The organism is Streptomyces sp. NPDC053513 (assembly GCF_044544765.1).
Taxonomy (GTDB): domain Bacteria; phylum Actinomycetota; class Actinomycetes; order Streptomycetales; family Streptomycetaceae; genus Streptomyces; species Streptomyces litmocidini.
This window is the reverse complement of the sequence record NZ_JBITXP010000003.1, coordinates 1-110,229: the sequence shown is the minus strand read 5'-3', so window position 1 is coordinate 110,229 and position 110,229 is coordinate 1. Positions and strand designations below refer to the sequence as shown.

Below are 110,229 nucleotides of genomic sequence, written 5' to 3'. Positions count from 1 at the left end.
CTGCCGGGCGAGGCGGACGCTCCGCTGCTCGGGGCCGTACCGGAGGGTGCGGGAGCGCTGGACCCGGCGGCGTTCCGGGCGGCGGCGGGCGGCTGGCTGGGTCCTGAGCTCGGCGGCACCTGGGACGCGGAGGCGTTCGCGGAGGAGCAGGCGCCCCCGGCGTTCGCACGCTGACGATCGTGCGGGGGCGCAGGACGGTGCGCGCGGGGGCGCGGGGCGCCCCCGTTTCCGTAGGCTGACCCCATGCGCGCACACGTTCAGGAGATCGTCTTCGACTGCGCCGCCCCGGCGGCGCTCGTCCGCTTCTGGGCCGGGCTCCTCGGCGGCGAGCCCGTCGACCGGAGCGCCGACTGGTCGTACGTGGATCCGCCGGAGTTCGTACGGATCGCCTTCCAGCGGGTGCCGGAGGGCAAGGCCGCGAAGAACCGGGTCCACCTCGACCTGGAGGTGGCCGATCCGGCGCGGGCGGCCGGGGAGGCGGTGCCGCTCGGGGCGGTCGCGGTCGGCGGGCTCGTCACCGACGCGCAGGGTTCCTTCCAGGTCATGCGGGACCCGGAGGGCAACGAGTTCTGCTTCGTGACGGGCTGAGGGCGGCCCCGATGGCCCCGAAGACCCCCGACCGCCGGACGGCCCCCCGGGCCCCTCGCGTCCACCACCCCCTCTTCGCCCGCTTCTACGCCCGGTTCAGCGAGTCGGCCGACACGCGGGGCGGGCTCGGCGCCCTGCGGACGGAGCTGCTCGCCGGGCTGTCCGGCCGGGTCGTCGAGATCGGGGCGGGGAACGGCCTGAACTTCACGCACTACCCGCCCGGGGTCACCGAGGTCGTCGCCGTCGAGCCGGAGCCGCATCTGCGCCGGCTCGCCGGGGAGGCCGCGCTCCGGGCGGCCGTCCCGGTGACGGTGCTGCCGGGCACGGCCGAGGCGCTGCCGGGGCCGGACGGCGCCTTCGACGCGGCGGTGGCCTCCCTGGTGCTGTGCACCGTACGGGACGTGCCGGGGGTCCTCGCCGAGCTGCGGCGGGTCCTGCGTCCCGGCGGCGAGCTGCGGTTCTTCGAGCACGGGGCGGCGGACACGCCGGGGCTGGCGCGGGTGCAGCGGGGCCTCGACCGGACGGTCTGGCCGCTGCTCTTCGGCGGCTGCCACACCTCCCGTGCCCCGCTCGCGGCGATCGAGGCGGCCGGTTTCGACCTCGTCTCGTACCGCTCCTTCGACGTGCCGGAGCAGGGCCCGCGGCTGCCGTCCTCCCCCTGCGTGCTGGGCACGGCCCGACGCTGACGCCGGGGGCGGTGCCGGGCGGTAATGCCTGGCGGCGCCCCCGCCCCGCGTGATGGGATCCGGCCATGATCGATCTGCAGATACGTCCGGCCGCTCCCGACGACGTCGAGGCAGTCCTGGCCTTCTGGAAGGAGTCGGCGGAGGGCACGTCCGTGTCGGACGACGTGGACGGGGTGACCCGGCTGGTGGAGCGCGACCCCGACGCGCTGATCCTCGCCCTCGCCGACGGGGTGGTCGTCGGCTCCGTGATCGCCGGCTGGGACGGCTGGCGGGCCTCCCTCTACCGGCTCGCCGTCCTGCCCCCGTACCGCCGCCGCGGCATCTCCACCGCGCTTCTGCGCGCGGCCGAGGAGAGGTTCCGCGCGCTCGGCGGACGGCGTGCGGACGCCATGGTCCTGGAGGCGAACGAGACGGGCCGGGCGCTGTGGACGGCCGCCGGGTACCACCGCGAGGAGCGCTGGCGTCGCTGGGTGAAGCCGCTCGCGGCCCCGGCCGCGGGTGAGCACCGGGTGATCACCGGGTAGGCGTCGAAGGGGCGCCGGGGCGACCGCCGCCCCGTTTTGCCGATCCTTTACCATGGTGTCCTTCCGACCCGCCGACCGAAAGGTGTGAGCGTCCGCCCATGGGCGAGCCTCCCAGTAGCACTGGTTCCGACCGCCGACATCGAGCGATCCCTCTCCCCCTGACTGATCATGGGACGGAGGTGAACCGATGACCGAAGTGCTCCTGCTCGTGGTGGCGCTCCTGCTCGCGCTCGCGTGCGGGGCGTTCGTCGCGGCCGAGTTCTCGCTGACCACGGTCGAGCGCGGCGAGCTCGAAGCCGCCGTGGAGCGCGGCGAGCGGGGGGCGCTGGGCGCCCTCAAGGCCGTCCGCTCCCTCACCTTCCAGCTCTCCGGCGCGCAGTTGGGCATCACCGTGACCAACCTGGTCGTCGGCATGCTCTCCGAGCCCTCGATCGCCAAACTGATCAGCGGCCCCCTGGAGTCGATCGGACTCTCGTCCGCGACGGCCTCCTCGGTCGCCCTGGTCCTCGGCACCGCCCTGTCGACCGTCGTCCTGATGGTCGTCGGCGAGCTGGTCCCCAAGAACTGGGCGATCTCCTCGCCGCTCGCCGTCGCGAAGGTGGTGGGCACCCCGCAGCGGGTGTTCACGGCCGCCTTCAAGCCGTTCATCAGCCATCTCAACAACACCGCGAACCGGATCCTGCGCCGCCTCGGCCTGGAGCCGACCGAGGAGCTGGCCTCCGCGCGCTCCCCGCAGGAGCTGGTGGCGCTCGCCCGGCACTCCGCGAAGGAGGGCGCCCTGGAGGCGGACACGGCCGAGCTGTTCGTCCGCACCCTCAACCTGGCGGAGCTGACCGCCGAGAACGTGATGACGCCCCGCGTGCAGGTCACCGCCCTGGAGGTGCAGGCCACCGCCGAGGACGTCGCCAACGCGACCCGCGCGACCGGCCTGTCCCGCTTCCCCGTCTACCGGGGCAGCCTCGACGCGGTCGTCGGCATCGCCCACATCAAGGACGTGCTCGCCATACCGGCCGCGGAACGGCCCCGCCGCCGGATCGGCGACATGCTGCGCGAACCGCTGCTCGTCCCCGAGACGCTCACCGTGGACCGGCTCCTCGACCGCCTGTCGGGCCGGCAGACGATGGCCGTCGTCATCGACGAGTACGGCGGCACGGCCGGGGTCGTCACCCTGGAGGACATCGTCGAGGAGGTCGTCGGCGAGGTGCGCGACGAGCACGACCCGCACGAGACGCCGGACCTGGTCCGGGCGGGCGAGGACGCGGACGGACGCGAGCTGTGGTCCGCCGACGGCGCCGCCCGTACGGACCAGCTGGCCGCGATCGGCCTGCGCGTGCCGGACGGCCCGTACGAGACGCTCGCGGGCGTCCTCGCGACGGAGCTGGGCCGCATCCCCGCCTCCGGCGACACCGTGGAGCTGGCCGGCTGGCGCCTCGACGTCGTCGACGCCTCGGGCCGGCGCGCCGCGCGCGTGCTGCTGCACGCCCCCGCGCACGACACCGACGACGAGTCCGGGGAGGCCGGCCGATGATCGCGATCCAGCTGCTGATCGGTCTGCTCACGCTGGTCGTCAACGCCTTCTTCGTCGGCGCCGAGTTCGCCCTGATCTCGGTCCGCCGCAGCCAGATCGAGCCCCTGGCCGACTCCGGGAACCGGCGGGCGCGCAGCGTCATCTGGGGCCTGGAGCACGTCTCCGCGATGCTCGCGGCGGCGCAGCTCGGCATCACCCTGTGCACCCTAGTCCTCGGCATCGTCGCCGAGCCGGCCATCGAGCACCTGCTCGAACCGGCCTTCGACGCGGTCGGCGTGCCGCACGGCGTGGCCGCCACGATCTCGTTCGCGATCGCGCTGGCCCTGGCGACGTACCTGCACATGCTGCTGGGCGAGATGGTGCCGAAGAACATCGCGCTCGCCGAGCCGACGCGCTCGGCGCTGCTCCTCGGGCCGCCCCTGGTGACGCTCGCGCGGGCGCTGCGGCCGGTGATCTTCGCGATCAACGCCTTCGCCAACGCGCTGCTGAAGCTGCTGCGGGTGGATGCCAAGGACGAGGTCTCCGCGACCTTCTCGGACGACGAGCTGGCCCGGATGGTCACCGACGCGGGCGACGCGGGCCTCCTGGACGACCGGGCCGCGGAGCGGCTGCACGACGCCCTGGAGCTGGGCCGGCGCCCCGTGCGGGACGTCGTCATGCCGGTGGAGAAGGTGGTGTACGCGCAGGTCGGCACCACTCCGGAGGAGCTGGAGGCGCTGGCGGCGCGGACCGGGTACTCCCGCTTCCCTGTCGTCGACTCCGAGCGCCGCATCCTGGGCTATCTGCACGTCAAGGACGCCCTGGACGTCACCCCGCGCGACCTTCCGTTCCCGGTGACGGCGCTGCGGCCGATCGCCCGCGTCCGGGCGGAGACGCCGCTGGACGACGTCCTCACCGCGATGCGCCGCAGCCGGACGCACCTGGCGGCCGTGCTCGACGAGGACGGCAAGCCGGCCGGTCTGGTGACGATGGAGGACGTGCTGCGCGAGCTGGTGGGACGCCCGGCGGCGCCGTGACGTCCTGAAGCGGAGGGCCCCGGGAGCGATCCCGGGGCCCTTCGGCGTGTCAGAGCGCGGTGGCGGCGAGCCAGTCGTCGAGCAGCTCCCGGTCGCCGGTGTGCGTGAAGCGCGGGTCGTCGGCGGCGTACCGGCGGTGCAGCAGGAGCAGCAGCTCCCCGGTGTCCGCCTCGACGGAGGCGGTCGGCCCCACGGCCCCGCTCCCCCGGCCCTCCCGGGTCCAGGTGAAGCCGCCCCCGCCGAGGACGAGGGTCCGGACGGTGCCGGTGTCGCGGGCGGCGAGGCGGAGGACGGCACCGTCGCGGCCGAGGTGGGCGAGGGGTTCGGCGATCCAGGGGATGTACGGCGCGTCCGTGAGGAAGTGGTCGATCGCGTCGGCGGCCGTGCGGGGGTCGATCGCCCCGGCGGCGCCGCCGAGGGCGAGCTCGGCGTCGGCGAGGTGGACGACCGCCTCGGAGAGCAGCCGGCGCGGGTAGTACCGGGCGTGCGGGTCCGCCCCCGGCGACCAGACCGGGAGGTCCGGGGCGGTGGCGCGGAGGGTCGTGAGCACGGTGGCGGCGCCCTCGGTCAGCCAGTCGGCGTACGCGGCAGGGTGCGACGGCGGGTCGAGCGGGAGGTCCTTCAGGTGGACGCGGACGGTGGCCCGGGTGCGCACCAGGTGATCGGCCCAGCGGTGGACCGCGCCGAGGTGCCGGGTCAGGTCCGCGAGGGTCCAGCCGGGGCACGTGGGCACCGGGGTGGCGGGGTCGGCCTCCCGCACGAGGGCGGCGAAGCGCAGCACGCGTTCGGCGACGGCGTCGCAGACGTCTGCCGGGTCGTCGGCCGGCGAGGCGGCGGCCGGGGTCGCGGGCGAGGGCGACGAGGAAATGCCGACGGCCGCGTGCGGGGCCCGCGGGACGGTCGGGGACGGCGAGACGGTCGGGGACGGGACACGCCGGGCGACCAGGGGCGGCGCGGTCGTCACGGTCGCGGTCGACGCGGCCCCCGTCGGCACGGCTCCCGTCGGCACGGTCGCGGCCGGTGGGGCCTGGCGGAGGCCCTCGGCGAGGCCGAGCCGCTCCGGAAGACGGAGCAGCGCCTCGCGGCGCGGCCCTGCCGGGCGCCGCAGCGCGGTCGCGCGGAACAGCCCGTCGAGGGCGCGGCGGTCGGCGGGGCCGAGGCCGTCCAGGGCGGCCGCGGTGCCCTCCAGCCACCGCACGGCCGTGCCGGGATCGAGGACCTCGTCGTCGGAGGTCCCGACCGCCGTCACCAGCTCGGCCAGGGACTCGGCCAGGGCGCTCAGCAGCGCGTCGCTCATCGGATTTCCCTCCCGGGTTCTCCACGGCACCCCGCGCATACCGCACGGTATGATCGCTCCGCCATGGAGATCAATGCCACGTACAACAGTCTCGTCGCCGTCGGGGACAGCTTCACCGAGGGTATGTCGGACCTGAACCCCGACGGCTCCTACCGGGGCTGGGCGGACGTCCTCGCGGGCCGTCTCGCCGGCCGCTCCCCCGGCTTCCGCTACGCGAACCTCGCCGTGCGCGGCAAGCTCATCGGCCAGATCGTCGACGAGCAAGTCGGCCTGGCCGCAAGCATGAAGGCCGATGTGGTGACCCTGGTCGGCGGGCTCAACGACACCCTGCGCCCCAAGGTCGACATGGTGCGGGTGCGGGACCTGCTCACCGAGGCAGTGGAACGCCTCACACCCTCCTGCGGGCAGCTGGTCCTCATGCGCAGCCCCGGCCGCAACGGCCCGGTCATGGAGCGCTTCCGCCCCCGGATGGAGGAGCTGTTCACCCACATCGACGCGCTCGCCGCGAAGCACGGCGCCCTGGTCGTCGACCTGTACGGGGCCGCTGCGCTCGGCGACCCCCGGCTGTGGGACGTGGACCGGCTGCACCTGACGGCCGACGGGCACCGGCGGGTGGCCGAGGCCGTGTGGCAGACGCTCGGCCTGGCGCCCGAGGAGGACTGGCGGACGCCGCTGCCCCCGGCCGTGCGGCCCGGCTGGGCGAGCCGCCGGATCGCCGACGCCCGCTTCGCCAGGGAGCACCTCGGCCCCTGGATCGGACGGCGCCTGACCGGCCGCTCCTCGGGGGACGGCCGTCCGCCCAAGCGCCCCGAGCTGCTGCCGTACGACCCCCCGGCCGGCGCGTAGCGGGGACGCCCACGCGGGCGCGTGACCTGGGTCTCGTAGCAAGCTCCACACCGGACCGTGGCGCTGGCCTGCAGAAACCACCAGTAAACTCTGTCCACGTGACTGCTGTGACTGCGAAGCCCCGCATCCCCAACGTTCTGGCCGGCCGCTACGCCTCCGCGGAGCTCGCCGTCCTCTGGTCCCCCGAGCAGAAGGTGAAGCTGGAGCGTCAGCTGTGGCTCGCCGTGCTGCGTGCGCAGAAGGACCTCGGGATCGAGGTTCCGGACGCCGCCCTCGCCGACTACGAGCGCGTCCTCGACCAGGTCGACCTCGGCTCCATCGCCGAGCGCGAGAAGGTCACCCGGCACGACGTGAAGGCCCGGATCGAGGAGTTCAACGCCCTCGCCGGCCACGAGCACGTCCACAAGGGCATGACCTCGCGCGACCTCACCGAGAACGTCGAGCAGCTGCAGATCCGGCTCTCCCTGGAGCTGATGCGGGACCGCACGGTCGCCGTCCTCGCCCGGCTCGGCAAGCTCTCCGCCGAGTACGCGGAGCTGGTCATGGCCGGTCGCTCGCACAACGTCGCCGCCCAGGCGACCACCCTCGGCAAGCGTTTCGCGACGGCGGCGGACGAGCTGCTCGTGGCGTACTCCCGCCTGGAGGAGCTGCTCGGCCGCTACCCGCTGCGCGGCATCAAGGGCCCGGTCGGCACCGCGCAGGACATGCTGGACCTGCTCGGCGGCGACGCCGGCAAGCTGGCGGAGCTGGAGCAGCGGATCGCCGGTCACCTCGGCTTCGCGCACGCCTTCACCTCGGTCGGCCAGGTCTACCCGCGCTCGCTCGACTACGACGTGGTCACCTCGCTGGTGCAGCTGGCCGCCGCCCCGTCCTCGATCGCCAAGACGATCCGTCTGATGGCGGGCCACGAGCTGGTCACCGAGGGCTTCAAGCCCGGCCAGGTCGGCTCCTCGGCGATGCCGCACAAGATGAACACCCGCTCCTGCGAGCGCGTCAACGGCCTCATGGTCATCCTGCGCGGCTACGCCTCGATGACCGGTGAGCTGGCGGGCGACCAGTGGAACGAGGGCGACGTGTCCTGCTCCGTGGTCCGCCGCGTCGCCCTGCCGGACGCCTTCTTCGCGCTCGACGGCCTGCTGGAGACCTTCCTCACCGTGCTCGACGAGTTCGGCGCCTTCCCGGCCGTCGTCGCCCGCGAGCTCGACCGCTACCTGCCCTTCCTGGCGACCACCAAGGTCCTCATGGGCGCCGTCCGCGCCGGTGTCGGCCGCGAGGTCGCCCACGAGGCCATCAAGGAGAACGCCGTCGCCTCCGCCCTCGCCATGCGCGAGCAGGGCGCCGAGCGCAACGAGCTCCTCGACAAGCTGGCCGCCGACGAGCGGATCCCGCTGGACCGGGCGCAGCTCGACGAGCTGATGGCGGACAAGCTGTCCTTCACGGGCGCCGCCGCCGACCAGGTCGCCTCCGTGGTCTCCCGCATCGAGGAGATCCTGAAGCAGCACCCGGAGGCCGCCGCCTACACCCCCGGGGCGATCCTCTGACCCGGGCCCCCCGGTTCACCCAGCAGGAGCTGGAGGCCGCTCGCGACCGCGTCGTTCCCGACGTGGTCGCGAGCGGCCTTTCCGTGCTCTTCTGCGGGATCAATCCGGGGCTGATGACGGCGGCGACGGGCCATCACTTCGCCCGCCCGGGCAACCGGTTCTGGCCGGTGCTGCACCTGTCCGGGTTCACGCCGAGGCGGCTGCGGCCGGACGAGCAGGAGGAACTCCTGACGTACGGGCTCGGCATCACGAACGTGGTGGCGCGGCCGACCGCGCGGGCCGACGAGCTGAGCCCCGAGGAGTACCGCGAGGGCGGACGGCTGCTCGTGGAGAAGGTGGAGCGGCTCGCACCGCGCTGGCTCGCGGTCGTCGGCGTCACCGCGTACCGCACGGCCTTCGGCGAGCCGAAGGCCGTGATCGGGCCGCAGGACCGCACGATCGGCTCCACCCGGATCTGGGCCCTGCCCAACCCGAGCGGCCTCAACGCCCACTGGACGACGGCGACGATGGCCGAGGAGTTCGCCCGGCTGCGGAAGGCGGCGGAGGCCTCCTGACGGGGGGTCCTCAGCCGCCGGGGGCGGCACTCGCCGGGCTCGGGCGCATTGAGTACCATCCGCCGGAGAGGCGCACGAGCTGGGAGGACACACTGTGGGGCGGCTGACCGGCGGGGATCCGTCTCTGCTGCGGCGGATCAACTCCGCGGTGGTACTCCATGCGCTGCGCGGCGCCGACGCGCCCACGCTCACCGATCTGACCCGCATCACGGGCCTGTCGCGGCCCACGGTCGAGGGGGTCGTCGAGGGCCTCATGGAGGGCGGTCTCGTCGTCGAGTCGGCGCCCGAGGAGGGCGAGGCCCGGCGACAGGGACGCCCGGCGCGGAGGTTCCGCTTCCGCGCGGAGGCCGGTCATCTGCTCGGCATCGAGATCGGCCCGCACCGCGTGGCCGCCCTGCTCTCCGGTCTGGACGGGCGCATCATCGGCGCAGGGTCCCGCGAGGTGTCGGAGACGGCGTCCGCGGACGAGCGCCTGGACCGGGTGCGTACGGTCGTGGCCGATGTGCTGCGCAGGGCCGGGGTCGCCCGGTCCAACCTGCGGGCCGTCGGCGTCGGCACGCCCGGCATCGTGGAGGCCGACGGCACCGTGCGCCTCGGCACGGCGCTGCCCGGCTGGACGGGGCTCGCGCTCGGCGAGCGGCTGCGGCGTTCCTTCCGCTGCCCGGTGATCGTGGAGAACGACGCCAACGCGGCGGCCGTCGCCGAGCACTGGAAGGGCGCCGCGACCGACTCCGACGACATCGTCTTCGTCCTCGCCGGCCTCAGCCCCGGCGCCGGCTCGCTGATCGGCGGCCGGCTGCACCGGGGCTTCGGCGGGGCGGCCGGGGAGATCGGCGCCCTGCACCTGCTCGGCCGGGACGTGACCCCGGAGCACCTCCTGTCGACCACGGACGAGCCGCTGCACCCGCTGGACGAGCAGGCGGTCGCCGAGGTCTTCGCGCTGGCCCGCCGGGGCGACGCGCGCGCGGAGGCGGCGGTGGACCGCTTCATCCAGCGGCTCGTGCACGACGTGGCGGCCCTGGTCCTCGCCATCGATCCCGAGCTGGTGGTCGTCGGCGGCTGGGCGGCCGGTCTCGACGGGGTGCTCCAGCCGCTCCGCGAGGAGCTGGCGCGGTTCTGCCTGCGGCCGCCCCGGGTGGTGCTGTCCCTGCTCGGCGAGGCCGCCGTGGGCACGGGCGCCCTGCGGCTCGCCCTCGACCGCGTCGAGGAGCAGCTCTTCGCCGTCGAGGGGACGGTGACGGCCCGCCGCTAGGGGTCTCCTGGCGACGGGCCGGTTGTCCGGAGGTGCGGGGGCCTACGAGGCCATGACCAGGTCGGCCGAGTCGCCGAAGGTGAGGCGGCAGGTGTCGGCGCGGTAGGTGGCCACCGAGACGGCGGCCGGACGCCCGGCGGAGAGGTAGCGGGTCGTCACGACGAGGACGGGCGCGCCCGGCAGCCGGTCGAGCTCCTTGGCGTCGTCGGCGCGGGCGGAGCCGAGCTCCACGGCGCGGTCCTGGCCGTCGAGGGCGAGGTGCTGGAGTTCGCGGAGCACGGCGCGGGCGCGGGCGGGGCCCGCGGGCGCGTCGATGGCGCTGAGGCCCGGGACGGAGCCGGCCGGCACGTAGAGCAGCTCGGCCGCGACCGGCTGGCCCTGGCTGATGCGGAGGCGGCGGACGATGTGCACCTGCTCGTCGGCGGCGGTCTCCAGGACGCGCGCGACGGCGGCCGGGGCCACGTCGGTGGCGGAGTCCTGGGGCTGCCAGACGTCGTCGCCGACGCCGGGCCAGGTGTGCTGGGTGGTGGAGACGTCGACGCCGACGCGCGGAGGGGCGACGGTGGTGCCGACGCCGCGGCGGCGCTGCAGGCGGCCTTCCAGCTCCAGCTGCTCCAGGGCCTGGCGGAGCGTGGCGCGGGCGACGCCGAAGCGCGCCGCGAGTTCGCGCTCGTTGGGCAGGATCTCGCCGACGGCGAAGTCCGAGTCGAGCGCTTCGCCGATGACTGTCTTGAGGTGCTGGTACTTCGGCTCCGGTACCGATGTCAGCTGCGTGGTCCCCACCCTGATCCTCCGCAATTCGCCGTGTCCCGCGGCGTTTCCGCGCCCTTGTTTATTAAAGGTTCCTGCACTAACTCTGCGACCATAAGGCGAGCCACCCCCTTGGTCAAGACCAATCCTCTGTCGAACGTCCCTGAATGTGACCCTCTGACCTGGATCGTTCACAGGACGTTCGCGCCCTTGTGAACCCCGCGCAGCAAAAGGCCCCGCCTCCCGGGAGGGGAGGCGGGGCGGTTTCCGGCCGGGCGGCGGGGTCTCCGTCAGGCGTCGGCGAGGCCCCGGAGCTTGTCGGGGTTGCGGATGATGTGGACGCACTGGACCAGCCCGTCGCGCACCTCGATCTGGAAGGCGGTCTCGGGCTTCCCTTCGGCGAGGACGAGCACGGCCGGGGCGCCGTTGAGCTCCAGGAAGCGCACCTCGTACCCCTCCCACGAGTCCCGGGCGACGGCGACGAGGAAGCGGCCGACCTTGTCGGCGGTCTCGATGACCCGCAGCGGCGCCTTGGACTTGCCGCCGCTGTCACCGACGAGCCGGACGTCCGGGGCGAGGAGCGCGAGGAGTTCGCCGAGGTCGCCGCCGGCCGCGGCGGAGAGGAAGCGCTCGGTGAGGTCGCGGCGCTCGGCCGGGTCGACGTCGTAGCGCGGCCTGCCCTCGTCGACGTGGCGCCGGGCGCGCCCGGCGAGCTGGCGCACGGCCGCCTCGGAGCGGTCGAGGGCGGTGGCGATCTCCCCGTACGGGAAGCCGAAGGCCTCGCGGAGCACGAAGACGGCCCGCTCCAGCGGGGAGAGGGATTCGAGGACCACGAGGACCGCGAGCGAGACGGAGTCGGCGAGCAGGGCGCGCTCGGCGGTGTCGGGGGCGGCGGGGCCGAAGTCGGTGACGAGGGGTTCGGGGAGCCAGGGGCCGACGTAGGACTCGCGGCGCGCCTGCGCCTGGCGGAGCCGGTCGATGGCGAGCCGTGTGGTGATCCGTACGAGGAAGGCGCGCGGCTCGCGGACGGCGGCCCGGTCCGCGGCGGTCCAGCGCAGCCAGGCCTCCTGGACGACGTCCTCGGCGTCGGCGGTGCGGCCGAGCATCCGGTAGGCGACGCCGAGGAGCATCGGGCGGTGCTCCTCGAAGAGTTCGGTCAGGGTGTCGGTCGGGATGTCGGTGGGCACCCGCCCATCCCAGCCCACGTCATCGGTCCTGTCCAGTTTCGGGCTCCCGTCTTGAACTCCTGCCTACTGGACGGTAATTCTTGCTGACGGGACGTCTAAAAGGTGGCGTCCACCGGTGTTCACGGGAGAAGTTCCGCGAGGAAGCTTCACGAGGAAGCGAGGGGCCCGCATGCCCGCACGGATCGCGTTCACGATCGAGACCCCGGCGGGTCCCCGCGACCTCTCCCTGGCGTACGAGCGGCGGGGCGCGGGCGAGCCCCTGCTGCTGCTCCACGGCATCGGGCACCACTGGCAGGCCTGGGGGCCCGTCCTCGACGTCCTCGCCGTCGAACGCGAGGTGATCGCCGTCGACCTGCCCGGTTTCGGGGCCTCCGACGGGCTGCCGGAGGGCGTCCCGTACGACCTGTCGACCGTCGTCCCCGTGCTCGGCGCCTTCTGCGGGGCCGTCGGCTTCGAGCGGCCGCACGTGGCGGGGAACTCGCTGGGCGGGCTGCTCGCCCTGGAGCTCGGCCGGGAGAAGCTGGTGCGCTCGGTCACCGCCCTCTCCCCCGCCGGCTTCTGGTCGGAGGCCGAGCGGCGGTACGCCTTCGGGACGCTGCGGGCCATGCGCGGCGCCGCCCTGTCGCTGCCCGTGCCGGTGATCGAGCGCCTCTCGCGCACGGCCGCCGGACGCACCGTGCTCACCAGCACGATCTACGCCCGGCCCGGCCGCCGGTCACCCGAGGCCGTCGTCGCCGAGACGCTCGCGCTGCGGCGGGCCACCGGCTTCCACCAGACGCTGGCGGCGGGCCGGACCGCCCTCTTCCGCGACGACGTCCCGTCGGTCCCCGTCACCGTCGCCTGGGGCGCCCGCGACCGGCTGCTGCTGCGCCGCCAGGGCGTCCGCGCCAAGCAGGCCCTGCCCGCCGCGCGTCTGGTCCGGCTGCCCGGCTGCGGCCACGTGCCGATGAACGACGACCCCGCCCTGGTCGCGCGCGTGATCCTGGACGGCAGCCGCTGAGTCCGGGCGGGACGAGCGGGTGAACAGGCCCGTGCCCAGGGCGGCTCCGGCACCGACGAGGAGGCTGCCGGCCGCCTGGGGGAGGCCGAAGGCGGCGCCTCCGACCAGGGCGGCGCTCAGGGCCGCGGCGATCGGGATGGCCCCGGTGTAGAGAGTGGCCCTCTCCATGCCGACGCGCTGGACGCCCATGTAGAAGAGGACGAACCCGACGACCGTGGCCAGGGCCGCCTGCCAGACCAGGGCCCCCGTCTCCACGGCCGTCGGCACCCGTACGAACCCGGCGCCGTCCACGACCAGGCCGACGAGCGCCGCCTCGGCGGCGCCGATCCCGCACACGGCGGCCGTCAGCAGCTTCGGCCCGAGCACCCGCAGCACCGGGACGGCCAGCACGGTGAAGCCCACCTCGCCCCCGAGCGCCGCCACCGACCAGCCGATCCCGGTCAGGTCCGTCCGGCCCCAGCCCTGCACGGTGAAGGCGCCCGCGGCGACGAGCAGAGCGCCGTACAGCACGGCGGGGGCGGGCCTGCGGCCCTCGGTGAGCGGGACCAGGACGGCGACGACCACCGGGGCGCAGCCGACGAGGACGCCGGGGACGGCGGGTTCCGCGGTCCGTTCGGCGGCCAGGACGGCGAGGTTGAAGCCGACCATGCCGACGGCCGCGAGGACGGCGAGCCGCGCCCAATGACGGGCGGTCAGGAGCCGCAGCGGAGCGAGGCCGCCGCGGCCGAGCAGCGGGAGGAGGAGCAGGCAGGCGGCGCCGTAGCGGAGGGCCTGCCCGCCCGCGTACGGATAGGCGCCGAGCAGACCGTTGGCGGTGAAGGAGGCGCCGACGAGGGCGTAGGCGAGGGTCACCAGGAGGACCCCGCGCAGGGCGTTCGCGTTCATGCCCCCGACGCTAGGGAGCCGCGCGGCCCGGGTTGAGGTCCACTTCCGTCACGTCATCGGGGACCACTTCCGGCGCGCCCGACGTGGCCGGTCCGGGAGCGGAAGGTGCGGCGGTAGGTGTCCGGGGGCACGCCGACGGTGCGGTTGAAGTGGCGGCGGAGCGTGGTGGCGGTGCCCATGCCGGTGGCCTCCGCGATGGCGTCGACGCTGTCGTCGGTGGCTTCGAGGAGCTCCTGGGCGCGGCGGATCCGCTGGGTGAGCAGCCATTGCAGCGGGGTGGTGCCGGTCACGGCCCGGAAGTGGCGGCCCAGGTGGCGCGAGCTCATGCGCGCCCGGCGTGCCAGGTCCTCCACGGTCAGCGGTTCGCCGAGCCGTTCGACCGCCCAGGGCAGCAGCTCGGTGAGCGGGTGGTCCTGTCGGGCGGGCACCGGCGCGGTGACGAACTGGGCCTGTCCGCCGTCCCGGTGCGGGGGCACGACCAGGCGGCGGGCGACCGTGTTGGCGATCGCCGAGCCGTGGTCGAGGCGGACGAGGTGCAGGCAGAGGTCCATCGCGGCGGCCTTGCCCGCGGAGGTGAGCACCGTGCCCTCGTCCACGTAGAGCACGTCCGGATCGACCTCCACGCGCGGGTACCGCCCGGCCAGGGCCCCGGTGTGCGCCCAGTGCGTGGTGGCGCGGCGTCCGTCGAGGAGGCCGGCGGCGGCGAGGACGAAGGCGCCCGTGCACAGGGAGGCCACGCGCGCGCCCGCCTCGTGGGCCGCGCGCACCGCGTCGAGCAGGTCGGCGGGCGGTTCCCGGTCGACGTCGGCCCAGCCGGGGACGATCACCGTGTCCGCGTACGGGAGCCGGTCGAGTCCGGCGTCGGGTTCCAGGCGGAACCGCTCGACGGAGACGGGGCCCGGCCCGCAGACGGTCAGGTCGTACCAGGGGACGGCGACGGCGTCCGGGGCGGAGCCGAACACCTCGTGGGCGAGGGAGAGTTCGAAGTGCAGCATGCCGTCGGTGACGGCGAGCGCGAGCGTACCCATGTCCGTAATTGTACGGGGCATGGCGTTCCAGACACTCGCGGTCGACCGCACCGGCCGCCAGGATGGAGGTAGTTGAACATTCGATAACCGGGAACGGCGGGAGAAGTCATGGAATCGGGTCGGACGGTCGCGGTGTTCGGCGCCTACGGTCACACCGGGCGCTTCGTGGTGGCGGAGCTGCTGGAGCGGGGCTTCGTCCCGGTGCTCTCCGGGCGCGACGCCGACAGGCTGCGGGCGCTCGCCGCGCCCCACGGCGGGCTCGGCGTCCGCCCGGCGTCGGTGGACGACCCGGCCTCGCTCGACCGCGCGCTGGCCGGCGCGGCGGCCGTCGTCAACTGCGCCGGACCGTTCGCCGTGACCGGCGCCCCGGTGGTCGAGGCAGCGCTGCGCGCCGGGATCCCGTACGTGGACGTGGCGGCCGAGATCGAGGCCAACGCCGACACCTTCGCGCGCTTCGCCGACCGGGCCCGCGCCGCGGGAACCGCGATCGTCCCCGCGATGGCCTTCTACGGCGGCCTCGGCGACCTGCTGGCCACCACGGCCATGGGCGACTGGACGGCGGCCGACGAGGTGCACGTCGCGTACGGACTGAGCAGCTGGCACCCCACGGCGGGCACCCTCGCGGCGGGCAGGGTCTCCCGCGAGCGGCGCGGCGGCCGGCACGTCCGCCACACCGGGGGCCGGCTGGAGTACCACGACGAGCCGCTCCCCGTCCTGGAGTGGTCCTTCCCCGCCCCCATGGGCCCCCGGCCCGTCATCGGCGGATTCACCATGGCCGACGTCGTGACCGTCCCCAGCCACCTGGCGGTGCCCGAGGTGCGCACCTACATGGCGGTCGACGCGGCCCGGGACCTGTCGGCGCCGGACGCGTCCGCACCGGCCGCCGTCGACGAGCGCGGCCGGTCCGCGCAGACCTTCCTCGTCGACGTCCTCGTCCGCTCCGGGGGCACGGAGCGCCGGGCCGTCGCCACCGGCCGGGACATCTACGCCGTCAGCGCGCCTCTCGCGGTGGAGGCGGTCCACCGGATCCTCACCGGCCGGACCCGGACGACCGGCGTCGCCTCGGCCGGCGAGATGTTCGACGCGCCCGACTTCCTGCGCGCGCTGTCCGCGCACCTCTCCCTGGACGTGCGCCACTGACTCCCGGCGGTCCCGGCATCATGGGACACGCCCGGGGCGGACCGGTGAACTCCCGGGCGGGGACGGCGAGAAGGGCCACGTGACATGAGAAGCCAGGGGCAGGCCGCCTGGGAGCTGCTTCTGCCGGCCGTCGGCGCTCCGGCGCGACGGCGGGGGCGGGCGCTGCAGGAGGCCTTGCGGGAGGCGGTGCGCTCGGGCCGGCTCACGGCCGGGACGCGGCTGCCGTCGACCCGCGCGCTCGCGGCCGACCTCGGCGTCTCGCGGGGCCTCGTCACCGAGGCGTACGAGCAGCTGACGGCCGAGGGGTACCTGCGGAGCGACCGGGGCGCGGGGACCTGGGTGGGCGGTGCGGCCCGAGCGGCCGTGCCCGGGGCCCGTGACCCGGCCGCCGGGGCGCCCGGGGTCCGGGTGGACTTCCGCCCGGGGACCCCCGACCTGTCGCTGTTCCCCAGGAGCGCGTGGGCGGCGGCGCAGCGGTCCGTGCTCACGCGGCTCCCCCACCCGGCACTCGGCTACCCGGATCCGCGCGGCCTCCCCGAGCTGCGCGAGGCACTCGCCGCGCTGCTGGCGCGCCGACGGGGGGTGGTGGCCGATCCGGAGCGGCTCGTGGTCTGTTCGGGCGTGGCGCAGGCGTCGACCCTGCTCGGTTTCGTCCTGCGCGCGCGTGGGCTGCGCCGGGTCGGGATCGAGGATCCCGGCAGCCCGGAGCACGGGCGCCTGTTCGCCTCGACCGGCCTGGAGACGGTGTGGCTGCCGCTGGACGAGGAGGGGCTGCGCCCCGGACCGCTCGCCGACTCCGGGGTGCGGGCGGTCGTCGTGACGCCCTCGCACCAGTTCCCGTCCGGCATCAGCTGGTCGGCCGAGCGCCGGGCCGCGCTCCTCGACTGGGCGCGCGCCGTGGACGGATACGTCCTGGAGGACGACTACGACGGCGACTTCCGCTACGACCGCGCCCCCGTCGGCGCGCTCCAGGGGCTCGACCCCGAGCGGGTCGCCTACGCGGGCTCGGTCAGCAAGTCGCTGGCCCCGGGGCTGCGGCTCGGCTGGATGCTCGTCCCGGAGGCCCTGCTCGACGAGATCGTCGAACGCAAGCGGACGATGGACCTCGGCAATCCCGTACTCGACCAGGCCGTCCTCGCGGAGTTCGTGCGGCGCGGCGGGTACGACCGTCAGCTGCGCCGCTGCCAACGCGCCTACCGGGAACGGCGCGACGCGCTGCTCGCCGCCCTCGCCCGGCACCTTCCGGGCACCCGGGTGAGCGGCATCGCGGCCGGTCTCCACGTCATCGCGCGCGTACCGGCCCGGTTCGGGCCCCCGGAGCGGTTCCTCGCGCGGGCGGCGGAGGCGGGGGTGGCCCTGCGGACCCTGGAGGAGTACGGCACCGCCCGGCCGGCCGACGGGGACGTACGGCTCGTCATCGGGTACGCGCACCTGGCTCCTTCGGCCATCGACACCGGGATCGGGCTGGTGGCGGAGGGGCGGGGCGGCGGTCGGCTCCGAGCCCCGCAGCCGCCGGGAGGGTGATCTGTTCACGCGGGGTTCGCGTGGCCGCCGCACCCGGCCGTTAGGCATGGGGCGGCGCGCCCGGCGGGTACGGACACGGCGCGCCGTCCGCGACCGGAACGACCGACCCCGGAGGCCCTTTCATGTCCCTTCCCCTGCCCGGCTCTTCCCCCTCCCCCGCCCGGCGCAGTCTCCTGCGCGGCTCGTTGGCCGCATCGGCGGCGCTGACCCTCGGCGGCACCGGGCTCGCCGCCCCCGCGTTCGCGCTCTCGGGCCGGCCCCGGGCCGGGTGGGGTGTGCAGGCGGGTGACGTCACGGCCTCCTCCGGTCTGGTGTGGGTGCGGTCGGACCGGCCGGCGCGGATGCTCGTGGAGACGTCGGCGACCGAGTCCTTCCGGCACGCGCGCCGCCACGTCGGACCGCTGGTCGGCACGGACACGGACTTCACCGGCACGACCGCGCTGCGCGGCCTGCCGGCCGGCGAGCAGATCCACTACCGGGTCACCCTCGTCGACCCGGACGATCCGCGCCGGACGGGCGAGCCGGTCCTCGGCACCTTCCGCACGGCCCCGGACCGGCGCCGGGACGGGGTCCGCTTCCTGTGGTCCGGGGACATCGCGGGGCAGGGCTGGGGCATCAACCCGGACATCGGGGGCTTCCGCGCGTACGAGGAGATGCGCCGGCTCGACCCGGACTTCTTCCTGTGCAGCGGCGACACGATCTACGCCGACGGCGTCATCCAGCCGAGCGTGACCCTGCCGGACGGGCGGATCTGGCGGAACGTCACGACGCCGGAGAAGTCGAAGGTCGCCGAGACCCTCGACGAGTACCGGGGCAACTTCCGCTACAACCTCCTCGACCACAACGTCCGGGCCTTCAACGCGCAGGTGCCGTCGGTGGTGCAGTGGGACGACCACGAGGTGCGGAACAACTGGTACCCGGGACAGATCCTGGACGATCCCCGCTACACGGAGAAGGACGTGGACGTCCTCGCGGCCCGGGCCTCGCGGGCCTTCGGCGAGTACTTCCCGGTCTCCACGCTCCACGCGCGCGGGGAGGGGCGCGAGCGGCGGATGCACCGGGTGGTGCGGTACGGGCCGCTGCTCGACCTGTTCGTGCTCGACATGCGCTCGTACCGGAACGCCAACTCGCCCGGCCGGCAGGCCGACGACACCACCGGCATCCTCGGCGCCGAGCAGCTGGCGTGGCTCAAGCGGGAGCTGGCCGCGTCCCGGGCGGTGTGGAAGGTGCTCGCGGCGGACATGCCGATCGGACTGGTCGTCCCGGACGGCGCGGCGAACTTCGAGGCGGTCGCCCAGGGCGACCCGGGCGCCCCGCTGGGCCGGGAGCTCCAGATCGCGGAGCTGCTGCGGTTCGTGAAGCACCGGCGGATCACCGGCACGGTGTGGCTGACGGCGGACGTCCACCACACCTCGGCGCAGCACTACGCGCCGGAGCGGGCGGCCTTCCAGGACTTCGCCCCCTTCTGGGAGTTCGTGTCCGGGCCGCTGGCGGCGGGCGCGTTCCCGGCGAGCGCCCTGGACGCCACCTTCGGCCCGGAGCGGGTGTTCGTGCGGGCGCCGGAGCGGGGGAACCTGTCGCCGATGGAGAGCCCGCAGTACTTCGGCGAGGTCGACATCGACGGCCACAGCGGGGAGCTGACCGTGCGGCTGCGGGCCGAGGGCGGCACGGTGCTGTTCAGCAAGGTGCTGCAGCCGGGTCAGGTCGGGCAGTAACCGCAGGTCAGGGGCGTGTGGAGGTCCGTCCCGGGTGATTGTCAGTGCGGGGTCCTACCGTCGTATCCATGACGCGATCCGTACAGACGCTCACCCGCCTCCGCCCGTCTGTCCCGGAGCCCGCCGGCCCGGAGCCCACGGGCTCCGGCGGGCTGCGCGGCGGCACCGGCGGCGCGAAGGGCGAGGGCGGTGCCGAGGAGCTGCTCGCCGCCGTGCGCGAGGGGCGGGCCGCCGCGGTGCCGGGGCTCCTGGAGTCGCTGGACGCCTCCGCGCGCAAGGCCGCGCTCACCCGGCTCAGGGCGCTGCGCGCGGAGGTGGGCGCCGGAAAGCGGGCGACGCCCCCGCACCTGCCGGACCGCGTCCGCAGCGCGCTGTACGTGGCGGGCGCCGGCTGCCTCCCGGCGTCCGCGACGACCGCGGTGGCCGCGAGCTGGCTCGGCGCGCGCGACCTGCTGGTCCGGGAGGAGGACGGCGCCCTCGCCCTCGCGGCGCTCGGCGACCGGGCCCCGGAGTGGGCGGCGGACCTGGCGGGGCGTCTGGCCAGGCGCCGGGCGGTGGCGGAGAACAGCTACCCGCTGCTCCACGGGCTCGTGGTCCGCTCCGGGTACACGGTCCCGCCCACCGACGGCTACGTCACCGCCTGGACCCGGCACCTCACCGACGACCGGCTCGTGGAGCGGCTCCGGGAGGATCCGCAGACGCCGGTCCTGGTGGCCCACGCCCTCGCGATGGCCGAGCCCCCCGAGCGGTTGGCCTGCGCCCTCGGCCGTCGGCCGCGGCGGCACTGGCCCACGGCCCTGCGGACGCTCGTCGGGGAAGGGGTCCTGGACCGGGCCCGGGTCCTGGACGTGTGCGTGTCCCGGCTGCTGCACGGCGGCCCCGCCCGTGACCTGCGCCTCCCGCTGGAGATGGTGCGGCTGCTCGCACCGGACGCGCGGGAGCTGCGGGAGCGGATCCCGGACTGGATCGGGATCGCGTCCGACGCGCCCTCGCTCGTCGCCGGGTACGCGCAGGACGTGCTGACGGAGCTCGCCTCGGCGGGGACGCTGCCGGTCGGGGCGCTGGCCGAGATGACGGCCGGGGTCCTCTTCCGCACCGAGAAGAAGCTGGTGCGGGCCCAGTTGGCGTTGGTCGGCAAGGTGCTGGCCGAGGAGTCGGGTGCGGCCGGGGAGCTGCTGCCCGCCGTGACGGAGGCCTTCGGGAGCGAGGACACCGGTGTGCAGGAGCGGGCCCTCAAGCTGGTCGGTCGTCATCTGCCGGCCGTGGACGCCGAGGTGCGGCGCGAGCTCGCGGAGGCCGCCGGGCTGCTGAGCCCGATGCACCGGCAGGCCGCCGGGGAGCTGTTCGGCGCGGACCTGGGGCGGGGGACGGCACTTCCGTACGAGGAGATCCTGCCGCCGGTGCCGGAGGCCCAGCGGCTCGCGCCCCCGGCGACGACGGTCGAGGAGCTGGTGGCCCAGCTGGTGGCGGGGCGGCTCGCGGAGGGGCCCGCGGCGTTCGAGCGGGCGCTCGACGGTCTGGTGCGGCATGCGCACCGGGACCGGGCGGCCGTGGCGGAGGCGGTGCGGGAGGCCTTCCCCCGGCCTCCGTGGGAGCAGGGGGCCCACTGCTTCACGCACGGGACCCAGGGGATCCACGTGGTGCTCGCGGGGGTGCTCGGGCTGCTGGACCCGGCGCTCGTCGCCACCCGCCGGGCCCAGGGCCCCGATCAGGACTCCTGTCTCCACCAAGCCCTGTCGGGGGTCCTCGACGCCCGGCTGTGGGAGGCCGCCGGCCTCGTCGGCACGGACGCGCTGCCGTTCCTCCTCGCCACGCCGACCTGGAGCACGGGGGCGATCGAGCCGCGGGTCCTGGTGGAGCGGCTGCGGGAGTACCGGGACGCCGGGGTCGAGCCCGCTCCCACCGATCTCGCCCAGGCCCTGGTCCGGGTGGCGCGGGCCGATCCGTCGGCCGGGCGGGCGGCCGAGGAGGCGGCGGCGCTCGGCACCCCGGCCGGCCGGCGGCTCGCCGCCCGGCTGCGCGGGGAAGGGATCGTGGGGGCGACCGTGCGGTTCCTCCCCCGGGACGAGGACGGGGCGCCGCAGAGGTGGTGGCCGAGCGACCGGCTCGTGGTCGACCTCGGCGAGCACCCGGCGGTCCGGGCGGAGTTCCCGCCCGCCTTCCAGTGGCTCGGCGGCGCTCCGGAGGCGGCCCCTCGCCGATGTCCGCACCGGGTGGAGGGCCGGGCGGAGTGGGCCACGGTGCTTCCGGCGGACCGTGAGCTGCTCGCGGCCTGTCTCCTGCCGACCCTCGCGCACCGCGTCGAGGGGGACGCGCGCGGCGCGGCCGAACCGCTGACCGCGCTGGTCGAGGCCGACGGGCCGGTCGGCCGTGCGGTGCTGCTGGCCCTGGCGTTCGGGCTCGGCCGTGTGGACGCGGACGACCGGCTGCGCGCGGTGGACGGCGTGCTCGTTCTGGCGGCGCGGGGCGAGCTGAACGCCCGGCGGCTCGGCGCGGAGCTGGCGTGGCTGGTGGCGGAGGGCTCGGTGAAGCCGAACCGGCTCGCGGACGCGGCCCGGACGGCGGCCGCCACGGGTGCGTACCGGACGGTCTGGACGGTGCTGGAGGCGATGCTGCCGGAGGTGCTCGCCCCGGCGCGGCCGGTGCGGGGGTTCGGCGAGGTCCTCGCGGTGGCCGCCGACTGCGTGGAGCGGTGCGGGGCCCGCGGGGAGGTCGCCGGGCTCGACGCGCTCGCCTCGGGGCGGGGTTCCTCGCAGCTGGTGGTGCAGGCCGGGCGGTTGCTGAGCGCACTCCGCCAGGGGGCCGATCAGCCTCCGACAGAAACGGTCTGAATCGACCCTTAAGTCAACAGATCGGCACTTAACCCGTCAGTCACAAAGCGTTCGCGATCACGCAACACCGTTGGGCCACAGTGAGGTCATGACCGATGTGACGTCTTCGAAGAGCGCCCGCCATCCGCACCACTGGCGGCACGACCTGATCGAGCTCGCCGCCCTGTTCACCGCCGTGGTGGTGGCCGACACGATCGCCAAGACCATCGTCAAGGGCCCCGACGGCCCCTACCTCCTGGTCTTCTCCGCGATCACGCTGGTCGCCACCGCCGCGTTCCACACCTGGTGGGCGCGCAGGCGCAGTCATGCCGACCATGCCCCGCCCGCCGGTCACACCGGCGGGCGCCCCACCACGGACGTGCCGGCCCCGAGCGGATCCCCGACCACGAGCGGATTCCCGCCCCCGGACGGATCCCCGGCGAACGAGCGGGAGACGGAGGGGGAGTCCGCGGCACCGGCCGAGACGGCGCTGTGGCGGATGCGGACCACCGTCGCGGACACGCCGGGCAGCCTCGCCGCGCTGTGCACGGTCCTCGCCCGCCTGGGCGTGGACATCCTCACCCTCCAGACCCATCCGCTCGCCGACGGCACGGTCGACGAGTTCCTGCTGCGCGCCCCCGCCGGCCTCTCCGCGCGGACCCTCGCCCGCGAGACGGCGGCGGCCGGCGGCCGCGACACCTGGACCGAGCGGGCCGACGCCCACGACCTGGTGGACACCCCCACCCGGGTCCTGGGCCTGGCCACCCGTACCGCGCTCGACGCGGCCGAACTCCCGCTCGCGCTGCGGCAGCTCCTCGGCCGCTGCACCCTCCACTCCGTGCCGGCGGTCTCGCTGACCGGCCGCCCCACCGGCGAACGGGCCCCGGTCGAGGGCGTCCTGGAGGAGACGGTGATGCGGCTGCGCGACCCGCACGGCGGCACCCTCATCGTCGAGCGACCCCATCTGCCCTTCACCCCGACCGAGTTCGCCCGGGCCCGCGCCCTGGTCGAGCTCGACGCCCGGCTCGGCCCCCGCGTCCCACGCAGCCAGGACGTGCTGACCCTGCCGGAGGGCAACGAGATCACGGTCCGCCGCGCCGACCAGCGCGACCTGCCCGCCGCGCGCGCCATGCACGACCGCTGCTCGGCCCGCACCCTGGGCCTGCGCTACCACGGCCCCGTCGGCGACGCCGACCGCTACCTCGACCACCTGCTCAGCCCCCGCTTCGGCCGCACCCTCGCCGTGCAGACGGCCTCCGGCCGCCTCGTCGCCCTCGGCCACCTGCTGTGGGACGGCGACGAGACGGAGGTCGCCCTCCTCGTCGAGGACGACTGGCAGCGGCGCGGCATCGGCTCCGAGCTCCTCGGCCGGCTGGTGGCGATGGCCGAGGAGACCGGCTGCGGCAGCGTGTACGCCGTGACGCAGTCCTCCAACACGGGGATGGTGGCCGCAATGCGGGCGCTGAACCTCCCCCTCGACTACCAGATCGAGGAGGGCACCCTGGTGATCACCGCCCGGCTGTCCCCGGCGCCGCGACCGACCGCCCTGGCACGGCAGGAGCAGCCGCGCGAGGGGACCCGGTCGGCGGAGCGCTGAGCGCCTGGGTCAGGTCGCGCCACAGGTCCTCGACGTCCTCGAGGCCGACCGACATCCGCAGCAGCCGGTCGCTGACGCCCGCGGAGCGCCGGTCTCCCTCGGCCACGATCCGGTGGCTGATGGAGGCCGGGTGCTGGATGAGGGTGTCGACGCTGCCGAGGCTGACGGCCGGGGTGATGAGCCGTACGCCGGCGATCACGTCGTGCGGCTCCCCGTACACCTCGAAGGCGATCATCGCGCCGCCGATCCGCGGGTAGTGGACGCGGGCGACGCGGGGGTCGACGACGAGCCGCCGGACCAGCTCCGCGGCCGTCGAGGACGCCGCCCTGACCCGTACCGGAAGGGTGGAGAGACCCCTCAGCAGCAGGTATCCGGCGAGGGGATGGAGCACCCCGCCGGTGGCGAACCGGACCTGACGGAGGGTACGGGCGAACTCCTCGTCGCAGGCGACGACTCCGCCCATGACGTCACCGTGGCCGCCCAGGTACTTGGTGGCGCTGTGCAGCACGATGCGCGCGCCCTGCTCGACGGGGCGCTGGAGCACCGGTGTGGCGAAGGTGTTGTCGACGAGCAGCGGGACGGAGCCGCAGGAGTGGGCGATGGCCCGGATGTCGGCCTCGGCGAGCGTCGGGTTGGCGGGCGACTCGACCATGACGAGACCGGTGTCGGGCCGGATCGCGTCGGCGATGCCCGCCGGGTCGGTCCAGGTCACCTCGGTGCCGAGCAGTCCGGCGTCGAGGAGGTGGTCGCTGCAGCCGTACAGCGGGCGGACCGCGACGACGTGCCGCAGCCCCTGGCTCGCCCGGGCGAGGAGGACGGCGGTGACGGCGGCCATGCCGCTGGCGAAGGCGACGGCGGCCTCGGCGCCCTCCAGGCGGGCGAGGGCCTCCTCGAAGCGGGCGACGGTCGGGTTGTCGAGCCGGGCGTAGACGGGCGGGCCGTCGAGCCGGGCGCCGGTCGTGGCGAACTCGTCGATCCGGGCGGCCTCGGCCCGCGCGTCGTACGAGGGGTAGGTGGTGGACAGGTCGATCGGCGGGGCGTGCAGTCCGAGTCCGGCGAGGTCTTCGCGGCCGGCGTGCACGGCTTCGGTGGCAAGGGCCCTCGGGATGGCCGAGAGGCCGTGATCCATGGCGTCCATGGCGGCACTGTGAACGGATACCGGAAAGTAGCGTGACATCACCGTGTTACGTTCGCCAGATGGCCGATTCTGTCGTACTGGACGCGGTCGATCTGCACATTCTTCGCCTCCTGCAGAACGACGCCCGGAGCACCTACCGCGAACTCGCCGCAGAGGTCGGAGTCGCACCCTCCACCTGCCTCGACCGGGTGGCACGGCTGCGTCGCACCGGGGTGATCCTCGGACACCAGCTACGACTGGATCCGGCCAAACTCGGGCGTGGACTCGAAGCGCTGCTTCTCGTCCAGGTCCGCCCCCACCGGCGCGAACTGATCGGTCCGTTCGTCGACCGGATCCGGGCCCTCCCCGAGTCCCGGGCGCTGTTCCACCTCACCGGCCCCGACGACTACCTCGTCCACGTGGCCGTGGCGGACCCCGCCGACCTGCAACGTCTCGTCCTCGACGAGTTCACCTCGCGCCGCGAGGTGGCCCGCGTCGAGACCCGGCTGATCTTCCAGCAGTGGGAGTGCGGCCCTCTGCTGCCGCCCTCCCCCGGCCCTTCCTTGTCAGCCGACTGAGGCCTGACGAGGGTGACGCGGGCCCGCCGGAAGCGTCAGGATGACCCCCATGCCAGACACTTCCAGCAGCGCGCTGCCCCGCCAGGTCGCCGACGCCCACGTCGACGCACTCATCGCCCTCGACCCGATCACCGGTACGTACCTGGGAGTCAAGGAGAGCGCCGGACTGCTGCCGGACTTCTCGCCCGCCGGCCAGCGGGCGGTGGCCGACCTCGCCCGCCGCACGCTCGCCCGGCTCGACGAGGCCGAGCGGGCACCCGGCGCGGACAGCGACGCCGAGCGGCGCTGCGCCCGGCTGCTGCGGGAGCGGCTGACGGCGGAACTGGCCATGCACGAGGCCGAGGAGAACCTCCGGACGGTCAGCAACATGCGCTCGCCCGCGCACAGCGTCCGCATCGTCTTCACCGTCATGCCGACGGAGACCGAGGAGGACTGGGAGGCGGTCGCCGCCCGGCTGCGCGCGGTACCGGCCGCGCTCGACGGCTACCGCGCCTCCCTCGCGCTGGGCCTGGAGCGCAAGCTCTTCGGCGGGCCGCGCCCCACCGCCACGTTCGTCGAGCAGCTCACCGAGTGGGCGGGCGGGGAGAACGGGAGGCCGGGCTGGTTCGAGGAGTTCGCCGCCGCCGGCCCCGACACGCTCCCCGGGGGGCTGAGGGCCGAGCTCGCGACGGCCGCGAAGGGCGCCACCGCCGCCGTCGGGGCGCTGCGGGACTGGATGCGGGACGTGTACGCGCCGGCCGTCGCCGACGCGCCGGACACGGTGGGCCGCGAGCGCTACCAGCGCTGGACCCGTTTCTTCAACGGCACCGACCTGGACCTCGACCAGGCGTACGCGTACGGCTGGAGCGAGTACCACCGGCTCCTCGGCGAGATGCGGACCGAGGCCGAGCGGATCCTGCCGGGCGCGGGCCCCTGGGAGGCGCTCGCCCACCTCGACGAGCACGGCACGCACATCGAGGGCGTGGAGGAGGTCCGGGTCTGGCTCCAGGAGCTGATGGACCAGGCCATCGAGGCGCTCGACGGCCGCCACTTCGAACTCGCCGAGCGGGTGCGGCGGGTGGAGTCCCGGATCGCGCCGCCGGGCGGCGCCGCCGCCCCGTACTACACCGGTCCGTCCGAGGACTTCTCGCGCCCGGGCCGCACCTGGCTGCCCGTGGACGGCACGACCCGCTTCCCGGTCTACGACCTGGTGTCGACCTGGTACCACGAGGGCGTGCCCGGCCACCACCTGCAGATCGCGCAGTGGGCGCACGTCGCCGACCGGCTCTCCCGCTACCAGGCGACCATCGGGAAGGTCAGCGCGAACTCGGAGGGCTGGGCGCTGTACGCCGAGCGCCTGATGGACGAACTGGGCTTCCTGCCCGACGCGGAGCGGCGCCTCGGCTACCTGGACGGTCAGATGATGCGCGCGTGCCGGGTGATCGTGGACATCGGCATGCACCTCGGCCTGGAGATCCCCGCGGAGTCGCCCTTCCACCCGGGCGAGCGGTGGACGCCGGACCTCGCCCAGGAGTTCTTCCAGCTGCACAGCAGCCGCCCGCCGTCGTTCGTGGAGAGCGAGATGACCCGCTACCTGTCGATGCCGGGCCAGGCGATCGGCTACAAGCTGGGCGAACGCGCCTGGCTGCTCGGCCGGGCCAACGCGCGGGCCGCGCACGGCGAGGCGTTCGACGCGAAGGCCTGGCACATGGCGGCGCTCTCGCAGGGCCCCCTCGGCCTGGACGACCTGGTGGACGAGATCTCCCGCCTCTGAGCCTTTCACATCACGGGATCCCCCGGTCGATCGCTTGATCGACCGGGGATTCCCCTGCACGCTCTCCTCCATGAGCACCGCATACACCCCGGACGCCACCGACTGGCGCATCCTCGAAGCGCTCCAGTCCGAGGGCCGCGCCAGCTTCGCCGAACTCGCCCGCGCCGTGTCGATGTCGCCGTCCGCGGTGACCGAACGGGTGCGGCGCCTGGAGGACGCCGGAGTGATCACGGGATACACGGCGATCGTCGACCAGGACCGTCTGGGCCTGCCCATCCTCGCCTTCGTACGGCTGCGCTACCCGCACGGCAACTACAAGCCCTTCCACGACCTGCTCGACACCACGCCCGAGGTCCTGGAGGCCCACCACGTCACCGGCGACGACTGCTTCGTCCTCAAGGTCGCGGCCCGCTCCATGAAGCACCTGGAGGGGATCACCGGGAAGGTCGCCACGCTCGGCGCGGTGACCACCAGCATCGTCTACTCCTCGCCGCTGCCCCGGCGCTCCCTCAGCCGCTGAGCGCGTCCCCTCCGGTGCGCAGCCGCACCGCCGAACCCTGCCGTCCCTTGACGACCTCCAGCTGGGCCGGGATCCGGCGGCGCAGGTCGCCGACGTGGCTGACGATGCCGACGCTGCGGTCCCGCTCGCGCAGCGAGTCGAGGACGTCGAGGACCTCGTCGAGCGTCTGCTCGTCGAGGCTGCCGAAGCCCTCGTCGATGAAGAGGGTGTCGAGCCTGACGCCGCCGGCCTCGTCGGTGACGACGTCGGCGAGGCCGAGGGCGAGCGCGAGCGAGGCGAAGAAGGTCTCGCCGCCGGAGAGGGTGGCCGTGTCGCGTTCGTTGCCGGTCCAGGCGTCGACGACGTGCAGTCCGAGGCCGGACCGCTTGCCGCCGGAGCGCGCGTCGGAGTGGACGAGGGTGTAGCGGCCCGAGGACATGCGCTGGAGGCGGGCGCTCGCGGCGGCGGCGACCTGTTCGAGCCGGGCGGCGAGCACGTACGACTCCAGGCGCATCCGGCGCTCGTTCTCCGCGGAGGTGCCGGCGGTGAGGGCGGCGAGCCGGGCCACCCGGTCGTACTCCTCGCGCAGCGGCCCGAGGCGGCGGACCTCGGTGACGGCCTGCCGGGAGAGCCCGGCGAGTCCGGCGACCCGCTCGCGGGCGGCGGCCAGGGCGGAGTCGGCCTCGCGGAGGGCGCGTTCGGCCGCCGTGTGCGCGGCCGCGGCGGCGGCGGGGTCGGCGGGCGGCCGGGCGGCGGCCTCGGCCGTGCCGGGCTCGGCGAGCCGGTCCGCGACGGCGGCGGCCTCGGCCCGCCAGGCGTCCACGCGGTGCTGGAGGTCGCGGCGCTCGCCCTCGCCGAGGAGGGCGCCGGCGGCCTCGGCCGGGGTGGCGAAGCCCGCCCGGTAGGCGGCGTCGGCGAGCCGGTCGTCGGCCTCCTTGAGGCGCTGGGCGGCGAGTTCGGCGGCGCGTACGGCTCCGGCGGCGTCGACCAGGAGGGCGATCCGCCGCTCCAGGCGGGTGGCGTGTTCGGCCACGCTGGCGAACGCGCCGCGTCCCCGGGCGAGTTCCTCGTCGAGCGCGGCCTGCTCCCGCTCCAGCGCCTCCCGGCGCGAGGTCCGCGCGGCGACCCGCCGCTCGGCCTCGCGCTGCGCGCCCACCCGCTCCTCGTGCTCCCGCTCGGCCCGGTCCAGCGCCTCGCGCGCGCCGTGCGTCTGTCCGGCGAGGGCGTGCGCCTCGGCGTGCAGCCGGGCCAACTCATCGACCTCCCGGGCCAGTTCGCCCACCTCGGGATCGGACGCACCGGGTTGGGTGCCCGTCAGGACCTCCGTACGGGCCGCGGACCAGGACTCGCGGGTGACGGCGAGTTCGCGCTCGGCGGCCGTGCGGGCCTCCTCGGCGCGGGTGTAGGCCGCGTAGGCGGCGTCCTCCGTGGCACGGTCGACGTGGCCGGCGGTGGTGCGGGCGGGGGCCGGGTGGTCGGTGGAGCCGCAGACCTGGCAGGGGTCGCCCGGGGTGAGGGCGGCCGCGAGTTCGGCGGCGATGCCCTCCAGACGGCGGGACTTGACGTCGAGCCAGCTCTCGTGGGCCGCGTTGCGCCGCTCGCGGGCCTCCGCGAGGCGCGTCTCGGCCGCCCGGGCGGCCTGGGCGAGGGAGTCGCGGCGGCGGGCCGCGGCGAGCCTGCGGCGGGCTGGCTCCAGGCGGCCCGCGAGGTGTTCGGCGCGGGCGGCGGCGTCGCGAGCGGCCTCGACGCGTTCGGCGAGGGCCGTGCGGCGCGCCTCCCAGCCGGCGAGCCAGTCCGCCGCGTCCCGGAGGGCGTCCTCGTCGGCGCGCGCCTCCCGGGCGAGTACGAAGCGTTCCTCGGCGACGGCGGCCGCGCGGCGCTCGGCGCGGCGGGCCGCGTCGAGGCCGCCGAGCTCCTCGCGCAGCCGGTGTTCGAGGGCGGAGAGGTGTTCGGCTCCGGCCTCGGCGAGGTCGGGGGGCAGCAGGGCGCGGGCGCGCTCCCGGGCGGTGTGCGCGGCGGCGTGCTCGCGCTCGGCGTCGCGGCGCAGGCCGAGGGCGGGGGCCACCCGGTCGGCCTTGAGGCCCCGGTCGAGGGCGTCCTGGAGGCGGTCGCGCTCGGGGACCTGCTCGGTGAGCCGCTCACGGCGCCGGAGGGCGTCGGCGTGCCGGGCCTGCCGGGCGGCGAGGTCGTTCTCCGCGTCGAGGGCGGCGCGGGCGGCGTCCCGGGCTGCCTCGGCGGCGTTGAGGCGCACGTCCGCGACGTCGAGGGCCTCACGCGCCTCGGTGCGGGCGACGGCGGCCCAGGTGAGGACGGAGTCGGCGAGTCCGGGGTCGCCCGGCCGGCCCTCGACGGGGGTGCGGGCGGCGTCGAGGCCGCCGGCGGCCTGGGTCATGCGGTGGGCCAGGGCGAGCAGCCGCGCGTCCCCGTCCTCGACCTGCTCCTTGGCGGTGCGGCGCAGTTCGGCGAGGCGTTCCTCGACGGCGGCGAAGCGGCGGGTGTCGAAGAGGCGGCCGAGGAGCTTGCCCCGGGCCTCGGCGTCGGCGCGCAGGAAACGGGCGAAGTCGCCCTGCGGCAGGAGGACGACCTGGCAGAACTGCTCGCGGCTCATGCCGAGGAGCTGGGTGATCTCCTCGCCGATCTCCTGGTGGGAGCGGCTGAGGCCGGCCCACTCGCCGGTGGCGGGGTCGTACTCGCGGAGCCAGGTCTGGGCCTTCTCGGTGGTGAAGCCGCCGCCGCGCTTCTTGGGCCGCTGCTGGGCGGGGCGGCGGGTGATCTCCAGGCGCCGGTCCCCCACGGTCAGTTCGAGGAGGACCTCGGTGTACGTGCCGAGGGGGGCGTGGTCGCTGCGCAGGGAGCCGCCGGGGGTCTGGCGGACGCCGGGCACGCTTCCGTACAGGGCGAAGCAGACGGCGTCGAGGACGGAGGTCTTGCCGGCGCCGGTCGGTCCGTGGAGGAGGAAGAGCCCGGCGGAGGACAGGGCGTCGAAGTCGATCCGCTGCGTGGTGCCGAACGGGCCGAAGGCGGTGATCTCCAGGCGGTGCAGCCTCACCGGCCCACCTCTCGCTCGGCCGTGTCGACGCGGACGTCGTCGAAGGCGCCGTACAGGACCGCCCGTTCGGCGCCGTCGAGGGCGCCGCCGCGCACATGGGCCACGAAGTCCTCCGCGATCTGCTGGTCGCTGCGGTCCCGGAGCCTTCGGGCGTAGGAGGCGCCGGGGTCGTCCGCGGTGCGCTCGGGGTCGAAGACCAGGTTGAGGGTGTGCGGGAAGCGTTCGGTGAGCCGGGCCATGGGATCGGAGGGTCGCACGGGGTCGGTGAGGGTGGCCTCGACCCAGGACTGTTCGTGCGGGGTGAGCGCGGCGTCGGCGAGGAGGTCGTCGAGCCGTCCGCGGATGCGGGCGAGGGGGCGCGGGACGGGGCAGTCGAGGCGTGCGTCGCCGATGATCGCCCCGTCGGGACCGCCGGGGCCCAGGTCGATCAGCCACATGCTCTTGCGGTGGTCGGCCTCGGAGAACGAGTAGGCGAGGGGGGAGCCGGAGTAGCGGACGCTCGGGGTGAGGGTCTGGCTGCCGTGGAGGTGGCCGAGGGCGACGTAGTCGACGCCGTCGAAGATCCCGGCGGGGACGGCGGCGACGCCGCCGACCGTGATGTCCCGCTCGCTGTCGCTCGGCGCGCCGCCCGCGACGAAGGCGTGGGCGACGACGACGGAGCGGGTGCCGGCGGGCCGGCGGGCGAGGTCGGCGCGGACCCGGTCCATGGCGGCGGTGAGGACGGCCTCGTGGCCGCCCTTCTCGGCGCCGAGCCGCTCGCGGACGAGCACGGGTTCGAGGTAGGGCAGTCCGTAGAGGGCGACCTCGCCGTGGGCGTCGGAGAGGACGACGGGGGTGCCGATGCCGTCGGGGTCGGTACGGAGGTGGATGCCGGCCCGCTCGATGAGTCCGGCGCCGACGCCGAGCCGCCGGGCGGAGTCGTGGTTGCCCGAGATCATGACGGTGGGCACCCCGGCCTCGGCGAGGCGGTGCAGCGCGGTGTCGAAGAGCTCGACGGCGGGCAGCGGGGGCACGGCCCGGTCGTAGACGTCCCCGGCGACGAGGACGACGTCCACGTCGTGCGCGTGGACGGTCGCCACGAGGTGGTCGAGGAAGGCGGCCTGGGCGTCGAGGAGGCCGACGCGGTGGAAGGACCGGCCGAGATGCCAGTCCGAGGTGTGCAGGAGCCTCACGATGCCGCCCCACCCCGCATGTGCCCTGCCCCTCGCCGCCGGTTCCCGTTCGTGTGCGCGCACCACGCTATCCCGAGCGGGAGTGTGGGTGTGGCCCGTCCGCGGGGGCACGTGCGAGCGGGCGCGCCCCGGGGTCCGGCCGTACCGCGTCCCGTACGGGGCGCCACTGACGCCCCGTCACGTGAGGCGCGTCACGTGTGACGTCTCACGCGTCGCCGTACGCCTCGCCGCCGAGTTCGAAGGAGGCCGTGCCGGCCGTGGCGTCGGCGAGCCAGCCGCGGAAGGCGGGCACGTCCGCGTCCGGAAGGCCGATCTCGATCGTGACGGCGTCGGCGTACCGCACCTCGCGGACGGCGCGGCCGGTGGCCCGCAGGTCGTTCTCCAGCTTGCCCGCGCGCTGGTGGTCGACGGTGACGGTGGCGAGCCGGAAGCGCTGCCGGGTGACGGTGCCGAGGGCGTCGAGCGCTTCGCCGACCACTCCGCCGTACGCGCGGATCAGGCCGCCCGCGCCCAGTTTCACGCCGCCGTAGTAGCGGGTGACGACGGCGACGACGTACCGCATCTCGCGGCGCAGCAGCATCTGGAGCATGGGGACGCCGGCCGTGCCGCCGGGCTCGCCGTCGTCGCTCGCCTTCTGCACGGAGGCGTCGGCGCCGAGGACGTACGCGAAGCAGTTGTGGCTGGCGGTCGGGTGCTCCCTGCGGATCCGCGCGACGAACTCCTGCGCCTCGCGCTCGTCGGCGACGGGCGCGAGCGCGCAGAGGAAGCGCGAGCGGTTGATCTCGGTCTCGTGCACACCCTCGCGGGCCAAGGTGCGGTACTGCTCCTGCATCCGACCAGCCTACGGGCCGTCCGGCCGGGCGCTTCCGGCCCCCTCCCGGCGGGGCCGGTCCTCCGGGAGGCCCCCAGGGGGAATCTCAGGGCCGCCAAGGAGCGCGTACGGGAATCACGGCCCGGCGCGGTCCGTTCTCCTCACGGACGGACCGCACGACGAGAGGCAGCAGAAGCGATGAGCACAGAGACCACGGCCACGGACCCCGCCGCGTACTCCGCGTCGGAGACGGTGCGGCGGATCCTGACGTCCACGGGCGACACCTGGGCGGTGGTCGGCCTCTCGTCGAACCGGTCCCGTGCCGCGTACGGGGTGGCGGCCGTCCTCCAGCGCTTCGGCAAGCGGATCGTCCCGGTGCACCCGAAGGCGGAGACGGTCCACGGCGAGCAGGGGTACGCCTCGCTGGCCGACATCCCGTTCCCGGTCGACGTCGTGGACGTCTTCGTGAACAGCGAGCTGGCGGGGGCCGTCGCCGACGAGGCCGTCGCGATCGGCGCCAAGGCGGTCTGGTTCCAGCTGGGCGTCGTCGACGACGAGGCGTTCGCCCGGACCCGCGAGGCGGGCCTCGACATGGTCATGGACCGCTGCCCCGCGATCGAGATACCGCGCCTGGGCTGAACCCCGCGGCGTTCCGGTCCCGGCCGCGTCCTCAACCCCTGTCGGGTCCCCCGCCGGGTCCTCGGCCGACGGGGACGCCGAGGCCCTCCAGGACGACGGCGCCGGGGAGTTGGGCGAAGGCCTTGCCGGGGAGGATGAGCTTGCCCCGGCGGCGGCCGCTGCCGACGAGGACCCACTCGGTGTCGACGACGGCGGCGTCGACGAGCAGCGGCCAGTCGGCGGGGAGGCCGAGCGGGGTGATCCCGCCGTACTCCATGCCGGTCTCGCCGGTCGCGGTGTCCATCGGCGCGAACGAGGCCTTGCGGGCGCCGAGGTGCTTGCGGACGAGGCCGTTGACGTCCACGCGGGCCGCCGACTTCACGAGGCACGCGGCGAGGGTGGTCGTCTCCCCGCGCCTGCCCGCGACGACCACGCAGTTGGCGCAGGCGTCGAGGAGTTCGGGCCCGTGGTGCTCCACGAAGACGGCCGTGTCGGCGATGGCCGGGTCGGTGTCCACGTACAGCACCCGGTCGGCCGGGACGGGTCCGGCCCAGGCGCGGACGGCGGCGGCGACGGGGCCGGTCAGGAGGTCGAGGCAGTCGGGGGCGGGTCGGGCGTCGTCGAAGTCTCCGATGGGTGCGCGCATGCGCCTCACGCTGACAACCGCCGCCCGGCTCGGGGGCGTCCGTCTCGGCCTACGGGCGGCGGGGACCGGGCCCCGGCCCCGCGGCCGGGGCGTCAGCGTACGGGCGGGATGGAGACGGCCATCGTCATCTCGACCGGCTCGTCGCCGTCGTTGCGGTAGGTGTGCGCGACGTTCGCCTCGAAGACGGCGGAGGTGCCGGCGGGCAGCGGGTGGTCCTCGCCGTCCACGACCAGGGTGAGCGTGCCGGCGGTGACGTGCAGCAGCTCGACCGTGCCCTCCGGGTGCGGGTCGGAGGCGGTGCCGTCGCCGGGCATGAGGGTCCAGGACCAGAGCTCCAGCGGGCCGCGGGCCTCCGTGCCGACCAGGAGGGTGGTGTGGCTGCCGGTGGAGGTGGACCACATCCGGACGGCCTGGCCGGGCGGGACGAGCCGGACCTGGGGGCCCTGCTCGTAGTCGAGGAGCGTCGTGATGGAGACGCCGAGGGCGTCGGCCAGCTTCACGGTGGTGCCGACGCTGGGGTTGGTCCGGGCCTGCTCGATCTGGATGATCATGCCGCGGCTGACGCCGGCGCGTGCGGCGAGCGCGTCCAGGGTGAATCCCCGCTCCTTGCGCCAGCGCTTCAGGTTCCGGGCGAGCGACTGCGTGAGCTGGTCGAGGTCCGACACATTCCGTCCAATATTCTGGATGACAGAGTTCAATGAACTGAACTACGGTGGGGTGCACCCGATTGTTCACTGCACTGTACTGCCGCACGCCACCGCCGCACGCCCTTGCGAGGATCCATGACCGCCCTGTTCGCCCTGGCCACCAGCCTCCTCTGGGGCCTCGCCGACTTCGGGGGCGGACTCCTCACCCGCCGGATCCCCGCCCTCACCGTCGTCGTGGTCTCCCAGGCCCTCGCGGTCCTCGTCCTGGGCACGATCGTCCTCGCGACCGGCGCCTGGAGCGAGGCGGGACCCCAGCTCTGGTACGCGGTCGGGGCGGGCGTCGTCGGCCCGGCGGCGATGCTCGCCTTCTACAAGGCGCTCGCGCTCGGCCCCATGGGCGTGGTCTCCCCGCTCGGCTCCCTCGGCGTCGTCGTCCCCGTCTCCGTCGGCCTGCTCGTCGGCGACCGGCCGGGGCTGCTCCAGTTCGCCGGCATCGGCGTGGCGATCCTCGGCGTGGTGCTCGCGGGCGGGCCGGAGCTGCGCGGGGCGCCCGTCCAGCGCCAGGCGGTCCTGCTGACCCTGGTCGCCGCCTTCGGCTTCGGTTCGGTGATGGCCCTCATCGCCGAGGCGTCCACGACCGTCACGGGCCTGTTCCTCGCCCTGTTCGTCCAGCGCGTCACCAACGTCCTGGTCGGCGGCGGAGCCCTGTACGCCTCGGTGCGCCGCGGCGGGCGCGCGCTCCCCGAGGGCGGGCCCCGGGCAGTCGGCGCCGCGCTCCCGGCCCTCGCCTTCGTGGGCCTCGCGGACGTCGCCGCCAACGGGACGTACGCGATGGCCGCGCAGCAGGGGCCGGTCACCGTCGCCGCCGTCCTCGCCAGCCTCTACCCGGTCGTCACGGCCCTCGCGGCCCGCGGCGTCCTCAAGGAACGCCTCCGCGCCGTCCAGGCCGCGGGCGCGGGCCTCGCCCTGGTGGGCACGGTCCTGCTCGCCACGGGTTAGGTCCCGTCTTTCGACTACGGGTCAGGACCCGTCTTTCCGCCACGGGTCGGGGCCCGCCTTTCGGCTACGGGTGAGAGGCTTCCCTTCGGCTCACGACGGCACGGACTCGGAGCTGCCCGCGCGCTGGGCCTCCCAGACCGCCAGCGCCGCGAGCTGCTCCGGGGTGACGTGCTCCGGGATCGGGGTCGGGGCGGGGGTGCGGAGCGGGGGCTGCCAGCCGTTCTCCGGGTCCCAGCTGCGGACGACCTTCGCCGGGGCGCCCGCCACGACCGAGTGGTCCGGGACCTCGCCGCGCACCACCGCGCCCGCCGCGACGACGACGTTGCGGCCGAGGCGCGCGCCGGGAAGGACCACGGCGCCCGTGCCGAGCCAGCAGCCGGGGCCTATGGAGACGGGTTCCGAGCGGGGCCACTGGCGACCGACGGGCTCGTCCGGGTCGTCGTAGCTGTGGTTGGTCGAGGTGATGTAGACGTAGGGGCCGCAGTACGTGTCCGAGCCGATCGTCACCTTCGCGTCGGCGATGACGTGACTGCCCCGCCCGAGGACGACCCCGTCCCCCAGGGTCAGGACCGTGTCGGCCCCGAGGTCGAGGTCCGGCAGCATCCCCGCCGTCAGCGTGACCTGCTCGGCGATGATGCAGCACTCGCCGATCTCGATCCACGGCTCGCCGAAGACCGTGCCCTGCGGGAAGGCGAGCCGGGTGCCCGCGCCGAGGCGGCGGAAGCGCAGCTTCCCGGGATGCTCGGCGGTGACGGAGCCGGCCTGCTGCACCCAGCGCCAGCCGCCCTGTACGGCACGGGCGAGGAGCCTGCGCCGCCAGGCGGCGAGGGATGAGAACGTGTTTCTGTTCCTGGGCACCCGGCCACCGTAGTCGGAGCCGTCGTACCTGATCAGTGCGGTGCGCTGTGATGTCCGTCATGAGCACGGCATAGGCTGCGCCCGGGGGCACCCCCGGGCGTGACACGACGGCTGACGATCCCAGGATCCGACGATCAGGAGCGAACCATGACAGAGGCGTTGATCAAGGGAGTGGGCGGCAAGGAGCCGCGGATCGACCCGACCGCCTTCACCGCCCCGACCTCCGTGGTGCTCGGCGAGGTCACGCTCGGCGCCCGCGCCGGCATCTGGTACCACGCGGTGCTGCGGGCGGACTGCGGTCCGATCGCGATCGGCGAGGACTCCAACGTGCAGGACAACTGCACGGTCCACGTCGACCCCGGCTTCCCCGTCTCGATCGGGGACCGGGTGACCGTCGGCCACAACGCGACCGTGCACGGCTGCGTCATCGAGGACGACGTGCTCGTCGGCATGGGCGCGACCGTCCTCAACGGGGCCCGGATCGGCGCCGGCTCGCTCGTCGCCGCCCAGGCGCTCGTCCCGCAGGGGATGGAGGTCCCGCCGGGCTCGCTGGTCGCGGGGGTCCCGGCGAAGGTGCGCCGTCCGCTGACCGACGAGGAGAAGGCGGGGATCCGGCTGAACGCCGAGATGTACCTGCACCTCGCCAAGGTCCACGCCGAGGCCTTCGAGGACTGAGCCCGGGCACGACGGAGGGCGGCACCCGTCCGGGGTGCCGCCCTCCGTTCCGTACGCGTGCGGTCCGCGCTCAGTCCGTCGCGGGGACCGGCTCCGGCTCCGCGGCCTCGGCCCGCTGCGCCGCCGCCTTCCTGGCGCGGTTCCTGACGACCAGCATCGAGGCGACGCCGATCAGCACGGCGAGGACGAGGCCCAGCCAGGAGAAGCGCTTGAGCCAGGCCTCGGCGACGACGCCGACCGTGTAGATGACGGCCGTGGTGCCGCCGGCCCACAGGATGCCGCCGAGGACGTTGGCGACGAGGAACTTCCAGTACGGCATCTTCAGCACGCCGGCGAGCGGGCCCGCGAAGATGCGGAGGAGGGCGATGAAGCGGCCGAAGAAGACCGCCCACATGCCCCACTTCTGGAAGGAGCTCTCGGCGAGCCCGATGTTGGCCTCGCTGAAGTGCTTGGGGAACTTCCCGCCCAGCCAGGCGAGCAGCGGCCGCCCGCCCCTGCGGCCGATCGCGTAGCCGATCGAGTCGCCGACGATCGCGCCGGCGGTGGCGCAGGCGCCGAGGACGTACGGGTTGATGTCGCCGTGCTGCGAGGCGAGCAGCGCCGAGCTCACGAGAACGATCTCGCCGGGGAGCGGGATGCCCAGGCTCTCCAGCCCGATCACCGCCGCCACAAGGACGTAGACGGCGACCGCGGGGATCGTCTCCAGCCACTCCTGGACGTGCAACGCGCTTCCTCCCGTATCGGCTGCTCAGCTGCTCGATGGCCCGGACACACCTCGACGGGCACGCCGTCGAAGCCTACCCCGGCCGGTGGGACGGGGCCCTCGGTGAGCGCCGCCCCCCCATACGGACGCCCCCGCACCCCGGAGGGTTGCGAGGGCGGCGCGCGGCGGCCGGAGATCAGGCGTTGGGGCGCAGGGTCCAGACGACGGTCATCTCGCCGGTCACGGCGCCGTCCTCACGGGTGATGTCGATCCGGACGGGGAACTCCGGTCGCTGTCCGGCGTCGAGTTCGGCGACGACCTCGGCGGCGGGGCGGCCGAGGGTGGCGGTGGCCGTGACGACGCCCATGGCCAGCTTCTTGTAGCCGATCTCGGCCTTGACGGCGAGCGGGACCGCGCGGCCCAGCTGGTCGCCGAAGGCGGCGAGCACGATGGCGCCGCTGGCGGACTCGGCGAGGGTGAACATCGCTCCGGCGTGCGGGCCGCCGAGGTGGTTGTGGTAGGCGGGCTGGTCCGGGAGGCGCACGACGGCGCGCTCGGCGGTGGTCTCCAGGAACTCCAGGTTCAGGGTTCCGGCCATGGGGACCGTGGCGGCGAGCATCTCGCCGACGGACATCTGGTCTGCGCTCATGGGCCGTGATGTTACCCACCAGTAGCAGCCTTGGCCATCCCCTGATCGTGCCCGGCCCGGGGGCGGGCGTGGTCGAGCGGCCCCCGCACCTCTATGGTTACTGGCCATGTGGCCAGGACAGCAGCCGCCCGGGGGCGAGCAGAACCCGCAGGACCAGAGTCAGAACCCCTACCAGCAGTCGGGGTACCAGCAGCCGAACCCGTATCAGCAGCCGCCGACCCAGCCCGGGTATCCGCAGCAGCCGCAGACGCAGCCCGGCTATCCGCAGCAACCGCCGACCCAGCCGGGCCACCCGCAGCAGGGGTACGCCCAGCAGCCGGGCTACCCCAACCCGTACCAGCAGCCGACCGTGCCGCAGCAGTACGCGGTGCCCGGCCCCGGACAGCCCGGCGGGCCCGACGACGGGAAGAAGAAGCAGACGACGATCGTGGCGATCGTCGCCGCCACCGCCGTGGTCGTCGCGGCCGGCGTCACCGGTTTCCTCGTGCTCGGCAAGGACGACGAGAAGAACGTCGCCGAGGACCCCAAGCCGTCCGTCACCGCCACCGCCTCCGCGGACCCCTCGTCCGCCCCGGCGCCCACCCCGAGCCAGTCGATCGCCAACCCGCGCGACGGCGCGGCGCAGCAGCCGACGATCCCCGGCTGGAAGGTCGTCTACAACCCGAAGTACGGCACCCTCTTCGACGTCCCGCCGGAGTGGGAGGTGCACAAGCCGGGCTCGATCACCTTCTTCGAGGACGAGAAGAAGGGCGGCGGCCTTCCGCTGGTCACGATGTCCAGCCCCACCAGCCTCAAGACCAAGTGGTGCACCTACGACACCGACAAGAACGGCACCGAGGAGACCTGGAGCCTGGCCACCGCCGGCACCAAGGGCGGTCAGGGCGCCAAGGACACGGCGGCCGCCGCGCGCGGCGAGGCCGGTACGTGGGTGTGGGGCGGCTACGCGCAGCACATGCCGCAGAGCACGATCAAGATCACCAAGCCCGTGCCATACACCACGAAGTCCGGACTCGCCGGCAGCCTGGCCACCGCCACGGCGCCGGGCGTCAAGAAGCGCAACAAGTGCGAGACGGACGGCAAGTCCTACGCCTTCACCTTCAAGAACGCGGCGGGCGACTTCTCGACCTGGGTGCTCTACGGGGCCGACGGCGTCAAGGACGAGCTGCCCGACGCCACGATCCGGCAGATCCTCTCCACGGTCCGGCTCGCCCCCTCCGGGTCCTGACCGTCCGTCCGTCCGACCGTCGGGGCCACCGTGCCGGCCCCGGCGGACGGCTACCGGGGGCCGACGGACCCCCTGACAGCGGACGGCTCCCGGAGCCCGACGGGCCTCCCGAACATCGAACAGCTCCCGGGGCCGACGGGGCTCCCGAACATCGAACAGCTCCCGGGGCCGACGGGGCTCCCGGATATCCGGTTGGCAGCACGGGGAGGAGCCGGGGATAGTCCCGGAGTGACATCACCCGCCGCCTCCCCCCACCGGACGCCGTCCCGCTCCCGCCGCCCCGAGTGGGCCGGCCGCAACTACCTCCTGCTCACCGCCGCCACCATCGTCACCAACCTCGGCACGCACGGCGCGCTGATCGCCACGACCTGGGCGGTCTTCGAGGCCGGGGGCGACGCCGGCGACGTGGGCCTGGTGGCCATGGCGCGTTTCGCGCCGCTGGTCCTCTTCCTGCTCATCGGCGGCGCGGTGGCCGACCGGCTGCCCCGGCACCGGGTGATGGTCGCCGCCAACGCCCTCAACTGCGTCTCGCAGGCCGCCTTCGCCGTCCTCGTGCTCTCCGGCGAGGCCCGCGTCTGGCAGATGATGACGCTCACCGCGCTCTGCGGTACCGGCCAGGCCTTCTTCAACCCGGCGGCCGAGGGCATGCTCATGTCCAGCGTCAGCGGGGAGCAGGCGAGCCGTGCCTTCGCCGTCTTCCGGATGGCGATGCACGGCGCCGCCATCGGCGGCGCGGCGCTCGGCGGCGCGCTCGTCGCCTTCGTCGGACCGGGCTGGGTCCTCGCGATCGACGCCGTCGCCTTCGCCGTCGCGGGCGGCCTGCGCGCCTTCCTCGACGTGAGCGGCATCCCGGACCGCGCGCCCGGCGGCGGACTCTTCGCCGATCTGCGGGAGGGCTGGCGGGAGTTCGTCGGCCGGCCCTGGCTGTGGTCGATCGTCGCGCAGTTCTCGGTGGTGGTGGGCCTGATCGGCGCGGTCGAGTCGGTGTACGGACCGCTGGTCGCCCGGGACGAGTTGGGCGGCTCGCGCCCCTGGGGCATCGCGCTCGCCGCGTACGGGGCGGGAACGGTCGCGGGCGCCGTCCTGATGACCCGGTGGAAACCGCGCCGGATGCTCTTCGTCGGGACCCTGTGCGTCTTCCCGATCGCCCTGCCCTCCGCCGCGCTCGCCGTGCCGCTGGACGCGGCCGGCCTGACGGCGGCGATGTTCGTCAGCGGGGTGGCGATCGAGGTCTTCGGCGTCTCCTGGATGACGACCATGCACCAGGAGATCCCGGAGGAGAAGCTGTCCCGGGTCTCCGCGTACGACTGGTTCGGCTCGACGGCGCTGCTTCCGCTGTCCACGGCCCTGGCGGGCCCGGCGGAGAGCGCGTTCGGCCGGAGCGAGGCGCTGTGGGGCGCGGCGGCGCTGATGACCGTCGTCACCGCGCTCGTCCTTCTGGTGCCGGACGTACGGAACCTGACGCGCCGCCCGCACACGAAGGAGGTCGCGGGCGGCCCCGCCCCGGAAGCACCCGCCCCCGGCGCCTCAGCCGATACCGAAGGCGCCCTCCGGAGGAACGGGTGACGGAACGGCCCCGGCGTCGAGGACCGGTTCCGCGCCGCCGGTGAACCGGTCGAGCGTCTCCCCGTGCTCCACACGCGCGGGGAAGGCGTCGGCCGCCGCGCGCCGCGCGAGACGGGCGGTGTCGATCTCCTCCCCGGAGGCGACGAGCACCGCGTTCCCGAAGCGGCGGCCGCGCAGCACCGCGGGCTCCGCGACGAGCGCCAGTTCGGGGAAGACGAGGGCGAAGGTGGCGAGCTGGGAGCGGAGGAAGGCGAAGGGCGCGCCGTCGGCCAGATTGGCGGCGTAGAGACCACCGGGCCGCAGGACGCGCCGGACCTCGCGCGCGTACTCGACGGAGGTGAGGTGCGCGGGCACGCGCGAGCCGCCGAAGACGTCGCCCACGATCAGATCGACCGAGGCGTCCGGCGCCGCCTCCAGCCAGGCGCGGGCGTCCGCCGCGTGCACGGTGGTCCCCGAGCCCTCGGGCAGCGGCAGGTGCTCCTCGACCAGGGCGAGCAGGCCCCGGTCGGCCTCGACGACGTCCTGGCGGGAGCCGGGCCGGGTGACGGCGACGTACCTGGGCAGCGAGAGCGCCCCGCCGCCCAGGTGGAGGACGTCGAGGGGCGCCCCGGGCTCGGCGGCGCCGTCGACGACATGGGCGAGGCGCCGCGCGTACTCGAACTCCAGGTACGCCGGATCGTCCAGGTCGACGTACGACTGGGGCGAGCCGTCGACCGTCAGGAGCCAGGCCCGCTCCCGGTCCACGTCGGGCATGAGGCGTGCGGTGCCCTGATCGACCTCGCGGATGACGGGGATGTGCTCGTTCACGCTCTCATTGTCACCCGGTCGGAGGACGGCGACGGCCAGGCGCCGCCCGGCCCGTCCGGTCTGCTGCCCGCCCGTCACCTGGTCCGCTCACGCCCCGGCCCGGCCGTCCTCCGGCTCGTCGCCCGGTCCGCCGTCACCCCGTCCAGACGACGGCGACGGCCTCGGTGTGGGAGGCGGCCTGGGCGCGTCCGGCGCGGGCCGCGGCGGCCCGGTGTGCGGGGTCCAGCGCGTCGCGCCCGATCGCCTTGCGGGAGGCCTCGTCGGGGGTGATCACCTCGACGCGCGCCCCGGCGGCGGCGAGGTCGGCGCCCTGCCGGGCCGGGGAGAGCACGACCTTGCTGCCCCGGGCGCTGGGGGCGACGACGACCACCCGGTCGTAGCCGGCGGCGAGGTGGGCGTTGGCCGTGGAGTGGATGCCGCCGTCGATCCAGCGGCGCCCGTCGATCGTGGCCGGGGGCCAGACGCCGGGGATGGCACAGCTCGCGGTGACGGCGTCGGTCAGCGGGACGCCGCTGTCCTCGTCGTACGCGGCGAGTTCACCGGTCCCGGCGTCGACCGCGGTGATCAGCAGCGGCCGCGCGGGCCAGTCGGCGGCCCGGCCGAGCCGCCGGGCGACGGTCGCGCGGCGGTCCGTCTCGGCCACCGTGGGGGCGGCGAGGGCGAGCCGGCCGAGCCTGCGCCCGTACTCCTCGGGGGTCCGGGAGCGGAGGACGGCGAGGGCGTACCGGAGGATCATCGGGAGCCCGAGCCGGGCGGCGGACTCGGTGGCCTGCCCGTCGAGCTGCTCCTCGTACAGGGCGTCGAGCCCGCCCGGCCCGGAGGCGATCCGCGCCCCCACGACGGCCCCCGCGGAGCTCCCGACGATCAGATCGGCGGTGGTCAGATCGATCCCGGCGTCGAGGAGCCCGCGCAGCACCCCGGCCTCCCACCCCGCTCCGACGAGCCCTCCGGCCCCCAGGACCAGTGCCGTCCGCTTCCCCGCCTGCTTCCCCGTCTGCGTCATGTGCCAAGTCTGGCGCAGGAGTTGATCAAGCCCGTGGCCGGGGTGGGGTCAGAGGTTCTTGAGGGCCTCGCGGACGGAGAGGGGGGAGAGCCGGGAGCCGTGGGCCGTGACGAAGGCGCGGACCTCGGCGGGGGACGTCTTGCCGTACTCGCGCAGGCTCCAGCCGATGGCCTTGCGGAGGAAGAAGTCGGGGTGGGCCGAGCGGCGCAGGCAGTGGGCGAAGAGCCGGTCCGCGTCGGTGGCGTCCTTGAAGCGCAGCTGGTGGAGGAGGGCGGTGCGGGCGACCCACAGGTCCTCGTCGTCGATCCACACGTCCATCTCGGCGGCGAGGGCGGGATCGGCCGCGACCAGGCCGCCGACGACGTGGGCGGCGAGGTGGTCGACCGTGTCCCACCAGGAGACGGTGGTGACGAGCCGGCGGGCGACCGGCAGGAAGTCCGAGGAGCAGCGCTTCACGTGCCGGCGCAGGTAGTCGACGGCGAAGTAGTGGTACTCGCGCTCCGGGAGGGCGAAGCAGCGCAGGGCGATCGCCGTGCAGTCGGTCTCGTCGGGCCGCGGGGTGCCGTCGAGGACCGTGCGGGACAGGGCGCGGCGCTCGGGCGTGCGGATGCCGAGGAAGGGGGCCGCGCCCTTCATGTACGCGACCATCTCCTGGGCCCGGAAGGGGTTCCCCGCGGCGGGGTAGACGGCGGTGAGCCGCTCCAGGACGGTGTCGGCGAGAGCGCTCGCGGGTGGCGGGGCGGCGGTCATCGGGGTCTCGCGGGTGGTGGGGTGCCGGTCATGGGGTCCTCTCGGTCACGGCGCGCTCGGGGGTGCGCCGGATGGGGTCGGGCAGCACTGGACGGGTCCGGGGGTACACCGGACGGGTCCGGGGCGCACCCGATGGATCCGAGAGCGCGCCCGGACGGGCATGACGCACATTACGGCGCTCCTACGACAGGTCCGTTACTCTCCCCGAATGCTCGCTCCCGTCCCCCGGCCGCCGGGCTCCCTCGCCGTCCGCCGTTCCCGGGCCCTGCTCTCCCCCCGCTCGCGACTGGCGCTGCTCGCGCTCCTGCTGCTCACGGCCGCCTCCCTCGTGGTCCTCTACCAGCCGCAGCGGATGCTCGCCTCGGGCTGGCCGCCGCACACGAGCGGTGCCGGGGCGGTGCTGCTCTTCGGTCTGGCGTACGGGGTCTGCGCGGCGGCTTTCGTACCGCGTCCGGTGCTCAACCTGGCGGCGGGCGCGCTCTTCGGTGCCGCGGCCGGGCTGACGGGGGCGCTCGCGGGGACGGTGCTCGGCGCGGGGATCGCGTTCACCCTCGGCCGGGTCCTGGGGCAGGACGCGCTGCGGCCGCTGGTGCGGGGCCGCTGGCTGACGGCGGCGGACGGGCAGCTGAGCCGGCACGGGTTCCGTTCGATGCTGGCGATCCGGCTGTTCCCCGGGGTGCCGTTCGCGGCGGCCAACTACTGCGCGGCCGTCTCGCGGATGCGGTACGTCCCCTTCCTGGTCGCGACGGCGCTCGGCTCCCTGCCGAACACGGCGGCGTACGTGGTGGCGGGCGCCCGGGCCGGTTCGCCGGGCTCGCCGGCGTTCCTCTTCTCGGCGGGGTTCATCGTCCTGTCGGGCCTCGGGGCGGCGGTGGTGGCCTGGCGCAAGCGGCACGGCCTGCGGGCAGCCGTCCCGGCTCCGGCCCGGGAGCCCGATCCGGAGCGGGAGCCGGTGCTCCCGTAGGGGGCGTGCGACGACCGGCCTCGCCATGGTCCCGTCATCTTGGGCATGTACGCTGCGCACGACCTTCTGACCGCACACGTACATAACGGGACGGCCCTAGCCCCATGAGTTGGTTCGAATCGTTCATCCTCGGACTCGTCCAGGGGCTGACGGAGTTCCTTCCCATCTCCTCCAGCGCGCACCTCCGTCTCACCGCGGCCTTCGCCGGCTGGCACGACCCGGGTGCGGCCTTCACCGCGATCACCCAGATCGGCACGGAGACGGCGGTCCTGATCTACTTCCGCAAGGACATCGCCCGGATCGTCTCGGCCTGGTTCCGCTCCCTCACGAACAAGGCGATGCGCTCCGACCACGACGCCCAGATGGGCTGGCTGGTGATCGTCGGCTCGATCCCGATCGGCGTCCTCGGCGTCACGCTCAAGGACCAGATCGAGGGCCCCTTCCGCGATCTGCGGATCACGGCGACCACCCTGATCGTGATGGGCATCGTCCTCGGCATCGCCGACCGGCTCGCCGCCCGGGACGAGATAGGCGGCCGGCACCGCGCGATGCGCGAGCGCAAGACGCTCAGGGACCTCGGGGTGAAGGACGGTCTGATCTACGGCGTCTGCCAGGCGATGGCGCTGATCCCGGGCGTCTCCCGCTCGGGCGCGACGATCTCAGGCGGTCTGTTCATGGGCTACACCCGTGAGGCGGCGGCCCGGTACTCCTTCCTGCTCGCCATCCCGGCGGTGCTCGCCTCGGGCGTCTTCGAGCTGAAGGACGCGAGCGAGAGCGGCCATGTCTCCTGGGGTCCGACGATCTTCGCCACGGCCATCGCCTTCGCCGTCGGCTACGCGGTGATCGCGTGGTTCATGAAGTTCATCACCACGAAGTCCTTCATGCCCTTCGTGATCTACCGGATCGCACTCGGCATCCTGCTCATCGTGCTGGTCTCGGCCGGCGTGCTCAGCCCGCACGCCGGCGAGTCCGCGGGCTGAGTCCCTCAGCCCCGGTAGGGCACCCTGGCAATCTCCTCGATGCCGCCCAGGGTGCCCCACTCGTTCTTGCCGAGCCGGGTCAGCGGGCGCATCAGGGTCATCTCGGGGTGGCCGTCGACCATGACGGACTCGTCGACCGCCGCGTGCACGACCCGGCCGAAGACGACCGTGGAGTCGCCGATCCGCAGCGTGCTGTGCAGTTCGCACTCCAGGGCCACCGGCGACTGGGCGACCCGCGGCGGCTTCACCCGCAGGCTCGGCTCCCGCTCGATCCCGCACGCGTCGAACTCGCTCACCCCGCGCGGGAAGTCGGTCGCCGTGGCGTTGATCCGCTCGAAGAGCCCCTCGGGGGCGAGGTTCACCACGAACTCCCCCGTCTCCTCGACGTTGCGGAGCGAGTCCTTGCGCCCGACCGAGGTGAACTGCACGACCGGCGGCGCGACCGAGGAGATGGTGAAGAAGGAGTGCGGGGCGAGGTTGTCGGTGCCGTCGGCGGAGGCCGTGGACACCCAGGCGATCGGCCGGGGCACGACGGTGGCGGTCAGCAGCCGGTAGAAGGAGGTGCGGTCGGTCAGGGCGGGGTCGATGTTCACGCGCATGGCGGCCAGTATGACCGGCGTGCCGGCGACCGCCGCACGGCGGCCGGTCCGGCCCGCGCCCCGACGACCGCCGCACACCCCTTGGCCCCTGGCGTCCGCTGCCCGACACTGAGCCGATGACGCAGCGCGTGGACCTCGCGACCGTGATGGACCGATTCGCCCTCGACGACCTGGTCACCGGCTACGCGGCGGCCGTGGACGAGGGCGACTGGAGCGCCTACCGGGGCCTGTTCACCCCGGACGGCAGGGCCGACTACCGCGGCTCGGGCGGGATCGAGGGGCCGGCGGCGGAGGTCGCGGACTGGCTCGCCGCGACGCTGCCCCTCTTTCCCGTACGCCAGCACCTCATCGTGAACCGGCGGGTGCGGTTCCGGGATCCGGGCGGGTACCCGGAGACCGGGGACCGGGCGGACATCGGCGCCGACTACGTCAACCCGATGCGGTTCGCCACCGGCGAGGACTTCGTCTGCGGCGGGCGCTACGCCTTCGCGGCGCGCCGCACCGCCGACGGCTGGCGGCTCGCCTCGGTCGTCGTCGACGAGCGCTGGCGCCGCGCCTGACGCGTGGTCAGGACGCCTGGGCGAGGGCTTCGCGGACGACGCGCTCGCACAGCTCGTGGGTGAGCAGGGCGTCCCGGGCGCTGAGCACCCGGCCGTCCCGTACCGCGTCGAGGAAGGCGAGGACCGCCTGCTCGATGCCGCGCTGCCGGGCCACGGGCACCCAGTCGCCGCGGCGGCGCACGGTCGGCTGCCCCTTGTGGTCGACGACCTCGGCGAGGTTGAGGACCTGGCGCTTGGTGTCCTGCCCCGAGACCTCCAGGATCTCCTCGGTGGAGCCGTTCATCCGGTTCATCATGCCGATGGCGGTGAACCCGTCGCCGGAGAGCTGGAGCACCACGTGGTGCATGAGCCCCTCGCGGATCCGGGCGCGCACGTCGACGTGCTCGATCTCGCCGGGCAGCAGGAAGCGCAGGGTGTCGACGACGTGGATGAAGTCGTCGAGGACGAGGGTGCGGGGGTCCTCGGGCAGGCCGATCCGGTTCTTCTGGAGGAGGATCAGCTCGCGCGGGTGGTCGAGGCACTGGGCGTAGGAAGGGGCGAGGCGCCGGTTGAAGCCGACGGCGAGGCTGACGGAGCGCTTCTCGGCGAGCTCCACGATCCGCTCGGAGTCGGCGTACTCGTACGCGAGGGGCTTGTCGACGTACGTGGGGACGCCGGCTTCGATCAGCCGGCCGGCGATCTCGGCGTGGGCGGCGGTGGAGGCGTGGACGAAGGCCGCGTCGAGCCCGGCGGAGAGCAGCGAGTCGAGGTCGCGGTGGCGCCGGTCGGCGGGCAGGTGCAGGGTGTCGGCCACCCGCTTCAGGGTCGCCGGGGTGCGGGTATGGAGGTGGAGGTCGACCCCGGGGAGGGTGCCGAGGACGGGGAGGTAGGCCTTCTGCGCGATGTCGCCGAGTCCGATGCAGCCAACCTTCACGGGGTCTCCCTTGTCGTCGTTCGCCGGCCCTGGCCGTAGGGGCCGTTCGCGCCGGTCAGCTTACGCGGGGCGGGTCGCGTCCCCGGGCGAGGGGACCGGGTCGGCGGGCGGGTTCCAGTCGCAGATGCCGTCGAAGCCGCGCAGGGCCAGGCCGGGCCCGAAGCGGGAGACGGCGCCGACGGCCGCGGTGCGGAGTGCGACGGCGGGGCGGGCGGAGAGCATGGTGATCGCGCCGGTGCGGGCGGCCTTGCGGACGATGGCGGTGGTGCGCGGCAGCCGATCGGCGGTGTACGCGGCGAGCGCGCGGCCCGGGACGAGGTCGGGTGCGGTGCGGGCGTGGTGGGCGAGGACGACGGCGTCCTCGACGGCCTGGTTCCCGCCCTGGCCGAGGCTCGGCATCATCGCGTGCGCGGCGTCGCCGAGGAGGGCGACCCTGCCCCGGTGGAAGGCGGGCAGCGGGTCGGGCAGGTGGTGGACGTCGTGCCGCAGGATCCGGTCGGGGGCGACGCCGGCCAGGATCTCGGGGACGGGGTGGTGCCAGCCCCCGAAGAGCCGGAGCAGTTCGGCCTTCTCGTCGTCGGGCGCGTGGGCGCCGGCGGGGGCCACGGCCATGGCGTACGCGTAGACCCGGCCGTCCTTGAGGGGCTGGCTGCCCCACAGCCGGCCGGCGCCCCAGGTCTCGTGCGGGGCGAAGGGCCGGGTGGGCGCGGGGACGACGACCCGCCAGCTGGTGCTGCCGGAGTAGCGGGGGCCGGGGTGGTCGGGGAAGAGCGTCCGGCGGGTCGCCGAGTGGATGCCGTCGGCGGCGACGACGAGTTCGGCCTCGATCTCGCCGCGGCCCGTGGTCCCGGCGTCCGAGAGGGCCAGCCGGGCGGGGCGGTGGTCGTCGCCGGGGTCGGTGACGGTGGCGGTCACGCCCGTGCGGACGACGCCCTCGGGGAGGGCGGAGGTGAGGATGTCGACGAGGGTGGCCCGGTGGAGGAGGACGAGGGGCCCGCCGAAGCGGGCGGCGGCGGCCTTGGCGTCGGTGCGGGAGAGCCAGCGGCCGCCGGGGGTGCGCATGCCGCCGTCGCCCTGCCAGGCGGAGAGCTCGCGGACGCGGTGGCCGAGGCCGATGACGTCGAGGGCGCGCTGGGCGTTGGGGGCGAGGGCGATGCCGGCGCCGACGGGGGCGAGGCAGGTGGCGCGTTCGAGGAGGGTGACCTGCCAGCCGCGCCGGTGCAGGGCGACGGCGGCGGTGAGTCCGCTGATGCCGGCTCCGACGACGACGGCACGGTGCTGCTGTTCCATGGCTGCTCCTCGGTTCGGACGGGCGGGACGAGCTGGGCACTACAGGTGTAGTAAGCCTGCCTCCGCGACGGTACTACAGGTGTAGTCACGCCGGTAGTAGGTTGTCCCCATGACCCGACCCACCGCCGGAACCCCCGCCCCGGAGACCGCCGCCTCCCGCGCCGACCGGATCGGCGACGCCGCGCTCGCCCTCCTCGTGGAGCGCGGGATGCGGGGCCTGACCCACCGCGCCGTGGACGAGCGGGCCGGGCTGCCGCAGGGATCGACCTCCAACCACGCCCGCACCCGCCAGGCCCTCCTGGAGACGGCCGTGCGGCGCCAGGTCCAGCGGGAGGCCGAGGTCCTCACCCCGCACGAGCTGCCCGGCCCGGAGAGCGGCGGCGACGCGCTGGTCGACGCGCTCGCCCTCGCCCTGCACCGCTACCTCACCGACCACCGCTCCCTGCTCGCCTCCCGCTACGAGCTGGCCCTGGAGGCCACCCGCCGCCCCGAGCTGCGCACCTTCTTCGACTCGGCCGGCTCGACGTTCCACACCCCGCTGATCGCGATGATGGCGGCGGCCGGCTCCCCGGAGCCCGAACGGCACGCGCTCTCGCTGATCGCCTGGAGCGAGGGGCTGATGTTCTCCTGCGCGGTGGGCTCCTTCCACGCGGCCGTGCCGAGCCGCGCCGAACTGCGCACCGGCCTCGACGAGTTGCTGCGGGGCATGCTCGGGGACCTCGCCTGAAGCGAGCGGTTCCGGCGGCCCCGTCGCCACCTGCGGCTCCGGCGGCTCCGGCGGCCCACGACGCCCCCTGGCGCCGTCCGCGATCATGGGAGACGATGCCGCCCATGACCACCGAACGCACCGAAACCACCCCGCGCGTCGACCCGTCCACCACCACGGGCGAGCGCGAGGCGCTGGAGCAGTGGCTCGACTTCCACCGCGCGACCCTCGCGATGAAGTGCGAGGGGCTCGACGACGCCCAGCTGCGCACCCCGTCCGCCCCGCCCTCCGACCTCAACCTGCTCGGTCTGGTCCGGCACATGGCCGAGGTCGAGCGCGGCTGGTTCCGCCGCGTCCTGGCCGGCGAGAAGGCGGAGTGGATCTACTCGACGGAGGAGGACCACGACCGGGACATCCACGTCACGGACGAGGACACCTACGAGGAGGCCCACGCCACCTGGCAGGCCGAGATCGCGCACGCGCGCACCCTGGCCGCCGGCCGTGACCTCGACGACCTGGGCGTGGGCGAGCACCGCTCCGGCGAGACCTTCAACCTCCGGTGGATCTACCTCCACATGATCGAGGAGTACGCCCGCCACAACGGCCACGCGGACCTCATCCGCGAGCGCATCGACGGCGCGACCGGGGACTGACCCCGGCCGGGCGGAACCGCTCCGCCCGCACGACCGGTCAAGGCCGGGCCCCGCACGGCTCACCCGTGCGGGGCATTCCCCGCCGGTAGGGGCGCGAAGATCGCGTACGGGCCAGCAGAGTTGCGCGGGTGCATGGAACCCGAACAACAGCGAAGATCCTGGTCGGAGCGGCGGTCGCCGCCCTGGCGGGCTGCGTCTCGGTGGACGCCCCGCCGACGGCGCCCACCCCCGTCCCCGCGCCCGTGGCCGACACCACCCCCGCCCAGGAGGTGGCACCGCAGATCGTCGAGGGCCCGGCCCGCGAGGCCCTCGAAGCGGCGCTCCCCGCTCCCCCGCCGTCCGCCGCGCCCCGCGCGGCACCTCCGGCGGAGCCGCACCGGCGGACGGTGGCGCCGCCCCGCCCGGAGGAGCCGCACCCCTCCTCCGTACCGCGGCAGCGCGAGCGTCCGCGCCCGACGGCCCGGCCGGACCTTCCCGTACCGCCGGAGCTCACGGGGTTACCGGGGAGCCCGTCGGCCGCCCGGGCCGACGTCTGCGGCCTGGGCGAGCGGTACGGCGGCTGGGACCCCGACAGCGCCCAGGCCAGGATCTGTCACGGGGCGTACAGCCGGTGAACCTCCCCCGGGGAGCCGGTCACGCCTCCCGGAGCCGTAGCTCCAGGCGCTCGATCGCGGCCCGCACCCCGTTCCCGTAGCCGTCGTCGTCGAGGTGGTCCGAAGCGGCGCGGGCCCGGTCCAGATGGACCCGCGCGGCGTCGGGCCGCCGGAGCTTGAGGTAGTCGGCGGCCAGGTTCAGATGGAGCGAGGGGTACAGCGCCCGGAGGGCGGCCGCCGAGTCGTGCGCGGCGAGCCGCTCCTCGGCGAGCCCCTCGGCCGCGCTCAGCGCCCGCAGGTCCCAGGCCAGCTCGACGTCGGGATCGTCCTGGGCGTCCGCCATGTAATGCGCGAGGGTGCAGCGGTGCAGGGGGTCGCCGTCCGGGCCGATCTGCTGCCAGAGCAGCCCGAAGCGGTTGCGGGCCTCCTCGCGGTCGCCACCGTGGAGCAGCATCATGGCCTGCCCGATCCTGGTCATGACCCCGTCGTCCGACACCTGCTGCTGCTCGGTCACCGCGACCTCCACCCGCTCACCCACTGGGAGTGACGACGCTAGCCGCCCCCGGACCGGATCGGGCCGAGGCTCAGCCGAGGTCCGGGATGCGCCAGTCGATCGGCTCGTGTCCCTGGGCCGCCACGGCTTCGTTGATCTGGGTGAAGGGCCGCGAGCCGAAGAACTTCTTCGCCGACAGCGGCGAGGGGTGCGCGCCCTTCACCACGACGTGCCGCTCCTCGTCGATGAGCGGCAGCTTCTTCTGCGCGTAGTTGCCCCACAGGACGAAGACGGCGGGGTCGGGGCGGGAGGCGACGGCGGTGATCACGGCGTCGGTGAACTTCTCCCAGCCCTTGTTCTTGTGCGAGTTCGCCTCGCCGGAGCGGACCGTCAGCACGGCGTTGAGCAGCAGGACTCCCTGCTCGGCCCACGGCATCAGATAGCCGTTGTCCGGGATCGGGTGGCCGAGCTCCTCGTGCATCTCCTTGTAGATGTTCCGCAGGGAGGGCGGGGTCTTCACACCGGGGCGGACGGAGAAGCAGAGGCCGTGGCCCTGGCCCTCGCCGTGGTAGGGGTCCTGGCCGAGGATCAGGACCTTCACCTTGTCGTACGGGGTGGCATCGAGGGCGGCGAAGACCTCGTCCTTCGGGGGGAAGACCGGCCCCTTGGCGCGCTCCTCCTCGACGAACTCGGTGAGCCGGGCGAAGTACGGCTTCTGCAGCTCCTCGCCGAGGACACCCCGCCAGGACTCGGGCAGCATGCTGGTGTCGGTCACGGTCAACAACCTCCGGTGGACGTTCCTGTTACTCCGTCCGAGAACCTACCGGGGGCCACTGACAGTGGCCCCCGCAGGCCCGTCACCAGCTGGCGCGACGGCTCAGCTCCCACATCTGCATGACCGTCTGCGGGTCGAGGGCGCGCTCGCTGCCGCCGATGTCCTCGCCGGCCGCGATGTACAGCTTGCCCTGCCACAGGGGCAGCAGCCGGACGTCCTGGACCATGATCTCCTGGGCCTCCACGAACTCGTCCGTGACGGTCCCGCGGTCGCTCTCGCGGCGGGCCTTCGGCAGCAGTTCGTTGGTGATCCGGGAGCTCTCGTAGGGCGTGCCGAGGACGTTCTCCTTGCCCACGAAGGGGGCGACGAAGTTGTCCGGGTCCGGGAAGTCGGGGAACCAGCCGCGGCCGAAGACCGGGTACTCGCCCTTCTGGTAGCCCGCCTGGAACTCCTTCCAGGGCTTGCCGTGCAGGGTGACCTTGAAGAGGCCGGACTCCTCCAGCTGCCGCTTGAGCTCGGCGAACTCGGCGGCCGTCGAGGAGCCGTACCGGTCGGTGGTGTACCAGAAGTCCAGCGAGACGGGCTCGGTGATGCCGGCGTTGCGGAGGATCTTCTTCGCCTTCTCCTCGCTGGGCGAGCCGAAGCGGTCGAAGAACTTGGTGGTGTGGGCGGCGATGCCCTTGGGCACCATCGAGTACAGGGGCTCGGCGGTGCCCTGGTAGACCTTGTTGACCAGTTCGTCGCGGTCGACGAGCTGGGCGATGGCCTTGCGGACGGGGAGCTTGGCGACGGACTCGTCCTGGGTGTTGAAGACCAGGTAGCGGATGTCGGCGCCGGTCGACTCGACGAGCTGGAGGCCCTTGTTCTCCGGCTTGTCCTCCTGGAGGGCGACGACCTCCTCGGCGGTGAGGCCGCGGTAGGTGGCGTCGATCTCCTTCTTCCGGAGGGCGGCGACCATGGCGTCGGAGGAGTCGAAGTACCGGATGGTGACGCCGCCGTTCTTGCGGTCGGCGAAGCCCTTGTAGCTGGGGTTCTTCGTCATCTCCGCCGACTCGCGCTCGGTGTACGAGTCGAGGACGTACGGGCCGGAGCCCACGAGCTTGCCGTCCGCGCGGAGCTGGTCGGCCGGGTACTCGGCGGGGTCCACCAGCGACATCGCGGGGGTGGCGAGGACGAAGGGGAAGGTGGCGTCCGACTTGTTGAGCCGGAAGACGACGGTGCGGTCGCCGACGGTCTCGATCTTGTCGAGCGAGCCGAGCATGCCGTTCGGGCCGCCCTTGTAGTTGATCGTGCGGATGCGCTCGATCGAGTACTGGACGGCCTTGGCGTCCAGTTTGTGCCCGTTGGAGAAGGTCAGGCCCTCCACGAGCTTGCATTCGAAGACCCTGCTGGAGGTGTCCGTGAACTTGCAGTCGGCGGCGTCCGGCTGCGGGGTGGTGCTGCCCGTCGGGAAACTCACCAGGGTCTGGAAGACATTCCGGAAGAGCTCCCAGGAATTGTCCCAGGCGGCGGCTGGATCAAGCGTGGTGGGAGAACTCGTCGTGCCGACGACGATTCTCTGGTCCCCTGCGGATTCGCTGTCCGAGAAGACACCGCATCCGGTTACCAGGGATATGGACACAAGGGCTGCAGCGGCCTGCAGACTGGTCCGGTTGAACACGTGCACGCTCCTCGTTCAGCCAGGGGTCGGCAGACGATACCGCAGCACCCCGCCAGGTCAATCTTCGAGCCTGCCGGGGCACTTGAGGCATTCAGCGCCCAACCGGGGTCAATCCGGACAGGACAATCCGGAAAGTGTCCGGTTATCGGTCACCCGACTCCGGCGTTCAGGAAAATGCCGCCGTCGACGACGAGCGTCTGACCGGTGATCCACTCCGACTGTGACGAGGTGAGGAAGGCCGCCGCCCCGCCGATGTCCTCGGGCCGGCCGAGCCGGCCGAGCGGGTAGGAGGCGGCCGCCTCCGCCTCGCGGCCCTCGTAGAGCGCCTGGGCGAATTTCGTCTTCACGACGGCGGGAGCGATCGCGTTGACCCGCACGACCGGCGCGAATTCATGCGCCAGCTGAAGGGTCAGGTTGATCATCGCCGCCTTGCTCATCCCGTATGCGCCGACGAAAGGCGAGGCGGTGACGCCGGCGACCGAGGCGATGTTCACGATCGCCCCGCCGTGCTCCTTCTGCCAGGCGTGCCAGCTCCGCTGGGCGAAACCGAGCGCCGAGATCACATTCGTCTCGAACACCTTGCGGGCCACCCCGAGGTCCATGTCCGCGATGGGCCCGAACACGGGGTTCGTGCCGGCGTTGTTGACCAGGAAGTCCAGACGGCCGAAACCGTCCATGGCCGCCTCGACGGCGGTGGCCTGGTGGGCCTCGTCGTGCGCCTTGCCGGGGACGGCGATGACCCGGTCGGCCCCGAGCCGCTCGACGGCCTCCTTGAGGGCCTCCTCGCCCCGTCCGGTGATGACGACCCGGTCGCCGCGGGCGACGAGGGCCTCGGCGACGCCGTAGCCGATGCCCCGGCTGGCGCCGGTGACGAGGGCCACCTTGCCGGAGAGCTCCGGCCGCTCCTGTGCGCTCATGCGCGTCTCCTCCTCTCGCTTCCGGTCGTCAGTTGAGCGGGCCGCCGGCCACGTACATGACCTGGCCGGAGACGAAACCGGCGTCGTCGCCCGTGAAGAACGCGATCGCGTTGGCGACGTCCTCGGGGCGGCCGACCCGCGCCACCGGGATCATGGAGGCCGCGGCCGCCTGGAACTCCTCGAAGCCCATGCCGACGCGTTCGGCCGTCTGCGCGGTCATCTCGGTGACGATGAAGCCCGGGGCGACGGCGTTGGCGGTGATGCCGAACTTGCCGAGCTCCTTGGCGAGGGTCTTGGTGAAGCCCTGCAGACCCGCCTTGACGGCCGAGTAGTTGGCCTGGCCGCGGTTGCCGAGCGCCGAGGAGGAGGAGAGGGAGACGATCCGGCCGAAGCCCGCGTCCACCATGTGCTTCTGGACGGCCTTCGCCATCAGGAAGGCGCCCTTGAGGTGGACGTTCATGACGATGTCCCAGTCGGACTCGGACATCTTGAAGAGCAGGTTGTCGCGGAGCACGCCCGCGTTGTTGACGAGGATCGTCGGCGCGCCGAGCTCGGCGGCGACCCGCGCGACGGCGGCCTCGACCTGCGCGCCGTCCGAGACGTCGCAGCCGACCGCGAGGGCGGTGCCACCCGCGGCGGTGATCTTCTCGACGGTGTCCTTGCAGGCCGCCTCGTCGAGGTCGAGCACCGCGACGGCGCGACCCTCGGCCGCCAGGCGGAGCGCGGTGGCCGCGCCGATGCCCCGTGCGGCGCCCGTGACGATGGCTACGCGCTGATCGGTGGTGGACATGCTTGGTTCTCCTCGCCCTTGGATCGTCCCTGGTCGCGGCCGAACCGCCCTCCGCTCCTGCGTCCCGCACATGAGCGACCGCTTAGTATCGTCCGCAGGACGAGACGCTAGAAGCCCTGGCACCCGGTGTCAACGGCCCACCGGGTGCACCAGGTCACTCCCTTTGCCCCTACCGGACGAGCTATCGGACGAGAAGATCGAGCAACCGTTCCACCTCGGCCTCGGGGTCGGCGGTCAGACCCGTGTGGACGGGCCCCGGCTGCACGACCGTGGAGCGCGGCGCGATCAGCCAGCGGAAGCGCCGTCCCGCGTCGTCGCGCGCGGCCTGGCCCGCCGCGTCGCCGCCCAGACAGACCCCCTCGACGGCGCGCAGCGCGGCCCGTACGCCGGTCACGTCGGCCGCCGGGTCGAGCACCGTCAGCTTGGCCTCGTCGAGATGCGTACGGGCGGCCACGAAGGACCGGGCGCGGCAGTAGACGACCACTCCCGCGTTGAAGCACTCGCCGCGCTCCACCCGGGGCACGACGCGCAGCAGCGCGTACTCGAAGACATCGCGGTCGGTCACGTCGTGCTGTCCTTCTCGGTGGTGTGCTTCCGGGGTGCGAGGCGTTCGGCGAGCCAGCCGGGCGGCTGCTGCGGCCGGCTCTCGGTGCGCGGCCCGAGCGTGATCCGCTCGTGGACGGTCGCGGCGCGCGGCAGCAGCGCCGAGACGTACGCGGCCCGCACCTCGTCGGTGCCGTCGAAGCCGGGCTCGTCGACGAGCCACTCGTCGGGGACGTCGGCGGTGACCTCCTCCAGGAGCTCGCGGGTGACGAGCGGGGCGAGCTCGGCGGCCGCGGCGGTGACGTCCGGGGCGAAGGGGGCGAGCGCGTGGTCGGAGGCGTCGTACGGCTTCGCGGCGGAGGCCTGGGCGCCCGGCCAGTTGTGGTGCCAGATCATGGTGGCGCCGTGGTCGATGAGCCACAGGTCGCCGTGCCAGACGAGCATGTTCGGGTTGCGCCAGGAGCGGTCGACGTTGTTGATCAGCGCGTCGAACCAGACGATCCGGCCGGCCTCCCGGGGGTCGACCTCGTACGCGAGCGGGTCGAAGCCCAGCGAGCCGGGCAGGAAGTCCATGCCCAGGTTGAGGCCGCCGCTCGCCTTGAGCAGCTCCTGCACCTCCTGGTCGGGTTCGGAGAGCCCGATGACGGGGTCGAGCTGGATGGTGACGAGCTCCGGCACCCGCAGGCCGAGCCTCCGGGCGAGCTGCCCGCAGACGACCTCGGCGACCAGGGTCTTGCGCCCCTGGCCGGCGCCGGTGAATTTCATGACGTACGTGCCGAGGTCGTCGGCCTCGACGATGCCCGGGAGCGAGCCGCCCTCACGCAGCGGCGTCACATAGCGGGTAGCGGTGACTTCGGTGAGCATCCGGCCAGGCTATCGACTCGCACGGCCGCTCCCGGCACACGAGGGCTCCGGCCCGTTCGACACCCCTAGCCCACGCGGCGGCGCCTGTCAGTCCGCAATCTTCCGGGGTCACCCGGGACCGGTCCCGTTGCTACGTTCCCGAGCGTCGTCCCGCTTCGACCCGGAGGTCATGTTGAGCGCGAAGAACCCTACCCGCCGGAACGTCCTCAAGACCGCCGGCGGCCTCTCGGCCGCCTTGGCCCTGGGCGGCGGAGGCGTCCTGGCCGCGGCGGGGACGGCCGCCGCCGTCGGGGACGGCTTCGGGCTGCGCATCGTGGACCGCAACGAGGCCGACGCGCGCATGTGGTACTACCGCTTCCAGACCGCCGCCATCGGCTGGAACCCCGGTGTCAACGTGCTCCTGCCCGACGACTACCACTGGAGCGGTCGCACCTACCCGGTGCTCTACCTCCTCCACGGCGGCGGCACCGACCAGGACTTCATCACCTTCGACCGCGAGGGCGTCCGCGCCTGGACCGCGGGCAGGCCGATCATCGTCGTCATGCCCGACGGCGGGCACGCGGGCTGGTACTCGAACCCCGTGAGCTCCAACGTCGGCCCGCGGAACTGGGAGCAGTTCCACATCTCGCAGCTCATCCCGTGGATCGACGCGAACTTCCGCACGTACGCCGAGTACGACGGCCGTGCCGTGTCCGGCTTCTCGATGGGCGGCTTCGGCGCGCTGAAGTACGCCGCCAAGTACTACGGCCACTTCGCCTCGGTGAGCGCCCACTCCGGACCGGCCAGCCTGCGCCGGGACAACGGCCTCGTGGGGCACTGGGCCAACGCCAGCTCGGCGGCGCTCGACCTGAACGGCGGCACGGTCTACGGGGTGCCGTTCTGGGACGAGGCCCGGGTCAGCGCGGACAACCCGGTGCAGCGGATCGAGAGCTACCGCAACAAGCGGGTCTTCCTGGTCGCCGGCACCAGCCCCGACCCGATCAACTGGTTCGACACGGCCAACGAGACCCAGGTGCTCGCGGGACAGCGGGAGTTCCGCTCCCTGCTCGGCAACGCGGGCATCCCGCACGAGTGGTACGAGCTGCCCGGCGGCCACTTCATCCGCCACGACATGATGCAGCGCGACATCGACGGCGTCATCGACCGGCTCCGGAAGGCCTGAGCCCGTGCTCCGCGGACTGTCCCGACACGCCCTGGGCCGGGTCCTCGCGGCGGCGGCCACCCTGCTGCCGGTGCTGGCCGCCACCGCTCCGGCCGAGGCCGGGACCACCGGATCGGCCACCGCCTGCCCGAGCGTCGGTTTCGTCAGCCAGCCCTTCCACCCCGGGCACAACGGCGTCGACATCGCCGCCGACATCGGCACGCCGATCCATGCCGTGGGCGACGGCGTGGTGACCATCTCCGGCTACGCCGGTGACTACGGCCAGTGGATCCGCGTCCGGCACCCGGACGGCAGGACCTCCGAGTACGGCCACATGTACCGGCGGGACGTGTCCGTCGGTGACCACGTCGTGGCCGGCCAGCAGATCGCCCTGATGGGCGCCGAGGGCAACGCGGACGGGCCCCACCTCCACCTGCGGATCTGGGGGGACGACTCCTTCTCGTACGGGATCGACCCCGAGGTCTACCTCGCGGAGGGCGGCATCACCCTGCCCTGCGTCCCCGGGAGCGGCCCGCGCCCGAAGCCCCCGGTGTACCCGGCGGAGTCGGGCCGGGTGGTGTCGGCGCGGTCGGCGGACGGCCGCCTGGAGGTCTTCGCCGCCGGGGCGGACGGGGTCCACCACGCCTGGCAGCGGGAGGCGAACCGCGACTGGTCGGAGTGGGAGCGGCTCGGCGGACCCGTGAACGCCCAGCTGGCGATCGCGCCGAACGCGGACGGCCGCCTGGAGGTGTTCGCCGTCGACGGGAACACCTTCCGGCACCGCTACCAGCTCTCCCCCTCGGGCGGTTGGTCCGACTGGGAGGACTTCGGCGGCGGCGGTCGCGACATCGCGGCCGGTGTGAACGCCGACGGCCGCATCGAGGTCTTCGCCTCCGGGCCGGTCGGCGTCTTCCACCGGTACCAACGGGAGCCGAACGGCGGCTGGTCGGGCTGGGAGCCGACCGGTGGCGGGCCCGTCGACGGCCGTGTCGAGATGGAGAAGTCCCCCGACGGACGCCTGGAGGTCTTCGCCCTCGACGACGGCACCTTCCAGCACCAGTACCAGACGTCCCCGAACGGCGGCTGGTCCGCCTGGGACGACTTCGGCGGCGGCGGTCACGACCTCACGGTCGACCACAACGCCGACGGCCGGATCGAGGTCTTCGCCTCCGGGCCGGCCGGTGTCTTCCACAAGTACCAGACGGGAACCGGCAGTTGGTCCGGGTGGGAGGGGACCGGCGGTCCCGCCGACTCCCGGCTCAGCAGCGAGCGCACCGCCGACGGCCGCGTCGAGGTCTTCGCCATGAACGGCGACACGGCCATGCACACCTGGCAGACCGGGGTGAACGCGCCCTACGGCGCGTGGGAGGCCTTCGGCGGGGGCGGCACCGAGGTCACCGCGGCCTCCAACGCCGACGGCCGGATCGAGGTCTTCGGCACCAGCCACGCCGGCACGTACCACGTCTGGCAGACCGGCTTCTCGACCTGGTCCTCCTGGGTCTGGGTCAACGGCACCGCGGGGCCCTCACTCGACTGATCCCGTCCCCGCCCCCTCCCTCGCCTCGGACCGACCACCGCCTTCTCCGCCCCTCGCGCCGGGCAGTCCCGCACGCTGCGTGCGCGCCGCGCAGCGCTCCGTACGGATTGCGCCAATGTACGGGCGGCCGAGCGGGGCTCCGGTCACCCGACGAACCTCTCGGATCGCCCCTTACCCGCCCTCCGGGCGCGGTGACTCACCCCACCTTGCGCGAGCGGCGGGGAGTCGACCGCGTCCGGGGGGCGAAGGTGCTCTCCCCCGCGCCCCGGACGCCGGCTCCGGCGGGTCGCCGACCCGGCCGCCGCACCGCCCCCTCGGCCGATCGGCGCCCCAGACGACCGGAAACGACATCAAACCGCCGCCCTGGACACGGCAACGGGGTGTCCTGGATCACAGTGGCGGGTGGCGGCGCGGACCGCGGCGCGCGAGGGTCCGGGAAGGACCCGGCGGCTCCCCCACGCCGCCGGGGCACCCGCCGGGGGCGGCCGCCGACCGTCCTGACGGGCCCCGGCCGAAGTGGCCGAAGCACGCCGGTGAACTCACCTGACCCGTGAGTATCGTTCCGCTCGTCCGACAACCGCGACGGGACGAAGAGGGGGAGCGGTGAGCGGCGTAGTCGTCCATCTGCCGAGCGGAAGCGGTGGCGCCGACGGCGGCGAGCCGTACGGCGACGCGGTCACGTTGCGGCTCGGCCCCGGCCAGGTCGCCCGCTTCGGACGGGGCTCCGCTTCGACTCCGGTCGAGCTCCGTCTCGCGGACGCGGCGATCTCCCGGCTCGCCGGGGAGATCCGCGCGACCGACGACCACTGGCAGCTGACGAACCACAGCGGCACCCACAGTTACCTGGTGGAGAACCCCGAGGGAGCGGGCGAGTACCTGAGGGTCCCGCCGCGGCGCGTCGGGGCACCCGTCCCGTTCGAGTTCTCCCGGGTGGTGCTGCCCACCCGCGGCGACCTCACGGTCTCCTTCCAGGTCTTCGCCCCCGACCACGTCTATCTGGACCCGGACGCGACGGGCGCGCCCTGGGGCGGCCGCACGGTCACCGCGTACTCCCTGGACGAGTCGGCCACGTACTTCCTCGTGCTCGTCGCGCTGTGCGAACCCCGGCTGCGCGACCAGTCCCGCGTGGCGGTGCCCACCACGCCCCAGATCGTGGAGCGGCTCAGGGGACACGTCACCGGCGGCGCCCTGACCGCGCGGGCCGTCAGCTCGCACATCGACTACCTCGCCGAGGAGAAGCTGCGCCTCGGCGGGCTCGAGGCCCGGGAGCCGGGCAAGGGCGAGCGCCGCAACGGCAAGCGGGAGGAGATCGTCGGACTCGCGTTGCGGTTCGGTCTGGTGCGGGAGGAGCATCTCGCACTGCTGCCGTCCCTGTCGGGGGGCGGCGGGCGGGAGCGGCAGAGGCCGCGATGACGGCGCCGCGCGGCCAGGACGACGCCACGGGACCCGACCGCACGGACCTGCTCCCGCCCGGTCACCGGGTGGGCGACTGGGTGGTCACCGAACTGATCGGGGCCGGGGGCTGGTCCACGGTGTACGCGGCGCGGCCGGCGGAGGAGCGCCGCGACCGCCCCGGCCGGGCACCGGACTCCGACGAGGTCGCGCTCAAGGTCATGCCGACCGCCGGGCTCGCGCCCCGGCAGGCCCGCAGGATCGTGGAGTCCGCCCGTCGCGAGGTCGAACTGGGGCGCAGGGCCGGGCATCCCCGGCTGATCGGCCTCCGGGAGTCCTTCGTCCTCTCCGCGCCGGAGCTTCCGGCCGTGGACGGCGCGATCGTGCTGGTCATGGAACGGGCCGCCGGCAGTCTGCGCGAGCTCCTCGACGCGGGCGCGTCCGGGGCCGACCGCGGCCGGCTGATCGCGGGGATCTGCGAGGGCCTGGCCCATCTCCACCGCTCGGGCTGGGTGCACGCCGACCTCAAACCGGAGAACGTCCTGCTGGGCAGGGACGGTTCGGTGAAGCTCTCGGACTTCGGGCTCGCCACGGAGCTGACCGGGACGCACGGGTACGTGCCTCCCATGGGCACGCTCGACTACCTCCCGCCCGAGCGGTGGAGGGCGCCCCTGGGGGAGCTCGGCGTGCAGGTCCGGCCGAGCGCCGACATCTGGGCGCTGGGGGTCGTCATCCACGAGGTGTTCGCCGGCGGCGCCTCACCGTTCCCCGGCGCCACGCCGGTGGCGCGGGGCGCCGCCGTGCAGGAGTACGGCGAGGGGCGTGCGCCGCTGCGCATGGACCACGCGGTGCCGCCGTTCTGGCGCGCCCTGGCCGCCGACTGTCTGGCCCCGACGCACGCGGCGCGCGCCCCGCACACGGCCGAGAGCCTGCTCGCCCGCATCGCCGCCCGGGAGAGCGCGCAGGGGGGCACGCGGGAGGACACGTCGGAGAGCACGCGGGAGACGGAGCCGCACGACGCGGGGACGCGCGGTCCGGGGGCCCACGGCGCCGGGGCCCGGCCGGCACGGGGACGGGCCCGCGCGGTCGTCCTCGCCGCCGCGCTCTGCGGGGCCGCCGGCACGACCCTGTGGGCGGACGCCGTACGGGAGGACCCGTCCGGCCGTGCGGGCGGACGGGCCCGGACGGTCGAGGTCTTCAACGCGGAGCGGGGCTGCCAGGACCGTGTCGACAGGGACCCGCAGTGCAGTCTGGGCCTGGCGATCGATCCCCTGCGGCCGTACGCCGCGGGCAACGTCGTACCGACCCGGGTGTGGCACGGCGACGTCCTCACCGCCGACTGCCGGCTGCCCGACGGACAGCCCGTCATCGACGAGGAGGACCTGCAGTCCACGCTCTGGTTCCGCGTCCGGCTGCCGCACGGCTCCCCGTATCCCGCGGCCTGGCTGCCCGCCGTACGGACGAAGGACCGGCCGCCGCTGCCGGGGTGCCCCCGGCCCCCGGCCGTGCGCTGACCCGGCGGAGGCGCCGGGATCGGCCGCGTCATCGATATTTCATCGCTCCTCCCTAGCGTGGCCGCGTCCGCACGCAGGCCCCACTCCAGGGAGGGACGGTTTCATGGCACGGAGGAGATCGAGAGCGAGGCTGCCGATGGCGGTCCTGGCCGCGGCGGCGGTGATGGGCACGACGGCGGTCACCGGCGCCCCGGCCACGGCGTCGCCCGCCGCCGCGCAGGGGCCGGACAGGCCGACGATCCGCTACACCGAGTACGGCATCCCGCACATCATCGCCTCGGACTGGGAGGGACTGGGGACGGGGTACGGGTACGCCGCGGCCAAGGACAACATCTGCACCCTGGCCGACACGTATCTGATGGTCGACGCCCGGAGGTCCCGCTACCTGGGGCCCGACGGACGGACGAGTCCCGGCCAGAACCAGAACACCACCACCAACCTCAACAGCGACCTGTACTTCCAGCGGCTCAAGGACGACATGGTGGTGGAGCGGCTCCTGAACCGGCCCGCGCCCGACGGGCCGGAGCCGGAGGTCAGGGAGACCGTCCGCGGCTACGTCCAGGGGTACAACCGGTACCTGGCGGAGACGGGCGTGGACAACCTCTCCGACCCGGCCTGCCGCGGCGCGGCCTGGGTGCGGCCGATCACGGAGCTGGACGTCTACCGGCACGCCCATGCGGAGATCATCATGGGCAGCGCCGACGCGCTGCTCGACGGTCAGGTGAACGCCGTGCCGCCGGGGGCCTCGGCCACCGCGGCGACGGCGGGGGGCGCCGGGACCGCGAAGAGGCCGAAGCCCGCCGAGCCGATGAGGCCCGCGGAGACCGCGAAGAGGATCCGCGACGCCCTGGCCAGGACCCGTCCGCAGAACATGGGCAGCAACGCGCTCGCGGTCGGGTCGCAAGGAGTCTCCGGGGGCACCGGCATGCTCCTCGCCAACCCGCACTTCCCCTGGCAGGGCAAGAACCGGATGTGGCAGAGCCAGCTGACCATCCCGGGGAAGCTCAACGTCTCCGGGGCCGGTCTCCTCGGACTGCCCGCCGTGAACATCGGGCACAACGACGATGTCGCCTGGAGCCACACCGTCGCCACCGTGGCCCCGTTCGGGCTGTTCGACGTGCAGGTGGACCCACTGAATCCCACCATGTACCTGGTCGACGGCGCCTGGGAGCGGATGACCTCGCAGCGGGTCGACGTCGACGTCCGGAACCCGGACGGCTCCCTCGGCAAGGTCTCCAGGACCCTGTGGTCCACCCGCTACGGACCGGTCACCACCTCGATCGTGGGCGTCCAGCTGCCCTGGGCGGTCAGCGCGCACGTGGTGCGCGACCCCAACCGGGACAACCTGCGGGCGCTGAACACCTGGTTCGGCCTCGACCGGGCCAAGGACGTCCACGACGTGGTGAACGTCCTGGAGACCACCCAGGGCGTCCCCTTCTTCAACACGATCGCCTCCGACCGCCGGGGCGACGCCCTGTACGCCGACATCCAGGCCGTCCCGAACATCACCGACGAGCACGCGGCCTCCTGCCTTACCGAGACCGGGAAGCTGCTGTTCGACCAGGCGCTCCCGCTGCCGAACGTGCCGCCCGTCTCCATCCTCGACGGCAAGCGCAGCGCCTGCGACTGGCCCGACGACCCGAACGCGGCCGCGCCGGGCCTGCTCGACCCCCACAGGCAACCCCGGCTGATCAGGTCCGACTTCGTCGGAAACGCCAACGACAGCCCCTGGCTGGCCAACCCCGAACAGCCGCTGTCCTACCCCCGGGTGATGGGCGACACGGCGGCCCCCCGGTCGCTGCGCACCCAGGAGCTGATCCTGACCGCGCGGAACCGGATCGACGGCACCGACGGCCTGCCGGGGCGGGGCTTCACCCCCGAGACCATGGGGCGGCTGCTGTTCGCCGACAACAGCAGGGCGGCCGACCTCACCCTCGACGCCACGGTGGCGGCGTGCCGGAGCGTCGCCTTCGGGCTGGTCCTGGTGGACGGCAACCTGGTCGACATCAGGGAGGCCTGTCCGGTCCTCGCCGCCTGGAAGAGCCACGACTTCACGCTGGACAGCCGGGGGTCCTGGCTGTTCGCGAACTACTGGGCCTACCTGGCGGGGGGACAGAAGCCGGAGAAGCTGCCGTGGAAGGTGCCCTTCGACCCCGAGGACCCGGTCCACACGCCCAACTCCCTGGACTCCGGGAGCTCCGCCGTCCGCGACGCCCTCGCCCGTGCCGTACTCGCGCTGCGCCGGGCCGGCGTCCCGCTGAACGCGGCGCTGTCCGAGGTCCAGAAGGTCACCCGGGGCGGCGAGCAGATCCCGATCCACGGCTCGCTCGGCGAACTGGGCGTGCTGAACGTGATCACCCCGGGCCAGGTCGACGGCAGGTTCGACATCACCTTCGGATCCAGCTTCGTCCAGCAGGTCCGGTTCACCGCCGACGGGCCGCCGGAGGCGTACTCCGTCATGGCGTACTCCCAGTCGGCCGACCCGAGTTCTCCGCACCACGCCGACCAGACCCGGCTGTTCTCGGCGGGCGGATGGGTGACCGAGCGGTACACCGAGGAGCAGATCGCGGCCTCGCCGGCCCTGCGGACCAAGGTCCTGGACTGAACCGACGAAAGGGAACACCGTGACGAGAACATCGCGTTGGCGGACCACGCTGGTGGCCTGGCTGGTCGCCGCCGTCGCCGTCCTCGCCCCCGCGGGCGCCGCGCGCGCCGCCGACGGCACCGAACCGCCGAAGCTGCAGGACGGGTTCGGACTGACCCAGTCGGCTCCGGCGGTGGGCACGGCCACGAACTTCCACCTCACGGTCACCACGCCCCAGGTCGCGGGCGAGCACCACATCAAGATCATCCTGCCGAGCGGCTACTACGACGATCCGAACCGGCGCTACCCGGTGCTGTACTTCCTGCACGGCTCCCCCGACGACCCGGTCCGGCAGAACTATCCGGCGCTCTCCATGTCGAACGAGATGATCACCGTCATCCCGGACGGCGGCGCCCGCAGCTGGTACGCGAACTGGCTCGACCAGAACACCGTGCTCGGCGCCCAGAACTGGGAGAACTTCCACCTCAACCAGGTGGTCCCGTTCATCGACGCCAACCTGCGGACGATCGCCGCCAAGAAGTCCCGGGCGATCGCCGGCATCTCCATGGGCGGGTTCGGGGCCTTCCACTACGCCCAGGCCCGGCCCGACCTCTTCGGCCAGACCGCTTCCCTGTCGGGGGACATCGACCTGTCCGTCAACTCCATGGACCTGCGGCTGGCCGTGGTCGCCTCCGTCACCGACGCGATGGGCGCGCTGTGCGCCTCGTCGTCGGGCTACTGCGACCCGAACGAATCGGCCTACAAGCCCGGCGTGGACAGCGACGCCCTGTTCGGCTCGCCCTACCCGGTGTTCAACGCCGACTGGCGGTGGAACGAGGTCGACCCCTCGCAGCACGTCGACAGGTTCGCCGGGACGGGCGTGTCCCTCTACACCGGTGACGGGGGCGGCTCGCCGGCGAACCTGGAGTTCTGGGTCGCGGGGGCGGCCAAGAACGTCAAGGCCCGCATGGACGCCCGGGGCCTGCCGTACCACTACGTCAACTACGGCGACGGCGCGGGCTGGGGCACCGGGTGCGACGGCGGCCACAGCCCCGGCTGCTGGGAGCAGGACCTCCGGGACCTGATCCCGCGCCTGGAGAGGTCCTTCGCCTCCTGACGGCACGAGAGAGGCCGGCCCTCCTTCCCCGGAGGGTCCGGCCTCTCTTCCGTGCGCGCCCGCCCTGGGGCCCGTCGTGCGCCCGTCCCGAAGGTTCCTAGTCGATCGCGGGCCCGGAATCGTTCAGCCAGCCCCATTCCGCCCAGGAGGAGAAGCCGGTCTGCCAGCGGTGGTAGACGCCGGCGTGGCTGGTGCCGAACACCTCGACGCGGCCGTCGGCGTTGTTGCCCGCACCGATCTCGGTGCCCCCGCCGCCGAAGGTCTCCCACGCGGAGTACGCGGCGTTCGGGCCGGTCTGCCAGGAGTGGCCCGCCGCGGCGGAGTTGATCGCGAAGACCTCGACCCGGCCGTCGACCGAGCGCGAGGTGGTCAGCTCGGCGTTCGAGAGCCCGCCGGTGCCCGTCCAGGCCGACCAGGAGGTCGGGCTCGTCTGCCAGCGGTGGAAGACGCCGTCGGCGTTGGACGCGAACACCTCGATGCGGCCGTCCTGGTTGTGGCTGACGGCGACGTCGTGACCGCCGCCGCCGAACTCCTCCCAGGCGGACCAGCCGCCGTTGACCGCGCCCTGGTACAGGTGCCCGAACGTGGAGTCCGACAGGGCGAACACCTCCAGTCGCCCGTCCGGCGCGGTCTCGACGGCGAGGCGCGCGTCCGCCGGGCCGCCGCCGGTGCCCTCCCAGTTCGCCCAGCCGCCGCTGGGCGCCGTCTGCCAGCGGTGGAACACGCCGTGGGCGTTGGAGGCGAACACCTCGATGCGGCCGTCGGCGTTGCTGCCCGCTGCCAGTCGGTGGCCGCCGGTGCCGAAGTTCGCCCAGGTCGACCATCCCGCGCTCGGGCCGGTCTGCCACATGTGGTCGAACGTGCTGTCCGAGAGCGCGAACAGTTCGAGGCGGCCGTCCGCGTTGGACGCCACCGCCAGTTGCGCGTTGCGCGGACCGCCCTCGAACCGCCACCGCGACCAGCCGCCGTTCACCGCGGTCTGCCAGGCGTGCCAGACACCGTCGGCGCCGGCGGCGAAGGCTTCGAGGCGGCCGTCGGCGGACCGCCCGGACACCACCCGGCCGGAGCCGTACGGGTGCTGGGGGCCGGCGCTCGTGCCGGACCACAGCGCGTCGGCGATGAGCACCGCGTCGCCCGCCTCGACCCCGTACAGATGGCGCAGGTCCTCGCGCGGTCGCTGGACGTGCCAGCAGACCTCGCCGATCGCCTCGTCGTTCCACGAGCCGCCCGGATACTGCCGCTCCATCTCGTCGAGGAAGGCGTTGGTCGCGTGGACCGGGTCGAGGCGCTCCTCCCGGGTGCCCCACCAGTCCTGCTGCTGGAAGAGCCCGAGGCTGGTGTAGTCGACGGCCTGGGCGTAGTTGTTCATGCTGCTCTCGACGATGATCGTGGCGATGGCGATCGCCGCGGCCTTCGGATTGAGCCCGCGGTCCTTCACCGCCTGCGTCACCATCCGCGCGCAGGACATCTTGTAGGCGTCCAGATAGCCGGCCATCTTCGCGTTCAGCTGCGGGTCGAGCTGGTCGGCCATGACGCCGTCGGTGGCCGAGGGACCGGCCGGGTCGCAGGGCACCGTCGGAATGGCGAACCCCTCCGGGCCGCTGAAGTACCGGGAGACGCCCTGCCGGTCCTTGCCGGGGCCCGGCTCCGGCACGGGCCGGGCGGCGGCGACCGGGGCGGTCAGCCCGACGGCCAGTGCTCCGGCGCCGGCGGCGACGACCAGCCGGGCGAGGGTGCGGCGTAACAACTGCCTTGTCATCGTGGGCCTTTCTCTCATGAGGTGGTGGAAGGAGTGGGCCGCGGTCCGGCCGGGTGGGCGGGACCTGCCTCGTCCCCGCGCAGGATCAGCCGGCGGGTGCGCCGCAGCATCGGGCTCGGCGGGACCCCGAGGTCCTCGGAGAGGCGGCGGCGGACGCGGTCGTACACGTCCAGCGCGTCGGCCTGCCGGCCGCTCCGGTACAGCGCGCGCATCAGCGTCGCGGCCACCGGCTCGTTCAGGGGGTGCGCCGCGGCCAGGGCGAACAGCTCCGCCGTCGCCTCGGCGTGCCGGCCGAGCCCCAGCTGCCAGACCGCCTTCCGCTGGACGAGGGCGATCCTGCGCTCGGTGAGCCGCAGGCGCTCCAGCTCGGCGAGCGGTCCGGGCAGTCCGTCCAACGGCTCCCCGCGGAACAGGTCGAGCGCCTGGGAGCAGAGCCGGACCGCCTCGGCCGGTTCGCCCGCGCGGTCCGCCGCCCCGACGGCGGTGACCAGTTCCTCCAGGCATGCCACGTCGACGTCGACCGCGCCGGGGACCAGCCGGTAGCCGCGCGGGTCGCGTTCGATGACCGGGGCGGTGTCGTCCCCGGCGCCCAGGGCCTTGCGCAGCCGGTAGACGTACACCGGGACGACGTTGGCGGCGGGGGTGTCCGTCCCCCACACGGCGTCGAGCAGTTCCCGTCGGCTGACGGTCCGCCCCGCGCGCAGCGCCAGCGCGGCGAGTACGGACTGCTGGCGGAGGTGCCCGAGGTCCACGGGCCGTCCGTCCTGTCGTGCCGTCAGGGGGCCCAGCAGGGAGAGCCGCACCGCCGGTCCGGCCGCGCGGGCGGCGGTGCTCCGCGCCGCCGGGTCGGCCGGCCGTGTGCGGGGGCCCCGGCCGGGGACGACGAGCCCGGAGTCGAAGGCGTGGACGATGGCGGCGGCCCGGTCCCGGAGCCCGAGCTCGACGAGGATCCGCGCGAGGTGGGAGGCCACGTCCTCCTCGGGGATGGCGAGGTCGGCGGCGATCTCGTCGTCCCGCAGACCGCAGCCGACCGCGGCGAGCACCCGGCGCTCCTGGTCCCGGAGCACGAGCGCGCCGGGTCGGCCGGTGGTGACGGTCGTCGGCATCGGTGCTCCCCCGGGCTCCGGACTGGTCGGTCTGGCGGACGCCGTCGACAAGGTAGTGGCGGGGGCGCCGGGGGAGGCATCCGGAACGATCCGGAGTGACACCGCCGTCGAGCACGGCCCGACGCGCGGCGGTCAGGGCGTGCCGGGCGTCCCGGTGGGGGCCGCCGGGGCGGGGCAGGCGACCGCGCCCGGCCGTACGGAGAGCGAGAGCTTCGGGGTGGTGAGAAGGCCCGGGATCTGGAAGTCCTGGGCGGTGCCGGTGATCCGGTCGAACTTGGCGTAGCGCGCCTGGATGCCGAAGCGGTGCTGCGGGCTGTCCAGGGGGTTGACGACGTAGGCGCCGGAGGCGTCCTTGACGGTCTTCACGTCGGCGCCGTTGACGTTGAGGTCGACGACGCCGTCCATGTCGAGGACTCCGGTGGCGCCGCGCAGGTCGAGGACGGTGTTCTTCGTCCTGATCTCCCAGGAGCCCGGGTCGTCGTCGCCGAGGGTGAGCAGCAGGGTGTACGTGGCTCCCGCGATCTGCTGCCGCTGGCTGAGGCAGAGGCCGTTGATGACGCCGTCCGCGAAGCCCATGCGGAGCACGCGCTCGGTGCCGGTGGAGCCGTCGGGGCGCACGACGGCCTGGTCGACGACGGCGGCGCCGTACTGCGTCCCGTACAGGCTGCTGGTGGTGAAGTCGACGGGCCGGTCCTGGATGCGGAGGCCGACGGCCAGCGCTCCGGTCGCCATGGCGGAGCCGAGGCCGCCTGCGGCGAGGAGCGCGGGCAGGGCGACGGCGAGGGACCGGCCCCAGTGGGTGCGTCCTTCCTCGCGGGCGCTCGGGTCACGGGTGCTCGGGTCAGGGGTGCTCATGGTGTGGTCACCGTGATGGTTCCGGGGAGGTGGACGGGGTTGTCGGTGGAGTCGAGGGCCGCGTGGTCGTCGACCGTCCGGATCGCGTAGATGTCGCCGGCGAAGTCCTCGGCTCCGGCGGTGAGCGGGATGAGGGAACCGAAGAAGTCGAGCAGCCCCTGCACTCCGCAGATCTTGACGAGGACGCGGACGCAGACGTTGGTGATGTTCCCCCACATCGTCGTCGTCTCGGCCCTGCCCGCGCTGTCGTAGCCGCCGAGCGAACCCTCCCCGGGGACGTCGATGGTGACGGTGTGTCCGGCGGCGCGCTGGACCACGTTCATGTGCGAGCGGATCTTGAGCTTGGTGAAGGTGTACCGGGTGGTGGTGCGCGTCGAGCCGTCGGAGAGCCGGATGGTGACGTTCTTGTCGACCGTCATCGAGACGGCGACCATGCTGCCGATGGTGACGTGCAGCGGGTCCGGGGAGGGCAGGAAGGGCACGCCGAGCGGCTCGACCGCGGCGCTCCCGCCCGAGGCGTTGCTCGGCTGCCCGGACCAGACGGCGGTGACGACCGCGAGGACCAGGGCCGTCGCCACGGCGAGGGCCCTGCGCGGTGCCCCGCGCACCCCGGCCGTCATCCTTCCACCGCCCGGCGGCGGGGGCGCTTGGCTCCCCAGCCGACCATCATGGAGCCGCCGAGCACGCCGAGGGTCATGCCGAGCAGGAAGCCGCCCAGGTTGGAGACGACGAGCGAGACGACGGCGAGGACCGCGCCGATGAGCCCGAAGGTGTAGCGCTGGGCGGGCAGCGCCAGCGGGATGAGCCCGCACAGGATCATCCCGCCGCCGACGAGGTAGCCCGCCACTCCTCCGAAGCCGGTGCTGACGATCAACTGCAGCGAGCTGAGGGAGAACTTGAGGACGGTCCAGCCGCCGGCGACCAGCCACACCCCGCCCCAGAACGGCCGGGTGCGGCGGAACGCGCGGAACCAGAGGTACGCGGCCCTCACCCGGCCCGGACCGGACCGGCCGTACGCGGCGCCCGCCCGGTCCGGCCCGAACCGGTCGTACGCGGTCCTCACCCGGCTCAGCATGTGGTCGCCGTTCCCGCGACGACCCTGATCCTCAGATCGGGCAGGACGAGCGCCCCGGCCATCTCGGCGTCGTACGCGCTGGCGTTCAGTCCGTGCAGCGCGATGGAGCTGCCGCCCTCGCCGCCGGCCGAGCCGAGGCCGAAGCCGCCGGGCAGGGCGCCGGTGAGCGGCTTGCCCGCGACGGTGACCTGGTCGGCGGACTGGCCGAGGACCGCGTTCTGGAGGGTGGTGGGTCCGTACGCCTGGAGTTCGGTGGCCTGGATGTAGAGGTTCGAGGCGTCGATGTCGGTGGTGAAGGTGGCGGGCGGGGACGCCGCCACCTTCTGGCCGCCGGTCAGGAGCAGGGAGTACGGGACCCCGGCGATCGTCTGGTGGACGATGCCGCACAGTCCGGCGAGGTGGGCGCTGGCGAAGCCGACGCGCGCCATCGCGGTGGAGGTGCTCGTGGTGCCGTCGGGGCGCCCGACGGCGGGGGTGTTGACGATGGCGCCGAAGCCGCTGCCCTCGACCCCGTTGGACGTCAGGGTGAAGGGCTGCCCGGTGACGCTGAAGTTGGCGGCGAGCGCGCCCTGCGCGAGGGCGGTGCCGAGGACGCCGATGGCGAGGACCGAGGGGACGAACGCGAAGGCGCCGCGCCCCCAGCGGGTGCCGCGGCGGGTGCCGTCGGCGGCCTGGGCGAGCATCCGGGCGTTCCAGTCGGCGGCGGCGCCGCGGGCCCCGGAGAGGAGGTGGTTCATGCGGATCCGCTCCCCACGGACGCGGACGGGGCGGTACGGCGCGGACGGCGCCTCCCGGCGGGCTTCTCCGGCAGCCAGGCGAAGGCCATGGAGCCGCCGAGGACCGAGAGGAACATGCCGACGAACAGGCCGCCGAGGTTGGACAGCGGGAACGAGGCGACGCCCGCGATCACCGCGATGACACCGGCCGTGTGGCGCTGTCCGGGGAGCAGCAGGACGAGCAGGGCCATCGCCATCAGGAGGACGCCGCCGGCCATGCCCGCGATGCCTCCGACGCCGACCTGGAGGATCTTGCCGAGCGGCGCCATCGGCAGGAAGAAGATGACGAAGCCGCCGAGTCCGGTCCAGAGGGCCGCCCAGAACGGCCGGGTGCGGCGCCAGCGGCGGAAGGCGGTGCGGGCCCGGCGCGGCCCGCCCGGGGTGGGCGCCCCGGTCGGCTCGGGTGGCGGATCGGTGGTCATGGAGGCCTCGCAGCGGTGGGTCGGGGTGGGAGGGCCGGGGCCCCGCGCCGTACGGAGGACGCGGAGCCCCGGGTGGTGCGTGCGGTCAGGCTCCGCAGGTCTTGTCGCCGTGGGCGATCCCGATGGCGAGGTCCGGCAGGGTGATCGCGCCGGCGATCGTGGCGCCGTTGGCGTCGGCGTTGAGGTTCTTGATGTCGGTCCGGCCGCCGGTGGCGTCGAGGCCGAACTGGCCCGGGGTGCCGTCGTTGATGCCGGTGCCCTTGATCCCGGCGCCGTCGGCGGCCGCGCCGATGACGTTCGGGGTGGTGTCGCTCGCGTTGAGCGTGGCCGTGGCCGCCTTGAGCGCCTGCGCGTCGAGCACGAGCTTGTTCGCCTGGAGCCCGGCGCCGGCGACGAGTTGGTCGCTGGTGAGCGGGGTCGCGGCGGCGGGCGAGGAGATGTTGAGCGACCAGGTGCCGAGGCTGCCGATCACCGGGAGGTCGACCGACTGGACGGCGTGGACGCAGATGCCGTCCAGGCCCGCCTTGGCGATGCCGACCTCGGCGGCGCCCTTGGCCCCGCCGGCGTCGATGGTGTGCATGACCGCGCCGATGCCCTGGGGCGCGGCGACCGTCTTGGAGCTGAGGGTGAAAGGGACGCTGGTGAGGGAGAGGTTCGCGGCGAGCGCGCCCTGCACCATGGCCGTCGCCATGGCGGCGACGGCGGCCGTCGCGGGTACGGCGAGGAACGCCGATCTGCGCCAGCGGGTGACGCCTCTGGTCTCGTGCTGCATGTGATCTCCAACCGTCGTGCCGCACTGGCCGAATGACACTTCGCGGCTACCTGTTCGAGAATTGGACACTTCTCCGATAAGTGTCAACACTTCTGACGATTCCGGGGAGATTTCCTCCTGGTCTAGGCTTGGCCGATGCCACGGTTCAGGGAGACGGTCCGGACACTGCTGCGCGAACGCCTGCTGGACGCCGCGTACGAGGCGGTCGCGGACCGCGGCTTCGACAAGCTGCGCATGGCGCACCTGGCGAGCGCCGTCGGCGTCAGCCGGCAGACGCTGTACGCGGAGTTCCCCTCCAAGGAGGCGGTCGGCGAGGCCCTGTTCCAGCGCGAGCTGGAGCGCTGCCTCGTCGGCATCCAGCAGGGCCTGGACGCGCACCGGGACGACCTGCGGGCGGCCGTCGAGGCCTCCGTCGGCTTCACGCTCACGCTGGCCGGCCGGAACCCGCTGATCAAGGCCATGCTGACCAGCACCGGCGAGGACGGACTCCTGTCGTACCTCACGACCCGGTCCGCCGCGGCCTTCGACCTGGCGACGGCGATGTGCGACGCGTACGTCACGGAGGCCTGGCCCGCCGTCGACCCGGTGGCGCGCGAGCTGGCCGTGGACGCGGCGGTCCGGCTGACCGCCAGTCACATCGTCCAGGCCGGCCCCTCGCCGGAGGAGTCGGCCCGCCGCATCGCGGACACCGTGGTCCGGATCGCCCTGAGCACGGGCCGGGAGCGGCTCCCCCGGTGACGGGCCGGGGGCAGCTCCCCCGGCAGGACGCGGGGCCCGGCGCGCGGAGGGCCTCAGGGGCTCGGCCCCCGGTACTCCTCCAGTACGGGCCGGTTGCCGATGTCCGGCGACGCGGAGACCGGGAAGGCCCGCACCCCGACCCGGCCCTCGATCCGGTCCAGCGCGCCCCAGCCGTACGCCCGCGAGTCGTCCGACAGGTCGGGGTTGTCACCCAGGTAGAAGAACGCTCCCGGGGGCACGGTCCGCAGCCCGGGCCGCGCCGACCGGGTGCCGTCGGGTCCGCAGCAGGCGCTCGTACGGTGGGCCTGCGAGGCCCACGAGGGCGCCACCACCCGGCGCACCGGGCCCCGGCCGCCCTCCTGGAGGAGGACCTGGAAGGGCTCGTCCGGCGTGGAGACGATCGCCACCCGGTCGCCGGGCAGGGCGATCACCCGCTTCACCAGGAGGGCGTCCTTGCCGGTGGCCCGCAGCAGCACCACGTCGAACCGGCGCGCCTCGCCCTCCGAGCCCGGGGAGACGAGGATCCGGTCGCCCTGGTGGAGGGTCGGGCTCATGCTGGTGCCGTCGACCCGGACGCCGAGGGCCGTGACGGCGACCCCGGCGAGGAGGCAGAGCAGGACACCGGTCCCGAGGACGGCACCGGCCGCCCGGCGCGGGTTCATCGGCGTCGGGAGGGGGCCGGCGGCCAGGGGCCACCGGACCGGTCGATTTCGGTCATGGCGGGAAGGTAGGCCCCTCGGCGGGCGAAGGCCGTGACCGTACCGCTCAGGGTTGTTGACCGCGCGTCTGATAAGAGCGGGGCGTCTCGCCGGTCCAGCGCCGGAACGCCCGGTGGAAGGCGCTGGGTTCGGAGAAGCCCAGCTGCCGCGAGAGCCGTTCGATCGACACCCGCCCGCCGGTCAGCTCGGCGATGGCGTGGTCGCGCCGCACCTGGTCGCGGAGCCGCTGGTACGTCGTCCCCTCGGCGGCCAGTCGGCGCCGCAGGGTCTGCGGGCTGACGGACAGCCGGTCGGCGAGCTGCTCGGGCGTCGGCACCGGCCCGGCGGGCAGCGCCCGGCCGATCAGGTGCCGCACCCGGCCGGTCACCGTGCTGCCGTAGTCCCCGCAGACCAGCACGTCGACCGGGGCGCGCCGGAGGAAGGCCTTGAGCGCCACCGCGTCCCGCAGGACGGGTTCGTCGAGGTCCGCCCGGTCGAAGACGGCCGTCGTCCGTCCCGCGCCGAAGACGCAGGGCGCGCCGAAGAGCAGGGCGTACTCGCGGGCGTGCCGGGGTTCGGGGTGGACGAACTCGACGCGCCTCAGGCCGATCCGGCGCCGGACGAGCCAGCCGGCGAAACGGTGCGCGACCAGGACGGTGGACTCGGCGCCGAAGTGGAGGGGGTCGTCGTATCCGGAGACGTCGAACTCCATCCGCGCCTCGTCGGGCCCGCCGGCCCCGGGCTCCGCGAGCCGGAAGCGCGGGCCGGCCGGGAAGAGGGAGTAGAAGGTCTGCGCGCGCCGGAGCGCCTCGCGCAGGTCGCGACTGCCGTGGACGACGACATGGGCCATCATCGCGAAGGTCCCGACCTTGCTGGGCGCGCCGCCGAAGCCGATCAGCTCGTCGTCGAGGGCGGCCCACGACGTCCTGACGAGCTGCCCGAACTGCTCCGCCGGGATCCTGGCCCGGGATTCCTCCAGGAGCGTGGAGGGCAGTCCGGCGCGGGCGAGGAGCGGTCCCGGGGCCACCCCGCGCCGCTCGGCGCCGAGCAGCACGGCCCGTACGTGGTGCGCACTCACCGAGGAGTTCACGGAAGAGTTCACGGAAGCTAGACACTTTCATCAAAGGATGTCCAGGTTCCGACACTCTACTCAGAACTGTAAGGCACCCGAAGTGCCCATCCCGCGAACGGGACACAGCTCACAGCCGTACCGTCTGGTGGCGTCACAGCAGTGCACCGAGCACACCGAGGGAAGAGGGGCAGCACATGAGCGGAGTGGCACGCCGGACGGTGGTCGCGGCGGCGGGCGGCGCGGGCCTGGCGGCGGCACTCGCCGCCTGCGGGAGCGGCGCGGACGACAAGGGTGCGGCGCCGGAGGGCACGGCCCTCGCGCGGACCGGGGACATCCCGGTGGGCGGCGGGAAGATCCTCGCCGACAAGGGCCTGGTGATCACCCAGCCGAAGGCCGGCGAGTTCAAGGCCTTCTCCTCCAAGTGCACCCACCAGGGCTGCGCCGTGAGCAGCGTCAAGGACGGCGTCATCGTCTGCCCGTGCCACCAGAGCCACTTCGACATCTCGGACGGCAGCGTGAAGTCCGGCCCGGCGCCCTCGCCGCTGCCGCCGGAGCCGATCCAGGTGGTGGGCGAGGAGATCAGCCCCGGCTGACGGCGCCTCCGTCGCCCGCGGGGGCCTTCCAGCACTCCAGCACCTCGTCGGTCGTGGTGATCGTGGCGACCAGGGCGAGGGTGTGACGGATCATCGCGGGGGTGTAGTCGGCCGGCACCCCCGCGACGGCGTCCCCGGGCACGACGACCGTGTAGCCGAAGTTCACGGCGTCGAAGACGGCGTTGGGCACGGCCACGTTGGCGGAGACGCCGGTGACGACCAGCGTCCGGCAGCCGAGGTTGCGGAGCAGCGCGTCGACGTCGGTGCCGGCGAGCGGCGAGAGCCCGTGCAGGCGCCGGACCACCAGGTCCTCGTCGGCGACCTCGATCGGTTCGGCGATCCGTACGGCCTCGCTGCCGCTGTGCTGCTGCACGGGCAGCCGGGCGGCGGCCCTGAACAGACGGGCGTTGGTGCTGGCGCCGCGGCCGTCGGGGCGCCGCTCGGCGACGGCGTGGACGACCTGGACGTCCGCCGCGTGCGCGGCGGCGACGAGCCGGGCGACGTTCCGCAGGGCGCCCGAATCACGGGCGGCGGCGGCCAGTTCGGGCAGGGCGCTGTCGGGGCCGACGACACCCCGCTGGCATTCGACGGTGAGCAGGACGACTCCGCCGTCCGGGCGGATCCGCTCCCCGAGCCGTTCTCCCGCACTCCGCCGCCCGGGCCGTTCTCCCGCACTCCGTTCCATGGCTCTCCCGACCTCCCCTTGCACGCGCGCGACCGACGCCCCATGCTTTCTGACGTCTCATCAGAAATCCAGAAGGGTGCGGACGATGACCGTCGCGCAGCGCCGTGGACGCCGGATCATGATGACCCCGGCCGAGCTCGACTCCTTCCTGGCCGAACAGCGCACCTGCCGGGTCGCGACCGTCTCCGCCGACGGCCGCCCGCACGTCAGCGCGCTCTGGTTCGTCTGGGACGGCTCCTCGCTGTGGCTGTACTCGATCACCCGCAGCCGGCGCTGGGCGGAGCTGCGCGCCGATCCGAGGATCGCGGTCGTGGTGGACGACGGCGAGGAGTACGGGGAGCTGCGCGGCGTCGAGCTGTCCGGCACCGCCGTCTTCGTCGGCGAGGCCCCGCGCACCGGCGAGCCCTGCCCCGAACTCGACGTGCCCGAGCAGCTCTTCGCCGCCAAGAACTTCGGCCTGGACTCCATGCCGCACGACGGCCGGCACGCCTGGCTCCGGCTGACCCCGGACGCCGTCGCCTCCTGGGACTTCCGCAAGCTCGCGGACCTCTGAGAGCGGGCGGGGGCTCAGCTCGCCAGTGGCTCCGCCGCCGCCCGCAGCGCCGCGACGACCGCCCGCACGGAGGGCCGGCGGCCGGCGTCGGCGCGCCAGGTGGCGTAGATGTGGCGCCGCACCTTCTGCCGCACGGGGACGAAGGCGACCCCGTCCGGCACCGGGCGACCGAGCCGGGGGGTGATGCACACCCCGAGCCCGGCCGCGACCAGCGCGAGCTGGGTGTGGTGCTCCCCCGCGAAGTGCCCGATGCGCGGCTCGATGCCCTGCGAGCGCAGCGTGAACATCAGCCAGTCGTGGCAGAACTCGCCCTCGGGCCATGACACCCACTCCTCGTCGGCGAAGTCCTCCAGGTCCACCGCCTCCCGCCCGGCCAGCGGGTGGGCGGCGGGCAGGGCCACGTCGGCGGAGTCGTCGAGGAGGTGGGCGCGCTCCAGGCCGCCGGGGACGGGCGCCCGCTTGTTGCTCCAGTCCAGGACGATCGCCAGGTCCGCGTCGCCGCGCAGCACCGCCCGCACCCCCGGCTCCGGCTCCAGCTCCGTCGTACGGACGCGGAGCTCGGGGTGGCCCTCGCGCAGGGCGGCGAGGGCGGCCGGGAACAGTCCGCGCGCCGCCGTCGGGAAGGCCGCGAGCCGCACCTCGCCCACCACCCGCCCCCGCTGGGCCTCGATGTCGGCCTGCGCCATCTGGACCTGGGACAGGATCCGGGCGGCGTGCTCGGCGAGCAGCAGCCCGGCGTCGGTGAGCCGCACGCCCCGGCCGTTCTTGGCGAGCAGCTGCTGCCCGACCTCGCGCTCCAGCTTGGACAACTGCTGGGAGACGGCCGAGGTGGTGACGTGCAGGCCGTCGGCCGCGCCGCTGACCGAGCCGTGCCGGGCGACGGCGTCGAGGGTGCGCAGGCGCTCCAGGTTCAGCATGTCCGCTCCAGGTTCGACATGTAAGCGATACTAAGGGGAGGGGTCGAGGAATTCTCGCTTGTTCTAAGAGGTCGTTGCGGTCACCCTGAGTGCATGAGCCCCGCAGCCCCACCCTCGTCCTCCCCTCTCCTCGACTGGCGCGTCCGCTTCGGCGCCCTGGCCCTCATCTGGGGGTTCAGCTTCCTCTTCATCAAGGTCGGCACGGAGGGCTTCGCGCCCTTCCAGGTCACCTTCGGGCGGCTCCTGTTCGGTACGGCGGTGCTCGCCGCCGCCCTCGTCGTCAAGCGCGACCGGCTGCCGCGCGGCGCCCGCGTCTGGGGCCATCTGGCGGTCGCGGCCTTCCTCCTCAACGCCCTGCCGTTCTCCCTCTTCGCGTACGCGGAGCTGACGATCCCCTCGACCCTGGCGGGCATCTGCAACGCGACGACGCCGCTCTGGGGCATGGTGCTCTCGCTGGTGGCGCTCTCCGAGGACCGCCCGACCCGGGTCCGCGCGGCCGGCCTGGGCATCGGCTTCGTCGGCGTGCTCACCGTGCTCGGCGCCTGGCAGGGCTTCTCCGGCCTCGACGTGACCGGCACGGCCCTGGCCCTGCTCGCCTCCTTCAGCTACGCGGTCGGCTGGATCTACGTCCGCAGGACCCTGAGCGGCACGGGCGCCTCGAACCTCTCGCTGGCCGGCTCCCAGGTGGGCCTGGCGACGCTGCAGCTGGCCGTGGTCACTCCCCTGTTCACCACGGTCCCGAAGTCGGTGGAACTCCTGCCGCTCCTCTCCGTGATCGCGCTCGGCGCGCTCGGGACGGGGTACGCGATGCTGCTCCAGTACGGCGTCGTGGCCGAGGTGGGCCCGACGACGGCCTCGATGGTCACGTACTTCATCCCGGTGATCGCCACGGCGGCGGGCGTCGCCCTCCTGGACGAGCACCTCACCTGGAACACCCCGGTGGGCGCCTTGGTGGTCCTGGCCGGCGCGGCCCTCACCCAGACCCGGGCCTCCCGCCGCACGGCGCCGCCGGTGACGGTCCCCCGGCCGGCCGCCGTTCCCGCCGAGACGCCTCCCCGGGCGGCGAGCCGCACCTGAGGGCCTCGCCGTGACCGGCGCCCTCCTCGGCTCCGCCGGCGCGGCCCACGCCGCGGGCGCCCTCTCCGCCCCCGCGTCCGCCGCCGCGGGCGCGGTCACCGCCGTCGCCCCGACGGACGGGCCGGAGCCGGTCGAGTTCGACGAGCCGGGCCTCCCCGACCTCCTGGAGGGCTGACCGCACACGACAGCGGGGCGTGGGAACGGCCGGACACCACGAGGGCGGTGTCCGGCCGTTCCGTTCGTCCCGAGGCGTCAGCCGGTGTCCTTGCGGGCACCGGCGAACAGGGCCTCCAGGGCGTCGACGGCGCTGCCGTCGTGGTCACTGCCCGCCGTGCCGCTGCTGCCGTACTGGACGTTGGCCGCCCGGTCGATCTCCACGACGGAGTCGGCGTGCGAGTTGTCGATGACGGTGAGCAGACTGCCTCCGGCCACGGCCGGGGCGGCGCCCGCCGCCAGCAGGGCGACGGCCAGACCGAGCGTCTTCAGCGGGGTCCCGAGCGGGCCGCCGGCCGCCCTCGGAGCGGACCCGGGCGTCCCCTCCCCCCGCCGTCCGGGGATCACGGGGGTCACGCGCCGACCCGCTCGGGCACCGCGCGGTGACGGGTGATGTTGCGCTCCAGGAGGCGGGTCGAGGCGGCGACGCCCACGCCGGACTCGGGGTCGAAGGAAGGCAGTCGGCCGTCGTCCCGCTTCAGCTCGGAGAGTGCCGAGTCCATCGCCTCGTGCGCCGCGAAGAGACAGGGCGTGCTGTAGATCGCCACGTCCACGCCGAGGTCGGAGAGCTCGGTGAGCGAGAGCCGCGGGGACTTGCCCCCGGCGATCTGGTTGAAGAGCAGCGGCTTGCCGTCGACCACCTCACGGATCCGGTGGATCCACTCCACGCTCCGCACGCCGTCGACGAGCACCACGTCGGCGTCGGTGGCGGCCAGGCACTTGGCCCGCCGGAGGATGTCCGCCTCGTCGGTGGCGTCGGTGCGGGCCACCACGACCATGTCCCGGCGGGTGGCCAGGACCATCTCCAGCTTGGCCAGGTACTCCTCGAGCGGCAGCACCTGCTTGCCGTCCGCGTGGCCGCACCGGCGGGGCCGCTTCTGGTCCTCCAGGATCACGCCCGAGGCGCCGATGCGCTCCAGGCCCTCCACCACGTGGCAGGCCACCTCGGGGTCGACGTAGCCGTCGTCGATGTCCACGAGCAGGTGGTGGCGGGGGAACGCGCCGCGCAGCCGCTGCACGAACGCCACCATGTCCGGCCAGGCGATGAAGCCGATGTCCGGCAGCCCGTAGTACGAGGCGGCGAAGCCGAACCCGGAGACGAACATCCCGTCGTAGTGGTCGGCGGCGACGGAGGCCGAGTACATGTCGTACACGCCGATCAGCGGGGTCGTGCCCGGCGCCGCGACGGCCTCGCGCAACTTGTTTCCGTAGCTCAAGGTCTGACTCCTGGTCATCTCGGGAAACACGGGGAAGGTGCAGAACCGCCGCAACACGACGGAGCTTTACCAAAACCTGATGATTTCCTGAGGTGTCGCTGAACCTCCGCGGACGAGCGCTTTACTCACTCTCCAGGGCTAGCGCATTCACCGGAGAAACGTCACTTGCGCGAGGAACGGCCTTGTGCCGCAGGCCGGATGGGCCGACACGCACCCGCCACCGGCAGGACGCCCTACCCGTAGCTCCGTGCCGGCGCCGGCCGCACCGCCCCCGCCACGGCGTCCGCCAGCGCCTCGACCTCCGCGGCCGCGAGCCCGGAGACGGTGAGCCGGACGGCCGGCCCCGCGTCCATCCGGAAGCGCGCGCCCGGTGCGACGGCCCACCCCGCGGCGAGGAGCCGGGCGACCGCGCCGGTCTCGTCGGGGACCGGCACCCAGACGTTCATGCCGCTCCGTCCGTGCGCCTCGACGCCGCGCCGCGCCAGGGCCCGCACGAGCCCGTCGCGCCGCTTCCCGTACGCGCGCGCGACGACGGCCGGATCCACCGCGCCCGCGGCCCAGAGGTGCGCGACGGCCTGCTGGAGGAGCCTGCTGACCCAGCCGGGGCCGAGACGCTGCCGCCCGAGCACCCGGTCGACGGTCTCGGCGTCGCCGGTGAAGGCGGCGATCCGCAGGTCGGGCCCGTACGCCTTGGCGACCGAGCGGACGAGCACCCAGTGGTCGGTGACGCCGGCCAGCGGATGGAGGGGCTGCGCGACGATGCCGTGCCCGTGGTCGTCCTCGACGAGGAGCACGCCGGGGTGCGCGCCGAGGACCCGGCGCAGCTCCCGGGCACGCTCCTCGGTGACGCAGGCGCCGGTGGGGTTCTGCGCGCGGTCGGTGACGATCACGGCCCGCGCCCCGCCCTGCCGGACCGCGCGCTCGACGGCCTCCGGGAGGGGTCCGTCGTCGTCCACGGCGACCGGCACCGGGCGCAGTCCGAGCGCGGGCACCAGGTCGAGGAGGCTGCCCCAGCCCGGGTCCTCGACGGCGACGGCGTCACCGGGCCTGAGGCGCGCGGCGAGCACCCGCTCGATGGCGTCGAGGGAGCCCGAGGCGACGCCGACGGGTCCGGCGGCCACCCCGTCCGCGTCGAAGGCGGCGCGCGCCAGGCGCCCGAACTCCTCGTCGACGGGGGCCTCTCCGTACACGCCGGGCCGCTCGGCGTACCGCCGGGCGACCTCGGCGAAGGCCTCGCCGAGGGACGGGAGCAGGGCGGGGTCGGGGCTACCGCTGCTGACGTCCCGGGCCCCCGCGGGCGCCTCGACGCGGATCGAGCCGCGCGCGGTCGTGGCGGGACGCGGCCGCACCCGGCTGCCACGCCGGCCGTCCGTCTCGATGACCCCGCGCTCGCGCAGGGTGCGGTAGGCGGCGGCGACGGTGTTGGGGTTCACGCCGAGGGTGGTCGCCAATTCCCGCATGGGCGGAAGCGGTTGGCCGGGCTGGAGCGCGCCCGCGCCCACTCCCCGCTCGACGCTGGCGGCGATGTCCGATGCGCGGCGGCCTTCGATCCGATACTCTCCTAGCACAAACATGATTATGCACTAGTGCAATGGAGACGGCAATGAGCACCACCACGGAGACGACGGAGACGTACGAGGCGACCGACCGGACCGTGCCCACCCGCTCCCGCCACCGCGCCTCCTACGACAAGGACCTCGTCCACTCGATACTCGACGAGGCCTACGTCTGCCACCTCGGCTTCGTCCGCGACGGCGCACCGGTGGTCCTCCCGACGCTCTTCGGCCGGGTCGGCGAGCGCCTCTACGTCCACGGCTCCACCGGCTCGCGGCCGCTGCGCGCGGCCGGCGACGGCGTGGCCTCCCCCGGCCTGCCCGTCTGCCTGACCGTGACGCACGTCGACGGCCTCGTGCTCGCCCGCTCCGCGTTCCACCACTCGCTCAACTACCGCTCGGTCGTCGTCCACGGCACCGCCCACCAGGTCACGGACCCCGAGGAGCTGCGGACCGCCCTCGACGCCCTCGTCGACCACGTCGTCCCCGGCCGCTCCGCCGACTCGCGCCCCGGGAACGCCAAGGAACTCGCCGCGACCGCCGTGATCCGGCTCGACCTGGACGAGGTCTCCGCGAAGGTCCGGACCGGCGGACCCAACGACGACCCCGAGGACCTCGGCCTCCCGTACTGGTCGGGCGTGGTCCCCGTACGGGGCGGTTACGGCACTCCGGTCCCGTCGGAGGACCTCGACCCGTCCGTCGCCCTGCCCGGCTACCTCGCCGCGCTCTGAGCCGCACTCCGATCGAGGAAGGACGGACCGACCATGCTGATCCACCCCTGGGACGCCGCCCACGACGAGGGCGAGTGGCGCGACTGGCTCTCCCGGCACGACTTCGGCCAGCTCGCCGTCAACGGCCTGGACGGCGAGCCACCGTGGGTGCAGCCCCTGCACTTCCGGTACGACGCCGAGCCCGGCCCGTACGGCAGGGCCCTGGCCCACCTGGCCCGGCCCAACCCCCTCTGGCGCGCCCTGGAGGCGAACCCGACGGTGCTCCTGAGCGTGGTCGACGACTACGTCTACGTACCGGGCCACTGGACGGCCCCCGAGGGCGCCCCGTCCGAGCACGGCACCCCGACCTCGTACTACGCGGCCGTCCAGCTCCGCTGCACCGCGCGCGTGGTCGACGATCCGGCGGAGAAGGCCGCGCTCCTCAACCGCCAGGTGGCCCACTTCCAGCCGGAGGGCGGCACGGCGGCCGTCGCCCCGGGCGAGGCCCCGTTCGGCCGGCTGCTGCCGGGGATCCGGGTGCTGAGCCTGGAGGTGACCGACGTACGGGCGAAGTTCAAGTACGCGGGCAACAAGCCGCAGGAGGTCCAGGACCGGGTCTCGGAGCGGCTCGCCGAGCGGGCGGGCCCCGGCGACCTGGACGCCCGGGCCCACCAGCGGCGCCGCCGCGCGAGCGCGTGACGGAGAGGGGTGGGGGCCGTGACGGCCCCCACCCCCGGCCGTCTACACCGCCACCGGCTCCCGCCTGCGCGCCGCCGCCGTCCGCGCCTCCGCGAGGGCGAGGCCCGTCACGGCGGCGAGCAGCAGCAGGGTGCCGAGCACGATCGCGGCGGTGAGCCGCTCGCCGAGCAGCGAGACCGCGATCAGGGCGGCGCTCACCGGCTCCAGGAGCATGATCACGGAGACGGTGGCGGCCCGGACGACGGCCGCCCCGGCGAAGTACAGCGCGTAGGCGAGCGCGGTCGGCACCGCCGCCACGTACACCAGCAGCAGCACCACGCTCACCGGTGCGTCGGTGTGCGGGACGAGCCCCTCCGCGAGCGCGGCGGGCAGCAGCCCGGCCGCCCCGATCGCGAAGGCCCAGGTGGTCGTCGCCAGGGCGTCCGTACCGCCGCCGTCACGGCCGAGCCACCGGGTGAGCAGGGTGATCGCCGCGTATCCGGCCGCCGAGACCACCGCGAGGACGACGCCCAGCGGCCGCACCTCCGCGGCTCCGCCGCCCAGGACGAGGACGAAGAGCCCGGCGAGCGCTCCGGCGACGGCGGCGATCCCGCCGCGGCCGAGGCGCTCCCCCATGGCGAGCCGGGCGCCGATCGCGATGAGGACGGGCCCCGCGCCCAGGGTGACGACGGTGCCGACCGCGAGGCCGGTCGCCTCGACGGCGGCGAAGTAGGCGCTCTGGAAGACGGTGAGGCCGATGCCCGTACCGAGGATGCGGGCCGTCCGCCGGCCGCGCGGCTCGGTGTCCGCGCGGGCGGCGGAGCGCCGGGGCCGCAGGGCCAGCGCGCCCAGGAGCAGGGCGAGCCCGCCGACGCAGCGCCAGAAGGAGAGGGCCAGCGGGCCCATGTCGCTGACGCGGAAGATCAGCGAGGCGGCGGCGCCGGCCGTGCCCCAGGCGATGCCGGCGACGATCAGATAGAGGAGGCTCCGCCCGACGGACAGGGCGGATCCCGAGGAGTTCGACACGTGGGTTCTCCGTGGAAGACAGGAGGGGAGGGTGGTCGCTGGGCTCCGCGCGGGGGCAGCGACGAACCGCCCGGCGGCGAGGAGTCGCCCGCCCGGGCCCGGTCTTCGTCGAGGGAGGGTCGCCCCGCGCGCTAGGCGGCGGGAGGCGGAAGCACGGTCGAATGCATGATCGGCACCTTACGGGGCGGTGCGCCCGGCCGACAACCGCGCGTCCCGCCCGGCCTCCGCCGAACCGGAACCGGAATCGGAACCGCCCTCGGGCCCGGATTCACCCTCGGAACCGGACGCGGCACCGGAACCGGACACCGATCCGGAATCGGCCCCGTGCCCCGATCCGGCGACCGGCTCCGGCGCCGGCGCCTTCGGTGTCGAGGACTGGGCGATGAAGGCCCCGACCAGGACGACCGCGCCGCCGGCGATCTGCGGCGCGTCCAGGTGCTCGCCGAGCAGGATCCAGGCCAGGACGGTCGCGATGACCGCCTCCAGACAGGCCACGACGCCCGCCACCTGCGGGGAGAGCCTGCGCACCGAGATGACGCCGGTGACGTACGCGAGGACGGTGGCGATCAGCACGATCCAGCCGAGCAGCAGCCACGCGGGCACGCTCGTCCCGTCCATGTCGGCCCGCCCGGCGAGGACGCTCCAGTCCATGCCCCAGGGCCGGGCCACGACCGTGAGGACGAGCGCGCCGACGAGCAGTCCGTACGCGATGACACCGACCGGATCGGCCCGCTCGGCCTGCTCGGCCTCGTCGGCGCCCTGGTCGGAGAGGACGAAGTACCCGACCTGGCAGCAGGCGGCGGCGAGGGCCAGGAGCAGTCCGACGAGGTCGAAGCTCAGCCCGGACCAGACCTGCACGACGCACGCGAGGCCGCCGGCGGCGAGGACGACGCCGAGGGCGGCGGCGCGGGTGACGGGCCGGCGCTGGACGAAGCGGACCCAGCCGAGGACGAGGGCGGGGGCGAGGTACTCGATGAGCAGGGCGACGCCGACGGGGATGCGGGATATCGAGGCGAAGTAGAAGGCCTGGACCCCGGCGACGGCGAGCAGGCCGAAGCCCACGAGGAGGACGGGTTTGCGGCGCAGGAGGTCCCGGTGGCGCCAGGCCACGGGCAGCATGACGAGCGCGGCGCCGGCGACCCGGAGCCACACGACGTGGAGCGGGTCGAGTCCCGCCTCGATGAGCGGCTTGGCCGCCACTCCTGAACCACCGAATGCGAAGGCCGAGGCCAGGGCGAGTCCCAGGCCGGCGCTTCTCCCCTGAGACGCGTGCATCGGGCCATCATGACAGGACGCCGTCAGGGGCGTAACCCCCGTTACACCTGTTGAGACGGCTCCTCTTCCGAAGCGGCGATCCGGGCGGCCGGTGCGGTCGGATCGACCCCCGCGCGACGCAGCACCTCCACGGCGCGGCTCTCGGGGTCGGCGGTGAGGGCCACGAGCAGATCGACCCCGCGGGCCTGCGGCTCGCCGCGCTCGGCGGCCCGCCGGAAGGCCCTTTCCAGGGCGGCGGCCGCGGCCGGGGACCACGGGGAGGGGCGGGCGCCCGGGGACTCCGCCCCGCGCGCGGCGGGCAGCAGACGCCGGGCCGCCGCCCCCTCCTCCGCCCGCTGCCAGCGCAGGCCGTAGCCGATGGAGCGCTGGACGAGATAGCCGAGGACGCGGGCGAGCTGATGGCCGCTCTCGAAGGCGGCGCCGACCTCGGGGTCGGACTCGACGAGCGAGTGCAGGAGGTGGGCGGTGTCGATCTGACGGTCACCGTCCCGGAGCGCCCTGCGCCGCGCGCCCGACACGACCGTGGCGAGCGAGGGCGTCAGGAAGGGCGCGACCGCCGCGAGCGAGGGCGACGTGAAGGGCGCGTGCTCCGCGCTCGGGGCGACGGACGGCGGGAGCGGCTGGGGGCGCGGGACGGGATGGTGCACCCTCCCACCTCATCAGGCCGGAACGGCCGGAGCATCACCGGGGAGAAGCATGTCCGCATCCCACCGGAGTTGGGCACGGGCGCACGGTTCCTCCTCCTTGCGGATGAGATCGCGCGCGTTGCCCCCGAGAGGCGTGCGCCGCCTTGCTTCGCGCCCCTCTCGCAACCACGGACCCTCTTCCGCGCGTCCTCCGGTCGTGTTCTGGATGGTGGGCCTGCTCGCGCGTGACGGGCGGCAGTACGTGTACCGGGTGTACGCACCCCGGGAGGCGCTGCCGGCCGATCTGTTCTGGGCGGCCTTCCACCGCCACGAGGAGGACGGGGCGCCCCGGGCCTCCGACAGCTTCGACGCGGCGGAGATCCGGTGGGTCGGCGGCGGCAGGGGGCCGACGGCCGCAGAACTGACGGTTCATCAGTATTGAATGTTCACGGCCGCCCCGCTACGTTCCGCGACACCGAACCCAGTGGGCACGCGTGAAGGGGTGGTCTCATGGCCGAAGTCAGCGCGGAGGCACGGATCGAGGCTCCGGCCGGGAAGGTCTGGGAGCGGCTCACGGACTTCTCCTCGTACGGCGAGTGGAACGCCACTCACACCAGCTTCCCGAACGGCGGGCCGGCCGCCCTGGAGGCGGGCGCGACCTTCACGGAGAACATGAAGCTGATGGGCTTCCCCGCCGAGGTCCTGTGGACGGTCGAGGAGCTGGAGTCCGAGCGGGCGTTCGCCATCAGGGGCAAGGGCCCGATGGGGGTCGTCGTCGCCACCCGCTACTCGCTGGCGGCGGAGGGGGACGCCACGACGGTGCGGATCGACGGCGAGTTCACCGGCGCGGCGGCCTCCCTGATGGCGGGCAAGCTCAAGGACTCCGCGACGGCGGCCCTGACCGAGTCCCTGCGCAAGCTCTCGGGCCTGGTGGCCTGAGCCCGCGCGCGGAACGGCGGAAGGGCCCCGCGACGGCTGTCGCGGGGCCCTTCCGGTGGCGCACGCCGGACTCGGCGCTCGCAGGCGAGGAGAGACTCAGTGCTCGTCGGCGAGGATCAGGTACAGCTTCTTGCGCGCCTCGTTGATCACGGCGACCGCCTTCTGCCGCTGCTCGGCGCTGCCGGTCTTCCAGACCTGCCCGAAGGCCTCCATCAGGCCGAAGCCGGCCTGCCGGATCTCGTTCACGGCCTCCCAGTCGACGCCGCGCCCGGCCTCTTCCCACGGCGCCTCGGGGCCCTCTTCGGCCTCGGCGCGCCCGGTGTCGGTGAGCGTGAACAGCTTCTTGCCGCCCTCGGTCGCGCTGGTGATCAGCCCCTCGTCCTCCAGCAGCTGGAGAGTCGGGTAGACCGAGCCCGGACTGGGCTTCCACGCCCCGTCGCTGCGCTCGCCGATCTCCCGGATCATCTCGTAGCCGTGCATCGGACGGTCCTTCAAGAGCGCCAGGATCGAGGCGCGCACGTCACCGCGCCGCGCCCGTCCCCGTCCGCCGCCACGGCCCCGTCCGCCGAAGGGACCGCCGAAGGGTCCCCCGCCGAAGCCGGGCCCGAACGGCCCGAACGCGGCACGCCGCCCCTCGAAGTCCCCCCGAGGCCCGGGGCCGCAGCCTCCACGACCGTGTCCGTTTCCGTACTCGTGTCCATGTGAACGCATCGCAACGCTCCTTCCATCGAGATTCCATCGTCGAACTGTCGCGATGCCTCAACGATATATCGGAACTGTTCGGCGAGCAAGAACCGACGGATCGGTCACGGAAAGAGGGGGATCACCGCTGCGGAACGTCCCTGACGAACACCAGGCCGTCGCAGGTCGCCAGATGCGCCGGATCGAGCGGGGCGTAGCCGAACCAGGGGGACACGCGCGGCGCGGGCCGCCCGTCGCCGAGGGCGGCGTCCAGTCGCCGGGCGTCCAGGACGCAGCGCTCCTCCGGGAGCGCGTACAGCAGCCCTTCCACGGTGTCCGCCGGCGGCACGTCCACCCCCCGGTGCCGGATCGTGCCGAGGGCCGTGGCCACGAAGGCGTACTCCTCGCCGAGCTCGGCGTCGACCAGCGCGCCGGCGCTCCACCACTCCAGCCGCCGCCCGCCCATCCGCATCGAGCTCTTCTCCCGCTGGAGGTGGGCGTTGTGGGTGTAGACGAACACCGGGCCCCGGTCGGCGAGCGCGAGGAGGTTCCGGGACATCATCCGGTCCCGCACGCCCGCCAGCCGGGCCAGGCGGGCCGGCGAGGTGTCGGCCATCCAGTGGTGGTAGCGCAGCAGGCCGAGCGCCGTGCGTCCGTACAGGCAGGCCCGCTCCCATTCGTCCGCCGAACTCGCCGCGATCAGGTGCGGCCGCTGCTCGTCGAGCAGCTCCACCAGCTCGTCGGCGAGCAGCCGCAGCCGGCCGGCCTCGGCCGACCGCCCCACGGAGCGGGCCGGCTCCCGCATCGCGGCGGGCTCGGTCCACCGGTCGTCGGAGCCGGTCAGCTCGTCGAGCAGGTCCGCGCCGCAGGGAAGGAGGTCCGCTTCCACCCGGGCCGCGAGGTATCCGTGGAGTGCGGTGAGGGCCCGCCGGGGGCTCGCGGCGGCGGCGATCTCCAGCGGACCGTCGAATCCGGCGAAGCGGACCTGCTCGGAGGCGGGGCGGCCCTCGTTGTGGGCGCGCATCCAGCGCACGAGCTCGCGGTTGGCGGCGGAGGCGCCCCAGTCGTGGCTGAATCCGTTCTCCATGACCTCGTCGAGGGTGCCGGTGCCCGACGTGACGTGGTCGTCCACGGCCAGGCCGTTCAGGCAGTCGGTCTCGAGCGCGATCGTCCGGTAGCCCTCCTCTTCGACGAGCTGCCGGAAGAGCTCGTTGCGCAGGTCGAGCAGGGCGTCCTCGCCGTGGGTGGGCTCACCCAGGGCGAGCAGCCGGGGCCGGGCCGGGAGCAGCTCCATGAGGGCGGCAGCGTCGACGGTACGGGCGTTGTCCTTGATGTCAGTCGCCATGCCTTCAACGCTATCGTTGAAGCTTCTGTGGAGACTCTGCCGCGATCAGCCCGCGATATCGTCGGCTTCATGGGGAAGAACCTTCAAACCGGTGGTCGGCTGAGGCCGATCGACCTGGCCCGTGCGCACGGTCTGTCCACGCAGGCGGTCAGGAACTACGAGGAGGCCGGCGTCCTCCCTGCCGCCGACCGCACCCCTTCCGGCTACCGCGCCTACACGCCGCTGCACGCCGACGCCCTGCGCGCGTTCCTGGCCCTGCTGCCCGGCCACGGGCATCCGACGGCGACGGCGATCATGCGGGCCGTCAACCGGGGCGCGGCCGACGAGGCGTTCCGCCTGATCGACGAGAGCCACGCCCAGCTCCTCGACGACCGCCGGACCCTCCGGGCCGTGGAGGACGCCCTGCGCGATCTGGACCCCACCGCGGCACCCGCGGCGTCCGACCCCGGCGGCACGTTCGTCGGACCGCTGGCCCGGCAGCTCGGCATCCGCCCCGCGACGCTCCGCAAGTGGGAGCGGGCCGGGCTCGTGCGCCCGCACCGCGACCCCCGGACCGGCTACCGCGTCTACGACGGGGCCGCCGTGCGGGACGCCCGGATGACCCACCAACTCAGGCGGGGCGGCTACCTGTTGGAGCAGATCGCCCCACTGATCGAGCAGGTGCGGTCGGCCGGGGGCGTCGAGCCGCTGGAGGCCGCGCTCGACGACTGGCACCGCCGGCTGTCGGCCCGCGGGCGCGCGATGCTGGCCGGCGCCGCCGCACTGGAGGCGTACCTCCGCGCGCGCGGATGAGGCCGGCCGGCAGGAGCGACGCCGTGTCGACGCGTCGGCCCCTCCCGGAGTCCGGACGCTGCGGGAGGAACCGGCCCTCCCTCAGCCGTGCGCACCGCCCCGGCGGGCCCGGACGGCGCGCACCAGCCGGGTGATCCCGTACCCCAGCACCCACGGCAGGACCGTGATGCCGAGGACGTACACGAGGAGGTAGCCGACGAGGTCGTCGGTCCGGGGCGACTGTCCCCGTGGCAGGAGCATGGCGGTCGCGGAGACCCCCACCGGCACCAGGGGCAGCAGCACCGTCCACAGCCACGGCCACGGGCCGGGCCGCCTGGCGCACCACACTCCCGTCGCGGCCATGAGGAAGGGCCCGAACGGCACCCACAACAGCACCGGGTAGAACGGCGGCATCCACCACTCGTCCCCGTACCCGAACATCATCGAAGCCCCCCGGCCCGCTCGTCCCCACGCCCCTCCCGGGACGACGCGCGGAGGGACCGGTCCAGTTCTCCCTGATTGGCCTTGGTCCGCGGTTTTCCGCCCCCGGTACGGTCGGTGCCATGCGCATCCGAATCGTCGACGCCTTCACCGACCGGCCCTTCTCCGGCAACCCGGCCGGCGTCCTGCTCCTCGACTCCTTCCCCGACGACGCCTGGCTCCAGAAGGTCGCCGCCGAGGTCAACCTCTCCGAGACGGCCTTCGCCCACCCGCTGCCCGCCGGCGGCGATGCGGACTGGGCCCTGCGCTGGTTCACCCCGACCACCGAGGTCGACATGTGCGGCCACGCCACCCTGGCCACGGCACACGTCCTGCACACCACCGGCACCGCGAGCGGCACCGTCCGCTTCGCCGCCCGCTGCGGCGTCCTGATCACCACGGCCGAGGCCGACGGCACGATCACGATGGACTTCCCGACCTCCTCCCTCACCCCGCTCCCCGTCCCCGAGGGCCTGGAGAAGGCGCTCGGCGCCGAGATCGTCGCCGTCCACGACACGGCCGACCACATCGGCGACCTCGTCGTCGAGCTGCGCGACGAGGCCGCCGTCCGCTCGCTCACGCCGGACTTCGCCGCCCTGAAGGTGCTGTCCTCGCGCGGTGTCATCGCCACCGCCGCCGCCGAACGCCCGCACGACGGCTACGACTTCGTCTCGCGCGGCTTCTTCCCCGCCGTCGGCATCGACGAGGACCCGGTGACGGGCAGCGCGCACACCGCGCTCGCCCCGTACTGGTCGGCCAGGTTCGGCCGCGAGGAGCTCACCGGCTTCCAGGGCGGCGCCCGCACGGGCCTCGTCCGCACCCGGCTGAACGGCGAGCGCACCCTCCTGAACGGCCACGCCGTCACGGTCATCGAGGGCGACCTGCGGGCCTGACGTACGAGAGGGGGCGCGCGGCACGGGCCGCGCACCCCCTCTTCCGCCTCCCGTCACGCGGTCGGCAGCCAGTCCACCTTCCCGGCGAGCAGCCCGTACCCGACGAAGGCCACGATGTCGAGCAGCGCGTGCGCCACGACCAGCGGCCCGACCCGCCCCCAGCGGCGGTACAGCAGCACGAAGACCACGCCCATCACCATGTTGCCGACGAAGCCGCCGACCCCCTGGTAGAGGTGGTACGAGCCGCGCAGCACCGAGCTCGCCACCAGCGCGGCCATCGGCGTCCACCCCAACTGGCCCAGTCTGCGCAGCAGATAGCCGACGACGACGACCTCCTCCAGGACGGAGTTCTGCACCGCCGAGAGGATGAGCACCGGGTACTTCCACCACACGTCGGGCAGCGACTCGGGCACCACCGTCAGGTTGGCCCCGGACGCCCGCGCCGCCAGGTAGAAGGCGAGGCCCGCGCTCCCGATCCCGGCCGCGACCAGCGCCCCGCGCCCGAGGTCGGTCCACGGCCGGGTCCGGTCGAAGCCGATGGCCCGCAGTCCCCGTACCCCTGCGCCTTCCCGCATCAGCAGGTGGGCGACGAGCACGACCGGCACGAGCGCCGTGGCGATGTCGAAGAGCTGCCAGGACAGGTCGAGCCAGGGCCGCCCGGGGGCGTACGAGCCGTTGAGCTTCGCCGCCTGGTCCTTCAGGGGCCCCGGCTTGGTCAGCGAGCCGACGAAGCTGATGAGCGCGGACACCCCGCTCGCCCCGAGCGAGAGCGCGAGGACGATGAGCGTCTCGGAGCGCAGCACGCGGCGCGGCAGGCCCTCGGGGGGCGGGGAAGCGTCCCTCAGTCGTTGCTCCGACACCACACCTGTCTCCACTTCCCGTCACGGGGGCACACGCCGTTCCGGTGGCCCCGGCCGTCCGGGACCACCTTGACATGATCACCCATGCTCCCGACGGGTCCGGGGTCAGTCGATCCCCAGCGGCCAGGTGTGGACCGGCTCGCCCGCGAGCATGAGCGTCCGGTAGCGCCGGGTGGTCGCCGCGAGGGCGGCCTCCCGGTCGAGGCCCGACTCCAGGGCCCGGTGGAAGGTGTCGGCCTGCCACGAGGCGCCGTTGACCCGCCGCAGACAGCGCTGCTCGATCACCCCGAGGTAGAAGTCGCGGTCCGCCGGTTCGATGTGCCAGGCGTCGAGCCCCGCCGCGGCGAGCGGCAGCAGTTCGTCGAGGACGAGCCGTACGGCCGGGAGGGTCGCGATGCCTCCGGCGCGCCCCGAGCGGGGCCAGCGCAGCTCCGCCTCGATGCCGTGGCGGCAGGCGGTGTCGAAGTTGGCCTCGGCGTCCTGGAAGGTCATGCGCTTCCACACCGGCCGGGGATCGTCGGCGAGCGAGCGGACGAGTCCGTAGTAGAAGGCCGCGTTCGCGATCACGTCGGTGACGGTGGGGCCCGCCGGCAGCACCCGGTTCTCGACGCGCAGGTGCGGGACCCCGTCGACCCAGCCGTACACGGGCCTGTTCCAGCGGTAGACGGTGCCGTTGTGCAGGACCAGCTCCTGGAGGCGCGGCACCCCGCCCCGGTCGAGGACGAGCAGCGGGTCCTCCTCGTCGCAGAGCGGCAGCAGGGCGGGGAAGTAGCGGACGTTCTCCTCGAAGAGGTCGTACACCGAGTCCACCCACCGCTCCCCGAACCAGGTGCGGGGCCGTACCCCCTGCGACTGCAGCTCGGGCGGCCGGGTGTCGGTGGCCTGGGTGAAGAGGGGTGGCCGGGACTCGCGCCACAGCTCGCGGCCGAAGACGAAGGGCGCGTTGGCACCTAGGGCGATCTGGACGCCGGACACGGCCTGGGCGGCGTTCCACACGGGGGCGAAGCGGGCGGGCGTCACCTGGAGGTGCAGCTGCACCGAGGTGCAGGCCGCCTCGGGCACGATCGACTCCGAGGTGCACAGCAGGCGTTCGACGCCGTGGATGTCGAGGGTGAAGTCCTCGCCGCGGGCGGCGAGGATCTGGTCGTTGAGAAGGGTGTAGCGGTCGTTGTCCGAGAGGTTCTCGGGGACCAGGTCGTGCTGGGCGAGCGTGGGAAGTATGCCGATCATGACGACGCCCGCGTCGAGTTCCGCCGCCTTGCGGTCGGCGTATCCGATGCCGGTTCCGATCTCTTCCGCGAGCCGGTCGAATACGCGCCCGTCGAGCTGGTGGGGCGCGATGTTCACTTCGAGGTTGAACATTCCGAGTTCGGTCTGGAAATCGGTGCTGGCGATCTTTTCGAGAACCGGTCCGTTGAGCATCCTGGGCAGCCCGTCGGCGCCGGCGAGATTGAGTTCGATCTCCACGCCCATGAGATTGCGCGGCCGGTCGAACCTCTTCTCCGCGAGGAGTCGCGCGAGCCCCGCGAGACACTGCTGGAGCTTTCTCCGGTACTGCTGCCGGTCGGACGGGCCGAACCCGTCGGCCACGACCTTCTCCCCCATCGAAGCGTCCCTCCCCGATTGGGCAGCCGTCACGACGGCCGCGCGTCACGGACGATGATGCCCACCCCGCTGATCCACAACGCCTGCGGAACCGGCCTGTCGGAGGATAGGCTGGACCAAGCACTCCACCGGCACATCCCGAAGGCAAGGAACACGCGACATATACCAATGTCGTATTTTCCGGAGACCCCGGGTCGGAATTCGGCCGTCCGCCTTCGCGGGGAATACCCAGGTGGGAGCGGTATCGTCCTCGTGATTCCGCTTCAACTCCCGGCGATTACGGCCTGATGACGCCTTGTCAGGAATATCCGCGACGTCTAGCGGAAACACTGTGTGAACACGTGTCGTATAAACTCCGCGGACGAGGCAGAGTGTTGGCGCCCGGCCATGGCCCCATGGCCCTCCTCCGGCCCCGCCGCCGACAGCGCCGTCGTAACCTGCCCCGCTCCACCGTGTCTCCTGAGTGAGAGGCGACCCACCATGCTCCGACCCTCTTCGGCCCCCGCGCCGGCCCTCCGCAGTGTCCTCGCGGCCCTCGGTTCACCGACCGCCGTCCGCGAGCCGCGAACTCCCGCACTGCGGGCCGCACAGGGACCGCTGAGCCCCGAACACGCCCTGCCCGTGCACGTCCTCGACGTCGCCGGAGCACCGGGGCTCGCCCCCCGCATCCGGCTCGCCGGCTGGCGCTTCCTGATCCGGAGCGGGGACCGGGCGATCGCCGCCGCGGACACCATGCTCACCCCCGACGGCTGGGCCTTCTCCCACTTCTTCGAAGGCCCGTACGTCTCCTCCACGGAGCGGGCCTTGCTCCAGGCCGAGGCCCTGCCCGTCACGTACGAGCCGAGGCTGCTCTCCGTGCCGGAGCTCTACATGCTGACCCTCTGGCTGCACTCCGGCCCCGAGACGGACGGCGCCGCCGACACCCCGGCCGCCGCCGATCTGATGGTGCCCCTGGCCCCCGCACCCCCGGGGATCGCGGCCCACCGCCCGTACCAGGTGTCCGATCTCCTGCCCGTGATCAGCACACGCCTCGCGCCGCCGCCCCTCCTGGGTTCGCCGGCGCCCGCCTGAGCCGGCACACCCGCGTCGCCGCCCCGTGACCCGGCCGGGTCACGGGGCGCACTCCTGTCCGATCCGTGCGCCCGAACGCGCCTCCCGAACACCCCTCCCGGACGGACTAGCCCGCTCGGACCACCCCGAACCATCCGAAGAGACGGTGCAGTTGACCTGAACCGCCCCTGCGGGTGACGCGTCTTCCCGGGAGAGGACGAGCTGTCGCGAAATACCTGCGGAAGACCGTCCGTGGGGCAAGACTGGGAACGGAACCGAACCGACCGACGGGGGCGGCCATGAACGCGCAGAGCCGCAGGACATCCACCACGACGCAGCGAAAGAACCCACCCATGTGCCAGCATCAGCCTGCCTGTCCCACCGCCGACTCCGCCGACCGGGAGGCGGCCCGACTGATGGCACACCACCCGGAGCAGGGCTGGAGCCTGCTGTGCAACGGCGTCCTGCTCTTCGAGGACACCGGGGAACTGCTGCCGGACGGGCAGATCATCGCCCCGCACCGGCCGCTGACCGCGGGGCAGGTGACGACCGCCGCCTGAGGAGGGCGCGGAAGGACACCGTACGACCACGCCGTACGAGGAAGAGAACGCCGAGGGCCGGCCCGGAGGAGATCCTCCGAACCGGCCCTCGGCTCGTGCTCAGTTGTCGTACTCGTCCAGCGGCGGGCAGGAGCAGACCAGGTTCCGGTCGCCGAAGGCACCGTCGATGCGGCGCACCGGCGGCCAGTACTTGTCGGCGGCCGAGACACCGGCCGGGAAGACCGCCTCGTCGCGCGTGTACGGGTGGTTCCACTCGCCGCCCAGCGCGGCCGCGGTGTGCGGGGCGTTGTGCAGCGGGTTGTCGTCGGCGGGCCACTGGCCCGAGGCGACCTTCTCGATCTCGCCGCGGATCGCGATCATCGTGTCGCAGAAGCGGTCAAGCTCGGTCAGGTCCTCGGACTCGGTCGGCTCGATCATCAGCGTGCCGGCCACCGGGAAGGACATCGTCGGCGCGTGGAAGCCGTAGTCGATGAGGCGCTTCGCGATGTCGTCGACGCTGACGCCGGTGGCCTTGGCCAGCGGGCGGATGTCCACGATGCACTCGTGCGCGACCAGCCCGTTCGGACCGGTGTAGAGGACCGGGAAGTGCGGCTCCAGGCGCTTGGCGATGTAGTTCGCCGCGAGCACCGCGACCTGGGTGGCGCGCTTGAGGCCCTCGCCGCCCATGAGGCGCACGTACGACCAGGAGATCGGCAGGATGCCGGCGGAGCCCCAGGGGGCGGCCGAGATCGGGCCGACGCCGGTCTCCGGGCCCGCGGTGGGCTGGAGCGGGTGGTTCGGCAGGTACGGGGCGAGGTGGGCGCGGACGCCGACCGGGCCGACGCCGGGGCCGCCGCCGCCGTGCGGGATGCAGAAGGTCTTGTGCAGGTTCAGGTGCGAGACGTCGCCGCCGAAGTGACCCGGCTTGGCGAGACCGACCAGCGCGTTGAGGTTGGCGCCGTCGACGTACACCTGACCGCCGGCCTCGTGGACCTCGGCGCAGATGTCGGCGACGTGCTCCTCGAACACACCGTGCGTGGACGGGTAGGTGATCATCAGCACGGACAGCTCGTCGCGGTACTGGGCGATCTTGGCGCGCAGGTCCTCGACGTCGACCTCGCCGTCGTCGGCGGTCTTGACGACGACGACCTTCATGCCGGCCATCACCGCGGAGGCGGCGTTGGTGCCGTGCGCGGAGGACGGGATGAGGCAGACGGTGCGCTGCTCGTCGCCGTTGGCGCGGTGGTAGGCGCGCACGGCCAGGAGGCCGGCGAGCTCGCCCTGCGATCCGGCGTTCGGCTGGATCGACACCTTGTCGTAGCCGGTGACCTCGGCGAGGCGCTCCTCCAGCTCGGTGATGAGCGTGACGTAGCCCTGCGCCTGCTCGACCGGGGCGAAGGGGTGGATCTGGCCGAACTCGGGCCAGGTCACCGGCTCCATCTCGGTGGTCGCGTTCAGCTTCATGGTGCAGGAGCCGAGCGGGATCATGCCGCGGTCGAGCGCGTAGTCGCGGTCCGCGAGCCTGCGCAGGTAGCGCAGCATCGAGGTCTCGGAGCGGTGCGCGTGGAAGACCGGGTGGGTCAGGTACGCGTCGGAGCGCAGCAGACCGGCGGGGAGGGCGTCCTCGACGGCGGCGTCCAGGGCCTCCACGTCGGCGGTGACGCCGAAGGCGCTCCAGACGGCGGCGAGCTGCGCGCGGCCGGTGGTCTCGTCGCAGGAGACGTACACCAGGTCGGCGTCGGCGCGGTAGAGGTTCACACCGGCCTCGCGGGCGGCGGCGACGACCTCGTCGGCCCTGCCGGGCACGCGGACGGCGAGGGTGTCGAAGTAGGAGCCGTGCACGACCTCGACGCCGCCGGCGGTGAGGCCCGCGGCGAGGATGGCGGCGTACCGGTGGGTGCGCTCGGCGATCTGCTTGAGACCGTCCGGGCCGTGGTAGACGGCGTACATGCCGGCCATGACGGCGAGCAGCACCTGCGCGGTGCAGATGTTGCTGGTGGCCTTCTCGCGGCGGATGTGCTGCTCGCGGGTCTGCAGGGCCAGGCGGTAGGCGCGGTTGCCGTCGGCGTCGACCGAGACGCCCACGAGACGGCCGGGGAGGGAGCGGGCGTGCTTGTCCTGGACGGCCATGTAGCCGGCGTGCGGACCGCCGAAGCCCATGGGGACGCCGAAGCGCTGCGTGGTGCCGACGGCGATGTCGGCGCCCAGCTCGCCCGGCGAGGTGAGCAGGGTGAGGGCGAGCAGGTCGGCGGCGACGGTGACGACGGCGCCGAGCTCGTGCGCGGCGTCGATCAGCGGCTTGATGTCGCGGACGGCACCGGAGGCGCCGGGGTACTGGATGAGCACGCCGAAGACACCGCGCTCGGCGACCTCGGCGGGGATGCCCTCGCTCAGGTCGGCGACGACGACCTCGACACCGGTCGGCTCGGCGCGGGTCTCGATGACGGCGATGGTCTGCGGCAGGGCGTCGGCGTCGACGAGGAAGACGCCGTTCTTGACCTTGCCGACGCGGCGGGAGAGCGCCATGGCCTCGGCGGCGGCGGTGCCCTCGTCGAGGAGGGAGGCGCCGGAGGTGGGCAGACCGGTCAGGTCGGCGACCATGGTCTGGAAGTTCAGCAGGGCCTCCAGGCGGCCCTGGGAGATCTCCGGCTGGTACGGCGTGTAGGCCGTGTACCAGGCCGGGTTCTCCATGACGTTCCGGAGGATGACCGGCGGCGTGAAGGTGCCGTAGTAGCCGAGGCCGATCATCGGGGCGAGGACCTGGTTGCGGTCGGCGAGCGTGCGCAGCTCGGCGAGGACCTCGGCCTCGGTGCGCGCGGCCGGCAGGCCCAGCGCCTCGGCGTTCTTGATCACGTCCGGCACCGCGGCGGCCGTGAGCTCGTCGAGCGAGCCGTAACCGACCTGGGCGAGCATCTTGGCCCGCGCCTCGGCGTCGGGCCCGATGTGCCGCTGCTCGAACGGGATGCCCTGTTCGAGCTCGGAGAGCGGAGTGCGGTTGGCGGTCATGTACGGAGGCCTCCTGGTCGTCACGACCTGCGAGGGGCACCACGGCGCGGGTACCCGGACGGCCTCCCCCTCTGTCATCTCAACCTGAGAGTTTCACCGGCACGCCTCGCGGCACGCCGGCTTTCACCGTCGGTGAGGGCGGAATGCCGTCGGACATCCGCCCTGCTTTCCAGAGTGACCTCGTCCGCGCGGTACAGGGGCCTGAGAGATTCCGGGGAGGATTTGCTCCTTCGGCGCCCACCGGAAGGTTTCTCCGGGGGACTCTCCCGCACGGGGTCGACAGCCACAACCAGCCTACCAGCGAGGTTGCGGCTCCCATCGCTCAAGTGGCCGACATCCCAGATGTGCACTTTCGTAGGGGTACAGAGCAGTTGCGACCAGTTGGAGGGACCGTGCAGACCGACATCGATCCGCGCAGCCTGATCGGCCGCAAGGCGTTCGACCGGAACGGGCACAAGATCGGAACCGTGGACGAGGTGTACCTGGACGACGCCACCGGCGTCCCCGAATGGGCCGCGGTCCGCACGGGGCTCTTCAGCCGGGACGCCTTCGTCCCCCTGGAGCCGAGCGCCCTGCTCGACGACGGCCTCCACATCCCGTACGAGCGGGCGCTCATCAAGGACGCCCCCGACTTCGGCGTGGGCCGCCACCTCTCCCCCGAACAGGAACTCCAGCTCTACCGCCACTACAGCCTCGCCCTGCCGCCCCCGCCCTCCGACGTCCCGGACAAGGACTTCGGCCGCCTGGCGGGCCAGGACGGCACCTGACGGCCCCACGAGCCGGCGACCGCAGGAAGGGCCCGCACCGCCCGCCGGTGCGGGTCAGGCCGGCGCGGCCCCCCGCACCAGCGGCAACGGCTCCGACGGCTCCAGCTCCGGGTCGTCCACGGAGAACGTCCGCACCCGTCCGGGCCCGGACCACGGCTCCTCGAACCGCACCGTGACCCGCCCGACCCCGCTCCCCTGGACCCATCCGGCCCCGTGCACCGCGTGCCGCACGTCGTGCCCGGGCGCCCAGTGCCGCTCCACGGGGCCGCGCTCCCCTGCCTCGACGGCCTCCTCCGCCTCGGCCACGGCGCCCGCCTCCGGCTCCGGCCCGGCGTCCCCCTCCGCGTCGGCGACCGCCTGGGCGAACAGGTCCTCCTGCGTGTAGTCCGCGAGCCCGCTCACCCCCACCCCGAGGAGCCGCACGCCCCCCGTCGTGTCCACCGCCTCCAGGAGCCGCCCCGCCGCCTCCCGCACGACGGCCGGGTCGTCCGTCGGCCCCCGCAGCGTCTCGGACCGGGTGAGCGTCGAGAAGTCGTACCGCCGCACCTTCAGGACGATGGTCCGCCCCGAGTGCCCCGACGCCCGCAGCCGCCCCACGCACCGCTCCGCGAGCCGTTCCACCTCCAGCCGGATCCGCACCCGGTCGTGGAGGTCCACGTCGAAGGTGTCCTCGACCGACACCGACTTGGCGTCCCGCTCGGCCACCACGCGCCGGTCGTCGTATCCCTGGGCCATCCGGTACAGGGAGGTCCCGTGCGCCCGCCCCAGGAGCCGTACGAGCTCGTCCTCGCCCGCCTCCACGAGGTCGGAGACGCTGGTCATCCCGGCGCGCCGCAGATGCTCCCCGGTGGCCGGCCCGACCCCGGGCAGGATCCTCACCGACCGCGGTCCCAGCAGCTCCCGCTCGGTCCCGGGCTCGATGAGGACGAGCCCGTCCGGCTTGGCCTCCTCCGAGGCGATCTTCGCGATCATCTTGGACCCGGCGAGCCCCACCGACCCGGTCAGCCCCGTCGTCGCGAGGATGTCCACCCGCAGCCGCTCCCCCGCCGCCCGGGCGCTCGCGCTGTCGGCGGCGACACCGCCGGCCTCGAGATCGACGAAGGCCTCGTCGAGGCTGAGCGGCTCGACGAGCGGCGAGAGCCGCCGGAGCAGCTCCATGACCTGCTCGCTGATCGAGCGGTAGAAGGCGAAGCGCGGCACGAGATAGGCCGCGTTCGGCGCGAGCCGCCGCGCCTGGCCCATCGGCATGGCCGAGTGCACCCCGAAGCGGCGCGCCTCGTAGGAGGCGGTGGCGACCACGCCCCGCGGCCCGAGACCGCCGACGATCACGGGCTTTCCGCGCAGGCTGGGCTTCGACGCCTGTTCTGCGGCGGCGAAGAAGGCATCCATGTCGAGATGCAGGATCGTGGGCGCGGCTCTCACACGTCCGATGCTGCCTCACGCCACTGACAACGCCCCCCGCGGAACGCCCGGGGCCCCGGCCCCCTGTCGAACGAGGGCGCCCGGGCCACGGAAGCCCCGGGGCGCCCGGCCCGGAGAGGCCTTGGCACCGCCCGGACCCGGAAGGCCCCGGCCCCCGCAAGCTCGCGCGGAGGAAGCGCTCAGACCGCCCTGTCGCGCCGCCGGCGCGCCAGCTCGTCGCCCGGGTTGTGCCCGACCAGCGTCTCGCCGGTGTCGACGCGCTCCCCGTGGAGCTGCGAGAGCGCCGCCTCGACGTCGCGCCAGACCACCCCGACGGCGATGCCGAAGACGCCCTGCCCGCCCTGGAGGAGGTCGACGACCTCGTCGGGCGAGGAGCACTCGTAGACCGTGGCCCCGTCGCTCATGAGCGTCATCCGCTCCAGGTCCCGGAAGCCCCGGGCACGCAGGTGCTGCACCGCGGCCCGGATGTTCTGGAGCGCCACCCCGGTGTCGAGGAAACGCTTGACGATCTTCAGCACGACGACGTCGCGGAAGCTGTACAGCCGCTGGGTCCCCGACCCGTACGCGGGCCGCACGCTCGGCTCCACCAGTCCGGTGCGCGCCCAGTAGTCCAACTGGCGATAGGTGATCCCGGCGGCCGCGCAGGCCGTCGGTCCGCGGTAGCCGATCGCCGCGTCGGCGATGCCGGCACCGGTGTCCGTCCCGAAGTCGCCCACACTGCCGTGAAGCGGATACGGAGCGCTCTCTCCGGACACGCGTCCGAGGGAGCTCCCTGCCGTACCGTCCGCGCTGCTCATCACGCCGACCCTCCGTCCTTGACCTGCCCACACGAAGGTAGGCAGTCACCAGGGGTGCGTCAACGATCGCCACACTCGGCACGCCGAGTGATAATCACCCTGAGAGTGGTTTCACGTGTCCCTCTCCCGGGAAAGGCTACTCGAATGCTCTGACGGCACCCCGCGAACGGCCTCCGGCCGCACCGCCGCGTCTCACTGGCTGCTGCTGCCGAAATCCTCCGGTGAGATCTGATCGAGGAACTCGCGGAACTTCTCCACCTCGTCCTCCTGCTCGTCCGGGATCGCGATGCCGGCGTCGTCCAGCACGCCGTCGCTGCCGAAGATCGGCGTCCCCGTCCGAAGGGCCAGTGCTATCGCGTCCGACGGCCGCGCGCTCACCTCGACGCCGCTGGCGAAGACCAGCTCGGCGTAGAAGACACCGTCACGCAGATCCGTGATGCGGACCTCGGTGAGCTCCTGTCCCACGGCCTCCAGCACGTCCTTGAACAGGTCGTGCGTCAGCGGCCGCGGCGGGGCCATTCCCTGCTGGGCGAAGGCGATCGCGGTCGCCTCCCCCGGTCCGATCCAGATGGGGAGGTACCGATCGCCTCCCACTTCACGCAGGAGCACGATCGGCTGGTTGGAGGGCATTTCCACCCGGACACCCACAACGTCGAGCTCGTTCACACAGCAACCCTAGGACGTGCCCGACCGGTTTGGATAGTCGGGCCCCGCCGGACGCCTCACCGCGTCACTGGAGCCGGATCCCCAGAGCGCTCTGGACGAGGGCCGCGTGCAGCCGCACCGACTGCGCGGCGAGTTCCTTCGCGGTGGCCTCCGCATGGGCTCTGGTCTGCGGGTTACGGTGCCGGCGCAGCGGCGCGACCACCTGCTCGATCAGCCCGGCCTCCCGGTCGGCGGCCGCCTTGACGGCCCGCAGGTGCCGGGGCTCCAGACCGAATCTCCCCAGATCCGCTACGAGCCTGGCGACGGCGACGGCATCGGCGTCGTAGCCGCCGCCCTCCGCCTCGGCGATCAGGCCGTACGACTCCCACTCGGCGAGCTCGGCCTCGGTCACCTCGGCGGCGGCGATCAGCTCGGCCCGTCCGAGCCGCGCGACGGACGGCGTCTCCGCCTCGTCCTGCTCCCAGGCCCCCTCCAGCAGGTCCCGCCGGCGTCCGGGCGCCGGGAGCTTGATCTCCTCGCCCCGCGCGAGGGCGTCGAGGTGCTCACGGATGACCTTCAGCGGGAGGTAGTGGTCCCGCTGCATCCGCAGGATGCGGGCGAGCCGCTCCACGTCCTCCGGGCTGAACTTCCGGTATCCGGAGGCCGTCCGCCGGGGCTCGACCAGCCCCTCGGCCTCCAGGAACCGGATCTTGGAGATCGTCACTTCGGGAAACTCGTCGCGCAGCTGGTTCAGCACCGTGCCGATGCTGACCAGCCGGTCGCCCGCGGTGGCGGTGCCGGATCCGGCACCGCCCGTCGGTGTTCGCAGCATGGACCTTCCCTGAAGGGATTCCCCGAGGCGTCACACGCCTCGCTGGCTCGAGTAGAAGACCAGCCGGTACTTGCCGATCTGCACCTCGTCGCCGTTGGACAGGACGACGACGGAGTCGATCGGCTCACGGTTGACGTACGTGCCGTTGAGGCTGCCGACATCGGCGACGGTGAAGCTGCCGTCCTGCGCCCGCCGGAACTCGACATGCCGCCGGGAGACGGTGAAGTCGTCCAGGAAGATGTCGCTCTGCGGGTGACGGCCGGCCGTCGTCAGCTCGCCGTCGAGCAGGAACCGGCTGCCCGAGTTCGGCCCCCGGCGCACCACGAGGAGCGCGGAACCCGAAGGCAGCGCCTCCACGGCGGCGAGCGCCTCGGGAGACAGCGACGGAAGGGCGGTCTGACCGGTGATCTCCGCCTCGTACGCCTCGATCCCCGAGATGGAGATCGTCGACGTCGTCTCCGACGCGCGCTCGGCGGCGGCCCCGCCCCGCAGCGGCGTACCGCAGTGGGAGCAGAAGCGGCTGTCCGCCGTGTTGCGGTGACCGCACCTCGTACACACCGGCATGGACGCATCCTCCTGCCGCGGCTGCCCCGCGGAGGTCTGTGTCGCGTACGGGTCGGACGTAAACCCTCCACCCGTACTTGAGGTTGATGGTTCTCCGAAACCTATGCGGGCGGCCCCGGCGTGGTCAACAGAAGACGCGCCCTGTGCGCCCGGAATGTCACCGCCCCGACCCTCGACCTCGTCACGGAAGAGCGGGCGCTCGCCGCCCGGCTCCTCGCTCTGGGCGTGGCGCGGCGCGGCGTGCCTGGCGTTGCCGCCGTCCTCGCGTGCGCTCTTGCCGAACAACTTCGCAAACAACTTCACGGGCGATTCCCCTTGACCGAAACAGACCCGCCCGTGGGGCAGGACGAACCGAGATCCTTCACACCTGCCGACCCGGACACTTTCACAACGTCCGTATCCTCCGGACAGTTTCCACCACGCACCACCCTTGTGGTGCGCCGACCCCCCGCAACGTCATGCCGTTGTCGCGGGAACCCCCTCGTCCCCCTCTCACTGGGAGGACGACTGAGCGTAGTCAGGCCGCTTCGCGGGTCGCAAGGCGTCGACGACGATCTTCGCCGACCGCTCCACCGTGGCTGTGGCCTGCTCCTTCTCCAGGGTCTGCACGACGCCGCCGGGGATGTTGAGCGCGGGCTCCAGATCCTCCGGCTTGCCGATGACCTTGAAGACGTACGGAGCGGTCACCTTCGTTCCATCGATCCGCATGTCGTCACCGCTACCGGTGAAATAACTGTCCGCGACGACCCGGACGTCGTTCACCTGGATCGCCTCGGCACCCGCCGCGCGCAGCTCCTGGATGGCGTCGAGCAGCATGTCCGACTCGACCGCCCCGGTGGGATCCCCCACCGTGAGGGTGATGCCCGGCCCCTCGGCGGCGACGGTGCCGGCCAGGATGCCGAGCTGCCGCTCCTTCTCCTGGGTCTGCTTGCGCGCCTCCTCGGCCTGGTCCGAGCTGGACTCCAGCTCGGAACGCTGCTTCTCCAGGCGGGTCTTCTCGTCCTCCAGGCGCTGCGTGCGGTCGTCGAGTTCGTCGAGGATCCGCACGAGGTCCTCCTGGCGGGCCCCGCGCAGCGCGCTGTTCTCGCTCGTCGAGGAGACCTGGATGGCGAGACCGAGGCCGAGGACGAACAGCAGGAGGGCGACGACGAGTTGGGCCCGGGTCACCCGCGGCGGCCACAGCGCGGAGGCGAGCCTCCGCCGCCCGCTCGGCTCGTCGGCGGGCGGCGCGGCCACGACGGGCACGTCGGGCGCCACGGGCGCCCGAGGCACCTCGGGCGCCGGGACGTCCTCGTCCCGCTGCTCGGGCTTCGCGGCCCCGGGCTTCCCGGCCTCGGGGGCTCCGGGCGCGCCGGCCCCGGACACCTCGGGCTTCTCGACCCGCTCCGGCTTCTCGGGGCTCTGGGGGCCCTGCGGACTCTGAGGGCTCTGCGGATTCTCGGGACCCTGCGGATTCTCGGGGTTCTGACGGTTCTCGCTCATCGGCCTCACGCCCGGAAGACGTGACGCCGGATGGCGGCCGCGTTGGAGAAGATGCGGATGCCGAGCACGACGACCACACCGGTCGACAGCTGCGCGCCCACGCCCAGCTTGTCGCCGAGGAAGACGATCAGCGCGGCCACGACCACGTTGGAGAGGAACGAGACCACGAAGACCTTGTCGACGAAGATCCCGTCCAGCATGGCCCGCAGGCCGCCGAAGACCGCGTCGAGGGCGGCGACCACGGCGATCGGAAGATAGGGCTCGACCACCGCCGGAACCTCGGGGCGGACCAACAGTCCGACCACGACTCCGACGATCAGGCCCAGTACGGCGATCACGATGTGCCCTTCCCTGTGTCGGCCGTGGCCCGACCGGAGGGCGTCGCCGCCCCGGCCCCCCTCGGCTCTGCGGTACGTACGGTCAGGCTCGGCGCGGCCGGCAGGCGCACGTCGCCCTCGACCGAGATCCTGCTCCTGATCCCGAAGTTCTCCACCAGCGCGTGCAGGTACTGCCCGTCGGCGCTGTCCTGGAACGCGGTGCTCAGCCGCTGTCCGTCCCCGACGGCGAGAACGGTGTACGGCGGCACCAGCGGCTTGTTGTCGACCAGTACGGCGTCACCGGCCGCCCTGATCGCGGACAGCGACGTCAGCCGCTGCCCGTTGATCGCGACCGCCTCGGCGCCCGACTCCCACAGCCCGTTGACGACCCGCTGCATGTCCCGGTCGCGCACCCGGCCCGTGTCGGAGAAGCCCGCGCTCTCCCTCGGTCCGCCGCCACCGGTGTCGGTGCCCTTGGCGTCGTCGACGACGAGTTTCACCCCGGGGCCGTGCACCGGCGTCGCGCCCGACAGCAGGGCCACGAGCTCGGCCTGGTCCCCGCCGTGCTGCTGCAGGGCCTGCCGCTGGCGCTCCCCCACCTCGGCCCGGATCCGCTCGACGTCCTCCTCCAGCCGGTCGGCGCTGGACGTCTCCTTGTCGATCCGGTCGATCAGGTCCTGCCGCTCCTTGGCCACGACCGGCGCGGAGATCCGTGCCTCGGCCGCGCCGACGGTCACTACGACGGCGGCGAGCAGCAGACCCGCGGCGACCCCCAGCTTGGCCCGCAGGTTACGGGGCGTCCCACCGCCCTCGGCCGCCCGCCGGGCGGTCGCCTCGGCGTAGCCGTCGTCGAGCGCGTGGTCGATCACGTTGTTCAGCAGCGACATGGACGCGTCCGGACGCGGCGGTGACGATCCGGTGCTCCGAACGGGGGGCTGCTGCGACATGCCGCACATCGTCGCACGTCGCACGGCCTACCGCCGAATGGCCCCTCCGTACGGCCGGGAGGCACCCTGCGGGCACCTCCCGGCCGAACCGCCCGAACCGTCAGCGACCTGCGCTGTCGACCACCTCGGCCCACTCGTCGAGCAGGGCCTGCGCGGAGGCGTCGTCGGGCCCCTCCGCCCACAGATGGGTGACGGCCTCGGCGGGGTCGGGCAGCACCATCACCCACCGTCCGTCGGCCTCGACCACCCGGACTCCGTCGGTGGTGTCCACGGAGCGGCTGCCCGCCGCCTCCACCACCCGGCGCATCACGAGCCCCTTCACGGCCCACGGGGTCGCGATGTCCTTCTTCAGGACGTGCGCCCGCGGGATCCGGGCATCGATCTGGCTCAGCGTGAGCTGCGTCCGCGCCACGAGACCGATCAGCCGCACGAAGGCGGCGGCCCCGTCGAAGACGCTGCTGAACTCGGGCACGATGAACCCGCCGCGCCCGTCGCCGCCGAAGATCGTCGACTCCTCGCGCCCGACCCGCGTGAGGTCGTCGGGCGAGGTGGTCGTCCACTCGACCTGGGTGCCGTGGTACGCGGCGACCTGCTCGGCGATGCGGGTCGTGGTCACCGGCAGCGCGACCCGCCCGGACCGCCGTTCGGCCGCCACCAGGTCCAGCATGACCAGGAGCGCCCGGTCGTCCTCGATGATCCGCCCGCGCTCGTCCACCAGCGAGAGCCGTTCACCGACGGGATCGAAGCGCACCCCGAACGCGGCGCGCGCCGAGGCCACGATCTCCCCGAGCCGCACGAGCCCGGCCCGCCGGCTCTCGGCCGACTCGGTGGGCCGGGACTCGTCGAGCCCGGGGTTGATCGTCAGCGAGTCGACCTGGAGCCGCCCGAGCAGACTGGGCAGCACGAGCCCGGCACTGCCGTTGGAGGCGTCCACGACGACCTTCAGACCGGCTTCCGCGATCCCGGTGGTGTCGACGTTCCGCAACAGCGAACCGGTGTACGAGTCGAAGACGCTCGCCGGGAAGGAGAGGTCGCCGATCTCGCCGGGGAAGGCCCGCCGGTACTCCTGGCGCGCGAACACCCGGTCGAGCTTCCGCTGCTGCGCCTGCGAGAGGTCCGCCCCGCGTTCGTCGAAGAACATGATGTCCACGGAGTCGGGCACCCCGGGCGAGGTTCTGATCATGATCCCGCCGGCGCCGCCGCGCGCGGTCTGCTGCCGCGCCACCGGCAGGGGCACGTTCTCCAGGTCCCGCACGTCGATGGCGCTGGCCTGCAGCGCGGAGATCACCGCCCGCTTCAACGCCCGGGCGCCCCGGGAGTGGTCGCGCGCGGTGGTGACGGTCGACCCCTTCTTCAGGGTCGTGGCATAGGCCCCGGCGAGCCGGACGGCCAGCTCCGGGGTGATCTCCACGTTGAGGATGCCGGAGACCCCGCGCGCCCCGAAGAGATGGGCCTGCCCTCGGGACTCCCAGATGACGGAGGTGTTGACGAAGGCGCCGGCCTCGATCGTCTTGAAGGGGTAGACGCGCACGTTCCCCTGCACGATCGATTCTTCGCCGACGAGGCACTCGTCCCCGATGACGGCGCCGTCCTCGATCCGGGCGGCCCGCATGATGTCGGTGTTCTTCCCGATCACACAGCCCCGCAGATTGCTCTGCTGCCCGATGTAGACGTTGTCGTGGACGACCGCCTTGTGCAGGAAGGCGCCGCTCTTCACGACCACGTTCGAGCCGATGACGGTGTGCTCGCGGATCTCGGCGCCCGCCTCGACCTTGGCGTAGTCGCCGATGTAGAGCGGCCCGCGGAGCACGGCGTCGGGATGCACCTCGGCGCCTTCCGCGACCCACACCCCGGGCGAGATCTCGAAGCCGTCGAGGTCGACCTGGACCTTGCCCTCCAGGACGTCCGCCTGTGCCTTCACATAGCTCTCGTGGGTGCCGACGTCCTCCCAGTAGCCCTCGGCGACATAGCCGTAGATCGGCTTGCCCTCCTTCATCAGCTGCGGGAAGACATCACCCGACCAGTCGACCGGAACATCCGCCTCTACGTAGTCGAAGACCTCGGGCTCCATCACGTAGATGCCCGTGTTCACGGTGTCCGAGAAGACCTGGCCCCAGGTGGGTTTCTCCAGGAAGCGCTCGACCTTTCCCTCTTCGTCGACGATGGTGATGCCGAATTCCAGCGGATTCGGCACCCGTGTCAGGCAAACCGTGACAAGGGCGCCTTTCTCCTTGTGGAAGGCGATGAGATCAGTGAGGTCGAAATCGGTGAGCGCATCGCCCGAGATGACGAGGAAAGCGTCGTCCTTCAACGCTTCCTCGGCGTTCTTCACACTTCCCGCTGTACCGAGCGGCTTTTCCTCGTTGGCATACGTGAGCTCCATCCCGAGCTCTTCTCCGTCGCCGAAGTAGTTCTTGACGAGCGACGCGAGAAACTGCACGGTGACGACGGTCTCGTTGAGACCGTGCCTCTTGAGCAGTCGTAGGACATGCTCCATGATCGGCCGGTTCGCCACCGGCAGAAGAGGCTTGGGCATGCTCGAGGTCATGGGGCGAAGGCGGGTTCCTTCGCCACCGGCCATCACGACGGCCTTCATGTCGGAAGCGTCCTCCTTGAAGAGACGACGGTCCTGCCGACTTCACCTGTCTGTTCAGGGGCCCCTCGGACGTCCTCGTTGTTGCCGGCGACGCTGCTCGACACAGGACAGACGGGCTCAATCGGCCGCGGTATCCGCCTTCACGAGTCGACGGACCTGGACCACGTAGAGGATCCCTGCCCACCAATACAGAGTTGTACCCCATCCGGCGAAGGCCCACCCGAAAACTTCAGCGAGTGACGAGAGCCAGCCCGTTCCGTCACTGAGAAGCAGCAACGGGAACGCGTACATCAAGTTGAAAGTCGCAGCTTTGCCGAGGAAGTTCACCTGCGGCGGCGGGTAGCCGTGCCGGCGGAGGATTCCCACCATCACGAGCAGCATGACCTCGCGCGCCAGGAGTGCGGCGGTCAGCCACAGGGGCAGGATCTCCCGCCAGGTGAGTCCCACGAGGGTGGACAGGATGTACAACCGGTCGGCGGCGGGATCGAGCAGCCGGCCGAGGCTGCTGATCTGGTTCCAGCGACGGGCGAGCTTGCCGTCGAGATAGTCGCTGACGCCACTGAGCGCCAGCACGACGAGCGCCCACACATCACTGTTGGGCCCACCGAACTCGGGACGGAGAATCAGCCACAGAAACAGCGGCACGCCGACGAGGCGCGCCATGCTGAGAATGTTGGGGATGGTGAGGACCCGGTCGGTCTGAACGCGAGTCTCCTGGACCTCCACCCGGGGGCCTCCTGCTGGGACGGTGCCGACATTGCCCCCCGACCTTACCCTCAGCCACCACACGGGGGCGCACAGGGTCCCCTCCGGCCTTGGAACGCAAAAATGCCTCAACCCCCGGACATGGTCCGGGGGTTGAGGCTAAAAATTGTTCGGCGGCGTCCTACTCTCCCACAGGGTCCCCCCTGCAGTACCATCGGCGCTGAAAGGCTTAGCTTCCGGGTTCGGAATGTAACCGGGCGTTTCCCTAACGCTATGACCACCGAAACTCTATGAAGTTGAACTCAACCGGCATGGGAGTTCGTTGCTTCAGAACTAACACAGTGGACGCGAGCAACTGAGGACAAGCCCTCGGCCTATTAGTACCGGTCAGCTCCACCCCTTACGGGGCTTC

At 73.5% G+C, this 110,229-nt stretch carries 109 protein-coding genes, 1 rRNA gene, 1 pseudogene and 1 riboswitch (1 of these 112 only partly in view); of the genes and pseudogenes, 49 read left to right on the top strand and 62 right to left on the bottom strand.

All coding sequences use genetic code 11. The features are described 5' to 3' along the window. The 6 genes from bioD to ACIGW4_RS06155 all read left to right on the top strand — a co-directional run. Positions 1-174: the end of a dethiobiotin synthase gene (gene bioD, locus ACIGW4_RS06180; protein ID WP_398711011.1), read on the top strand. 558 nt of this gene lie to the left of the window's left edge; 174 of the gene's 732 nt are visible here — the last part of the coding sequence; its start codon lies off the left edge, out of view; it ends in the stop codon at positions 172-174. A 69-nt stretch (positions 175-243) separates the two neighbouring features. Next, complete coding sequence (locus ACIGW4_RS06175) at positions 244-588, top strand: VOC family protein (RefSeq protein WP_123458736.1); 345 nt, start codon at positions 244-246, stop codon at positions 586-588. Between the two features lie 11 nt (positions 589-599). Continuing rightward, positions 600-1,274: a class I SAM-dependent methyltransferase gene (locus ACIGW4_RS06170; RefSeq protein WP_398711012.1), complete on the top strand. Its 675-nt coding sequence runs from the start codon at positions 600-602 to the stop codon at positions 1,272-1,274. Between the two features lie 65 nt (positions 1,275-1,339). Next, positions 1,340-1,798 carry a GNAT family N-acetyltransferase gene (locus tag ACIGW4_RS06165; protein ID WP_398711013.1) on the top strand — a complete coding sequence of 153 codons (459 nt, stop codon included), beginning with the start codon at positions 1,340-1,342 and terminating at the stop codon, positions 1,796-1,798. A 187-nt stretch (positions 1,799-1,985) separates the two neighbouring features. Further along, complete coding sequence (locus tag ACIGW4_RS06160) at positions 1,986-3,326, top strand: hemolysin family protein (protein WP_123458739.1); 1,341 nt, start codon at positions 1,986-1,988, stop codon at positions 3,324-3,326. Further along, a complete protein-coding gene (locus tag ACIGW4_RS06155) occupies positions 3,323-4,342 on the top strand; it encodes a hemolysin family protein (protein WP_123458740.1) in 1,020 nt (339 codons plus the stop codon). Before ACIGW4_RS06160 ends, ACIGW4_RS06155 begins: the two co-directional genes overlap by 4 nt. A 49-nt stretch (positions 4,343-4,391) precedes the next feature. On the opposite strand, the gene ACIGW4_RS06150 is transcribed toward ACIGW4_RS06155, so the two are convergent. Continuing rightward, positions 4,392-5,639 carry a maleylpyruvate isomerase N-terminal domain-containing protein gene (locus ACIGW4_RS06150; RefSeq protein ID WP_399578787.1) on the bottom strand — a complete coding sequence of 416 codons (1,248 nt, stop codon included), beginning with the start codon at positions 5,637-5,639 and terminating at the stop codon, positions 4,392-4,394. Between the two features lie 63 nt (positions 5,640-5,702). Here ACIGW4_RS06150 and ACIGW4_RS06145 point away from each other — a divergent pair, with 63 nt between their 5' ends. The 4 genes from ACIGW4_RS06145 (at position 5,703) to ACIGW4_RS06130 (ending at position 9,832) form a co-directional block, all read left to right on the top strand. Then, positions 5,703-6,485 (top strand): SGNH/GDSL hydrolase family protein, encoded by a 783-nt coding sequence (locus ACIGW4_RS06145; RefSeq protein ID WP_399578785.1) that lies wholly within the window; start codon positions 5,703-5,705, stop codon positions 6,483-6,485. 98 nt (positions 6,486-6,583) lie between these two features. Beyond that, the gene (gene purB, locus ACIGW4_RS06140; protein WP_185094901.1) at positions 6,584-8,026 is read left to right on the top strand and encodes an adenylosuccinate lyase; all 1,443 of its coding nucleotides are present in this window, start codon (positions 6,584-6,586) and stop codon (positions 8,024-8,026) included. Between the two features lie 62 nt (positions 8,027-8,088). Continuing rightward, positions 8,089-8,580, top strand: a complete 492-nt coding sequence (gene mug / locus ACIGW4_RS06135) for a G/U mismatch-specific DNA glycosylase (protein WP_123458743.1) — start codon at positions 8,089-8,091, stop codon at positions 8,578-8,580. Positions 8,581-8,674: 94 nt separating this feature from the next. Then, complete coding sequence (locus ACIGW4_RS06130; RefSeq protein ID WP_123458744.1) at positions 8,675-9,832, top strand: ROK family transcriptional regulator; 1,158 nt, start codon at positions 8,675-8,677, stop codon at positions 9,830-9,832. 42 nt (positions 9,833-9,874) lie between these two features. On the opposite strand, the gene ACIGW4_RS06125 is transcribed toward ACIGW4_RS06130, so the two are convergent. After that, entirely contained in the window at positions 9,875-10,615 is a 741-nt protein-coding gene (locus tag ACIGW4_RS06125) for a GntR family transcriptional regulator (RefSeq protein WP_123458745.1), read from the bottom strand. A 257-nt stretch (positions 10,616-10,872) separates the two neighbouring features. Then, on the bottom strand, positions 10,873-11,757 hold the full coding sequence (locus ACIGW4_RS06120; RefSeq protein WP_399579092.1) for an RNA polymerase sigma-70 factor: 885 nt from the start codon (positions 11,755-11,757) through the stop codon (positions 10,873-10,875). 181 nt (positions 11,758-11,938) lie between these two features. On the opposite strand from ACIGW4_RS06120, the gene ACIGW4_RS06115 reads away from it, so the two are divergent. Beyond that, on the top strand, positions 11,939-12,769 hold the full coding sequence (locus tag ACIGW4_RS06115) for an alpha/beta fold hydrolase (protein ID WP_123458747.1): 831 nt from the start codon (positions 11,939-11,941) through the stop codon (positions 12,767-12,769). 48 nt (positions 12,770-12,817) lie between these two features. On the opposite strand, the pseudogene ACIGW4_RS06110 reads toward ACIGW4_RS06115, so the two are convergent. Continuing rightward, positions 12,818-13,654, bottom strand: a pseudogene (locus ACIGW4_RS06110) (EamA family transporter); the annotation flags it as partial. Between the two features lie 53 nt (positions 13,655-13,707). Beyond that, entirely contained in the window at positions 13,708-14,682 is a 975-nt protein-coding gene (locus ACIGW4_RS06105; RefSeq protein WP_398711017.1) for a helix-turn-helix domain-containing protein, read from the bottom strand. 108 nt (positions 14,683-14,790) lie between these two features. Between ACIGW4_RS06105 and ACIGW4_RS06100 the strand changes: the two genes are divergently transcribed. The 5 genes from ACIGW4_RS06100 (at position 14,791) to ACIGW4_RS06080 (ending at position 23,468) form a co-directional block, all read left to right on the top strand. Continuing rightward, positions 14,791-15,822: a saccharopine dehydrogenase family protein gene (locus ACIGW4_RS06100; RefSeq protein ID WP_399578783.1), complete on the top strand. Its 1,032-nt coding sequence runs from the start codon at positions 14,791-14,793 to the stop codon at positions 15,820-15,822. 84 nt (positions 15,823-15,906) lie between these two features. Further along, positions 15,907-17,346: a PLP-dependent aminotransferase family protein gene (locus ACIGW4_RS06095; protein WP_399578781.1), complete on the top strand. Its 1,440-nt coding sequence runs from the start codon at positions 15,907-15,909 to the stop codon at positions 17,344-17,346. 122 nt (positions 17,347-17,468) lie between these two features. Continuing rightward, a complete protein-coding gene (locus ACIGW4_RS06090) occupies positions 17,469-19,061 on the top strand; it encodes an alkaline phosphatase D family protein (RefSeq protein WP_399578779.1) in 1,593 nt (530 codons plus the stop codon). Between the two features lie 68 nt (positions 19,062-19,129). Further along, a complete protein-coding gene (locus ACIGW4_RS06085) occupies positions 19,130-21,892 on the top strand; it encodes a DUF6493 family protein (RefSeq protein WP_399578777.1) in 2,763 nt (920 codons plus the stop codon). An 88-nt stretch (positions 21,893-21,980) separates the two neighbouring features. After that, complete coding sequence (locus ACIGW4_RS06080) at positions 21,981-23,468, top strand: GNAT family N-acetyltransferase (protein WP_398711022.1); 1,488 nt, start codon at positions 21,981-21,983, stop codon at positions 23,466-23,468. On the opposite strand, the gene ACIGW4_RS06075 is transcribed toward ACIGW4_RS06080, so the two are convergent. Beyond that, a complete protein-coding gene (locus ACIGW4_RS06075) occupies positions 23,380-24,606 on the bottom strand; it encodes a trans-sulfuration enzyme family protein (RefSeq protein WP_399578774.1) in 1,227 nt (408 codons plus the stop codon). The genes ACIGW4_RS06080 and ACIGW4_RS06075 overlap by 89 nt on opposite strands. Before the next feature lie 59 nt (positions 24,607-24,665). Between ACIGW4_RS06075 and ACIGW4_RS06070 the strand changes: the two genes are divergently transcribed. The 3 genes from ACIGW4_RS06070 to ACIGW4_RS06060 all read left to right on the top strand — a co-directional run bounded on the left by ACIGW4_RS06070 (position 24,666) and on the right by ACIGW4_RS06060 (position 27,436). Further along, the gene (locus tag ACIGW4_RS06070) at positions 24,666-25,163 is read left to right on the top strand and encodes an Lrp/AsnC family transcriptional regulator (protein ID WP_030686247.1); all 498 of its coding nucleotides are present in this window, start codon (positions 24,666-24,668) and stop codon (positions 25,161-25,163) included. 49 nt (positions 25,164-25,212) lie between these two features. Next, positions 25,213-26,916, top strand: a complete 1,704-nt coding sequence (locus ACIGW4_RS06065; protein ID WP_185094903.1) for a DUF885 domain-containing protein — start codon at positions 25,213-25,215, stop codon at positions 26,914-26,916. 70 nt (positions 26,917-26,986) lie between these two features. Continuing rightward, complete coding sequence (locus tag ACIGW4_RS06060) at positions 26,987-27,436, top strand: Lrp/AsnC family transcriptional regulator (protein ID WP_123458959.1); 450 nt, start codon at positions 26,987-26,989, stop codon at positions 27,434-27,436. Here the strand turns inward: ACIGW4_RS06060 and ACIGW4_RS06055 are convergent. The 3 genes from ACIGW4_RS06055 to ACIGW4_RS06045 all read right to left on the bottom strand — a co-directional run bounded on the left by ACIGW4_RS06055 (position 27,426) and on the right by ACIGW4_RS06045 (position 32,468). Further along, a complete protein-coding gene (locus tag ACIGW4_RS06055) occupies positions 27,426-30,464 on the bottom strand; it encodes an AAA family ATPase (RefSeq protein ID WP_399578772.1) in 3,039 nt (1,012 codons plus the stop codon). The genes ACIGW4_RS06060 and ACIGW4_RS06055 overlap by 11 nt on opposite strands. Then, complete coding sequence (locus tag ACIGW4_RS06050; protein WP_399578769.1) at positions 30,461-31,636, bottom strand: exonuclease SbcCD subunit D; 1,176 nt, start codon at positions 31,634-31,636, stop codon at positions 30,461-30,463. Before ACIGW4_RS06050 ends, ACIGW4_RS06055 begins: the two co-directional genes overlap by 4 nt. 205 nt (positions 31,637-31,841) lie before the next feature. Next, positions 31,842-32,468, bottom strand: coding sequence for a YigZ family protein (locus ACIGW4_RS06045; protein WP_123458758.1), 627 nt, complete (start codon positions 32,466-32,468; stop codon positions 31,842-31,844). 177 nt (positions 32,469-32,645) lie between these two features. Here ACIGW4_RS06045 and ACIGW4_RS06040 point away from each other — a divergent pair, with 177 nt between their 5' ends. Further along, on the top strand, positions 32,646-33,086 hold the full coding sequence (locus ACIGW4_RS06040; RefSeq protein ID WP_123458759.1) for a CoA-binding protein: 441 nt from the start codon (positions 32,646-32,648) through the stop codon (positions 33,084-33,086). A gap of 31 nt (positions 33,087-33,117) precedes the next feature. Here the strand turns inward: ACIGW4_RS06040 and ACIGW4_RS06035 are convergent, their stop codons facing one another. After that, on the bottom strand, positions 33,118-33,711 hold the full coding sequence (locus ACIGW4_RS06035) for a YbaK/EbsC family protein (RefSeq protein WP_399578767.1): 594 nt from the start codon (positions 33,709-33,711) through the stop codon (positions 33,118-33,120). Positions 33,712-33,803: 92 nt separating this feature from the next. Continuing rightward, positions 33,804-34,376, bottom strand: coding sequence for a helix-turn-helix domain-containing protein (locus tag ACIGW4_RS06030; RefSeq protein ID WP_123458761.1), 573 nt, complete (start codon positions 34,374-34,376; stop codon positions 33,804-33,806). 117 nt (positions 34,377-34,493) lie between these two features. Between ACIGW4_RS06030 and ACIGW4_RS06025 the strand changes: the two genes are divergently transcribed. Further along, positions 34,494-35,357, top strand: a complete 864-nt coding sequence (locus ACIGW4_RS06025; protein ID WP_399578764.1) for an EamA family transporter — start codon at positions 34,494-34,496, stop codon at positions 35,355-35,357. A 90-nt stretch (positions 35,358-35,447) separates the two neighbouring features. Here the strand turns inward: ACIGW4_RS06025 and ACIGW4_RS06020 are convergent, their stop codons facing one another. After that, on the bottom strand, positions 35,448-36,215 hold the full coding sequence (locus tag ACIGW4_RS06020) for an acyltransferase (RefSeq protein WP_398711028.1): 768 nt from the start codon (positions 36,213-36,215) through the stop codon (positions 35,448-35,450). A gap of 147 nt (positions 36,216-36,362) precedes the next feature. Here ACIGW4_RS06020 and ACIGW4_RS06015 point away from each other — a divergent pair, with 147 nt between their 5' ends. After that, a complete protein-coding gene (locus ACIGW4_RS06015; RefSeq protein WP_123458764.1) occupies positions 36,363-36,890 on the top strand; it encodes a gamma carbonic anhydrase family protein in 528 nt (175 codons plus the stop codon). A 70-nt stretch (positions 36,891-36,960) separates the two neighbouring features. Here the strand turns inward: ACIGW4_RS06015 and ACIGW4_RS06010 are convergent, their stop codons facing one another. Both ACIGW4_RS06010 and ACIGW4_RS06005 read right to left on the bottom strand, forming a co-directional pair. Beyond that, positions 36,961-37,614, bottom strand: a complete 654-nt coding sequence (locus ACIGW4_RS06010) for a DedA family protein (RefSeq protein WP_123458765.1) — start codon at positions 37,612-37,614, stop codon at positions 36,961-36,963. A gap of 175 nt (positions 37,615-37,789) precedes the next feature. Beyond that, a complete protein-coding gene (locus ACIGW4_RS06005; protein WP_359589526.1) occupies positions 37,790-38,242 on the bottom strand; it encodes a DUF4442 domain-containing protein in 453 nt (150 codons plus the stop codon). Positions 38,243-38,348: 106 nt separating this feature from the next. Between ACIGW4_RS06005 and ACIGW4_RS06000 the strand changes: the two genes are divergently transcribed. After that, on the top strand, positions 38,349-39,467 hold the full coding sequence (locus tag ACIGW4_RS06000; protein WP_123458767.1) for a hypothetical protein: 1,119 nt from the start codon (positions 38,349-38,351) through the stop codon (positions 39,465-39,467). 228 nt (positions 39,468-39,695) lie between these two features. Then, positions 39,696-41,033, top strand: a complete 1,338-nt coding sequence (locus ACIGW4_RS05995; protein ID WP_399578761.1) for an MFS transporter — start codon at positions 39,696-39,698, stop codon at positions 41,031-41,033. Here ACIGW4_RS05995 and ACIGW4_RS05990 read toward each other — a convergent pair. The 3 genes from ACIGW4_RS05990 to ACIGW4_RS05980 all read right to left on the bottom strand — a co-directional run bounded on the left by ACIGW4_RS05990 (position 40,995) and on the right by ACIGW4_RS05980 (position 43,593). Then, the gene (locus ACIGW4_RS05990; RefSeq protein WP_399578758.1) at positions 40,995-41,840 is read right to left on the bottom strand and encodes a spermidine synthase; all 846 of its coding nucleotides are present in this window, start codon (positions 41,838-41,840) and stop codon (positions 40,995-40,997) included. The genes ACIGW4_RS05995 and ACIGW4_RS05990 overlap by 39 nt on opposite strands. Before the next feature lie 133 nt (positions 41,841-41,973). Next, complete coding sequence (locus ACIGW4_RS05985) at positions 41,974-42,843, bottom strand: patatin-like phospholipase family protein (RefSeq protein ID WP_399578756.1); 870 nt, start codon at positions 42,841-42,843, stop codon at positions 41,974-41,976. A gap of 48 nt (positions 42,844-42,891) precedes the next feature. After that, complete coding sequence (locus ACIGW4_RS05980) at positions 42,892-43,593, bottom strand: DNA alkylation repair protein (RefSeq protein ID WP_399578754.1); 702 nt, start codon at positions 43,591-43,593, stop codon at positions 42,892-42,894. Between the two features lie 208 nt (positions 43,594-43,801). On the opposite strand from ACIGW4_RS05980, the gene ACIGW4_RS05975 reads away from it, so the two are divergent. Continuing rightward, on the top strand, positions 43,802-44,557 hold the full coding sequence (locus ACIGW4_RS05975) for a TVP38/TMEM64 family protein (protein WP_123458771.1): 756 nt from the start codon (positions 43,802-43,804) through the stop codon (positions 44,555-44,557). 104 nt (positions 44,558-44,661) lie between these two features. Continuing rightward, positions 44,662-45,537, top strand: coding sequence for an undecaprenyl-diphosphate phosphatase (locus tag ACIGW4_RS05970; RefSeq protein WP_399578751.1), 876 nt, complete (start codon positions 44,662-44,664; stop codon positions 45,535-45,537). Between the two features lie 5 nt (positions 45,538-45,542). Here ACIGW4_RS05970 and ACIGW4_RS05965 read toward each other — a convergent pair whose 3' ends face one another. Then, on the bottom strand, positions 45,543-46,136 hold the full coding sequence (locus ACIGW4_RS05965) for a flavin reductase family protein (protein WP_123458961.1): 594 nt from the start codon (positions 46,134-46,136) through the stop codon (positions 45,543-45,545). Between the two features lie 116 nt (positions 46,137-46,252). Here ACIGW4_RS05965 and ACIGW4_RS05960 point away from each other — a divergent pair, with 116 nt between their 5' ends. After that, positions 46,253-46,696 (top strand): nuclear transport factor 2 family protein, encoded by a 444-nt coding sequence (locus ACIGW4_RS05960; protein WP_398711032.1) that lies wholly within the window; start codon positions 46,253-46,255, stop codon positions 46,694-46,696. A 7-nt stretch (positions 46,697-46,703) separates the two neighbouring features. Here ACIGW4_RS05960 and ACIGW4_RS05955 read toward each other — a convergent pair whose 3' ends face one another. Together ACIGW4_RS05955 and ACIGW4_RS05950 are read right to left on the bottom strand one after the other, a co-directional pair. After that, the gene (locus ACIGW4_RS05955) at positions 46,704-47,609 is read right to left on the bottom strand and encodes a Gfo/Idh/MocA family protein (protein WP_399578748.1); all 906 of its coding nucleotides are present in this window, start codon (positions 47,607-47,609) and stop codon (positions 46,704-46,706) included. A gap of 60 nt (positions 47,610-47,669) precedes the next feature. Next, positions 47,670-48,899 carry an FAD-dependent monooxygenase gene (locus ACIGW4_RS05950; RefSeq protein WP_399578745.1) on the bottom strand — a complete coding sequence of 410 codons (1,230 nt, stop codon included), beginning with the start codon at positions 48,897-48,899 and terminating at the stop codon, positions 47,670-47,672. Positions 48,900-49,008: 109 nt separating this feature from the next. Here ACIGW4_RS05950 and ACIGW4_RS05945 point away from each other — a divergent pair, with 109 nt between their 5' ends. Next, entirely contained in the window at positions 49,009-49,626 is a 618-nt protein-coding gene (locus ACIGW4_RS05945; protein WP_399578743.1) for a TetR/AcrR family transcriptional regulator, read from the top strand. Between the two features lie 95 nt (positions 49,627-49,721). Then, positions 49,722-50,258 (top strand): DinB family protein, encoded by a 537-nt coding sequence (locus ACIGW4_RS05940; RefSeq protein ID WP_398711035.1) that lies wholly within the window; start codon positions 49,722-49,724, stop codon positions 50,256-50,258. 633 nt (positions 50,259-50,891) lie between these two features. Here ACIGW4_RS05940 and ACIGW4_RS05935 read toward each other — a convergent pair. From ACIGW4_RS05935 to ACIGW4_RS05905, 7 genes are all read right to left on the bottom strand, one after another. Further along, positions 50,892-51,365 (bottom strand): hypothetical protein, encoded by a 474-nt coding sequence (locus ACIGW4_RS05935; protein ID WP_359591633.1) that lies wholly within the window; start codon positions 51,363-51,365, stop codon positions 50,892-50,894. Positions 51,366-51,435: 70 nt separating this feature from the next. After that, a complete protein-coding gene (gene ung / locus ACIGW4_RS05930; protein ID WP_123458963.1) occupies positions 51,436-52,119 on the bottom strand; it encodes a uracil-DNA glycosylase in 684 nt (227 codons plus the stop codon). An 82-nt stretch (positions 52,120-52,201) separates the two neighbouring features. After that, positions 52,202-53,779, bottom strand: coding sequence for an ABC transporter substrate-binding protein (locus ACIGW4_RS05925; protein ID WP_398711036.1), 1,578 nt, complete (start codon positions 53,777-53,779; stop codon positions 52,202-52,204). A gap of 149 nt (positions 53,780-53,928) precedes the next feature. Continuing rightward, complete coding sequence (locus ACIGW4_RS05920; RefSeq protein ID WP_123458779.1) at positions 53,929-54,696, bottom strand: SDR family oxidoreductase; 768 nt, start codon at positions 54,694-54,696, stop codon at positions 53,929-53,931. 28 nt (positions 54,697-54,724) lie between these two features. After that, entirely contained in the window at positions 54,725-55,486 is a 762-nt protein-coding gene (gene fabG / locus ACIGW4_RS05915) for a 3-oxoacyl-ACP reductase FabG (protein WP_123458780.1), read from the bottom strand. Positions 55,487-55,667: 181 nt separating this feature from the next. After that, a complete protein-coding gene (locus ACIGW4_RS05910) occupies positions 55,668-56,051 on the bottom strand; it encodes a DUF3037 domain-containing protein (protein ID WP_030686313.1) in 384 nt (127 codons plus the stop codon). After that, positions 56,048-56,893, bottom strand: a complete 846-nt coding sequence (locus ACIGW4_RS05905; protein ID WP_399578741.1) for a HipA family kinase — start codon at positions 56,891-56,893, stop codon at positions 56,048-56,050. The genes ACIGW4_RS05910 and ACIGW4_RS05905 overlap by 4 nt, the downstream gene beginning before the upstream one ends. A gap of 172 nt (positions 56,894-57,065) precedes the next feature. On the opposite strand from ACIGW4_RS05905, the gene ACIGW4_RS05900 reads away from it, so the two are divergent. The 6 genes from ACIGW4_RS05900 (at position 57,066) to ACIGW4_RS05875 (ending at position 66,178) form a co-directional block, all read left to right on the top strand. Further along, a complete protein-coding gene (locus tag ACIGW4_RS05900) occupies positions 57,066-58,055 on the top strand; it encodes an alpha/beta hydrolase (RefSeq protein WP_399579089.1) in 990 nt (329 codons plus the stop codon). Positions 58,056-58,059: 4 nt separating this feature from the next. Next, the gene (locus tag ACIGW4_RS05895; protein WP_399578738.1) at positions 58,060-59,571 is read left to right on the top strand and encodes a peptidoglycan DD-metalloendopeptidase family protein; all 1,512 of its coding nucleotides are present in this window, start codon (positions 58,060-58,062) and stop codon (positions 59,569-59,571) included. Positions 59,572-60,174: 603 nt separating this feature from the next. Then, positions 60,175-60,984, top strand: coding sequence for a serine/threonine protein kinase (locus tag ACIGW4_RS05890; protein ID WP_399578737.1), 810 nt, complete (start codon positions 60,175-60,177; stop codon positions 60,982-60,984). Then, entirely contained in the window at positions 60,981-62,477 is a 1,497-nt protein-coding gene (locus tag ACIGW4_RS05885) for a serine/threonine-protein kinase (RefSeq protein WP_398711039.1), read from the top strand. Before ACIGW4_RS05890 ends, ACIGW4_RS05885 begins: the two co-directional genes overlap by 4 nt. Before the next feature lie 103 nt (positions 62,478-62,580). Beyond that, positions 62,581-65,082, top strand: a complete 2,502-nt coding sequence (locus ACIGW4_RS05880; RefSeq protein WP_399578733.1) for a penicillin acylase family protein — start codon at positions 62,581-62,583, stop codon at positions 65,080-65,082. Between the two features lie 19 nt (positions 65,083-65,101). Then, positions 65,102-66,178, top strand: coding sequence for an alpha/beta hydrolase (locus ACIGW4_RS05875; RefSeq protein WP_399578731.1), 1,077 nt, complete (start codon positions 65,102-65,104; stop codon positions 66,176-66,178). Positions 66,179-66,275: 97 nt separating this feature from the next. Here the strand turns inward: ACIGW4_RS05875 and ACIGW4_RS05870 are convergent, their stop codons facing one another. The 8 genes from ACIGW4_RS05870 to ACIGW4_RS05835 form a co-directional block, all read right to left on the bottom strand. Then, positions 66,276-67,937, bottom strand: a complete 1,662-nt coding sequence (locus ACIGW4_RS05870) for a peptidase M23 (RefSeq protein ID WP_123458787.1) — start codon at positions 67,935-67,937, stop codon at positions 66,276-66,278. Between the two features lie 14 nt (positions 67,938-67,951). Then, a complete protein-coding gene (locus tag ACIGW4_RS05865; RefSeq protein WP_399578730.1) occupies positions 67,952-69,043 on the bottom strand; it encodes a BTAD domain-containing putative transcriptional regulator in 1,092 nt (363 codons plus the stop codon). Positions 69,044-69,175: 132 nt separating this feature from the next. After that, entirely contained in the window at positions 69,176-69,898 is a 723-nt protein-coding gene (locus ACIGW4_RS05860; RefSeq protein ID WP_399578728.1) for a DUF6230 family protein, read from the bottom strand. Beyond that, complete coding sequence (locus ACIGW4_RS05855; RefSeq protein ID WP_398711044.1) at positions 69,895-70,506, bottom strand: hypothetical protein; 612 nt, start codon at positions 70,504-70,506, stop codon at positions 69,895-69,897. The genes ACIGW4_RS05860 and ACIGW4_RS05855 overlap by 4 nt, the downstream gene beginning before the upstream one ends. Positions 70,507-70,514: 8 nt before the next feature. After that, complete coding sequence (locus tag ACIGW4_RS05850) at positions 70,515-70,961, bottom strand: DUF6114 domain-containing protein (protein WP_399578726.1); 447 nt, start codon at positions 70,959-70,961, stop codon at positions 70,515-70,517. A gap of 5 nt (positions 70,962-70,966) precedes the next feature. Further along, a complete protein-coding gene (locus ACIGW4_RS05845; RefSeq protein ID WP_399578724.1) occupies positions 70,967-71,710 on the bottom strand; it encodes a DUF6230 family protein in 744 nt (247 codons plus the stop codon). After that, positions 71,707-72,171: a DUF6114 domain-containing protein gene (locus ACIGW4_RS05840; RefSeq protein WP_123458792.1), complete on the bottom strand. Its 465-nt coding sequence runs from the start codon at positions 72,169-72,171 to the stop codon at positions 71,707-71,709. Before ACIGW4_RS05840 ends, ACIGW4_RS05845 begins: the two co-directional genes overlap by 4 nt. 85 nt (positions 72,172-72,256) lie before the next feature. Beyond that, the gene (locus ACIGW4_RS05835) at positions 72,257-72,943 is read right to left on the bottom strand and encodes a DUF6230 family protein (protein ID WP_123458793.1); all 687 of its coding nucleotides are present in this window, start codon (positions 72,941-72,943) and stop codon (positions 72,257-72,259) included. A gap of 135 nt (positions 72,944-73,078) precedes the next feature. Between ACIGW4_RS05835 and ACIGW4_RS05830 the strand changes: the two genes are divergently transcribed. Continuing rightward, the gene (locus tag ACIGW4_RS05830; RefSeq protein WP_123458794.1) at positions 73,079-73,681 is read left to right on the top strand and encodes a TetR family transcriptional regulator; all 603 of its coding nucleotides are present in this window, start codon (positions 73,079-73,081) and stop codon (positions 73,679-73,681) included. A gap of 53 nt (positions 73,682-73,734) precedes the next feature. Here the strand turns inward: ACIGW4_RS05830 and lepB are convergent, their stop codons facing one another. Together lepB and ACIGW4_RS05820 are read right to left on the bottom strand one after the other, a co-directional pair. Further along, positions 73,735-74,343, bottom strand: coding sequence for a signal peptidase I (gene lepB / locus ACIGW4_RS05825; RefSeq protein WP_359591614.1), 609 nt, complete (start codon positions 74,341-74,343; stop codon positions 73,735-73,737). A 103-nt stretch (positions 74,344-74,446) separates the two neighbouring features. Beyond that, a complete protein-coding gene (locus ACIGW4_RS05820) occupies positions 74,447-75,481 on the bottom strand; it encodes an AraC family transcriptional regulator (protein WP_398711048.1) in 1,035 nt (344 codons plus the stop codon). Positions 75,482-75,645: 164 nt separating this feature from the next. Here ACIGW4_RS05820 and ACIGW4_RS05815 point away from each other — a divergent pair, with 164 nt between their 5' ends. Continuing rightward, the gene (locus tag ACIGW4_RS05815; RefSeq protein WP_399578720.1) at positions 75,646-76,044 is read left to right on the top strand and encodes a Rieske (2Fe-2S) protein; all 399 of its coding nucleotides are present in this window, start codon (positions 75,646-75,648) and stop codon (positions 76,042-76,044) included. Here ACIGW4_RS05815 and ACIGW4_RS05810 read toward each other — a convergent pair. Next, the gene (locus ACIGW4_RS05810; RefSeq protein ID WP_399578718.1) at positions 76,031-76,729 is read right to left on the bottom strand and encodes a cysteine hydrolase; all 699 of its coding nucleotides are present in this window, start codon (positions 76,727-76,729) and stop codon (positions 76,031-76,033) included. The genes ACIGW4_RS05815 and ACIGW4_RS05810 overlap by 14 nt on opposite strands. An 85-nt stretch (positions 76,730-76,814) precedes the next feature. Between ACIGW4_RS05810 and ACIGW4_RS05805 the strand changes: the two genes are divergently transcribed. Continuing rightward, positions 76,815-77,282, top strand: a complete 468-nt coding sequence (locus ACIGW4_RS05805; RefSeq protein ID WP_123458798.1) for a pyridoxamine 5'-phosphate oxidase family protein — start codon at positions 76,815-76,817, stop codon at positions 77,280-77,282. Positions 77,283-77,296: 14 nt separating this feature from the next. Here ACIGW4_RS05805 and ACIGW4_RS05800 read toward each other — a convergent pair whose 3' ends face one another. Next, positions 77,297-78,199, bottom strand: a complete 903-nt coding sequence (locus tag ACIGW4_RS05800) for a LysR family transcriptional regulator (RefSeq protein WP_359591611.1) — start codon at positions 78,197-78,199, stop codon at positions 77,297-77,299. Between the two features lie 93 nt (positions 78,200-78,292). On the opposite strand from ACIGW4_RS05800, the gene ACIGW4_RS05795 reads away from it, so the two are divergent. Beyond that, a complete protein-coding gene (locus ACIGW4_RS05795) occupies positions 78,293-79,276 on the top strand; it encodes a DMT family transporter (protein ID WP_359591609.1) in 984 nt (327 codons plus the stop codon). A 10-nt stretch (positions 79,277-79,286) separates the two neighbouring features. Then, positions 79,287-79,451, top strand: a complete 165-nt coding sequence (locus tag ACIGW4_RS05790) for a hypothetical protein (protein ID WP_398711050.1) — start codon at positions 79,287-79,289, stop codon at positions 79,449-79,451. A 77-nt stretch (positions 79,452-79,528) separates the two neighbouring features. Here ACIGW4_RS05790 and ACIGW4_RS05785 read toward each other — a convergent pair whose 3' ends face one another. The 3 genes from ACIGW4_RS05785 to ACIGW4_RS05775 all read right to left on the bottom strand — a co-directional run bounded on the left by ACIGW4_RS05785 (position 79,529) and on the right by ACIGW4_RS05775 (position 82,274). Next, positions 79,529-79,846: a hypothetical protein gene (locus ACIGW4_RS05785; protein ID WP_260174817.1), complete on the bottom strand. Its 318-nt coding sequence runs from the start codon at positions 79,844-79,846 to the stop codon at positions 79,529-79,531. Then, on the bottom strand, positions 79,843-80,706 hold the full coding sequence (locus ACIGW4_RS05780) for an oxaloacetate decarboxylase (RefSeq protein WP_123458801.1): 864 nt from the start codon (positions 80,704-80,706) through the stop codon (positions 79,843-79,845). The genes ACIGW4_RS05785 and ACIGW4_RS05780 overlap by 4 nt, the downstream gene beginning before the upstream one ends. Before the next feature lie 233 nt (positions 80,707-80,939). Continuing rightward, complete coding sequence (locus ACIGW4_RS05775) at positions 80,940-82,274, bottom strand: aminotransferase class I/II-fold pyridoxal phosphate-dependent enzyme (RefSeq protein WP_398711052.1); 1,335 nt, start codon at positions 82,272-82,274, stop codon at positions 80,940-80,942. A 35-nt stretch (positions 82,275-82,309) separates the two neighbouring features. On the opposite strand from ACIGW4_RS05775, the gene ACIGW4_RS05770 reads away from it, so the two are divergent. Continuing rightward, positions 82,310-82,990 (top strand): pyridoxamine 5'-phosphate oxidase family protein, encoded by a 681-nt coding sequence (locus ACIGW4_RS05770; RefSeq protein ID WP_123458803.1) that lies wholly within the window; start codon positions 82,310-82,312, stop codon positions 82,988-82,990. 33 nt (positions 82,991-83,023) lie between these two features. After that, positions 83,024-83,668 (top strand): FMN-binding negative transcriptional regulator, encoded by a 645-nt coding sequence (locus tag ACIGW4_RS05765; RefSeq protein WP_123458804.1) that lies wholly within the window; start codon positions 83,024-83,026, stop codon positions 83,666-83,668. 42 nt (positions 83,669-83,710) lie between these two features. Here ACIGW4_RS05765 and ACIGW4_RS05760 read toward each other — a convergent pair whose 3' ends face one another. From ACIGW4_RS05760 to ACIGW4_RS05750, 3 genes are all read right to left on the bottom strand, one after another. Next, positions 83,711-84,673 carry a DMT family transporter gene (locus ACIGW4_RS05760; protein WP_399578714.1) on the bottom strand — a complete coding sequence of 321 codons (963 nt, stop codon included), beginning with the start codon at positions 84,671-84,673 and terminating at the stop codon, positions 83,711-83,713. 177 nt (positions 84,674-84,850) lie between these two features. Continuing rightward, the gene (locus tag ACIGW4_RS05755; protein WP_399578712.1) at positions 84,851-85,948 is read right to left on the bottom strand and encodes an EamA family transporter; all 1,098 of its coding nucleotides are present in this window, start codon (positions 85,946-85,948) and stop codon (positions 84,851-84,853) included. Between the two features lie 41 nt (positions 85,949-85,989). Then, complete coding sequence (locus ACIGW4_RS05750) at positions 85,990-86,595, bottom strand: Clp protease N-terminal domain-containing protein (protein ID WP_359591598.1); 606 nt, start codon at positions 86,593-86,595, stop codon at positions 85,990-85,992. Between the two features lie 196 nt (positions 86,596-86,791). Here ACIGW4_RS05750 and ACIGW4_RS05745 point away from each other — a divergent pair, with 196 nt between their 5' ends. Continuing rightward, positions 86,792-87,016 (top strand): hypothetical protein, encoded by a 225-nt coding sequence (locus tag ACIGW4_RS05745; RefSeq protein ID WP_123458807.1) that lies wholly within the window; start codon positions 86,792-86,794, stop codon positions 87,014-87,016. A gap of 68 nt (positions 87,017-87,084) precedes the next feature. Then, positions 87,085-87,513 carry an SRPBCC family protein gene (locus tag ACIGW4_RS05740; protein WP_399578710.1) on the top strand — a complete coding sequence of 143 codons (429 nt, stop codon included), beginning with the start codon at positions 87,085-87,087 and terminating at the stop codon, positions 87,511-87,513. A 96-nt stretch (positions 87,514-87,609) separates the two neighbouring features. On the opposite strand, the gene ACIGW4_RS05735 is transcribed toward ACIGW4_RS05740, so the two are convergent. Together ACIGW4_RS05735 and ACIGW4_RS05730 are read right to left on the bottom strand one after the other, a co-directional pair. Next, on the bottom strand, positions 87,610-88,224 hold the full coding sequence (locus tag ACIGW4_RS05735; RefSeq protein WP_123458809.1) for a PadR family transcriptional regulator: 615 nt from the start codon (positions 88,222-88,224) through the stop codon (positions 87,610-87,612). 112 nt (positions 88,225-88,336) lie between these two features. Beyond that, the gene (locus ACIGW4_RS05730; protein WP_399578708.1) at positions 88,337-89,539 is read right to left on the bottom strand and encodes an erythromycin esterase family protein; all 1,203 of its coding nucleotides are present in this window, start codon (positions 89,537-89,539) and stop codon (positions 88,337-88,339) included. Positions 89,540-89,608: 69 nt separating this feature from the next. Here ACIGW4_RS05730 and ACIGW4_RS05725 point away from each other — a divergent pair, with 69 nt between their 5' ends. Next, positions 89,609-90,331, top strand: a complete 723-nt coding sequence (locus ACIGW4_RS05725; RefSeq protein ID WP_399578705.1) for a TioE family transcriptional regulator — start codon at positions 89,609-89,611, stop codon at positions 90,329-90,331. A gap of 81 nt (positions 90,332-90,412) precedes the next feature. Here ACIGW4_RS05725 and ACIGW4_RS05720 read toward each other — a convergent pair whose 3' ends face one another. After that, entirely contained in the window at positions 90,413-90,754 is a 342-nt protein-coding gene (locus tag ACIGW4_RS05720) for a hypothetical protein (RefSeq protein ID WP_399578703.1), read from the bottom strand. A gap of 119 nt (positions 90,755-90,873) precedes the next feature. Here ACIGW4_RS05720 and ACIGW4_RS05715 point away from each other — a divergent pair, with 119 nt between their 5' ends. Next, positions 90,874-91,683: a PhzF family phenazine biosynthesis protein gene (locus tag ACIGW4_RS05715; protein ID WP_359591591.1), complete on the top strand. Its 810-nt coding sequence runs from the start codon at positions 90,874-90,876 to the stop codon at positions 91,681-91,683. 53 nt (positions 91,684-91,736) lie between these two features. On the opposite strand, the gene ACIGW4_RS05710 is transcribed toward ACIGW4_RS05715, so the two are convergent. Continuing rightward, positions 91,737-92,528 (bottom strand): CPBP family intramembrane glutamic endopeptidase, encoded by a 792-nt coding sequence (locus ACIGW4_RS05710; RefSeq protein WP_123458969.1) that lies wholly within the window; start codon positions 92,526-92,528, stop codon positions 91,737-91,739. Positions 92,529-92,648: 120 nt separating this feature from the next. Next, entirely contained in the window at positions 92,649-94,148 is a 1,500-nt protein-coding gene (locus tag ACIGW4_RS05705; protein WP_399578701.1) for a glutamate--cysteine ligase, read from the bottom strand. Between the two features lie 480 nt (positions 94,149-94,628). Between ACIGW4_RS05705 and ACIGW4_RS05700 the strand changes: the two genes are divergently transcribed. Together ACIGW4_RS05700 and ACIGW4_RS05695 are read left to right on the top strand one after the other, a co-directional pair. Continuing rightward, complete coding sequence (locus ACIGW4_RS05700; RefSeq protein WP_123458815.1) at positions 94,629-95,219, top strand: hypothetical protein; 591 nt, start codon at positions 94,629-94,631, stop codon at positions 95,217-95,219. Between the two features lie 332 nt (positions 95,220-95,551). Beyond that, the gene (locus ACIGW4_RS05695; protein ID WP_017238438.1) at positions 95,552-95,758 is read left to right on the top strand and encodes a DUF5999 family protein; all 207 of its coding nucleotides are present in this window, start codon (positions 95,552-95,554) and stop codon (positions 95,756-95,758) included. 99 nt (positions 95,759-95,857) lie between these two features. On the opposite strand, the gene gcvP is transcribed toward ACIGW4_RS05695, so the two are convergent. Continuing rightward, positions 95,858-98,743 (bottom strand): aminomethyl-transferring glycine dehydrogenase, encoded by a 2,886-nt coding sequence (gene gcvP, locus ACIGW4_RS05690; RefSeq protein ID WP_123458816.1) that lies wholly within the window; start codon positions 98,741-98,743, stop codon positions 95,858-95,860. A 179-nt stretch (positions 98,744-98,922) separates the two neighbouring features. Beyond that, positions 98,923-99,022: riboswitch (glycine riboswitch) on the bottom strand. 113 nt (positions 99,023-99,135) lie between these two features. On the opposite strand from gcvP, the gene ACIGW4_RS05685 reads away from it, so the two are divergent. Beyond that, positions 99,136-99,510 carry a PRC-barrel domain-containing protein gene (locus tag ACIGW4_RS05685; RefSeq protein ID WP_123458817.1) on the top strand — a complete coding sequence of 125 codons (375 nt, stop codon included), beginning with the start codon at positions 99,136-99,138 and terminating at the stop codon, positions 99,508-99,510. 54 nt (positions 99,511-99,564) lie between these two features. On the opposite strand, the gene ACIGW4_RS05680 is transcribed toward ACIGW4_RS05685, so the two are convergent. The 11 genes from ACIGW4_RS05680 to rrf form a co-directional block, all read right to left on the bottom strand. Next, positions 99,565-100,932, bottom strand: coding sequence for a DNA polymerase IV (locus ACIGW4_RS05680; RefSeq protein WP_123458818.1), 1,368 nt, complete (start codon positions 100,930-100,932; stop codon positions 99,565-99,567). A 179-nt stretch (positions 100,933-101,111) separates the two neighbouring features. Beyond that, positions 101,112-101,729, bottom strand: coding sequence for a MerR family transcriptional regulator (locus ACIGW4_RS05675; RefSeq protein ID WP_185094908.1), 618 nt, complete (start codon positions 101,727-101,729; stop codon positions 101,112-101,114). Between the two features lie 192 nt (positions 101,730-101,921). Beyond that, positions 101,922-102,395, bottom strand: a complete 474-nt coding sequence (locus ACIGW4_RS05670; protein ID WP_030686418.1) for a bifunctional nuclease family protein — start codon at positions 102,393-102,395, stop codon at positions 101,922-101,924. 64 nt (positions 102,396-102,459) lie between these two features. Further along, positions 102,460-103,206: a MerR family transcriptional regulator gene (locus tag ACIGW4_RS05665; RefSeq protein WP_359591587.1), complete on the bottom strand. Its 747-nt coding sequence runs from the start codon at positions 103,204-103,206 to the stop codon at positions 102,460-102,462. A 30-nt stretch (positions 103,207-103,236) separates the two neighbouring features. Then, on the bottom strand, positions 103,237-104,181 hold the full coding sequence (locus ACIGW4_RS05660; protein ID WP_185094930.1) for an FHA domain-containing protein: 945 nt from the start codon (positions 104,179-104,181) through the stop codon (positions 103,237-103,239). Between the two features lie 81 nt (positions 104,182-104,262). Then, positions 104,263-105,252, bottom strand: coding sequence for a DUF881 domain-containing protein (locus ACIGW4_RS05655; RefSeq protein WP_399578696.1), 990 nt, complete (start codon positions 105,250-105,252; stop codon positions 104,263-104,265). Between the two features lie 5 nt (positions 105,253-105,257). Continuing rightward, complete coding sequence (locus ACIGW4_RS05650) at positions 105,258-105,590, bottom strand: small basic family protein (protein ID WP_015032176.1); 333 nt, start codon at positions 105,588-105,590, stop codon at positions 105,258-105,260. Next, positions 105,587-106,525, bottom strand: a complete 939-nt coding sequence (locus tag ACIGW4_RS05645) for a DUF881 domain-containing protein (RefSeq protein WP_185094931.1) — start codon at positions 106,523-106,525, stop codon at positions 105,587-105,589. The genes ACIGW4_RS05650 and ACIGW4_RS05645 overlap by 4 nt, the downstream gene beginning before the upstream one ends. A gap of 91 nt (positions 106,526-106,616) precedes the next feature. Then, positions 106,617-109,112 (bottom strand): mannose-1-phosphate guanyltransferase, encoded by a 2,496-nt coding sequence (locus ACIGW4_RS05640; RefSeq protein WP_123458823.1) that lies wholly within the window; start codon positions 109,110-109,112, stop codon positions 106,617-106,619. Positions 109,113-109,229: 117 nt separating this feature from the next. Further along, a complete protein-coding gene (locus ACIGW4_RS05635) occupies positions 109,230-109,838 on the bottom strand; it encodes a CDP-alcohol phosphatidyltransferase family protein (protein WP_399578693.1) in 609 nt (202 codons plus the stop codon). 147 nt (positions 109,839-109,985) lie between these two features. Further along, positions 109,986-110,102: ribosomal RNA gene (gene rrf / locus ACIGW4_RS05630) — 5S ribosomal RNA — on the bottom strand. Between the last annotated feature and the right edge of the window lie 127 nt (positions 110,103-110,229).

Excerpts from the sequence above, each read along its gene's own strand:
- ACIGW4_RS06175 (WP_123458736.1), top strand. The coding sequence starts at position 244 with ATGCGCGCACACGTTCAGGAGATCGTCTTCGACTGCGCCGCCCCGGCG.
- ACIGW4_RS06170 (WP_398711012.1), top strand. The coding sequence starts at position 600 with ATGGCCCCGAAGACCCCCGACCGCCGGACGGCCCCCCGGGCCCCTCGC.
- ACIGW4_RS06165 (WP_398711013.1), top strand. The coding sequence starts at position 1,340 with ATGATCGATCTGCAGATACGTCCGGCCGCTCCCGACGACGTCGAGGCA.
- ACIGW4_RS06160 (WP_123458739.1), top strand. The coding sequence starts at position 1,986 with ATGACCGAAGTGCTCCTGCTCGTGGTGGCGCTCCTGCTCGCGCTCGCG.
- ACIGW4_RS06155 (WP_123458740.1), top strand. The coding sequence starts at position 3,323 with ATGATCGCGATCCAGCTGCTGATCGGTCTGCTCACGCTGGTCGTCAAC.
- ACIGW4_RS06150 (WP_399578787.1), bottom strand. The coding sequence starts at position 5,639 with ATGAGCGACGCGCTGCTGAGCGCCCTGGCCGAGTCCCTGGCCGAGCTG.
- ACIGW4_RS06145 (WP_399578785.1), top strand. The coding sequence starts at position 5,703 with ATGGAGATCAATGCCACGTACAACAGTCTCGTCGCCGTCGGGGACAGC.
- ACIGW4_RS06115 (WP_123458747.1), top strand. The coding sequence starts at position 11,939 with ATGCCCGCACGGATCGCGTTCACGATCGAGACCCCGGCGGGTCCCCGC.
- ACIGW4_RS06105 (WP_398711017.1), bottom strand. The coding sequence starts at position 14,682 with ATGGGTACGCTCGCGCTCGCCGTCACCGACGGCATGCTGCACTTCGAA.
- ACIGW4_RS06100 (WP_399578783.1), top strand. The coding sequence starts at position 14,791 with ATGGAATCGGGTCGGACGGTCGCGGTGTTCGGCGCCTACGGTCACACC.
- ACIGW4_RS06095 (WP_399578781.1), top strand. The coding sequence starts at position 15,907 with ATGAGAAGCCAGGGGCAGGCCGCCTGGGAGCTGCTTCTGCCGGCCGTC.
- ACIGW4_RS06090 (WP_399578779.1), top strand. The coding sequence starts at position 17,469 with ATGTCCCTTCCCCTGCCCGGCTCTTCCCCCTCCCCCGCCCGGCGCAGT.
- ACIGW4_RS06085 (WP_399578777.1), top strand. The coding sequence starts at position 19,130 with ATGACGCGATCCGTACAGACGCTCACCCGCCTCCGCCCGTCTGTCCCG.
- ACIGW4_RS06080 (WP_398711022.1), top strand. The coding sequence starts at position 21,981 with ATGACCGATGTGACGTCTTCGAAGAGCGCCCGCCATCCGCACCACTGG.
- ACIGW4_RS06075 (WP_399578774.1), bottom strand. The coding sequence starts at position 24,606 with ATGGACGCCATGGATCACGGCCTCTCGGCCATCCCGAGGGCCCTTGCC.
- ACIGW4_RS06070 (WP_030686247.1), top strand. The coding sequence starts at position 24,666 with ATGGCCGATTCTGTCGTACTGGACGCGGTCGATCTGCACATTCTTCGC.
- ACIGW4_RS06065 (WP_185094903.1), top strand. The coding sequence starts at position 25,213 with ATGCCAGACACTTCCAGCAGCGCGCTGCCCCGCCAGGTCGCCGACGCC.
- ACIGW4_RS06060 (WP_123458959.1), top strand. The coding sequence starts at position 26,987 with ATGAGCACCGCATACACCCCGGACGCCACCGACTGGCGCATCCTCGAA.
- ACIGW4_RS06045 (WP_123458758.1), bottom strand. The coding sequence starts at position 32,468 with ATGCAGGAGCAGTACCGCACCTTGGCCCGCGAGGGTGTGCACGAGACC.
- ACIGW4_RS06040 (WP_123458759.1), top strand. The coding sequence starts at position 32,646 with ATGAGCACAGAGACCACGGCCACGGACCCCGCCGCGTACTCCGCGTCG.
- ACIGW4_RS06035 (WP_399578767.1), bottom strand. The coding sequence starts at position 33,711 with ATGCGCGCACCCATCGGAGACTTCGACGACGCCCGACCCGCCCCCGAC.
- ACIGW4_RS06025 (WP_399578764.1), top strand. The coding sequence starts at position 34,494 with ATGACCGCCCTGTTCGCCCTGGCCACCAGCCTCCTCTGGGGCCTCGCC.
- ACIGW4_RS06015 (WP_123458764.1), top strand. The coding sequence starts at position 36,363 with ATGACAGAGGCGTTGATCAAGGGAGTGGGCGGCAAGGAGCCGCGGATC.
- ACIGW4_RS06005 (WP_359589526.1), bottom strand. The coding sequence starts at position 38,242 with ATGAGCGCAGACCAGATGTCCGTCGGCGAGATGCTCGCCGCCACGGTC.
- ACIGW4_RS06000 (WP_123458767.1), top strand. The coding sequence starts at position 38,349 with ATGTGGCCAGGACAGCAGCCGCCCGGGGGCGAGCAGAACCCGCAGGAC.
- ACIGW4_RS05985 (WP_399578756.1), bottom strand. The coding sequence starts at position 42,843 with ATGACGCAGACGGGGAAGCAGGCGGGGAAGCGGACGGCACTGGTCCTG.
- ACIGW4_RS05980 (WP_399578754.1), bottom strand. The coding sequence starts at position 43,593 with ATGACCGCCGCCCCGCCACCCGCGAGCGCTCTCGCCGACACCGTCCTG.
- ACIGW4_RS05975 (WP_123458771.1), top strand. The coding sequence starts at position 43,802 with ATGCTCGCTCCCGTCCCCCGGCCGCCGGGCTCCCTCGCCGTCCGCCGT.
- ACIGW4_RS05970 (WP_399578751.1), top strand. The coding sequence starts at position 44,662 with ATGAGTTGGTTCGAATCGTTCATCCTCGGACTCGTCCAGGGGCTGACG.
- ACIGW4_RS05965 (WP_123458961.1), bottom strand. The coding sequence starts at position 46,136 with ATGCGCGTGAACATCGACCCCGCCCTGACCGACCGCACCTCCTTCTAC.
- ACIGW4_RS05960 (WP_398711032.1), top strand. The coding sequence starts at position 46,253 with ATGACGCAGCGCGTGGACCTCGCGACCGTGATGGACCGATTCGCCCTC.
- ACIGW4_RS05950 (WP_399578745.1), bottom strand. The coding sequence starts at position 48,899 with ATGGAACAGCAGCACCGTGCCGTCGTCGTCGGAGCCGGCATCAGCGGA.
- ACIGW4_RS05945 (WP_399578743.1), top strand. The coding sequence starts at position 49,009 with ATGACCCGACCCACCGCCGGAACCCCCGCCCCGGAGACCGCCGCCTCC.
- ACIGW4_RS05940 (WP_398711035.1), top strand. The coding sequence starts at position 49,722 with ATGCCGCCCATGACCACCGAACGCACCGAAACCACCCCGCGCGTCGAC.
- ACIGW4_RS05920 (WP_123458779.1), bottom strand. The coding sequence starts at position 54,696 with ATGAGCGCACAGGAGCGGCCGGAGCTCTCCGGCAAGGTGGCCCTCGTC.
- fabG (WP_123458780.1), bottom strand. The coding sequence starts at position 55,486 with ATGTCCACCACCGATCAGCGCGTAGCCATCGTCACGGGCGCCGCACGG.
- ACIGW4_RS05905 (WP_399578741.1), bottom strand. The coding sequence starts at position 56,893 with ATGCTCACCGAAGTCACCGCTACCCGCTATGTGACGCCGCTGCGTGAG.
- ACIGW4_RS05885 (WP_398711039.1), top strand. The coding sequence starts at position 60,981 with ATGACGGCGCCGCGCGGCCAGGACGACGCCACGGGACCCGACCGCACG.
- ACIGW4_RS05880 (WP_399578733.1), top strand. The coding sequence starts at position 62,581 with ATGGCACGGAGGAGATCGAGAGCGAGGCTGCCGATGGCGGTCCTGGCC.
- ACIGW4_RS05870 (WP_123458787.1), bottom strand. The coding sequence starts at position 67,937 with ATGACAAGGCAGTTGTTACGCCGCACCCTCGCCCGGCTGGTCGTCGCC.
- ACIGW4_RS05865 (WP_399578730.1), bottom strand. The coding sequence starts at position 69,043 with ATGCCGACGACCGTCACCACCGGCCGACCCGGCGCGCTCGTGCTCCGG.
- ACIGW4_RS05860 (WP_399578728.1), bottom strand. The coding sequence starts at position 69,898 with ATGAGCACCCCTGACCCGAGCACCCGTGACCCGAGCGCCCGCGAGGAA.
- ACIGW4_RS05845 (WP_399578724.1), bottom strand. The coding sequence starts at position 71,710 with ATGAACCACCTCCTCTCCGGGGCCCGCGGCGCCGCCGCCGACTGGAAC.
- ACIGW4_RS05840 (WP_123458792.1), bottom strand. The coding sequence starts at position 72,171 with ATGACCACCGATCCGCCACCCGAGCCGACCGGGGCGCCCACCCCGGGC.
- ACIGW4_RS05835 (WP_123458793.1), bottom strand. The coding sequence starts at position 72,943 with ATGCAGCACGAGACCAGAGGCGTCACCCGCTGGCGCAGATCGGCGTTC.
- ACIGW4_RS05830 (WP_123458794.1), top strand. The coding sequence starts at position 73,079 with ATGCCACGGTTCAGGGAGACGGTCCGGACACTGCTGCGCGAACGCCTG.
- lepB (WP_359591614.1), bottom strand. The coding sequence starts at position 74,343 with ATGAACCCGCGCCGGGCGGCCGGTGCCGTCCTCGGGACCGGTGTCCTG.
- ACIGW4_RS05815 (WP_399578720.1), top strand. The coding sequence starts at position 75,646 with ATGAGCGGAGTGGCACGCCGGACGGTGGTCGCGGCGGCGGGCGGCGCG.
- ACIGW4_RS05810 (WP_399578718.1), bottom strand. The coding sequence starts at position 76,729 with ATGGAACGGAGTGCGGGAGAACGGCCCGGGCGGCGGAGTGCGGGAGAA.
- ACIGW4_RS05805 (WP_123458798.1), top strand. The coding sequence starts at position 76,815 with ATGACCGTCGCGCAGCGCCGTGGACGCCGGATCATGATGACCCCGGCC.
- ACIGW4_RS05800 (WP_359591611.1), bottom strand. The coding sequence starts at position 78,199 with ATGCTGAACCTGGAGCGCCTGCGCACCCTCGACGCCGTCGCCCGGCAC.
- ACIGW4_RS05795 (WP_359591609.1), top strand. The coding sequence starts at position 78,293 with ATGAGCCCCGCAGCCCCACCCTCGTCCTCCCCTCTCCTCGACTGGCGC.
- ACIGW4_RS05770 (WP_123458803.1), top strand. The coding sequence starts at position 82,310 with ATGAGCACCACCACGGAGACGACGGAGACGTACGAGGCGACCGACCGG.
- ACIGW4_RS05765 (WP_123458804.1), top strand. The coding sequence starts at position 83,024 with ATGCTGATCCACCCCTGGGACGCCGCCCACGACGAGGGCGAGTGGCGC.
- ACIGW4_RS05755 (WP_399578712.1), bottom strand. The coding sequence starts at position 85,948 with ATGCACGCGTCTCAGGGGAGAAGCGCCGGCCTGGGACTCGCCCTGGCC.
- ACIGW4_RS05740 (WP_399578710.1), top strand. The coding sequence starts at position 87,085 with ATGGCCGAAGTCAGCGCGGAGGCACGGATCGAGGCTCCGGCCGGGAAG.
- ACIGW4_RS05735 (WP_123458809.1), bottom strand. The coding sequence starts at position 88,224 with ATGCGTTCACATGGACACGAGTACGGAAACGGACACGGTCGTGGAGGC.
- ACIGW4_RS05730 (WP_399578708.1), bottom strand. The coding sequence starts at position 89,539 with ATGGCGACTGACATCAAGGACAACGCCCGTACCGTCGACGCTGCCGCC.
- ACIGW4_RS05725 (WP_399578705.1), top strand. The coding sequence starts at position 89,609 with ATGGGGAAGAACCTTCAAACCGGTGGTCGGCTGAGGCCGATCGACCTG.
- ACIGW4_RS05720 (WP_399578703.1), bottom strand. The coding sequence starts at position 90,754 with ATGATGTTCGGGTACGGGGACGAGTGGTGGATGCCGCCGTTCTACCCG.
- ACIGW4_RS05715 (WP_359591591.1), top strand. The coding sequence starts at position 90,874 with ATGCGCATCCGAATCGTCGACGCCTTCACCGACCGGCCCTTCTCCGGC.
- ACIGW4_RS05705 (WP_399578701.1), bottom strand. The coding sequence starts at position 94,148 with ATGGGGGAGAAGGTCGTGGCCGACGGGTTCGGCCCGTCCGACCGGCAG.
- ACIGW4_RS05700 (WP_123458815.1), top strand. The coding sequence starts at position 94,629 with ATGCTCCGACCCTCTTCGGCCCCCGCGCCGGCCCTCCGCAGTGTCCTC.
- ACIGW4_RS05695 (WP_017238438.1), top strand. The coding sequence starts at position 95,552 with ATGTGCCAGCATCAGCCTGCCTGTCCCACCGCCGACTCCGCCGACCGG.
- gcvP (WP_123458816.1), bottom strand. The coding sequence starts at position 98,743 with ATGACCGCCAACCGCACTCCGCTCTCCGAGCTCGAACAGGGCATCCCG.
- ACIGW4_RS05675 (WP_185094908.1), bottom strand. The coding sequence starts at position 101,729 with ATGAGCAGCGCGGACGGTACGGCAGGGAGCTCCCTCGGACGCGTGTCC.
- ACIGW4_RS05665 (WP_359591587.1), bottom strand. The coding sequence starts at position 103,206 with ATGCTGCGAACACCGACGGGCGGTGCCGGATCCGGCACCGCCACCGCG.
- ACIGW4_RS05655 (WP_399578696.1), bottom strand. The coding sequence starts at position 105,252 with ATGAGCGAGAACCGTCAGAACCCCGAGAATCCGCAGGGTCCCGAGAAT.
- ACIGW4_RS05645 (WP_185094931.1), bottom strand. The coding sequence starts at position 106,525 with ATGTGCGGCATGTCGCAGCAGCCCCCCGTTCGGAGCACCGGATCGTCA.
- ACIGW4_RS05640 (WP_123458823.1), bottom strand. The coding sequence starts at position 109,112 with ATGAAGGCCGTCGTGATGGCCGGTGGCGAAGGAACCCGCCTTCGCCCC.